An 82,649-nucleotide genomic window follows, 5' to 3' on the forward strand; every position below is an offset into this window, starting at 1 on the left:
TCGTGGTCTCGGCAGGCGATCTGCTGGCTGGGAAGGCCGCGCCGCAACTGGCGGGCAAAGCTGTATTAATCGGCTTTGGCGGAATCGACATCAGTGACCGACTTATCACTCCCGTCAGCAACCAGCTTCCGATGCCTGGCGTGGAGATCAACGCTAATGTGGCAGACATGGCTTTGAGCGGAAGGATCCTGTCACAGATTGGCAACTTCGGCCAGGTCACGCTTTTAGTCTTGATGAGCGTCGCTTCTCTCTGGGTGGTAGTGCGATATCCGGGCGTGCGCGGACTGCTGGTTCTCGTCGGCATGCTCGCTGGCGTTTATGTGGCAGCATATTTCCTGTTTGCGGATTTTCACCGCCTGCTGGCCTATGGCCCATTGTTGGTCGCCGGTGTTTTGGCTGCGCCAATCGCGCAGCTTGAGAATCTGCTAATCGTCGATCGCGAAGTCACGTCGCGCCTGCAGCAGCTTCGCCACGCTATCAGTCCTCACTATGGACAGCTCAAGCCAGCGCACCCCGGCGACGATCTCGCCAAATGGCCCGCCTCTGACCGGCTGCATTGGAAGCTGGCTGCGCTTAAAGACCTGCAAGCGGAACTGTCGTCGCTCTATTCCTTTAACCAGACGCTGCTTGAAACCATGAATGAAGGCCTTGCCGTTTATAGCGCTGACGGCGCGCTGCTTTTCAGCAATGAAACGTGGAAAGCGTTTTGCGTCCGTCATTCACTTACGATGGACAAGCTTTCGGGCGTAACGCAACTTGCCGGTGGATGGCAGGAACTGGCGACATTGTCTCCGCAGCCGGCATCCTGGGCGGAGAATGAAGTGTCGCTCGATGAAGAGTTGTGGCTCTTCCACGCGGTCCGGCTGCCGTGGACTTCTTTTGCTGAAGCGGGCGCTCTGCTGTTGATCGCAGAAGACATCACGGCCCGCCGCCAGCGTGACCAGGCACGATCCGAGGCCCTGAGTTTTGTCACGCATGAGCTGCGCACTCCGCTCATCTCCATTCAGGGTTTTTCTGAATTGCTGATGCGCTATCCCAACTCTCCGGCAACGCGTGAAGCTCCTTCTACCATCTTTCGCGAGACGAATCGCCTGGTAGCCATGATCAATACGTATCTTGAAGTCCTGCGGCTGGATGCTGGAGCGCGGCCATTGCGACTGGCACGCACCAGCATCAGCACCATGGTGGAGCATGTGCAAAAAGTGGTGCAGCCGCTGGCTGTGGCAGCCAAGATCACGGTCCGGGCAGAACTGGATTGTGATGATGGATTTGTGCAGTGCGATGAGACCCTGATCTCCGGCGCTCTGCTCAATCTGGTCAGCAATGCCATCAAATACGGAGCCGGCGGGACGGAAGTCCTCATGCGCGTGCATTCTTCCGGCGACGAAGTCCAGTTTGAAGTGCAAAACTCCGGCCCGGTGATACCGGAAGCCGAATTGCAGCAATTATTTGAACGCTTTTATCGTCCCGCCCGCAGCGAATCCATTCCCGGGTGGGGCCTGGGGCTAAGTTTTGTCCGCCGCATCTCACAGCAACACGGCGGAAGGGTCCATGTAACTAGCAATCAATCTGCAGGCACCACGTTCGCATTTACACTGCCGCGCGGCGCCTGTGAAGTCTCTGAGGTGACACCATGAAAAACAAATCGATTTTTTCGCTCATCGGCTTAGTGCTGTTTTGCGCGGCTGCCGTAGCCCAGGAATCGCAGCAAGCGGCTACCGCCAGCGCGCCTTATGCCGGAGCTACAATTTCCGACTTCAAAGGGAAGGTCAGCATACAGCTTCCCGCACAGGCGTTTGCAGCGCCTGTTCGAGGCGAAATCCTGCCCCCGGATACGACCGTGAGCACAGACGAGGGACGCCTGCTGCTGAAGCTCTCTGACGGAAGCGACGTGCTGGTGCGCGCCCACACCAAGCTCTTGTTGAAGCAACCGGAAGCCAGCGGCTGGAAATATTTTCAGCTCCTGATGGGCCGCGTGCGCACGCAGATTCAAAAGCGCATGGGCGGATCGCCGGCTTTCCAGATCGGTACGCCCAGCGCGGTCATTTCCGTGCGCGGAACAAAGTTTGACGTTGAAGTTGACCGTCGCGGCTTCACTGAAGTTGACGTGGATGAAGGCGTGGTGGAAATGGAAGCCGTGACGGGCCGCGGCCAGTCCGTGCTCATCACCGCAGGCTTCTCCAGCCGAGTAGGCATGGAGGGCGGGCCGGAAGCGCCCCGACCCACACAGGATTTGCGTCCGCAGCTTGACCGCCCCAGCCGCCACGACAACGGAAGTACGTCGAGTGACGATGACGATCCCATCAAGAGCCTGCGCATCGCTGACCAACGCGATCCAGGCGACCACCACGGTGGTGGCGATCCAGACAGCGGCGGCCATTCGTCTGGGTCGGGGGACGGAGACCATTCATCCGGACCGGGTTCTGGATCCGGCTCCGATGGCGGTTCGGGATCTGACGGCGGCAGCGGCGACCATCATGATCACGGTGGAAAACCGCCGGAGCTGATTTAGTCGAACCGCAATTTACCAAGCAGCCTCTGACTGCGGCCGATGTTCAGATTCGAGGACAAGGCCGCAGTTTTTGTTTGTCCACCGAGTTGCACGTGAACCTGTGTCCGGAAGACACGCTTTCCGAGTTGGATTTACTCACCAGCGCTTTTCAACAAAACCAGAGTTGCTGAAACTAAAGGGTTTAGTAACGGTCCCAAATTGGCCCTTCGACTGCATTATCCCATCGCAAGTCAGCATAGATTCCCCTGTGCTACTTCGCCACTGAAAGGAAAAAAGGTACAAGCCTGAAAAGCTTTCCCCAAGCTCTGAACTCTGCCGCTGTTGCCGCGCATGTTCCGCTGCATCGTCGCACCAGAGGTCCGTTGTCTTGGCGAATACCCGGGCATGTACAAGGGAGCGATGATACGACGGAGTCGCGCCTCTATCAGGACGATGTTCATAGTACTCTACTAACACAACGCCACTCGATCGAATCCTCAGACATTTTTATTCTTGGAGGCCCAATGAAACGGGTTTATTTGTTCACACTACTATGCGTGGTGTTTGCTTTGTTGCTGACAGGTTGCGGAGGCGGTGGTACCACCAACCAGGTTTCCACGGGTGCGGGACAAGTCGTCCTGCAGACTGGCGACGCCCTCAATGACCAGATTGCAAAGTTTGAGCTCAACATCAGCTCGATTACCCTTACCGGCGTGAGCCCAACTGCGACCACAGCGAATTTGCTGGCAAAACCAGCCGAAGTTGAATTTTCACATCAAGCCGCCACTTTTGAGCCGCTGACCCTGGCTAACCTGCCGCCAGGCACCTACAACGGAGCCACCATCACCGTAACCGGCGCTGAAGTTGTGGTGCTCAATGCCGGCGTTCCAACAAAAGTTCCAGCTACAATTTCCAGCGGCACAGTGTCCGTGACCTTCGCTAACATCACCGTCACGACGACACCGCTGTTCCTGAACTTTGATCTTGATCTGGCAGGCTCCGTGGTCTTGAACGGAACGCCGATCACTTCAGCCACCATTACTCCCAAATTCAATGTGACTTCAGCTGCCACGCCGCCGGTCGGCAATGAAGGCAATGAAGATCACGATAACGGAGAAATGGACGACGTTCACGGCAGCGTGAAATCCATCAGCGCTCCAAATTTCACCATCACCACCAATACAACTGACATCACGTTTGCCACCGACGCGAACACCCGGTTCAAGGATGGCATCACGCAGTTGTCTGACTTGAAAGTTGGCGACATTGTTGAAGTTGACGCTATCACCAAGAGCGATGGCACCAAACTGGCGACCAAGGTCGAAAGAGAAGGTCCCCAGGCTGGTGAAGAAGTGGAAGGTCTGATCTCGGCACTGGATAATCCGCTGACAAAGATCACGGTTATCCATCAGGAAGACTCAACCGGCAACTCCAACTCGCCCGTTACAGTTGATATCGGCGTGAATGCCAGCACAGTTTACAGCGTGCGCGCAGACAAGCTGAATGTTACCGCTCCGGCGTTTGACGCAACCCACATTGGCAAAGGCCAGCGCATTGAAGCTGATTCCAGCACCAGTGCTCCTGCCGTCCTGGCCAACAAGGTCAAGCTGCGCGAGCAGGCCTTGATCGGTACGGTTGCGGCTTCACCGGCTCCGACCGCTTCAGGCTTCACGATCACTATCAGTCCAACGTCCGCCTTCGGTACTTTGAGCGGCGCGACCAGCGTGGCGGTAACGTTCGCCAACGGCGCAACTCTTAAGACGACTCCTGTGGCTGGAGCCACCATCCGCGCACGCGGCCTGGTGTTCTTCAACGCCGGAACTTATTCGATGATTGCGGTCCGCGACGACGACAATCACTAAACAGTGTTCCTCTACCCCTCAAACCTTGACGGCCTGTTTGCGCAGGCCGTCGTTTTTTTATGTCGCTTCGCTCCAAACCGCTAGTGTGGTGTCTCAAATACCTACAAAGAGTTGGCCTGATACTTGCTTGCCCAAAAGATTATTCCGCGCAGCCGAGGGCGGCTGCGGTCCACAATGATTTGTTTTATTGCATGCATTGTCGAGTTATTTCAGAGACACCACACTAGAGAGCTTTCTGATTGGGAACATTTGTCGGCTCCTGATGCAGCGGGCTCGCCGCTATTCCAGTACTTGGTATTTAGTACTTAGTATTTGACGGACCAAGCCCACTCAATAGGCAAATCATTGTGTCCTTCTCTGGAATGCGACCCTGCCTGGCAGGGGACATTCTCTTCGGGCGCCTTCGACTTGTCCTCATCCGCCGTTGTCGGCACTCCGCGCTGCGCCAGTACGGCAGGGCAGGGGACATTTTCCGGTTGCGCCCAAACGTCTTGCCTGTCTCTTGTCTGTCCCTGTTTTCCCTAGGCGAATAAAATACGATACAATCACACCCGGCGATAAGTGTTTTTAGGTGGCTCTGCTGCCCAGGCGGCGGCAAAAATGGTCTTTCAAAAGTAAGTAGATCGGTCTTAAGTCCCAGCAGTCAGGACCGTTTTGTCTGTTACCCAAAGAGTGAAATCGGCAATCGGAACAGCTGAAAAATTGAACGCGAATTGCAAGTTGCTCTCTAACACCCGTATCATTACCCGCTTGGCCCTACATAAGGAGTGTGTCCGCTATGGTCCTCCGCAGTCGTGTGTTTGTTTTGGCATTGATCTGTCTTTTCACCACCGCATTTGCCCAGTCACCCAAGAACCCTCAGACATCTGAAGACAAGCAAAACAAGAAGCCTGCCGGCGCTCCGGCTAAAAGATCGGCCACCAAGACAGTGGCTCCGGCACAAACACCGCCGCCCGCAACGGGACAGATTGACGAAAAAGTTTTTGGCGCGATGCGCTGGCGACAGGTAGGGCCATTCCGTGGCGGGCGCGTACTGGCCGTGACCGGCGTACCGGGCGAGCCAAACGTTTTCTATTTTGGCGGAGCTTCCAGCGGCGTATGGAAGAGCACTGATGCGGGCACGAACTGGCAGCCGCTGTTTGATAGGCAACCTATTGCCTCGATTGGCGCGATTGCTGTGGCGCAATCTGACCACAACGTGATTTATGTAGGCTCCGGCGAAGCGTGCATTCGCGGCAACATTTCTTACGGCAACGGCGTTTACAAATCAATAGACGCGGGCAAGACGTGGAAGAACGTTGGCCTGAAAGATACGCAGCATATCGGTGCGCTGATAATTGATCCCAGAAATCCTAATGTGGTTTTTGTGGCTGCGCTGGGCCACGCGTATGGGCAGAATGAAGAGCGCGGCGTCTTCCGCACGACTGACGGCGGCGTTACGTGGCAAAAAGTCCTATACAAGGACAACAAGACTGGGGCGATCGACGTGGTGTTTGATCCCAACAACGCCAACACGTTATTTGCGTCGTTGTGGGAGGTCTATCGCAATCCCTGGAGCCTGAACAGTGGCGGTCCCGGCAGCGGACTGTACAAATCCACTGATGGTGGGACCACGTGGACGCACATTGAGGGACACGGCCTGCCAGCGGGAATCATGGGGCGGATTGGCGTCTCGGTTTCCGGTGCAGACTCAAACAAGGTTTACGCGATGGTGGAATCAAAAGAAGGCGGGTTGTATCGCTCAGACGACGGCGGCGATAACTGGATACGCATGAATGAAGATGGCCGCCTGCGCCAGCGCGCATGGTACTTCAGCCATATCTTTGCCGATCCAAAATCGGCGGACACGGTTTATGTGCTGAATACCGGAATGTTCCGCTCCACGGATGGCGGGCGCACTTTCAGCCTGCTGCCCGCGCCGCATGGCGACCATCACGGGCTGTGGATTGATCCTGACAATCCTGATCATTTGATTAACGGCAATGACGGCGGCGCAACTGTTTCACTCGACGGGGGCCGCACGTGGTCCACGCAATACAACCAGCCGACGGCGCAGTTCTACCACGTGATTACCGACAATCGCTGGCCGTATTACATCTATGGCGCGCAGCAGGATAATTCCACCATCGCCATTAAGAGCTATGACGATGATGGGGTGATTGGCCGCCAGGATTGGTATGCCGTGGGCGGCGGCGAGAGCGGATATATTGCGCCGTATCCACCTGATCCGAATATTACATTCGCGAACGCTGAGGCATTTACTTCGCGCTTTGATAAGCGTACGGAGCAGGTGGTGGACATATCAGTCTGGCCGCTGGATGTTTCCGGCAACGGCGCGGAGAAATTGCTGCATCGCTTCAACTGGACATCGCCACTCATGATTTCACCGCACGATCCCAACACGCTGTATACCGCGAGCGAGATGGTGTTCAAGTCCACCAATGCAGGACAGAGCTGGACGGCGATCAGCGGCGACCTGACGCGCAACGACAAGAGTAAACAAAAACCATCCGGAGGGCCGATTACGCTGGACATTACCAGCGTTGAATATTACGACACGATCTTTGCGCTGGCGGAGTCGCCGCTTAAGAAAGACACAATCTGGGCCGGCACAGACGACGGCCTGATCCAACTCACTACCGATGGCGGCCAGCACTGGGCCAACGTGACACCCAAAGACATGCCGGAATGGAGCATGATCAGCATCATTGAGCCGTCACATCACGATCCCAATACCGTGTACGTTGCCGTTGATCGGCATAAGTTTGATGATTTTCGTCCGCTGATTTTCCGCACCAGGGACAACGGCAAGAGTTGGATCCTGACGGCCAATGGAATCCCGCAAGGTTCATACGTTCGCTCCGTAAGGGAAGACCCCAAACGCAAAGGCCTGCTCTATGCGGGAACGGAAACCGGCGTTTACTTTTCCGTGGATGATGGCGGCCATTGGCAGCCGCTGAAGCTGAACCTGCCGGCAGTGCCAGTTCATGATCTCGAAATTCATGGCGATGACCTGATTGCCGCCACCCACGGGCGCGCTTTCTGGGTGCTGGATGACATTACTCCGCTGCGGCAGCTGGACTCAGTATCCTCCTCGGCAGAGATGGTCCTGTTTAAGCCGGAGACGGCGTTGCGCCTGCATTTGCCGACTGACATTGAGCGGCGCGGGCCAGTAGGGGACAATCCGCCGCCGGGAGCGATCATTAACTATTACTTCAAGACTGCGCCGAAAGATGAAGTAAAGCTTGAGATTGTTGATTCGGCTGGCAAAGTGGTTCGAACGCTTTCCAGCAAGGAAAAGAAAGGCGACGAGCAGCCGCCAGAATGGCCCGACCAGGTGAAGGAAGTCACCACGATTCCCGCCGCAGCCGGCATGAATCGATACGCTTGGAACCTGCGCTGGGAGCCGCCGGTAAAAATTCCCGGAGCGTTTTACAGCGACATCGGCCCGCAAGGCCCACTGGTGCAGCCCGGGCAATACACCGTGAAGCTGACATCGGGGAAGCAAAGCGTTTCACAGCCGCTGGAAATTGTGATGGACCCGCGGACTAAAAACATCAATCCTGACGATCTGCGCAAACAGTTTGAACTGGCGGCACAGGTGAACCAGGCGAACAATGATTTGCATCGCGCGGTGAACCAGGTGCGAACCATGCGAGCTGAAATCAAGACCGTCCAGCAGCGATTTGACGATGATCCGAAAATGAAAGCTTTAATTGAACAAGCCGCCGCGCTGGATAAGAAAATGGCTCCGGTTGAGGAACATCTGATCCAGGTAAACATGAAGGGATCAGAAGCGAACCTGGCATTCCCTAACATGCTGAATGAGCAGTTGGATTCTTTCAGCGCCATTGTGCAAGCGGGTGACAGCGCGCCCTCTGCGCAGCAATATGAAGTGTTCAAGATGCTGCGCAGCCAACTGGACGACCAACTGGCGGCATGGAAGCAGCTTATGTCCACGGATGTGCCGGCGTTCAATGAAGCCATGAAAAACAGCAATACGCCGGCGCTGTACTTACCGCCGGAAGGCGAGTAAAGTGTTGGTTTAGAGCGGGTTAGAACCTCAGAAGTGCCTGCCTGGGCTAAAAATACTGTGCCCGGCAGGCATCTTTTCAGGCGTATTATGAAACAAAGAACTGAGGCCGAAGCTGCTGTCGGATTTTACGGTCCTTTTGTAAGTGCTCCCATCCGTTTGTTGCCACAAGGAGTCATCCATGCGCGCGATCCTTTTCGTTGACGATCATGAAGTGCTGGCGCGATTGAGCTGCGAAATTCTGGAAATGCAGGGCTATCGTGCGGTGAGCGCTTACAACGGGACAGAAGCCCTGAAAAAGTTCGACGAAGAAGACTTCGACATTCTGGTGACTGACTTCCGCATGGACGGCATGAACGGCGTTGAGCTTGCCAAAAAAGTCCATGAAAAGAATCCTGACGTTCCGGTAATCATCGTTACTGGTTATGGCCCTATTGACGGTGGCAAGGACGTTGCCGCTTGCCTGCAAAAAGAAGACCTCTTTCCCGCGCTGCTGGAAAAAATCAAGATGTTCCTTGGTGAAAGAGAGCCGCGTCCGCAAGAAGTAAAGACAGCTTAAGCTTAACCACAAAGGACACGAAGGAACACAAAGCTAACTCTTCGCTGTCCTGTGAAATTTTCTGTACGCTCTCTGTTGTGTTTTTCAAGCGTTGTTTTTACCTCAAAAAATCATTTCATCGTGCTTTTCTTGGTGTTCCTTCGTGTCCTTTGTGGTTGATGGGTTAGTTTGGTGGTCAATAGGTTTTTGTTAGACTCACCCAGTGCGTCGTCTCATTGTTAACGCAGATGATTTTGGCCTTACCTCGGGCGTGAACCGCGCGATCATCGAAGGCAATCGATTGGGCATTGTGACTTCAGCGACGCTCATGGCCAATGCAAAAGCTAGTGATGCCGCGATCGATCTGGCTAAGGCGCAGCCTGGTCTCAAGACTGGATGCCATGTTGTACTGATCGACGGTGTTCCGCTGACGGCAAATCTTGCTTCACTGACAGAAGATTCGCAGCGTTTCCGTACCAGCCTGAAGCAGTTTGCCATGGCCGCAATTCGCAAGCAGATTTCCGCGGAGGAGGTTCAGCGGGAAGTGGAAGCGCAGGTGCGCAAGCTCCAGTCGCGCGGAATTACGCTGACGCACCTTGACAGCCACAAGCACACTCATATGTTTCCGCATATCTTGCGATCGCTCCTGCGCGCCGCCAAAGCCTGCGGCGTTCGCGCGGTAAGAAATCCGTTTGAGCCGCTGCGCTGCTGGCCCGCTGGAATGGTGTTGAGTACTCCGGGACTTTGGCTGCGTTCGGCCGGAGTTACGGCGTTCCAGATGTTTGCCGCCGACTTCCACCGTGCAGTAAAAGAAGAGGGAATGGTTTCGACGGACGGAACGGTTGGCATCGCGGTCACCGGCATGCTGGATCAGAAAACGCTCTTGCGAATTCTTGAAGCACTGCCTGACGGCACGTGGGAACTGGTCTGCCATCCTGGATATTCAGACGCTGATTTACAGGCAGCCGGAACACGCCTGACACAGTCGAGAGAAATTGAGCTTTCAGCGTTGACATCAGAGGAGACAAAAAAAGCACTTGCGCGTCGCCAGATCGAGCTTATCTCTTACGCCGATCTTTAGCTGTGCGGGTTCTGCATTGGAATAGCGAGCCTCCGCGAAAAATTTCCGGTTCCAGCTGCGCTCGGCTGCGCAAGATCTGCCGCAAAAAGGATCCTTTTCTGATGTGGGCGATTGCGTTGATTTGGTCGGTCGCAGGTTTTAATCTTCAATTTTGGCAATTTTGGCGGTTTTGGCAATTCCATCGCGTAGGATGTACGCAGACACTGTAGGATGTAAGCAGACACTTAAGACCATTTTGATCCTGAAGATGAGGGAGCCTCACCCATGCCAAAACTCAATGCCCGCGAGAACACGCGTAACCGGTCGCAAGCCGCCAAGCGTGAGCGCAACCGCACTTTAAGAGCGTCACTCAACATGCCTGCCGGGGCCGTTGGCAAGCATCCTGCCAAGGCTGCGGACAATGCCCGCACCGCCGCTCGCAAGACCGCTAAAGCCGCTAAATAAAAAGCCCGGAGTTTACGCTCCGGACTTTTTACTTTTTCTTCAACTGCCGCTGTCTTTTAATCCAGCAAGCTTTAATATCACGCTCTATAGTCTGGCGATCTATCGATGATCGTGATCGTGGTCATGGTCTTTGTGGTCATCGCGATCATGATCGTTGTCGCCGTGCTGATGACGCCAGTTCCAATACGCGTTCTGGTCTTTTTTGTTCAGCCGGTTGTAGTCGCGATATTTCTTGTTCCGGTGCGACTCCGTATACCATTGCCGGTAATCGCGGTCTTCGTCCTGGTTCCAGTTGTGATAGTCCTTGTGATTGCGGTCGTAGATGCGCTGGTTTTTTGCGTGATCGTCTTTGTCGTGGTGGTCGTCGCGGTCTTGTGCGCGCATGGCCAGCGGCGCAGCCAGCGCGCCCATCAGTATCATCGAACTCAAAATACGCATTCCCTTATGAATCTTCATTCGTGCCATCCTCCCGGGCCAATGCGGATGAATTGCGAGTAACAAATCTGCACCGCCCTGAATCTTTTTTGGTTCCTTTGTGATTCCCTTGTTAGATGCAAGGCGGCTGCGGCAGGCAGGCGCAACGGATGTTTACTTTTGATAACGCTGAACATGCGTTGTATTCCGTCTATTTCTGACGAATCGAAGGCGGAACGCATTGGGTTGCGAGGGATGCAGCGGCACGGGATTGCGTCAGGCCAACAAAGAGGGAAGGCTCCGCCGCGTTGCGGCTTGTTTTTAGTCGCTCCACTTCGCTTGGCTGTTTTCTGGTCGCTCCGCTGCGCATGCGCGAGGGGGGGCCTGCGGCAGCAAGGAGTTGTTCTTTTCTTTGCGCTGGACGGCACGAGTAAACTCATGCCCTGACACTTGTGATCTGGCCTGTTGTGGTTCCGGTTGCGCAGGCGGAGAAGCTGCTGTTTTCTCGCGGGGCATCCGGCACTGGGCGCAGCTCGCGATCCCATCTGCGCCAGAAGGGCTACAAGCAGGACTGGATGCATGATTTCATTGCGTCCCGGGTGATTAAGTAAGGGCCGAAGGAGGGCAGTCCTACCCCGAGATATTCCTTGGCCTGGGAGTGTCAGCCTAATGGGGATCTTATGGATACCCCTACCCCCTCCCTTGGTCCCCATTTCTAAAGGACTTACACGGGCAATAATATCGTTGGCTAACCTGAGCTGAATTTTCTTCCCGCCATCATTTTTTCTTTGCATTCGCTTTGTCGCAAGGGTTATAAGCAGAGACGGGACGCGCTACGGTTGTAGCCGCAACGCGCCCCTGACCACAATCCACCTTCTCGTGAAAGGCGAATCATGGCTGTCTCTAAGGCTACCCGCTCACGCGCAAGAAAGAAAGCCGCTCCGTATCAGCGCGTTCTCACATTCCCCATGGCAAAAGGCAAGATCGTTGCCGAAGTGGAATTATCCATCTCACCTGACTACCGCATCATTGAAATTGTCTTTCAGGATAAGACCTCGCTCACGTTCAATCTGGAATCGTGTTTGCAGGTCACTCCTGAAATTGTTAGCTGGAAGTCCGGCAGTTACAAGCCGCTCAAACGCTGGCGACCTGTTCACAGCTAAAAAGTAACCCGCCGAAAGGCGGGTTTTTTGTTTCAAGTTTACTGCGGTAAGGTCTTTTCCCACGCCTCTAAAAACGCTTTCAGGCGGCTTAAATACTCCCGCTTAATAGGTGCATTAAACAGCACTCGGGCGACAACGGCCTGTTGCCCATCGCCCGCAAACTCAACAGGAACAGACAGTTCCGCAGAGGTAGCGGGTGTGAATTTAGCGGGAGATGCAGTACTGATACTGGCGGCAGAAACGGGTTCAGGCACGGTTCTCTCCTCTCCGTTATTATAGCTACCACCATGCTCACCTGCAAGAGACATCGTGTTTCTAAATATAGTGACAACGTCCGAAACAGCAGCAGGATTAAAGCCCCTACTAAGCAGTTCATTCTTCAAGGTAGCGTCTGAGGGCAGCTCCTCGCCATACTTTTCCAGCAGTTCTTTGAACAGGACTGGACGGCGGGAAGCATCCACCACGGCCCGCTTCCATTCTTCAGAATCACGGCTGAAATGAACTAGAGTGTATCCCAAGTCGGATATACGATAGCGACCTGCATTTTCCTCTAACAGCCCATATTGGCGAAGCGCAGAGACAGCACGACCGCCGGGGCCAGTGGCTTGGCTATACCCTACGTGAGAAGCAATCACTTCGGACGTGGTAGCCGTTCGCTTTTCCGCTTTATAAACCGCTTCCGCCTTCTGAATCGCCTCACCCAGATCAAAAGCTGGATAACTGGGGCTGCGGTGCACTTTGCGCTTCGATTTCTCGTTCTCTGATTCCATAACCCTCACCTGAATACAGAGTGTATCATACAGGCATGGTGAGTCAATAGAATTTTGTATAAATTTTGTATTGACAGCCTGTATCCGTGATGTACAATCCTAATCATGGACAACGGCAATAAATACGAAACGCCCACTGCGTCAACAGTGAGCGTTCAGATAGGGGGGAAGCCAAATGCCGCCGCCACCTTGAAACCAAAACCGCTAGTTGTCAAACCCTAGACTTTTAACCTACGCCCCGTCGCCAGCGTCAACTGGACGGCGGGGCAATCAGCACACGGAGCGACCCGCATGCCGATCTCAGTAACATTATCCGTTAAGACCCTTCAGCAAGCAATCCTTTTCTACAGCGACGAACAAACCTGTATTCATGCCGTAGCCTCAATGCGCTGGCCCAATGGCCCTGAGTGCCCTGCCTGTGGCCACAAAGAGCACTGGTATCTCAAGACTCAAAAACGCTGGAAATGCAAAGACTGCAATCGGCAGTTCTCCGTCAAGCTCGGAACCATCTTTGAAGATTCTCCGCTTGGACTGGATAAATGGTTGCTGGCAATGTGGATGATTGCGAATTGCAAAAACGGTGTTAGCTCTTACGAGATTCATCGAGCTATCGGTGTCACGCAAAGATCGGCATGGTTCATGCTTCACAGAATCCGACTTGCCATGAAGAACGGCACGTTTGAAAAGCTAGGGGCTGGCCCTGTCGAAACAGATGAAACCTTTGTTGGCCCTGATCCGCGCCGGATGCACAAATCCCGCAGAGCTAAAATTCTGGCCCTCGCCAGCAAAGACCCTGCCCTGAATAACCGTGCACCCGGAAAGACTATTGTCATGGGGATGCTTGACCGCAGCATGAGACAGGTTCGCGCAATGGTAATTCCCGATGTAAAACGCGCAACCCTGCAAGAGAAGATTCTGGATAATGTGGAAGCCGGATCGCACATCATTACCGATGATTTTCCTAGCTACCGATACGCTCTTGCGAACCAATTCGCGCATGACGTGATTGACCACGTTAAGGGCTATGTTGATGGACAGGTTCACACAAACGGAATCGAGAATTTCTGGTCATTGCTGAAACGTGGCTTGCGCGGAACGTATGTTGCCGTGGAACCCTTCCACCTTGACCGCTACGTTGATGAACAGGTGTTTCGTTTCAATAATCGGGGAAGCAAAGATAAACCCGTAAACGATGGTGAGCGTTTTGAATTGCTGCTCTCGCAAGTCGCCGGAAAGAGACTCACTTACTCCGCTCTTACTGGCAAGGATTCACTTCCAACAGAAGCAGCGTTCTGAAATGCTGGTGCTTAGATACCGATTGCGGAGAGGAAGAGCCAGCATAAAAAAAGGCCGCGCATCTTGCGCGGCCTTGGCTGAATTGTAAAAGCTATCTTGTCAACTGGTGGCGTCTTTCCTCGCCAGAATACCCGCCCGCAGTCGCTGCTCTTCCTCGTTCTGGTCTCTTCGATGCCTTGTGTTTCATCCAGAGCATCGTGGCCGTGAATGCAGCCAGGCCATAGCCTGCAACGATAATAAGTGGAAGATAATTACTCATCGGGTCGCCTCCTCTCAATGTAGCAGCCCCCAAGAAAGAAAAACGCACTAACCGCTACAGCGCCAACAGACCACCAAGCAGTTATGCGGCCACTGATGATAGGCTCCAAAAGAGCGAAAACGAGAACCAATTCGCCAACCTCTCGGAAACCATCGGCTACCATTTCCTCAAGGTTCTTTCTCGCCACGCCCGTTCTTTCTTTCTCAATGATTTAGACTGGTTAATCTTTGCCCGGTGTTGCCAGAGGGGTACAGCGCCGGGGCTGAGTCGTTTGTACCTCATCGGAGGTTAGAAACGAATTAAAAACACATTAGGAATTCTAATATACTAATTTAAGACCCAATTTGTCTAGAAAAGTAGCGAAAATACACCCAAAAGGGCTGTTCACTTTCGAGTAAATAGTACCCTAAAAAAGGCCTTCACTCCGTCCCAAACGGCTTGCACCTGCAACCCAGCACGGATCGCACCTTCTTTATTCATCCAGCCTCGCATAGCGGGGGAATCATATCAGTGATGGCGATCACGAGGATAGGCATTTTTGGGGGTGTTGGTTAGCCAACGATATTATTGCCCTTACACGTTTCCTCCCCATGTATCCCCACGACCCGGTGTTGCAAACAAAACCACTTATCTGAATCCTCCCCATTGCCTCCCCATTTGGCGTGAGGTTGGGGGCGATTTTTGGTTTTGTTCTTAGCTAAGAGCCAATGGCTAAGAGCTAATGGCTAAATTGTCAAAGATCCACACACTTCAACCCCTGAGGGCTGCCTGAGAATAGCGCAATTTGTAGAGGCGAAGCAAGCACGAAAGAGGACATGCCGGATAACCTATCCGCCATGTCCTTTTCCTCGTCTGTGACAACTCCTTGCTGAACTGCGCGAATAGGGGTCTGGGAAGGGACCAACTCAGACTCACCATTCCCCAGCCCGCCTTTGGCGGGCGCCCGAGCGCAGCCTATCGCCAACTGAAGCTAGTGCAAAAAATGTTTCGACAAAACGAGCTCGTTGAAGGACTCGCTCGCACACCCGATCACTTTGGCTGATACTTTTCTCGCAGTCCAAGATGCTATGAGGATACGACGAACCGATGTTTGCAAACATGAATGGCTTGATCCTAAGCCGAGGCCGAAGCTCCCGGCCCTGACCTGAGGAAAGTCTCTTTACATCGCACGAATACAATTTGGTTTAGGCGAGAACGCCTCCAGTATAATCCCGACACAAGCGCGTTTCAGGAAAGAAGATCAATGTTACTTGATTACGAAGCAGATCAATGGCTCTTGAATGAAGGTGGATATAAATATCACGTCTTCATTAGCTGGCCCCACACTATTAACACCGACTTAACCGAATGTGCGCAGATACTGGAGACGGAAATCAGCCGGCGGCTAGCGACGTTTTTTCCGTTGCCCAAAGTATTTCTCGATCAGCATGAGTTGAAGGGAGGCGATGAGTGGAAGGAGAGGCTAAGACATGAGCTGTGCAGAAGTGTTGCGATGATCGCTATCTGTGCGCCAATTTACTATCATCCAATGCATGATTGGTGCGGACGAGAATGGGCTGCGATGGAACAACTCGGTGAGTGCAGACTCAAAGGCCAAGATCACAAGACAATAATTCCAGTACTCTTCAAAAAGAGTGAACCCCTGCCCAACGCGGTCTCGAAAATTCAATATATTGACATAACAAATGTGATTCTTCAGGGAAGGCGATATTACACGATTCAGGAATTTCGAAAAAAGGTTGAAAGCATTGTAGAACGAGTCCGCAGGATCGCGTTACATATAGGGGAAAACCAAATTAAGGCGAATTGCGAGAAATTTGAGATTCCAGAGAAATCAGCATTTGCTGATTACAAAGGCTCTCCTCTACCCCACTTACCCTTAACAGGTGCGAAATGGTGAATTCTCCTCAGATTATTACGTTTTACTCTTATAAGGGAGGAACGGGAAGGTCGATGGCGCTGGCGAATGCAGGTTGTCTTCTGGCTCGCGGCGCGGGGCGAGTTTTGCTCATGGATTGGGATTTGGAGGCGCCCGGACTACATCGGTTTTTTCCTAAGTCCTCGGAGCATCCAGAACACGCTTCACGGCCGGGAATCATCAATTATTTTCATGCTCTCGAAAGCTTCCTGTCTAAATCGAAGGATCTTTATGACGAGATAAGCCAGCCAACAGGGTGGCGCACGCTCGGCAATATTCTTCCTCTGGACCGGTACTTAGTCTCGGATGTGAGGCCCAATGTAGATCTAATGAAAGCCGGGAGCTTAGATCCGCGAAGTAACGGAAACCTTGATGCCGACTATGCGCGACTAGTGAGCTCGTTTCATTGGGCCTCATTCTATGCTAAATATCCTGCTATTTTCGTTGCATTCCGAAGTCTTGTAACAAGTCACTACGACTACTGCCTTGTTGATTCTCGCACTGGCATTACCGATGTTAGTGGTATTTGCACAACGCTTTTGCCCGAAAAACTTGTTGGTGTCTTCACTCCAAACCGGCAGAGTTTATACGGTCTTCTTCAGGTGATTGATGAGGTACTGGCCTACCGGAAAACGTCAGACGATTTCCGCCCACTATCGGTTTTTCCGTTACCAAGCCGAATTGATATTAACGAGAAGATATTGAAGGAGCAATGGCGTTTAGAGTATCAGAAGAATATTGAGACGTTATTTTGCAAGGCCTACGGACTCGCCGAATGCGACATGAACGAATATTTCGATGAAGTTCAGTTACCTTATCTTAGCTATTATTCTTATGGTGAGAATGTCGCAGTTCTCGAGGAGCGACCAGATGCCTTATCTTTGAGTAGAGCATATCAGGCCTTTGTGACGAAGCTGATTGAGTCTGAATTGCCGTGGAAACCAATCCCCATAGATCAGGAACGTAGGCTCCGCGTATTTATTAGCTACGCGTCGCCAGATAAAGATGACGCTCTTCGGTTATGTGATCGTCTGATAGTCGACGGTATTCGGCCTTGGATAGATGATACAGACATCCTTCCTGGAGAGAGTCTGCAACAGTCAATAGCAAACGCAATTCGCGAAAGTGATGTAGGCGTGATCTGTATGTCCTCAAAATCGCGGCACGCTCCAAATGACGTTGCATCGGCGAGCTTTCAAGCTGTTCGTCGCCTCGGAGAAAGCCTCGATTCATTCAAGATTGTGCCGGTTAGGTTTGATAAATCTGATTTGCCAGATTGGCTTCAGAATCGCCAGAGTGCTGATTTGTTTGAACCTGATGGGTACTCCAAGCTGCTGACCTCCTTGCGTTCAATTGCAAAGGATATTGGTGCAGTTGCGCTGCCCGACGAAGCTTCCGATTCAGAAGTATTGGCATTAGCTACCCGTTACAGAAATGAAGGTAAGTTTGGCGACGCCGAGGCACTGTACAAGCGGGCAATTGAGACGAATGAAAAGACTTTCGGCCGCGACCACCTTAGCGCGGTCACATTCATCAAGAACCTAGCTAACTTGTGTGCCGATCAAGGCAGACTAGTTGAAGCTGAGTCGCTCTACTGTCGTGTTGTGATGATCCTCGAAAAAAATCCGGCATTGGGCGGGATAAGCGCGATTGACACGATGGAAAGCCTCGCTCTTGTTTATCGCTCTCAAGGAAAATATGCCGAAGCTGAAGCGATCTATTTACGCGTTTTAGATTTGACAACTCAAACGTTGAGCAAAAGTGAACCTGGGTTGGCTTCAATCCTGAACCGCACAGTCGGCAATTTAGCAACAATCTACAGGATACAAGGGCGTTTTCAGGAATGGGAATCTCTTTATCATCGAGTGATTGCTGTCAAGACTCAAGTCTTCGGGTCCGAACATCCTGAAATCGCAATCACGCTGAACCGCCTCGGGGTATTCCTGAGAATGCAAAAGCGATACAACGAAGCGGAAGTAACATATAAGAAGTCACTAAGAATTGCGGAGCTCAGCTATGGAAATGAGCACCCAGAGGTCACGGCGATACTCACGAATCTAGCGATGCTCCTTCGTGTCCAAGCCAGATACGCCGAAGCAGAAGCCTTATTAAAGCAGGCTCTCTCAATTAAGGAAAAAACCTTTGGCCCAGACCACCCCGACATAGCCAACACACTAAATAGCTTGGCCAGTACTTGCCAGCGAGAAGGGCGCTACGATGAGGCTGAAATGTTTTATCGGCGGGCATTGAAAATTAAAGAGGCGGCATTGTCACCCTCTAATCCGGATATTTCCAACCAACTCTTCAGTTTAGCATCCTTGTACTTAAGAGCTGAACGCTACCTGGAGGCTGAACCGCTTCTTGTGCGCGCGCTGGAGCTTAAAGAGAAGACGTTCGGATCGGATCACCCAGATGTTGTTGCTAGTATGAACAGTTTGGCAGGGATATATGCGCTTACAGGGCGGTTTAGCGAAGCCGAATTGCTTCTAGAGCGAGCACTATCGATCCGGCAACGAGCACTGGGAGCCGAGCATCCTCGGACCGCCAGCAGCCTTGCAAGGCTGGCTTCATTGTATCGTCAGGAGCATCTCTACCGTCAGGCTGAGCCATTATATTTAAGGGCATTGGAAATAAGAACAAAAGTCTTAGGCGCAGATCATGTGCAAACGCTTCACACTCTGAAGCAGTTGGCGGGATGTTATCGTGAATTGGGAAGAAACACCGAGGCAGAGACTCTTCTTTTGCGCGGAAGGCTCAGTGAACAGTAGGCCGTAGCCGTACAAACGGATAGTTGACTACTCCTACTCCCGCAACTCCACTACCGTCGCGCCGGCTCCGCCTTCATTCTGTTGCGGCTCTGCAACTGTCGCCACGTGAGGATGCTTTTGCAGGTATTGACGCAGCGCTTTCCGTAGAATCCCCATGCCGCTGCCGTGGACGATGCGCACGCGCGTGAGCCCCGCCAAAAATGCGCGGTCGATAAACTTTTCTACCGCGCTGGTGGCTTCGTCCACATTGCGACCGATGACGTTGAGCTCAGTGGGCGCCCTGGAATCTTCTTTTAACGTTACGGAGATGCCACGCGCTCGGGCCGCCGCGACAGGATTTATGGCGCCGCGTGCCGCAGCTCCGCCGGGAGAGAAAACTTCCGCAACATCATGCCGGGGAATCTTCATCTTCATGTTGCCGATTTCGACTTCAAAGGTGTTCTCATCGAGTTTGCGCTTGATCACGGCGGTGCGGCCAAGGGACTTGAGCTTGACGGTATCGCCTTCAGAGATGTGCTTGACCTCATGGGGACGCGCGTTGGGATCGCCCTGGTCTGCGCCGGTTTTGTGCGCCACCACGCCGGCGTCAAACTGCTCTTTGAATTCACGGCGCAGCTTGGCGATGCGCTGCTCCGCCTGCTTGCTGAGCTTTTGCGCGGCGGCGCGGTCCTGCACGGCGCTGACGGCCTCGCGCACCTGGTACTCAAAGTCCTTGATGAGCGATTCCATCTTGCGCTCAAATTCGCGGACTTTCTGCCGCTGCTCCTGCTGGCCCTCGACTTCAAGGCGCTTCTGCTCGCGGGCCAGGTCCTGCTCGCGCTTTTGCGCGGCTTGGCGTTCGCGTTCGAGATCGCGCAGCTCAGAGTGCAGACGGTCGAGAAACTTGCTCACGTCCTGCGTCTGCGTGGTTAGGCGTTCACGCGCGGCGTCAGTAATCTGGCGATTGAGGCCGAGACGCTGCGCAATGTTGATGCCCGCCGAAGCTCCCGGCACGCCGACGCGCAGCTCATACGTCGGCTGAAGAGTGTTTTCGTCAAAGCCCACGGCTGCGTTGAGCACGCCCGCGGTGTTGGCGGCATAGACCTTGAGCGAGGTGTGGTGCGTGGAGATCACGCTGAGCGCGCCGCTACGGCGGAAATGGTCTGCAATGGCCACGGCCAGCGCCGCGCCCTCTTCAGGATCGGTGGCGGAGCCGAGCTCGTCCAGCAGGACAAGCGAATGCGCGGTTGCGGTGCGCGAGATGAAATCAATGTTGGTGACGTGCGCGGAGAAAGTAGAAAGATTTTGCTCGATCGACTGGTAGTCGCCAATATCGGCAAGCACGGAATCAAACACCGGAAGGCGCGCCGTGGTGGCGGGTACGGGAACGCCGGCCTGCGCCATGAGCGCCAGCAATCCCAGAGTTTTGAGGCCCACGGTTTTGCCGCCTGTGTTGGGCCCGCTGATGATGAGCTGGCGATGCGCGCCGTCCATTTCAAGCGTAAGCGGGATAACCTTACCGCCTTTCGCCTTGAGGTTGCGCTCCAGCAGAGGATGGCGCGCCGCGCGCAGCTCAGTGTAATCTTCCGCCAGCTCTGGACGGACACAATCGTAGTCCACGGCAAAACGCGCCTTGCCGATTTGCAGCTCAACTTCCGCCATCACGTTGGTGGCGGTAGCAATGGCTTCACTGTGCTCACCCAGGCGCTCCGTCATCTCCTGTAGGATGCGGCGGACCTCAGCCTGCTCTTCTTCCAGCAGGCGCACAAGGTCGTTGTTCTGCTCAATGGTTTCCAGCGGCTCAATGAACATGGTCTGTCCGCTGGAGCTTGCGCCGTGAACGACGCCATTGACGCGCTTGCGCTGCTCGGTCTTTACGGGAATGACGAAGCGCTCACCACGGATGGTGACGAGTTCGTCCTGCACGGCGCCGCCTTCTGCCAGCCGCCGCAGATAGCCGCGCAGCGATTCCTGGATGGCGCGCTTTTGTTTCTCCACGTCACGGCGGATGCGCGTGAGCTCAGCGGAGGCGCGATCATCAAGCGTGCCGTCCGGCTGGATCTTGTTGCGGAAGTGGCGCAGGAGCAAGGTGAAGTCGGCAATCTGCTGGGTAAGAGCCAGCATGCCGATCCAGTGCGGCTTGACGGCGTCCGGCGGATGAAGGGCCATCTCACGCCATTCAGAAGATTTATCCACCAGCAGGACGAGATCGCGAATCTGCTCGATTTCAAGCGTCGCGCCGGGAATGCGCGCCTTGGCCAGAAGATTGTGCGCATCGAACAGGCCGGTGAATTCGAAGCGGCCGCCGGCGGAGTAAAAGCGGCGTGATTCGTCGGCAAGCTGCTGTTGCTGGTTGATCCATGCGCGGTCGAGCGAGGGCTCCAGTTGAGACACCTTGGCCTTGCCCAGCGGCGAGCTGACGTATGCGCCCAGAACGTCACGAAAGTGCGTGAATTCCAGGACGCGGGCGGAAGAATGCTGGAGCGGCGACGGGACCATCTATCTATAGATGTTAGCGCACACGCGGGACTGCGGCGCAGGGAAGCAGCGTTATTTTGCTTCTTTGCGGCATGAGTAAACTCGTGCCCTGACAAAAAGTCTTCGGAGACGCGGAGAAAACCGGGAAATAAGACCCTATCACTGATTTACGCGGATACACTGATCAGGAACGGATAGGAGGAGCGGCACATCGGGGGAAATCGGGGCGGGGGAAAGACTCATGAAGAGCCAACTCCAGATACAATTTAATAGTCCTATTCAGTTCACTCTGACCGCATGCCGGATTGGTACAAAGACGCAATCATCTACGAAGTTCATGTCAGGGCCTTTTTCGACAGCGTTACCGATGGGATCGGTGACTTTGGCGGATTGACCCAGAAGTTGCCCTATTTAGAAGACCTTGGCATTACCGCGATCTGGCTTCTGCCGTTCTGTCCCTCACCTCTTAAGGACGACGGATATGACATATCTGATTACGTGGATGTGCACCGTTCTTACGGCTCATTGAAGGACTTTCAGCGCTTCATGCGTGAGGCAAAGCGCCGCGGCCTGAGAGTAATTACCGAGCTGGTGCTCAACCATACGTCTGACCAGCATCTCTGGTTTCAGCGTTCAAGGCGTGCGCCCCCGGGCAGCCGCTGGCGGGATTTTTACGTTTGGAGCGATACCTCGGACAAGTATCGTGACGCGCGCATCATCTTTAAGGACTTTGAAAGCTCCAACTGGACGTGGGACCCGGTCGCCAAGGCCTATTACTGGCATCGATTCTATTCACACCAGCCGGACCTCAACTGGGAAAATCCAGAGGTCCGCAAGGCCATGTTTGCCGCTATGGATTTCTGGTTCGATCTGGGCGTGGACGGCCTGCGCCTTGACGCGGTGCCATACCTGTTTGAGCGCGAAGGAACAAACTGTGAAAATCTGCCGGAAACCCACGCCGCTTTAAAAGAGCTGCGCAAGCATGTGGACGAAAAATACCAAGGCCGCATGTTGCTGGCGGAAGCCAACCAGTGGCCGGAAGATGCTGTCGCGTATTTCGGTAAGGGCGACGAGTGCCACATGGCATTTCATTTCCCCATCATGCCACGCCTATTCATGGGCCTGCGCATGGAGGACCGCCACCCTATCACGGAGATCCTGCGCATAACGCCGGCGATTCCGGAAAATTGCCAATGGGCCATGTTCCTGCGCAACCATGATGAACTTACGCTGGAGATGGTGACGGACGAAGAGCGCGATTACATGTACCGCACCTACGCACAGGACCGCGGCATGCGGATCAACCTTGGCATTCGCCGGCGGCTTGCGCCGCTGCTGGAAAATGATCGCCGCCGTATTGAACTGATGAACGCGCTCCTGCTCTCCCTGCCCGGAACCCCAGTCCTGTATTATGGCGACGAAATCGGCATGGGCGACAATATCTATTTGGGTGATCGCAACGGTGTTCGCACGCCGATGCAATGGAGCCCGGACCGCAATGCCGGTTTCTCCCGCGCCAATCCGCAGAAGCTTTACCTGCCGGTAAACATTGATCCGGAATATCACTACGAAGCGCTCAATGTAGAGACGCAGAATAACAACTCACACTCTCTGCTGTGGTGGATGAAGCGAATGATCGCGCAGCGCAAACAGCATCCGGCCTTCGGACGTGGGAAGATGGAAATCCTGTTCCCCACCAACCGCAAGATATTGGCTTTTGTGCGTGAGTTTGAGGACGAGAAGATCCTGGTGGTAGCCAATCTTTCGCGCTTTACTCAATGCGCGGAACTGGACTTATCCAGGCATCGTGAAGCCGTGCCGGTGGAAGTTTTCGGTCGCAACCGTTTTCCCGCGATCACCGAACAGCCCTATCTGCTTTCCCTGGGACCACATGCCTTCCAGTGGTTTCATCTGCAGCCACTTGAGCAGAGTCAGGAATCGTTTTCCGTTACGGCGCGAGCGGAAGACATACCTGTACTTGCAATGAACGCACAGGAACTCTTCAACACGGCCACGCGGAACAATATTGCGAAACTGCTTCCGATGATCCTGCGCAGGCGATCATGGTTCATCAACAAGCATCGTACGATCCGGCAAGTGAGTATCCATGACGTAATCGCTTTGCCAGAAACCATGGCGCATATTCTGCTGATAAACGTTGAATATACTGATGGAGAACCAGAGCAGTTCACCGTTCCGCTTTCGCTCACGACAGGGGAACAGGCCGAAACGATTTTGCGGGAAAAACTCTATACGGTCCTGGCAAAGGTAAAAGGCCTGCCTGATCCACAGTCCATTCTCTATGGATCGGTCTTTGACCGGCAGTTCAATGACGCATTGCTAAAGGCCATGCTGCGCCGTCGCCGGATCAAGGGAGAAAAAGGAGACATTGTTGGAACGCATACGCGGGCTTTTCGTGAAGCCTGGGGTCGCGTCCGCTCCAATCTGGAGCCGCAGCCGCAAACGCTGGATGCGCACAAGATCCAGGTAACGTTGGGACAGGATTTTGTTTTCACCATCTATCGCGAAGTGGAACAGGGGCCGAACCCGGACCGTGAAATTGGGGAGTTCCTGACGAACCATACGAACTTTGCTCATATTGCCCGCACACTGGGGGCGATCGAATACCGCGTAAGGCAGGAAGATGAGAGCGAAGAAGTGACAACGCTCGGGACTCTTACGGCCTACGTTCGCAATGCAGCAGATGGTTGGACATACACGCTGGACCATCTGGGACTTTTCTTTGAGCGCGCGCTGGCCATTGGCGAAGATGATCCGCGATTGAAGGAACTGACCTCAGGCACTCCCTTTGCCTTGTCCTCTCAACCGGTCCCGCGCGTCATTACTGAATTGCTGGGAGGCCATGCTGAAACGGCGGTCCTGTTGGGGCGCTGCACCGCTGAATTGCACGCTGCGCTCAGCAGCCATCCGGAGATGCCGGAATTTGCGCCCGAGCCTTTCACGGAGTTCTATCGTCACAGTCTTTATCATGGATTTCTGGCGCAGATGAATAAGTCGCTTGATGCGCTTCGCCAGCAAGTGGAGCATTTGTCCGGTGCGGCGCATGAGGAAGCGCGGGCCGTGCTGGAGCAACAAGCTGCCCTGGGGGAACGCTTCAACGCCCTTCGAGACATGCGCATTTCTGGGATGAGAATGCGCCATCATGGCGACTATCACCTGGCAAATGTGCTTTACAGCGGCAGTAATTTCATCATCAAGAATTTTGATGGAGACTATACAAGGCCCATGAGTGAGCGACGCATCAAACGATCGCCCGTTAAAGATGTTGCCAGCATGGTCCGCTCACTTCACTATGTGTCGCACGCGGTGCTCTTCAATCATGTTCCCGGAATTGTTCCTACGCAGGATGACTCGCGCCTGGAACGCTGGGCCAAGGCCTGGTATCAATGGGTAAGTGCGCTGTTCCTGCGGGGATACTTTGAAACCGCCGGCGCCGCTGACTGTTTGCCGCAAACCCAGCCGGAAATCAAGGTCTTGCTTGATGCCTTCACGCTTGAAAAGGGATTGATGGAAGTCGAGTATGAACTTCGGCACCGGCCGGATTGGGTGCGAATTCCTCTCCACGGAATTCTGGAACAACTGCAATGATATTTCCTCGATCAGCCGGCATACTGCTGCATCCCACGTCCTTGCCTGGCGCTAATGGAATAGGCGAATTGGGAGCGGAAGCGCTACGTTTTTGCTCGTATCTGCATGATGCAGGCATAAAAATCTGGCAGGTGCTGCCATTGAATCCAACCGGATACGGCGATTCACCTTATCAAGCGCTTTCGGCATTTGCTGGAAATCCGCTGCTCATCAGCCTGGAAGCGCTGGTTGAAGAGGGATGGCTTGAGAAGGAAGACTTGCAACGATTGCCGGAGTTTCCCACAGATCGGGTGGATTTCAGCAAAGTGATTCCATGGAAATTCAGTTTGCTGCGAAAAGCGGCTTCTAAGTTTTTCGCATCCGTGAAAATCGAAGTCAAAGCTGATTTTGAGAAATTCGTCCAGGAAAACCAGGCCTGGCTGAATGGCTATGCTCTTTTCATGGCTGCCAAAGATGCGCATCAGGGCAAAGTGTGGACGGAATGGGACCCGGATCTGGCTGCGCGCGAACATTCAGCCATTGCAAAATGGAGAGAAAAGCTCTCATTTGAAATCGCCGCTTACAAGTTCTGGCAGTTTGAGTTCTTTCGCCAATGGAATGTGGTTCGAGAGAATTGTGCGCGTCTTGGGATTCGCATTATGGGCGATATTCCCATTTATGCTGCGCATGATAGCGCTGACGTGTGGGCGCATCCAGAGATGTTCTGGCTGGATGAAAAGGGAAGTCCGCTGAAAGTTTCCGGCGTCCCTCCAGATTACTTCAGCGCCACCGGACAGCTCTGGGGAAATCCACTGTACCGCTGGGACACGATGAAGAAGGACGGCTACCGCTGGTGGATTGATCGCGTGCGCGCCTCGCTCAAGATGTTTGACATAGTGCGGCTTGATCATTTCCGCGGCTTTGAAGCATATTGGGAAATCCCCGCGGGCGAGCCGACAGCGATGCACGGCAAGTGGGTCAAAGGTCCCGGCGCTGAACTCTTTAAAGTCCTTACGGACAAACTTGGCCCGCTGCCGATTGTCGCCGAGAATCTGGGCGTGATTACGCCGGAAGTGGAAGCCATCCGGAAGCAATTTGGCTATCCAGGAATGGCGATTCTGCAATTTGCTTTCAGCACTGATCCGCAGGCGCCTACTTTTCGTCCGCACAATTATGAGCAGCAACTTGTGGCTTATACCGGCGGGCATGACAATGATACCATGTTCGGATGGTGGCGTTCCGGCGTGGCCCAAAGCACGCGTACTCAAGCTGACGTAAGAAGAGAGTATGCCGATGCACAGAATTACTTCGGCGTCAGCGCAGCCCAATTTAATGAAGAAGTAAACTGGATCTTTATTCGCGAAGTCATGAAGTCCGTGGCAAACACTGTCCTATTTCCCATGCAGGATGTATTGGGACTTGGCAGTGAAGCGCGCATGAATACCCCTGGCACCCTTGGCGGCAACTGGACGTGGAGGTTATGTCCCGACAGCCTTCGCGAGGCGGACCAGTGCCGGTTGAAGCTATTCACCGAAATGTACGATCGCTAGATATCATCAGCTCACAATCCCCAGTCCCATTCTCGATATTCAAGTTTATGATCTTTTCCTTCAAGGATGATGGCTGCGGCATAGCCCTCAGGGGCAGGAATACTGTACATGCTCCATCGCGCCGCCTCATCGGGAGAGGCTTCAACGCGCAACAGGCTGGGCTTGACTCCCGATCCAAACGCGACTTCAAAACTATCCAGCGGGAGTGATAAGCCCTGTCCCACTGCTTTGATGTAGGCTTCTTTTCGTGTCCAGCAACTGAAAAATGCGGCGGCCCGTTCTGTGGCGTGCATTGCCCGCAACCTGGCTACTTCTCCGGGCGCAAAGAAGCGCTGTGCAATTTCATCGGTCGCAAACTCCTGGTTGATATACTCAATATCAACGCCAATACAGGCATTGCTCACCACGCCCAGAAGGGCGCGGTCGCGGGAGTGCGATAGGTTGAATTTCAATCCAGACTCGTTGAATTCTCCGGCAAGCTCCGGTTTTCCGTTTGCAGCGTAGAAAAATATGATTTTTTCAGGCGTCACATTCAGGTACCCCGCTAGAATCGATCGCATGGCCGCGCGAGCTGCAATGAAGCGGACTCTGTCCCGGTCAAAATGGAAACGGTCAGCTCGCTGATTTTCATCTGGCGAAAGAATATCCCGATATCGGTCAGCCTGCTCTCTGGGCAAGGCAATGTCGAACTGCCAGAGATGGACTGTGCCTGAAGAAATCCTCTGAGGGGCGATCGAGCTTAAAGCCATGTTCGGGTTCCTATTTGCGAGCGGTTGAAATGGCGCTCAAGACATCCTTTCATCATCTGAGCGACACTTTACCAGAGAGGCAAGCAAATGTGGCAAGACTGTGTGACGATTCACCCCATACGAAAAGGGATTCTAGAGGGCCAGGGCCTCGGCCACGGTCCATTTGGGCGTTCCTCCCGATCGGCTGGCTACAAGTGCGCCGACTCGGTTCGCGAATGCGGCAATCCTAGAAACGGTCCATCCGGCGTTCATTCCGTGGAGAAGAGCGGCGGAAAAAGCATCCCCGGCGCCAATGGTGTCCGCAACGGACATCGGAAAGCCGGGAGCTTCAAGATATTCATTCCCAAGCAACAGCGCACATCCTTTTGGCCCTAGCGTGATGCATATGCCATCAAGCTGGAATGCGATGAGGCAGTTGCGGCAGAACTGCTCAAGTGAGTCGCCCTGGAGCCCGCCAATCTCCCTGAGAGTGGAAACTTCCTGCTCATTCAACTTGAGAATGTGCGCCCGCTGGGCAAGTGTGCGGACGAGTTCAGGCGTGAATGAACCGACGCGGAGATTTATGTCGTAAAAATACTTTGCGGCCGGGGCAGCCGCCATGAGTTGCAGTGTGAGGTCATGCGCGAGAGCGCTCATCTGTTGCAGAGTGCCAAAATAAATCCACGCGGGCGCGGGATTGACCAACGCATCAAATTCAGCCGGGCTGAGAGCAGGGAAGTCATACGCGGCGGGGCGATGAATTGCATAATGCGGTAATCCCTGTGAATCCAGAGCAACCGTGACAGTTCCAGTAGGCTGATCGGGCATTCGCCGGATGAAGCGTGTTGACAGGCCCGCTTCCTCCATTTGTTCAATGGTCTGTTGCCCATGCCGATCGTTACCCACGGCGCTGACAAAGCAGACTTCATGTCCCAGATTATGTGCGTGCCATGCGAAGTTGAAAGGCGCGCCGCCGAGATGCTCAGAGGAGGGAAGAACGTCCCAGAGCACCTCGCCAGCGGAGACGATTTTCATCCAGAAAGCATACTAGACCATCTTCAGCAGCCGTTCGCGGCGTTCTTCCCAATCGTCACTGGAGAAAATGTGGGGGCCAACTTCAATGAGGCGCGGAAGCATGTTAAACACTGAAACGGGGGTCCAGAGACCGCCGGTGCGTGTGTGCAGACCGCGTTTGTTCAGCTCCGCGGCCACCAGGGTAATGGAGTAATCCTGGACGATCAGCTCCATCATCTGGACCAGGACGGCGCGCTCGTTGGGATCTTCTTCCAGGCGGCTGCAGTCGGACGCAACCCGCAAACCATAAGGTATCTCTTCTACAATGATCGGCTGTTCCGCCTCGTCACTTGCGATTTCACGACGCCATTCCATTGCAACCAGTTTCCAGCCCGCCTCAGTTTTCTGGCGGACATACTCCAGATCAACCGAACCTGTTACCACTTCACGAATGCGCTCAACTTTTGCCATTGAGACCTCCTTCTCCAAAGAAGCCTGGGACGAAATTCCTGTACTGATGGTAGCCAAAATCAGAGTCTTACATGTTACGGGCCAAGCAAATCGAATGCCAGATGGCGAAGCGAGCGCAAACGATTTGATCGACGTTACTTAGACGCGCAACAGCGCCGAATGTTAGAAACCGCGGTGATCGCTTTCGAAATTACACGTGCGAAAATGAACAGTGCGATTCGTCCCTGATTTGACATCTATTGCAGAGCGGGCTCGCGGGCAGAGTAAGACGGCACCTTCTATCTGGTCACAGTCACGGAGCGAAACATAGTCGTGCCAGACCCATCCGGTTGAAGAAAATCGGAGGGCTGTCTACTCCTTCGATGATGCCATCATGCGAGACAGACGCGCCTGCCGCTCCTCTTCCGTGGTCTCCTCGACACGGGTCGCAATCGTCCATACGTGTCCCGAGGGATCCATGACCCAGCCGATGCGGTCACCCCAGAACTGGTTCTGCACTGGGAACAGCACTTTGGCTCCGGCGGCGATTGCACGTTCCACGGTCTTATCCACGTCTTCAACATAAACGTAGATCACCACCGGCGAGCTGCCGTCTAGAGCAGGAGGATGGCTTGGCACGCCGGGCCATTCCGCCTCGATCATAATCATTGCCGGGCCAATGGTCAGCAGGGCATGAGCGGCGCGTTGGTCAGGGCCGGGACGACGCACGCGCTCCAAGGCGCCAAACGTATTTACGCAGAAATCAATCTCAGCTACAACATCGCGGCAGAAGAGCCTCGGTATGATGGCCGAGGCGCCCTCGGGTATCCCTTTGGTGGCAGTTGTCATGAATACCTCCAAACTCCAGCATAGAATCCTGTTGCCGTGTCTGTATTGTAAAAATTTGAAGTGGCAGAAGAATTTTGCTGTCAGGCCGCTCAGAGATGCAAGCCAAATCGGGCACGCTAGAGGCGACACGCGAGGAGCAGGTGATCATCTTAAAAAATAGAAACTGAGGTAGCGACACGATGATCCGGAAGCTGAAGTCTGGCGAGTATCGATTGTATTCGCGCAAGAAAAACGCGAAGACAGGCAAGCGCCGCAATCTGGGAACCTTTCCAACCATGGAAAAGGCCAAGGCCCATGAGCGCGCGGTGCAATACTTTAAACGCCATTAGAGGAGACAAATATGCCGAGCGAGAAACAGAGAAGCGCTGCACGCAAGAACATCAAGAAAGCCGCAAGTGCGGCAAAAAAGAAACGCACGATCGCGCACTTGCCCAAGTCAACCAGAACTGCACTGGGGAAGCAGGCAGCCAAGGTCGCGAAAGAGAAGCGGCACAAGAAAGCTGCGTAAGATCGGACTGAACAAAGATCAGGGCTGCTGGAAAGATGCCATCGTAAACGGGCCGGGAGCCGGGCTGAAGATGACCGTGGCATTTGTGCGATCAAAGAATACTGACCGGAACGGAGCTGCGGGAAGCAATCCATCCTGGTGGTCGGATGGTTTTTGGAGATCGTTGTGCAGGACCACGACTTGCGTTTGCGGCAGGTGAGAGCCGGCGATGGAAACGTCGTGCAGGAGAATAGTGGAAGCCCTGTTGTCTGCCAGGTTGGTCGCAACCTGCATCAGGCAATTGGCTTTTCCGCATGAGCGATCCGTCGCAGCTATGCGGTCGTGGAATATCAGGAACTGCGCAATGCCGGAGTCGAGCGCCAGCTTCCAGCTTCCGGTGGGAGAAGCTTCAGATCCAACCTTAATCAGCAATCGTGACTCATTGATTTCCACGGGAACACGCAACCCCGCCGGCGCTTGTGCGGATTCAGGGAAAGGATAAAGTTCCAGCGTGCGATGTTCGTAGTCGAGACGGAAAGAGAACTGGAGCAGAAAATTCATGCCCAGCACGCCCCGAATCTTCCGGTCCAAAGCAGTAAGTTGCGGGAGCGGCACGGCCAACGCTTCCTGGTTTGAAACGGATGCAGGCCCCACACGGAACGTCTGGAAATAATAACGAGGTACATCTGTGGCGCTGGCCAGGCTCGCCAATGTGAGCTTGTCTTTGGGTTGCAAGGCCAGTTCCGTTGCGAGCTGCGGATCAATCAACGTGGTGTTGGTGCCAGTATCAATCAAGAAATCAAAAGGCCCGCGATCATTGATGGAAACGCTTACGACCATTAAATAACCAGCGATCACTCGGACGCGAAGATGAGTGTTGGTGTCCGATTCAGGATGGGGCGCGGCAGATGCGGGCACGGCCCAGCAACAGAACAGCAGAATGAATGCGAGTTTTTTTGCGGCACGCGCCATTCGTCTTCCTTTGGGGCCCTGTAAGTCGGCCCCGAGGGAAGCCGTGACAAAACTATCGTGAACGCGATTGAGCTCGTGAGAAAGATGACTTTTGGTCGCAGCACTTGTGGGAGCGGGTAGTGGGTGGGTGACAGCCAGAGCGGTTTACGATTCGCCGGCCCTTGGGACCAGGGAAATTAGTGCTGCGCTTAACCGCATAAATACTGGGCTTTCGCCTAAATCAGATTGGGATGTGCCGCGAGAAATCCCGCCAGAACGGTTGTATTACTACCTTGATTACGTTACTTTGCGACAACAGCTCCACGGGACGTTTGTCACTCTGGGAGTGATCAACATCACTGCAGTTTCAAGCGCTGGGCGCGAACAACGCAGACCGAAAGAGCAGCGCGTGGTAGAATCACGCGGCCTTCACGCTCATGTCCACTGAACTCAGACGCTCCATGGGGCTTACCGCTGCCACGTCAATGGTGGTGGGAATCATTGTGGGCGCGTCTATTTTTGTGCAACCCGCAGAAGTAACCCGGCTGGTTCCGAGCCGAAGCGGCGTAATTTTGGCCTGGCTGGTTTCAGGCGTGCTCACGCTATGCGCCGCGCTGGTGTGTGCAGAACTCGCGCGTCTGTTCCCGGACACTGGGGGCGTGTATGTCTTTCTGAAGCACATCTATTCTCCGGCCCTGGGATTTCTCTGGGGATGGACGATGTTCTTTGTTATGCATGCAGGGATCCTGGCGGCCATTGCGGTGGTGCTGGCGCGCTACCTAGGATATTTTTTCGGTTTTGGCGACACCGGCGTTCGGCTGCTGGCTATGACTGCGATTCTGCTTGTCTCTTTTATCCAATATTTAGGCGTGAAGCCAGGAAGTGCCGTTCAGGTGATTCTTACCATGGCAAAGGTCTGCGCAGTCGCATTGCTATGCGCGCTGATTTTTACGCTGGGAAAAGCGGCGCACCAGGACGTAATCGCATCCCCCGACCAGTCGGTACACTTGGCGTCTTTTGGTCTCGCGGTGGCTGCGGGCCTGTTCGCCTTCGGTGGCTGGCACATGGTTTCATATTCGGCGGGGGAAACGCGAAATCCGGAGCGCACCATTCCGCGCGCTTTGATCTTTGGCGTGTTGATCGTAACCGCCTGCTACACGCTTTTGAATGGCGCATATCTTTACGTAATGCCGCTTGGTTCAGTGGCCGCTTCTACGCGCGTTGCGGCCGATGCCATGGAACGCGTTCTGGGTCCCGTGGGCAGCAAGGCGATCACGGTGGTGATTATTGTGTCGGCGCTGGGATCGCTAAACGGGATTGCGCTAGCGGGACCGCGAGTCTATTACGCCATGGCACAAGACCGCCTGGCTTTTCGATGGATGGCGGCGCTCCATCCCAAACGCCAGACTCCTTATCTCGCGATTGCCGCGCAGGCCGTGTGGAGTTGCGTTCTGGCGGCCACAAATTCTTATCGCGCGCTTTTTAGCCGAGTGATTTATACAGAATGGTTGTTCTTTGCGCTGCTGGCCGCAGGAATTTTTCTGCTGCATCGGCGCGGCCAGTACAAGCCAAAATTCCTCGCTTTTGCCTATCCGCTGCTGCCGGCCATTTCCTTTGTCACATCGGCTGCCATCGCCGTAAACCAGATCTGGGCCGCTCCGCGTGATAGTTTCATTGGTCTGGGCTTGCTTCTTATGGGGCTTCCAGTATATTTTTTCTGGGCCCGTCGCAATACGATCAATAGAGCAGCAACGCCGTAATTTAGGGAGACGCTGCCGTACCAGGTTTCTACGCGACGGCGATAAAAACAAAATTCAAACAGAGATGCGAAACCGAGAGATCCTGGTTGCGATAGGGATTCCTCACCTTCGCAAGCTCAGGGTTCGGAACTTCAAAAAAATATGCCGATCATCGACTTTCATAATCACTACTATCCGCCAGAGTACATGAAGGCCATTGAGCAGGGACCAAGCGCCGTGCGCATCGACTACGACGCCGAGGGCAATCCTCAACTGCATTATCCCGGCGACTACAACGTTGCTGTGCGCGGCCATCGCGATATCGCCTATCGCGCCCAGGTGCTGCGCGACGCCAAGATCGACACTCAGGTCATCACTCTCACCACGCCGGGCACGCACATTGAAGAGCCTGCGACCGCCATCCGCCTTGCGAAGATCACCAATGATGCCTTTGCCCGCGCTGTCTCTGACTATCGCGGCCTCTACGTTGCTCTGGCCACGCTGCCGCTCTGTGATCCCGCGGCCTCGGTTGCGGAACTACGCCGGGGAATGGAGCAGCTTAAATTTCGCGGCGCCATGGTCTTCAGCAACATCAACGGCGTCGCGCTTAGCGACCGAAGTTTCTGGCCGGTTTGGGAAGCCGCGAATGAACTCGGAGCCATCGTTCATATTCATCCCACAAATCCTGTAGGTGTGGAGGCCATGCTCGACTATTGGCTGATGCCTCTTGTCGGTTTCCTTATGGACACAACGCTGGCCGCCGCAAGCCTAGTCTTCAGCGGTGTAGCTGAGCGTTTTCCGAACATCAAATGGGTCCTTGGACATCTCGGCGGCGCGATTCCATATCTTGCCGAGCGCCTTGATCGCGGTTATGAAGCGTTTGCCGACTGCCGCAAGAACATTTCGCGCCCTCCAAGTTCCTACCTCAAAAAGTTTTACTTCGATACCGTCAACTTCGATCCGCACGCGCTGGAACTGGCCGTGAGCTTTGCCGGCGCGAGCCAGATCCTTGCGGGCAGCGACTACCCGCACCAAATCGGCTCGATCCCAAAGATGCTGGAGAGCTTGAAAGCGATGGGGGTGACAGAAGAAGAGCGGGCGATGATCCTGGGTGGGAATGCGAAGAGGCTGTTGGGGATTTAGGGGCTGTTCACACTCCAAGAGGTGAAGAGAACGACGGATTATGGACAAATCCCCGACTGCAAAATCTCTCCTATACTTTCGGGTACAATGCTTTGCCACTCTGCATTGTTTGCGAGGTTCATCCCCGTGCCAGCAGGATTATAGAAAGTTGCGGAGACTGATCTTATTTTACGAGCGCCACAGTCGATTTGGTAATTTGTGATGGTGTGGTTAGGCGAATTAGCATGTTGTGCTTTCAGCCACAGCGCAGCGATACTGCCGGATCCGAAATCCAAGGTCTTCAGATCAATAAAATAATGCACGTTGTTGTCCCCGGTTGAGAGCTGTTGCCATCTATCGATTGGATAAGAGATGTCGGCGTTTGTTGCGCGTGAGAATTCCGCGGCTGCTGACCGAAAATGCCCATTTGCCCATTCGGCATTCCCTCGTTTCTGATAAAGCTCAGCAATCGTAAAATCATTGAAGTTCTCTTTTTTTTGACTGAAATTACCTCTATTCATGGCGGGGAAGTACTTTTGTCGCAGCCCTTCAGCTAAGTTCTCGTCGGAGATGTCACCCAGTTCCGGATAAATCCGCTTGATTTGCGACGGGTTCATTAATACAACGAGATCTCGAACTTTTACTCCTATAGCTTGGGTGTAGTCCTGGATTGCTGCGTCGAAATTCCCCATTTTGAAATAGGCATCTGCTCGATTTGCGTAACTGCTTTCCAGATAGACGTCGGAGTGGCCCTTTTTGAGTGCAAGACTCTTTGAAAAATCGCTCACTGCTTCGAAATAGCTGCCAATATCTATTTTTGCCAACCCGCGATCATTATAGGCAGTGGCATTATCAGGTTGTAGCGCAATTGTCATATCATAGTATTGAATAGCTTCTTTGTAGCGCTTTAAAGTAAGGCACTCTTGAGCTGCATCGGCTGTAGCGGCGGCGAATTTCGGATCGAGCTTTGCGGCTGCTTCGAAATAATTTAGGGCTTTCTGATGAGTTAAAGCCCTGAACCCACCTTTAGCGCCTGTAACCTCTGAAATATCGTGTGCCGCCGCTTGGGACCAAAAGGCCATCTTCTGCGTTATTCTTCCCAAGAAAAAATGAATAAGCGGTGAATCGCTTTTTAGAGAGAGCGCCCTATTGAGATCAGAGAACGCTGGTGCATAATATTGTTCGTTGTATGTGGTAAATGTTGTGTAGAAAAGACCACGAAATAAAAACGAGCGGTAATCGTTCGGGAAAGTTGCAACAAGCTGATCAAAATGCTTCCGTATTAGAGCTGTTCCCGATGCTTCCTCGTCAGGCTTAACCCCGCCAGTATTGAAGACATTAAGGGCACTGTCCGGATTTGTCTTCACAGCAATTTCCAGGTCATTGAGAGTTTCCTGATATTTGCTATCCAGAAAATCTGCGTATGCCCGGAGGCCTAAGATCGAAGCCTCATCCGTCACTGCGATTCGCTTGTTCGTGCTTGTTTGCCGCCGCGATATAGCGGAATCGAGGTCATGTTTAATCGCATCCAGATCCGGCTTCTGCAGCAGCAGCGAATACGTAGCTCGCATAACATATGCATCAGCATAATCGGGATGCTGTTGGATTATTTCGGAGAGATTCGCCGTAGCCTCTTTTAGCTTTATCTCATCCTTGCTGTTGCCGACTTTCTGCAAAATATTGAGAGTCTTTTCGCCGAGATCCCGCTCCTCTGGTGAAGGAACCGTTAATTGTGCGTCCGTCTGTGCACTAAATTCAGGAATGCTCTTAGCTTCGATGAGCAGAGCTTCGCGTTGCTTTGGCGTGGCTGAGAGTTTGGGGGCTGCGGCCGCAGGAATGCGCTCACCATGGCGGCTTGCGTAGACTAAAAGAATGCCAGCGGTGATTATTGGAAGGCCAATCAGGATCCAGCGTAGCTTTCTCGTTCTTGCGCTGTTAGTTTTTTCAAGTACAGGCTTTGTACCTTGCGTGGCCATGCTGGCGAGGAATACTACCAAATTATTCGCTTCCGGCGTAGGGAATTACGATCTCGCGAATCATAAATATTAGCTGCTTGGCAGTTTCAGTCGTCCCCAAAGCGGATTCTATTCTTCTCTTCGCGTTTACCCACTGTTGAAACGGCGGGCTATTGCCGTCTGTCCCGCTGCGCGGGTCTGGCGAGTGGCTCTCCGTTTCCCGACGCTAACGAAGGCCGGGTTCGATGCATCCGTCAATGCATTGGCGCCAGCACCGTAGGCGTCGTAGAAAAGGAAAGCCCAAGAAGCCACAGCCGAGGGCGGCTGTGCCACATGTGCATGGGAGTTTTAAAAATCGCACAGCCGAGGGGCACCTCAATCCCAAGGAGCCAACCCCGGGGCTCATCGGGACCCCAAGGCTGTGCCACATGTGCATGGGAGTTTTGAAACTGCACAGCCGAGGGCACCTTCACCTCAACGAGCCAACAGCGGGCTCCCACCCGGCCAGGCGAAAAGCGTTGCCTGTCGGGGAACCCGGGCTCGTCGGGGACCTTCCGGGGCTGTGCCACATGTTAATGGAAGATATTAAAGGCTCATCGCCGTTTGTCGGTCGGTGCCACATATGCATGGAAGGTTTTAAAAGCGCAGCTGAACGTGGCTATGAGGTTTTAAAAATCTTTCACCGGCGAGGGCGCCGGTGCCACATGTGCATGGTGTTGGTGTAAATTGTTGGGTTGGTTGTAAATTTTTGAATCACCAAACTTGTTTGGACTTTTTCAAGAATTCGTCAAAAGCCAGTCCCCTCGGGCTTATCAGGCACTCATTAAGAGCCAGACTCATGTGGCACAGCCGCCCCCGGCTGTGTTCCTATTTTTTGTTCTTATCCTCTTGCCATAACCAAGGATAGTCTTCCGGTCTGGAAACCAACCCTTTTCTGACTGGATTCTGTCTTACATATTCGATCTTCTGCTCCAGGCTCTCTGCATGCCTTATCACATGATCAAAAGACTCATCCTGCCAGACAGTGCCGCTTCTTCTTAAGGCTTTGTTCACTGTATGAGATGATGCACTTTTGATTGCCCCGATAATTTCTTCAAAGCTGTAAGTCTCGCCTTTGGCGTCTTCGAGCGGCAGAAAAATCATGTGTACATGGTCCGGCATTACGACGGCGACATGGAGCCGCATTTTGCTGCCATTGTCATGAAGGCAGTGTTTCAGCGTTATGTCGCGCGCCGCTGGCGGCAGTTCCCATCTGAGGTATGTGTCAAAGGTGATGAAGTGTTCCCGGCCTGAAAGCTCAATGTGAGGCAGGTTTCTCCGGTAGTTGTATTTGCGAACCTTCATGGTGGTTCAGAATTTATAACATCCCATACACATGTGGCACCGGCGCCCTCGCCGGTGAAAGGTTTTTTAAAAAGCAGCACAGCCGGGCGCGGCTGTGCCACATATGCGTGGGAGACTTAAAAATTGTTCGTATTTAGTTGCACTACTCTCGGAGGATTATTCTCCTTATATTCGTCCCATAGCGAGCAATAAGTAGCTAGTAACTGGCAGCTATCCAAGTCGGAGCACAGGTTGAGATTCGGGCCTTTTGGAAAGAGAGCGCCCAGGCGGCAGGTTAAAAGAAGTTCTTTGACAATCTGGCGATGGTGCGATGGTCTTGGCAATTTCATCCTAACTATTGCACCAGCCCGAAAGGCGAAATCTGCAATGAGCGGCCAGCCATGTCACACTGGCCTATGACTGTGGCATGATAGATAGCATTTATTGTTCTAAGACCAGCCGCCTATGCCTGTCGTTCTCAAGATCGATCCGCAGCGCAGAGTTGTGCATTCCGCGTTTTACGGCAGGATTACCGACGCTGAATTACTCGGACATCGCAAACGCATTGCTTCTGACCCGGACTTCAATCCCGAGTTTGCCGACATTGTGGACTTCAGCGACGTGAGCGATCCGGACATCACAGAAAACGCTATCGGTGCGCTGGCGGCAAACCCCAGCCTGTTCAACGCTTCAGCAAAGCATATCGTGATTGCGCCTGCGGCCGTAGTGTTTCGGTTGGGGGCCAGGTTCAAGGATCTCGCCCGGTCGTCGCGACCGAACTTTCACGTCGTGAAGACGAGAGCAGAAGCCTACAAACTGCTGCCGGGCGGGAATAAACCAAAGTCGGGCCAGCACTAGAGTTTTTCCCTGCCAGGTCATAGCGAAAGACCGCGAATTCAGCGCGTGAATCCCGCAGCTCTCGAATTCGAGAGCTGCTCCTTATTTCCAGACAGAACAAGGACGAGTTCTTCCATCCAATCTGTTAAGCACCACTTATGTCCAATCTAAGGAGCAACTATGGAAGATAAAAACAAGATGGATCAGCAATCTGGCCGCCCGAATCGCGATCAGGAGACGGAAAAGAAGCCGTCGCAGGGTTCGCAGGATATTAATCGGCAAGGCCAGGGCAACGTTCAGCAAGGCCAAGGCAACGTTCAGCAGGGCCAGCAAGGCCAACAGGGCCAGCAAGGCCAACAGGGCCAGCAGCAAGGCCAACGCGATCAGCAGGAACGCGAAAAGAAGCCTGCCTAGCAGGTACGTTATCTGGCGCGATGAACGACGCCAGGGTCTGGGAAATCACCATCCCCCCGGGGAACGGGGATGGTGATATCGGGCCGTTACGGCGCATCGCGCGCTGGAGGCGCAGCACGATAAACTTCATAACAACTTCACGTCGCATATCGAAACAAAGGGGAGAAACGCAATGGAAATGGAATCCTTGAGAGACCTGTTTATTGATGAGTTGAAAGATCTTTATTCCGCGGAAAATCAGATCCTGAAAGCCTTGCCCAAGATGATTAAAAAGGCGAGTTCCAAGGAACTGAAAAGTGGCTTTGAGCAGCATTTGAAAGAAACCCAGGGGCATGTGGAACGCCTGGAGAAGATTTTCAAGGAGCTGGATGAGAGTCCACGGGGAAAGAAGTGCAAGGGCATGGAAGGCGTGATTGCCGACGGCAAGGAACTAATGGAAGAGGACGCCGAGCCTGAAGTGATGGATGCCGGGCTTATCGGCGCAGCGCAGCATGTTGAGCATTATGAAATTGCCGGCTACGGATGCGTAAGGACATACGCCGAATTGATGGGCGAGTCCAACTTCGCCAGCCTGCTGCAGAAGACGCTGGATGAGGAAAAAGCAACCGACGAGAAACTGACCAAGCTCGCACAAAACATCAACGTGGAAGCAGAAAAAGCGGCTTAAGCTTCATCGAGGCGTAAGGCCCTGTGTTTCTGGAACCAGAACGCAGGGTCTTTTCGCGTGGGTACTCTAAGGTTCGGCAGCAGACACAAAATGAAAGTCGTGCCGTTGCGCTGACTCTGGTTCATAATGAGAGCATTATGACGGCTTCCAGCAGACAGATCAGCCCGCAGCCGACCTCGTCACTATCTGAACCGGCAGATGCCAACAGCGATCAACTGGCGCCCAATCAAGTTCCGCCGCTTACCGGTTACAACCTCTTCTTGAGCGACCGCACACTCGCGCAAGCAGTGGAGCGTGAAGGCGCAGGCTGGGCACGCGAGCAGATCACTGAGCTTGGGCGATTGCTCGGCACAGAAGAGGCGCAGCGCTGGGGCTTTGAGGCCAATGAGAACAAGCCGGTGCTGCACACGCATGACCGCTTTGGCAATCGCCGCGACGAAGTGGTCTTTCATCCGTCATGGCACAACCTGATGCGGACTTCGGTGGCGAACCGGCTGCACTGCCTGCCATTGGAAGCCGCGCGACCCGGCGCTCATGTTGCTCGTGCCGCGCTGATGATGCTGACGGCACAGAATGAAGCTGGGCACACCTGCCCGGTATCGATGACGTTTTCCGCGGTGGCTTCATTACGCGAAGAACCAGATCTGGCTGCCGAATGGGAGCCTCGCATAATGTCGTCCACGTATGATCAGCGGTTTGTGCCGCCCAAGGAGAAGTCCGGCGTGCTGCTGGGCATGGGCATGACGGAAAAGCAAGGCGGCTCCGATGTGAGGGCCAACACCACACGGGCTGAGCGGATTGGAAGCTCGCGGGAGTACCTGATCACCGGACACAAATGGTTTGTTTCCGCGCCCATGTGCGACGCGTTTCTCATTCTGGCGCAGGCGCCGCAAGGTCTTAGCTGCTTTCTTCTTCCACGCTGGACTTCCGACGGCAAACGCAATGCGTTCCATATCCAGCGGTTGAAAGACAAGATGGGCAACCGCGCGAATGCGTCCAGTGAAGTTGAGTTTGAGCAAGCGTGGGCCCATGTGGTGGGCGAAGAAGGAAGAGGCGTGCAAACCATCATTGAGATGGTGAATCACACACGCCTGGATTGCGCGATTGCCGGTGCGGGGTTGATGCGGCAGGCGCTGGCGCAGGCTGTCCATCATGCGCGTCATCGCGAAGCTTTTGGGAAGTTACTGATTGATCAGCCGCTGATGCGGAATGTGCTGGCCGATCTGGCGATTGAGTCTGAGGCCGCAACTTTGCTTATGGTCCGGCTGGCCCGCGCGTTCGACCACCGTGACTCGGATGAGCGTGAACGCGCCTTTTGCCGCGTTGCCACGGCCATCGCCAAGTACTGGCTATGCAAGCGCACGCCAGTACAAGTGGGTGAGGCGCTGGAGTGCCTGGGCGGTAACGGTTATGTGGAAGAGTCGATCATGCCGCGGCTCTATCGTGAAGCGCCGCTTTATTCCATCTGGGAAGGCTCCGGCAACGTTATATGCCTGGACGTGCTGCGCGCGCTGACCAAGGATACTGCTACGGTGGACGCTCTACTTGCCGAGTTCCAAACCACTGCCGAATCTGACCAGCGGCTGGATGCGTATGCCAAAAACATTGGTGGGCGATTGGCCACGGCTGCCGGCGACAAATACGCGGCCAGAGACCTGACGGAAAAACTGGCTCTTGCGCTTCAGGCATCATTGATGGTGCGTTACAGCTCTCCGGCGATGGCAGAAGCGTTCATCACTTCACGGCTGGCGGGGCAGCATGGGAATGCATTTGGAACGTTGCCGGCGGGAGTGGATGAAAAAGGGATTCTCAATAGCGTGATTGAGTCGCTGGCGATGCCAAAATAAAAAAGTCTTCGCGACCAGCGTTCAGCCGCGAAGACTCCACCAAGGAAAGAAAAACAGAAGATCACAGAGGCTAGCGATAGGCTCGGCAGGAGACTCTGTGCCCTTCTTTTGGTTCCCTATCCTAGTAGTGCAGTAAGCCGCTGATTCGTTTCAAGGATTTTTGAATTAATTAAATTCTTTGCATGGTCGGCGCATCGGTCAGGGCTTGGCGCGAGCATTGGACAGGGAATCCGCGGCAAGGCGGCCAAGCGGCAAGATGCTGAATGGGATTCATTGACGGTCTGCGATTTCGGCTTATTCCAGCGATCCTGCCTCTATCGTCACGTTCTCGCGCACGATAAGCCGCTGTCCGGCCATCTCTTTGACTGTGGGCAGCACGCGGTCAATGTGTTCCGCGGTATCCACAAAGGTAAGCACCAAAGGGAGTTTGCCACCGGCATCGACCAGTGTTGTCGTTTTTACCCGCCCGCGACCGGTAAAGCCCGCCACGGCGTGCAGCACCGTGGCGCCGGCAATCTGCTGGTCGCGCAGATACTTCAGCAATTCCAGATGAAGCGGCCTGCGATGCCATTCGTCGGCTTCACTGAGGTAGATCGAGATCTGCACAGCAATGCGGGATGAACTCATGGGTGAACAATTGCTTATTTCTAAGCAAAATTCTACACCGCAAATTAAATCGCGCGCGCAATCATTGCTCCTGCCAGGACCGCTACCAGGCAAAGCACATTGTTGGCCAGGATGTTGGATGCGAACAGCGCCCAGTGTCCCCGCTCATAATATGACATCGTCTCAAAAGCATAGCTGGAAAAGGTGGTATAGGATCCGCAAAACCCAATGGCCACCAGCAGCCGCCATTTCGGATCGGCGAAGACTCGTTCCGTGGTCCATATCAGGAAAAATCCCACCAGTAGGCTGCCGGTAATGTTGATGAGCAGCGTCCCGACCGGAAATGCCGCGTCAGTAAAGCGAGTGATAATCCGGCTGAGGAAGTAGCGCAGGTTAACGCCAAGAATGCCACCTAGAGACACCCAGAGATAGGGTTTCCAATCAATCAGAGATTGCATACTGATGGCTCCAAAAGTGAATTTTGGTAGGAGTCATCAGCCGTCAGAGGGCGGTTAAAGGCGAACTCCATCGCCATGAGTATTAAAACATGGAATAGCGTAACCCGAGCAGGTAAATCTGTCAGCAAAATGCAAATTAGGAAAAGAAAATGTTTTAAATATGCACATTAAATGAGGCATTTTACCCAAACCGGCTAATCTAATATAGTGGTTATCGCTTTTAACGGCCCTCCCCATGACTCTGTTGGAAAAACGTATGCGAGGTCTCAATAGGGACCTTTTGACTGCCTTCTCCAAAGTGCTTGGCCATGCCAAGCCAAAGAGCGTCCATCGCCTGCGTATCACTATTCGCCGGATTGAAAGTCTAGTCAGCTACGCTAATCCAGACCTGGGAAAAAAAGAGGAACGTACCTTGAAAAAGATGGCGGACTTGCGTAAGCGGGCAGGGAAGGTTCGTGACTTCGATGTCCAAACAGATATTCTGGAGACCTTGGGCAATGGGTCCGCCATCAAAGAGCGCGAAGCTTTGACAGAGCTTCTGCAAAAAAAGAGGGAGCAGCGCGCCAAGAGGCTGGAATCGGCCCTGAAAAAACTCCACGGAGCCAAGTTTTTGAGCCGTCTTGACCATATCGCGGAACTGGCTGGAGAGCTACAAGACGGCAAAAATCGTGTGGCTCCTTTGGAAAAGGCCAAAGCTCAGCTTACGGAAATGGCTGATGACTTTGGATCCAGCGAAACAATAAAGCCGAGCCGGCTACATGAAACCAGGGTCGCTCTGAAGCATATCCGTTACACGGCGGAGCTGGCCGAAGACTCAGCCGAGCAAAAAGAGCTTATGCGCGAACTTAAGTCGGTTCAGGATGCGATTGGCGATTGGCACGATTGGCTGGAGTTGACCGAAAAGGCGGAAAAGCGGTTTTCTGATCGCGCAAACTCACCTCTTTTGCGGGAGGCGCGTACTGTGCTTAGCGCCCGCCATTCAGATGCAATCTCCTCGGTGAAGAAACTGTTTACCAAAGCGCAGGCCCCCGCTAAAAAGCCTTCGCGTTCCGACCGGTCTTTGCCGACTGCCGCCCGTTCTGCCTGATAAAACATGCCCGTCTTTGCCGCAGTTGATATCGGTTCCAACTCAGTGCGGCTCAGTATTGCCGAACTTCGGCGTGGACGCCTGGTTTCTCTGCACCAGGACCGCGAGGTGACCCGCCTGGGTGAAGGCGTATTTCGCGACGGCAATCTCGATCCGCAGGCGATGGCCCAGACGCTGAAGGTGCTGCGCCGTTTTCACCGCGCGGTGCAGGGTCATGCCGTGGACCGGACGCGTGTTATCGGGACCAGCGCACTGCGTGACAGCAACAGCCGCCGCCTTTTTGAAGAATGGGTGAAGACCGTTACCGGCTGGAACCTTGAGGTTGTGAGCGGTCTTGAAGAAGGCCGTCTCATTCATTTGGGCGTGGTGTCAAACATGCGCACGCCGCCACCCAAAATGTTGCTGATTGATCTGGGTGGAGGCAGTTGCGAACTCACTCTCTCTGAAAAAGGGCATATCAAAGAAATTGTCACGCTACCTCTGGGCGCGGTCCGGCTGACGCAGGAGTTTATCCATCATGATCCGCCTACAAAACCGGAGCTGAAGCGGCTGCATGACTTTATTGTGCAGGAAGCCGCTAGCATATCGCGCAAAATAACGCGTGCCGCAGTGCGCGCGGTGATTGCTACCTCCGGGACAGCAGCGGCACTGGCGGGAGCGGCGCAGTCTTTGCATCTTAGCCGGAGCGGTGGCGTCTCCCTGGCCATTGCGGAGAAGCTCTCCCGCAGGCTGGCAAAAATGACCGATCGGCAGCGCGCGGCAATCAAGGGCATTAATCCCAAGCGCGCGCAGATCATCGTGGCCGGCTCAGCGGTGTATGCGCATGTGCTTGACGCTTGCGGACTGAAGGGGTTTCGATACTCTCCACTCGGACTGCGTGATGGAATTTTGGCGCAGATGGCCGCTGAATATGACCAGCACACCCGCTCACACCGCCAATTGGAAGCTGACCGCCAAGACGTGCTCATGAACACCGCCCGCCGATACGGGGTTGACCTGGAAAATGCCGAGCAGGTGCGCAAGCTGGCCCTTGCTCTTTTTGACCAGACCCGGCGCATGCACGGCCTGAGCAAGGATTGTCGTGAATGGATTGCCGCCGCGGCAATTTTGTATGAGGTTGGAACGTACATCAATCCGGTTGGCCTGCACCGCCACGCTTACTATGTGATCTCGCGCTCGGAACTGTTTGGCTTCACTCCCTTGCAGCGAAAAATTATTGCAACAATCGCGCGCTTCCAGGGGAACTCCAAACCACAATTTCGCGACCGCCTCATCAAGTTGCTGCCGGCTCAAATCCGGTCAGACGTGATCAAGAGCACGGCGCTCTTGCGGGTGGCGCGCGCTTTAAATCAAGGCAGGCTTTCTGCCGTGGAATCCATTCGCGTGGTGGCGCGCGGCGGGGAAGTGACGCTCAACGTGGAGGCGGGCCGCGCCGGCGCAGATTTGGAGCTGTGGGCTGGAGAAAAAGAGCGGGCTTATTTCCGCGAAGTCTTTGGCCGTGAGCTTGACTTCAAGCTGGTCTGAAGCGTTCGCGCGATTTTGGGCGTCACCAGCCAGTCCAGCGTGCCGGTGCGTCCGTTCATCTCCACGCGGGCGACGGCGCCTTTCTTGAAGTCAATGTGCGTGGCGCCGTTGGGGCCGGAAATCGATTTGCTCAGGAACTCCGTAAAGCTTGGATTGTGCCCCACCACCATGATGGCATCGTAGCTCTTATAGCGCGCCAGAACTGTCCGAAACTGTTCGAAGCCGGCTTCCGGGCGCAGGGCGTCTTCGATTTGTACGGCTCCCTCAAACGCTAATTCATTGGCCACCAGAGAAGCTGTCTGGCGCGCCCGTTTGAGCGGACTGCTAATGATCTGATCAACCTGGACATCCAGGTTCGCCAGCAGACGGCCGATATAACGAACTTGCAGAATGCCTTCTTCATCCAAAGGGCGGCGTTCGTCCTTCTTTGGGTTCAGCATGGTTTTACCGGCGGAAGCATGACGGAAAAAATATATAAGCATAGGCTATCGGGCAAGCACCTGTCTTTTGCGCCGGCCAATGGACCTTCTGGGCCGGGGTGTGGCTGGTTCAGGAATATCGGCTGCCGTGGCTGTGCCTTCTGCCACGGCAATCAGGAACTCCTGGGCTGAAAAAGCTGGTTCTCTACTTTTACGTGCCGGTCGTGTGTAGTGTCCGTTACGGTCCAGAAAGCGCGCCTTTACGTTGTCTGCGAGATAAGCAGCCAGTATCTCGCTTTTTACACGTTGCTTCAAATGCGGATCCAGCACTGGACATAGAACTTCAACGCGTTCATAAAGGTTGCGTGGCATCCAGTCAGCGCTTGAGATGTAGACTTCATCTTCACCGCCATTTTCAAAATAAAAAATACGCGTATGTTCCAGCAATCTGCCCACGACGCTGCGGACAACAATGTTGTTGCTGATACCCGGCACTCCCGGCCGTAACGAGCACATGCCGCGCACCGTAAGATCAATGGGAACGCCTGCCTGCGACGCCCTGTATAAAGCCTCAATCACGTTTTTATCGAGTAGCGAATTCATTTTGGCGATAATCCGCGCCGGCCTTCCGTTGGCCGCGTGCTCGGCTTCGCGATGAATCTGCTCCAGCGTGGTTGCGGCAAGGTCGATCGGTGAAATGGCTAGCGGAGTGTAACTCGGCGCTTCAGCATAGGCGGTGAGATAGTTGAATACCGAGTGAACCGCCGAGGTGATATTCGGCGCAGCCGTGAGCAAGCTCAGGTCCGTATAGAAGCGCGCTGTTGTCGGATTGTAATTGCCTGTTCCGATATGAACGTACCGTCGCGTCTTGCCGTCAGGATCATGGCGGACGAGCAGACAAAGCTTGCAATGGGTCTTGAGGCCCACCAGCCCGTGATAAACCTGAACACCCTCGTCTTCGAGCGTACGTGCCCATTGGATATTCGAGGCCTCGTCAAAGCGCGCCGTCAATTCCAATACGGCAGTCACTTCTTTCTCAGCCGCGGCGGCGGCGATCAACGCTCCCACAATTGGCGAATCTCGGTTGGTGCGATAGATTGTCTGCTTCAGAGAGATAACGGCGGGATCCGTTGCCGCGCTCTCAACGAAATCCACCACCGCATCAAAGGAATCATAAGGATGGTGGAGCAGGATGTCGCGCTTGCGCAGCTCCGCAAAGATGTTGGGAGTGTTGGGCGGAAGCCGCAATTCACGCGGCACAAATCGCTTAAATTTCAGCTCAGGCCGCTCGATCTCATAAAAATTGAAGAGTCGGGAAAGGTTTACCGGGCCTTGCGTGTAAAAAATTTGCCAGTCCTCAAGTTCAAAGGTCTGCTGCAGCCGTCGGGCAATTTCCGCACTGGCATTGGCGTCAATCTCCAGCCGCACAGCATCACCTTTACGACGACGGTGCAGTTCTGTCCTGACGGACTCAAGCAGGTTGCGCGATTCTTCCTCCTCGACATACAGATTGCTGTTTCGGGTCACACGAAATGACGCAGCCGAGACAATTTCATACCCGCGATACATCGTGGCCGCGTGATACGTGAGAAGATCGGCGAGAAAAACGTAATCTATGCCAGTCTGCGATGGCAGGCGTACCAGGCGAGGAAGCACGCGCGGGACGGTAATCACACCCATGTAAGTGCCGCTGGCCCGCCGCTTGCGTTTAAGCAACAATGCAATGCAGAGCGCCTTGTTCAGCACGCGCGGAAAAGGATGCGCCGGATCCACCGTTACAGGCGTGAGCAGCGGATCAACTTCTTTTTCACAATAGGCGTCTATGAAGGCTTCCTGCTCCGGAGCAAGATCTTTCAAGTCCAGAACGCGTATGTTTTCCTTTGCCAGCGCGGGCATTAACCTGTTGTTCCAGCTATCGTACTGCTCCTGGACAAACTCGTGCGTTTCTCTGGCAATCAACTCGCGCTCTTGCTGGGCGGAAAGCGCATCAGGACCGGCATCAATGTAGCCTTCTTCAATGCGCTGCAGAAGACCGGCGACACGGACCTCAAAAAATTCGTCAAGATTGCTCGCCGTGATCGCCAGAAACTTTACCCGTTCCAATAGCGGATTGTGGTAATCGTTCGCTTCTTCAAGCACACGACGGTTAAATGCAAGCCATGAAGTCTCACGATTGATGTAAAGGGACGGATCTGATACTGACCGGTTCATGCGCTGGACAGAGGCAGGTCTGGAGCCATTGTTCGTTGTTTGATGCCTCCCGATCATTGTACTTTGTTTCCGGCCAAGATAGAGGACTTGCTCCAATGTGGCAGTATTAATGTATTACTCTAATAGCTGAGTATAAGTAGATGATTTATTAGGCTTGTGAGTGGTGTCTTACGTCCGCTCCCCGAACCCAGAAGATAACGTCTTCAGCAATGTTTGTAGCATGGTCGGCCACGCGCTCAAGGTTTCTTGCCACGATGAGCGTGTCCAGCAGGTTGCGGTGCATGCCGGCGGACTTGGCCATTGCGGCATCAACGGCCTCAAAGATTTCCCGGTTCATGTTGTCAACCATGTCATCGCGTTCCAGCACTGCCTGGGCCATATCAACATCGGCCGTAAGAAAAGCATTCAGGGCGTCACGAACCATGCTGATGCTGAGCTGCGCCATCCGTGGAATATCCACGTTCAAAGCGGGGTCGGGGCGCGTCAGCAGGTCCATGACACGTTCGGCGATGTTGACTGCTTGGTCGCCGACACGTTCCAGGTCGGCATTGATTTTGATGCAGGCGACGATGAAGCGAAGGTCAATGGCCATGGGCTGCTGCATTGCCAGCAAATCAATGGACATTTCGTCCACGTCGCGCTCAGCGGCATTGATCTTGGATTCATCGCGCAGAACCAATTCACAAAGGGAGAGGTCGCGGGTTTGGTAGGCCCTCACTGCGCGTTCCACGGCCTGCTCCGCCATGCCGCCCATGGCCAGCAGCTTTTGTTTTAAGTCGTCAAGTCCCTGATGGAAACGCGTACGCGTCATCCGAACCTCCCGGTAATGTAATCTTCCGTGCGTTTGTTGGAAGGCTTGGTAAACATGGTTTCTGTCTTATCCAATTCCACCATGTTGCCCATGAGAAAGAAAGCGGTGAAGTCCGCCACGCGTGCGGCCTGCTGCATGTTATGCGTGACAATCACAACCGTGTATTCCTTTTTCAGTTCGAAAATCAAGTCTTCAATTTTGGCGGTGGAGATGGGATCAAGCGCGGAAGCGGGTTCATCCATCAGCAGCACTTCTGGTTCTACTGCCAAGGCTCGCGCAATGCAAAGCCGCTGCTGCTGCCCTCCGGAAAGACTGGCGCCTGATTTCTTTTTTAAATCGTCTTTGACTTCGTCCCAAAGTGCTGCCTGCTTGAGAGACCGCTCCACCACCTGATCGAGTTCACGCCGATTGCGAAAACCATTCAGCTTTAGTCCCGCAGCCACATTGTCATAAATCGACATGGTGGGAAACGGATTGGCTTTTTGAAATACCATGCCAACGCGGCGACGTATCCATACCGGCGAAACGCCCTTGCCGTAAACGTCCAAGTCTCCGATGCAGACCGTGCCTTCCACGCGCGTATCGGGCAACGTTTCATGCATCCTGTTCAGACAGCGCACAAAAGTTGATTTGCCGCAGCCGGAAGGGCCAATGATGGCGGTGGCCTTTTTGGCTGGAATTTCCATTCCGATATCGAACAGCGCCTGCTTGGCCCCAAACCAGGCGTTCAAATGGGCCACGTGAATGCCTGCGTCCATCAACTGGCTCCCTTGATGACGCCGCGGCTCACGATGAACCGGACAAAAACGACAGTAAGCACAATCATAGAAATGAGAACCAGGGCAGCAGTCCATGCCTGAGCGTGCGCCTGCTCATAGGGCTGGATGGCGTATTTATATATCTGCAAGGGGAGCGCTGCCACCGGTTGGTTGGGACTTGAGCTCCAGAACTCATTGCCGAAGGCGGTAAACATGAGGGGCGCACTCTCACCGGCGATGCGCGCAAATGCCAGCATTACGCTGGTGACAATTCCGGCGCTGGCCGAACGAAGCACAACAGAAAGGATGGTGCGCCATTTGGGAATCCCCAGCCCCAGAGCGGCTTCGCGTATGGACTGCGGCACCAGCAGCAGGACTTCTTCAGTGGTGCGGGAAATCACTGGAATCATCATAATGCCGAGAGCCACGCTTCCGGAAATGAGGGAGAAATGCCCTTGTGGAACCACGACCAGAGCCCACGCTGTCATGCCAATTACCACAGAGGGCACTCCGTTGAGCACGTCGGCGGTAAAGCGGACGATGTTGCCGAATTTGTTGCGGCCGTATTCGGCCAAAAAGATTCCTGCGCCAATTCCTAACGGAACACCGATCAGGCTGGCGAAGCCCAAAAGCAAGATAGATCCGAGGATCGCATTACCCATGCCGCCACCTTCTTCACCAATCGGTTTGGGAATCTGGGTGAGGAACGCCCAATTGAAAGTACCCAAGCCTCGGACTACGACTGTTCCCAAAATTAAAAAGAGAGGCACAGTCACTATGAGCGCAGCAACAGTAATCAGGCCAAGGGCGATCCAATTCGATAGCCTGCGGCGGAGAGAAGTGGTATGAGGGTTTTTAAGCAAGCGCCCTCGATGGTTTTCCCCGGGCTATAGACCATACCAGCAACCCGGCCAGAGCGTTCACAATGAGGGTGATCACAAATAAAATCAGCGCCATTTCCATCAGAGCGCTTAAATACAAATTGCCAACAGCCTCAGTGAATTCATTGGCAACCGCGCTGGCAAGCGTGTATCCGGGAGCGAAGAGGGAACGCGCAATTTCCGGACGGTTGCCGATCACCATGGTTACGGCCATGGTTTCACCCAGGGCACGGCCAAGCCCCAGAATCACCGCGCCGAAGATACCTGGCCGAGCGTTGCGCAGGACGGCGATGCGCAGCATTTCCCACTTTGTAGCTCCCAGCGCCAACGCGGCTTCGCGCTGCACGCGCGGAACGGCGGTGATGACCTCACGGGTAATGGAGGCAATGATGGGCAGGATCATAATGGCAATAATCATCCCGGCAGCAAGCATTCCCCAGCCGTATTTCGGGCCTTCAAACAAACCTGTCCAGCCGAAATACCTGGCCAGAAATGGCTCCACATGCACGCGAACAAACGGGGCCAGAACAAAGATGCCCCAGAGTCCGTAGATTACGCTGGGAATCGCCGCAAGCAGTTCAACCAGCAAAGAGAGGACCGCACGAATGCGCAGCGGGCAGATCTCGGTGAGAAAGAGCGCCGTTCCAACAGAGAGAGGGACCGCGATTACGAGACTGACCAATGAGGAAACGATCGTGCCGTAAATGAAAGGCAACGCGCCAAAATCTTCAGCAACAGGATCCCAGATTTGCTTGACCAGGAACTTGAACCCAAATTTAGATATGGAAAGGCGCGACTGGCTGACCAGTTCAAAAAAGATAAGACCCACCATGGCCAGCACAGCCAGCGCGCAGAGAAGGATAACGCCGCGAAATACCCGGTCGGCAAACACGTTTTCCCGGAAAACCAGGCGGCTTTTAGGCACAACCTGCAAAGTTTCCGAGCTGCCCAAAACAGGAGCCGACATCTCTGCTGCTTCAGGCACTTCTGAGCCCCGGGAAGGCCCGTGCTCCGGCATGGTTCGCATGTCTCAGAAGCTAGCAGACGATTGTTAATAGACTGTTAAAAAACAAGCGCCGGCAGGTTAAACCGGCGCTGGAAGGAGTTGAAGGAATTTTTGTTTATTTCTTTGCAGACTGTTTTGCAGTTACCTTGATTTCTTTGATCCGCGCTTTCACTTTTGCGGCCACATTCTTTGGCAATGGAGCGTACTGGAGCGCAGACGTCATGGTCTGTCCTTTGTCGACCATCCAGTTTAGAAAGTCCACAAAAGCTTTTTCCTTGCCTGCATCCTTCCATTCCGCGGGAACCAGGAGCCAGGTAAAGCTGCTGATGGGGTATGCAGCTTTGCCGGGCGCGTTGGTGATGGAGACCCTGAAGTCGTCCGGCATGTCTTTGACCGAGGCGGCTGCCGCCGTTACTGAGTCAAGGCTGGCCTTGACGAAAGATCCAGCAGCATTTTGCACGCTGCCGTAAGGCATTTTGTTGGAGACGGCGTAAATGAGTTCAACATAACCGAGACTTCCTTCGGTTTGTTTTACGGTTCCCGCAACTCCTTCATTGCCCTTGCCGCCCAGACCGACTGGCCAGTTTACCGATGTGCCTTTGCCGACTTTGTCCTTCCACTCAGAGCTGACCTTGGACAAATAATCGGTCCAGATGTAAGTTGTTCCGCTGCCATCCGAGCGATGAACGATGACGATATCTTCATCGGGAAATTTGACGCCAGGATTGGCTTTGGCCAGCCGGGGATCGTTCCACTTTTTAATTTTGCCGAGGAACAGATCAGCCAGCACGTCCGGCGTGAATTTGAGCTCGCCAGTTACACCCGTAACGTTGTACATAGGCACGTCAGCGCCAAGGACGGTTGGGATGTGAAAAACTTTGGCCGGAGTTTGCGCAATCTGTTCATCGGTCATGGGGCCATCACTGGCGCCGAAATCAACGGTCCCAGACTGAATCTGCTTGATGCCGCCGCCGCTGCCAATGGATTGATAGTTGATTTTGATGTCAGAATGTTGATTGTGGTACTCATCAAACCACTTGGAATACATGGGATACGGGAAAGTCGCGCCCGCACCGGTCAAATCCGTTTCCGCGCTCGCCACGCCGAGCATCGCGGCCACTACTGCCAATGCCATCGCAAATCTCATTTTCATTGTCGCTCCTCAGTGTTGATCTCCGTGTGCACGAGATGAAGCTAACAAAGGAGTGTTAAACGAGTGTTAAAAAGCAGCGTCTAGCTACTAGCTGCTGGCTCTTAGCCTTTAGCTGTTTTTTTCTGAAGACATCTCGATTCGCCGATGCATAGTCAAACTTCGTGCGGTTAGCGCCGCTCTCGGGGCAGGGCAGCTCGTATCAGGCATGACTAAGACCATGCCTTCGGGCGCGGATAAGCAAAAGGGGAGATTTCATGACGTGACGTTCGCAGTAGATTCGCAAAAAGAACGCCGGCTGCTCAGGCCGGCGCTCAAAAATAAAGCAAGGGAGAAATTGTGCACTGCGGCCTACGGGATTACATAGCGCAATACGAGGTGGTCCATGAACATATGGGCGTTCTTGGGTGCACCTGCTGGCACGAACCATGGTGCCCGGGTTGAATAGCTGGCATCGTTAATCAGCAACAATGCTCCGTATTGCGGGTTCTTCCACAGCGTTTGCGTCAGAACGAAGCTGCCTTCCTGAATGGCGCGGTTATTGTTGATGGCTGAGTTTGTTCCGCCAAAGCCGATGCAGGGCCGGTTGATCGCAACTAACCCCGGAGCGCAGGAGATTGGCGTTGCAGTGGCGGCTGCAGTCAGGTCATTGAACGAATTTCGTCCAAAGTAATAGCCGCCGTAGTAAGCGCCAATCTGGGTCTTGCCCATAGTGGCTTCAATACCGGTGTAAGCGGAACCGGAGTGGACCATGGAGGGATCCACCGTAAACGTGCCTGGCCCGGTGGCAATCGGAGCCACTACGTACTGGGGTCCAAGACCGTTGAAGTACCGGGCTGTACCGGTCCCGTAAATGCCGTAAGCCATCAGACGGAAGTTTTTGGCCAGCTCAAAATTCAAGCCACCCATGCCAGCCGTGCCAAAGCTTGAATGGCCGTGAAATGTAGTGGCGCCTCCGGGGATGTTGGTAACTTTCACTGAAGTAACAACTCCGCCGCCTTCCAGGTGGAATGCTCGACCGCCCATCTTGGTGTCATAGGCCATCTTGCTCATGATGTCAGGAATCAGGTTGGGAACGCCTGCGGTGGCAGCGCCGTCAAGCTGCGGAGTCAGGACGGCATTGAACGCCGTTGGGACTGTAACTTCACCATTGGTGTATTGCTGCGGATTATCGATGGCAACGGCCCATGAGAAATTGTCGTTGGGCCGGATCGTCAGGCGGAACTGTCCATCACGCGAGTATGGCATTCCTGCGTGAATATTGGCGTCAGTTGAGTATGTAGCCGCCAGATCAGAGGGCATCGGCGAAGTTCCTACGCGGTTCGGCGTAATCAGGCTCCAGGCCTGGCCAGCCGTGAACTCCCATATGCCGCGCTTTACATCCACAAAGAAGAGGCGCATGCGCAGAGTGTGGGGGTTGGTTGTGGCAAAAACGTTGGCAGCATCGTTACCGTTAAAGTCGCCTTCAATGAACCCGGTAATGTTGTTGGCTCCGTACTTACCCGCAATCTTCAAATTCCAGCGTGAATACTGGCCAGAGGCGCGATATTCGGTGAGATGTCCCGCAGCGGTATTGCTGAAGGGGATGGCGCCGAAGTTTGTGCCAATCGCATTGCCTGTATTGACTGTCCGAAAGATGTTCTGGAAATCCACAAAACCGCCGGGAGTAAAGTCTGTGCCGCCAATGCGGAATGAAAGCGGCGACTGCTTGGGCTTTTCCGTTTCCTGCGTGATCGCATTCGCGGTGCTGGTTGTGGTGAGCGAGGCATTGGCCAGATGTGGAGCTGAATCGGATTGCTTTCTGGCTGCCAACTCCTGGCGCAATGATTCAATCTGCTGTTGCTGGCTGGCGATGGCATCCTGCAAAGTCTTGATCTGGTTTGAGATGCGGCTATCGTCAGTGTTTGTGTTGTTGGGCGCGCTCTGGCCAAAGACAAAACTGGAAACCAGAAGCAAAAGACATATTTGTCGGAACAATTTCATTCAATCTCCTCCACGATGGGGATAACAATTTTGCCGCGCTAGAAATGCGATCGTGACGCTTGTTGCTTCTACGTTTTGCAATTTGGTGCAACGCACTCTTATAGGCAACATTTGTTAACGAGCGATGAAGGAAATGTGAATGCGGAGTGAATTCAGGATGGCAGAGTCCTTTGCACAAAAAAGCAAACCTCACCACGGATGAACACGGATGACACGGATTTACAAATTGAAAAAAGTCCTATTGAACTTCTTTGATCCGTGTAAATTAGTGTTATCTGTGGTGAGGTTTGGGGGGCAAAAACAGCAACCTTGTTGGTGAGACAGAAAAAGCATGAAGCTTGGGCCATGCCGCCCCTTTATCGTGCCGAGTGCAAGGCAGGTGTACGAGCTTCAGCAAAATAGCGGCGCTGGAACCAAAAGGCGACATTCACAAGCCCAATCATGACAGGGACTTCAACCAAAGGACCTATCACGGCTGCAAAAGCAACGCCGGAGTTTACGCCAAAAACGGCAACGGCAACGGCAATTGCAAGTTCAAAATTGTTGCTGGCGGCTGTGAATGCGAGCGTCGTGGTTTTGCTGTAATCGGCTCCAACTTTCCGGCCCATCCAAAAGCTCACCAGGAACATGATGACAAAATAGATCAGCAAAGGTATCGCGATCCGCACCACATCAAGCGGCAACGTAACGATCAGAGCGCCTTTCAGGCTAAACATCACCACAATCGTGAACAGCAGCGCCAAAAGCGTTAAAGGGCTGATCATGGGAATGAAACGAGTAACGTACCAGTCTTTGCCCTTTGCTTTTAACAGAACGAAGCGCGTGAGCATGCCGGCAAGGAAGGGAATTCCAAGATAAATAAAAACGCTCTGAGCAATTTGCCCAATGCTGACTGCAACAACACTGCCTTTTAATCCGATTGCAGGTGGAAGAACCGTAATGAAAAGCCATGAATAAACGCTATAAAAGAGGACCTGGAAAACGCTGTTGAAAGCAACAAGCCCGGCGGCATAGTCAGAGTCGCCACTGGCCAATTCGTTCCACACGATAACCATTGCAATACATCGGGCCAGACCGATAAGGATGAGCCCTGTCATATATTCCGGATAGCCCCGGAGAAAGATGACCGCCAGCAAAAACATCAATATTGGCCCGATCACCCAGTTCTGGATCAGAGACAAGCCGAGGACCTTTCGATTCCGAAACACCTCTCCAAGCCGTTCATACTGAACTTTGGCAAGCGGAGGATACATCATCAGAATCAATCCCAATGCGATTGGGATGTTGGTGGCGCCTCTTTGAAACCGCCCAATCAAAGACGTGGCGACCGGAAGAAAATGCCCAAGGCCAACGCCCAGAATCATGGCCAGAAAAATCCACAAGGTAAGATAGCGGTCAAGAAATCTGAGGCGCCGGCGATTCACTGGCGTGCACTGGCCGGAACTGGCAGAGCAGATTACTTCTGCGCTCATATGACTTTTATCTCCTCAAGTTTGTTTGCCTTGCAGAACGCGGGGAAACCAAACCAGCCTTTAATTCACTTATGCTGCAAGCGCCCGCTTTTACTGCCTTAGCGAGTTGTTTCCTGTCGGCCACAAACACTTTTTCAGTCAATGCACTTTTGAGATAGGAAATAAGAGCGATATGCTTCGAGTTGTTCTGCTCCAAAAGCCGATAATAAATCCGAAAGCCTTCGCGCCGGTCGTGTACCAGACCTGAGCGTTTCAAATAGGTCAGGTGCCGGGAAACATTGGATTGCGCTGTGCCAATTACATATTGAATGTCGCACCCGCAGAGTTCGCCACGCAAAAGCAGATTAACGATGCGCAACCGGGTGATATCGGCCAAGCCCTTAAAATAACCTTCCACACCCTTCATTTCGCGACACCCCCAGGATTTTACCCATTTATCTTTTCGTGTAAGATTCCTGCGTCTTCAGTCTATGCATGTAGGTGCATAAATGCATAGTAACATTTAAGCGGAGGGTGCGCGAGTGAAAGATAATTTCAACGTTCTATTTCTGTGTACAGGCAACTCCGCCAGATCGATCATGGCTGAGGCAATCATGAACCAGAAGGGGCGACCAAACTTCGTCGCCTACAGCGCCGGCAGTCACCCAAAAGGTTCCGTCCATCCGGGCGCATTGAGGCAACTGGAGAAAGCACATTTGCCCACTCATGGATACCGGAGCAAAAGTTGGGAAGAGTTTTCCAGACCCGGCGCGCCGCACCTGGACTTTGTATTTACCGTCTGCGACAACGCCGCCGCTGAAGTGTGTCCTGTCTGGCCGGGTCAGCCGATGACAGCCCATTGGGGCATTCCGGACCCGGCCGCAGCGCAAGGCAGCGAGGAAGAGATACAGTGGGCATTTCACAGCGCTTTTTTAACGCTGGACCGCCGAATCAGTCTTTTTCTCTGTCTTCCCCTGAAAAGTCTCAACAAGCTCACAATCCAGAGAGAGATCGACAAAATTGGCGGCACAACGGAGCGATGAACCATCAGAACAAACGCCGGTGCCCGGCGCTGTACTCCCGGAAAGTTGCAAAGAATTTTGGCCAATCAGTGTTTCTCGCAGCACGCGAAATTGAACATGGCCGGTTTCGTGCTTTCTTTGTGGGTAAGTTTTGGCCTAAGATGCAAAGTGGTCGGACTTCACCCAAAAACAAAGAATTGAGTTTCACTGCGGAGAAATAAAAGCAGTCCAGGCAAAACCCAACGCCTACCAGGGAGACCAGAGACACGGAGGAACGGGGAGGAAAACCGGTGATTGCTCTGAAACCCACGCCAAACTGGAATGACCGGGGATGCGGTGGGATCCCCAGGGAGGGGGGAGGCATAAAGATCGGGTGATCCGGTGATCGGGGAATCTGGTGATCGGAAGAGCAAAAAGCTTACTGCGGCTCAAACGGACAAGCGCGGATAGGGGAGGCAAGAGAACTAGACCTTGGGCAGCAGGAAGAAGAAGGTCGTGCCGTGTCCGACGGTGCTTTCCACCCGGACGGAGCCGCCGTGATTGAGAACAATATGTTTAACGATCGCCAGACCAAGACCAGTGCCGCCGCTTTCGCGGGACCGCGCTTTATCGACGCGATAAAAGCGCTCAAAGATGCGCGGCAAATGTTCAGAGGCGATGCCGGGGCCGAAGTCGCGAACAAAGAACTCAATGCCGCTTTCGCGCTCGTGTGCCCCAACCACAATCTTCCTTCCGCTCTGGGCGTAGCGCAGGGCATTGCTTATGAGGTTGCCGAAGACCTGATGAACAGCGTAATTATCGGCCAGCACGGACCAATCCGGGATGTCTTCAATCACGAGCTCAACCTGGGCCGCGCGGGCATCTTCCTGCATGGAAGAAGCCGCTTCAGCAAGCAAAATGCGCGCGGAGTGTGGACGCAAATCAAGTTTTTCCTCGCCAGATTCAACGCGAGCCAGCACCAGAAGGTCTTCCGTCAGGCGGCCCATGCGCTCCGCATTGCGGCGAATGACCTGAAGAAAATCGCGAGCGCTGTCATTAAGCAGGCCGTCAGATTCAAGAAGCGTTTCAGAATATCCGCGAATGGAAGTGAGCGGCGTGCGCAGCTCATGAGAGACGTTGGCGATGAAATCTCGCCGCGTTTTTTCCACGCGCTCAATCTCAGAGATGTCATGCAGCACGGAGACAACGCCTCCATCGGGCAACGGTTCCGCGGTCACGGAAAATGATTTGCGTCCGGAAAGGGAAGTGGCAATGGTGCTCTCACGGCGCTTTGATTTCAGGACTTCATTAATTGTGGCGAGAAAGTCAGGATGACGCAGCAATTCGACTACGGGAACACCGATGCGGACCGGCTGGTGCAGTATGCCGGCAATGGCGTGGTTGGCCCATCGCACTTTCATGTCGGGAGAAACGGCGATCACGCCGTCCGTCATGCTATTGAGAAGCGCTTCAAGCTCGGAGCGGCTCTCACGCACGGCGGCAAAGTTTTCTTCCAGTCGCCGCGCGGTGCGGTCAAGGGCCATAGCTACCTGGCCTATTTCGTCAGCGCTGGTTACAGCAATGCGCGCGGAAAGATCTCCGGCAGCAACCTGCCCGGCAAAACGCACAATGCGACGCAGCCGGCGGGAAATCACTTCTGCAATGACTGCAGCCAGTACAAGCGCCAGCAGCAATGCAAGCGCGGTGGCGCGCAGAAGGTTGGTGCGGATCGAAGCGATTTGCCGCTGCAAGCTGGAAAGTGGATAAGCGAGGCGAACTATCTTGTCACCGCTGGGAACGGCCAGGTAAAGGAATTCAATGCCAACTGTATGACTGACGCGAGACGAACTGCCGATTTTTCCCGCAAGAGCGGCCACCACTTCAGGCCGGCCGGCATGGTTTTCCATGGTTTGGGAATCGGCCACAGAGTCGGCAAACACCACGCCATTGCGGGCAATGATGGTGACCCGCGTTTCCGTGATGCGCGCTTCTTCATCGGCCATCTGCTGCAGCGAATGCTGGTGGTCATTCTGAACACGCAACGCAAAGCCCTGGGCGTTCTGGACAAGGAGTTTCTCAATGTCATTGTGTACTGCATTTTCCCAGGTGTGCCGGATGCTGATGTCCAGTGTGAGCGTTGCGGCGGCAATCACCGCGACAAACGCACCCATGGCTTTCAGAAAAATGCGGTTTCTCATTTGGGCGCCTCAAACTTATATCCCGCGCCACGGACAGTCTTGAGATACCTGGGATCTTCCGGGTCTTGCTCGATTTTTTCGCGCAGCCGCCGGATATATACATCAACGGACCGCGGCGTTACAAAGGATAGATCGCGCCACACGGCATCAAGCACCTGATCACGAGAATAGACGCGGCCCGGATGCGAGGCGAGGAAATGCAGCAGACGAAATTCAGTGGCCGTAACGTCCGTGGGCTTGCCGCGCACCATGAGCGTCATGGAGTCACTATGCAGTTCAAAGTCGGGAGTGGTAATGCTTGTGGTCAAGGGCTGCTCAAAACGCCGCAGAACCGCCCGGACGCGGGCAGTAAGTTCGCGAGTGCCGAAAGGTTTGGTGATGTAATCGTCGGCGCCAAGATCGAGGCCGCGAACGCGGTCTTCCTCACCTGCGCGCGCTGTTAGAAAAATGATTGGTATGCGGGCAAGATCACGGCTTTCGCGAATTTGGCGGCAAACTTCAAAGCCGCTGTGTCCGGGAACCATGATGTCAAGTAGAAAAAGGACGGGCGGCTGCTTGCGCGCTTGCGGCAATACTTCGTCGCCAGAAATGCAAAGGCGCACGTTGAATCCGGCCGCCTGCAGGTGATGGCGCACCAGGTTGCCAATGTCCGAATCGTCTTCAAGAACAATGATGTTTTGTTTCAACTGAGTTCCATAGGGTTCCGCGTATGATTTTAACCGTATCCATGTGCGGTATTGGAAATCGCGTGCCGATTGTAAGCTCCATCGTGGGCTGCTACCATCGGACTGTGAACCGTCTTAAAACCTTTCCTGCAAAAATGGCTTTGGGCGTAGCCCTGGCTGCCTCGGGCGCACTGTATGCAACATCCCCAACGGCAGTTGTCCTGCCAGCAGTGCCGCCCACAGTGGATTCAATCACTCCCGGCGAATTGCGCATGCACCTGGAATTTCTCTCATCTCCGGAGTTGGGCGGGCGGTATACGCTTTCGCCGAGCTTCGCCATAGCGGCGCGCTACATTGCGTCACATCTTGAGGCTTATGGTTTCAAGGGCGCGGGCGAGCATGGCGATTTTCTGCAGACTTTTCAGGTGATCTCAAGCAAGCCGGACACGGCAAAGAGCGTACTAGAAATCAGTTTTGAAGGGAAGCCTAAGTCTTATCACTTCGGCGACTTCTATATTCCGGCTGAAGGCGGGAACGGCGACGCGCAAGGAAAGATTGTTTTTGTGGCAACGGGAATCTCGTCGCCATCGCAACACCAGGATGATTATGCCGGCCTGGATGTGAAAGGGAAAATTGTCCTGATCGTGCCCGGCGTGCCTTCCGGCGTCGATATGTCTCGCCTTGACCGGAATGAATACGGCCAGGGAGCAGCGCGCGCTCACGGCGCAGTTGGAATCCTGCAGTTGCCGCCGCAACGCCTGCTGGAGCTGATGAAAGGCAAGGGCTTTCAGGAGAGAGCAGCTTCGCGTGAAAATATACGGCTGGCGCGCGACGCGGATGGCAATCTGCCTCAAGTAACGCTGGGACCGGCAGTGGCAGAAGAGCTCTTGGCGGCTTGCGGGCTCGACCTTAAAACCGTGTATCAGGCAGTCAATCACAAGCAGAAGTTGCAGACAAAGAGCGTGGACCTTACCGCCAAAATGACCGTCGCCACGCAGCAGACAAAGGCCACAACGCAAAACGTTGCGGGAATTCTTGAAGGCACAGATCCTGTGCTAAAGCATGAATACGTAGTGTTCAGCGCGCATTACGACCATCTAAAGACAGGCCCCGGAGGCGAAATTTATCCCGGCGCCGATGATGACGGATCGGGAACCACATCCGTGCTGACCATTGCGCATGCCATGTCACTGGAGCGGCCAAAACGCTCAGTGCTGGTGATGTTCCATGCCGGTGAAGAGCTGGGGCTGCTGGGATCGGAATACAACACGGAATACGCGCCCGTGGTGCCGCTGAAGCAGATGGTGGCTGACCTGAATATCGACATGATTGGACGTTCCAAGGCGCCCGGAGATAATGCAATGGAGGACGATCACCTTACTGACGCGAACACCGTGTATCTGGTGGGATCAAACCGCATCAGCCAGGAGCTCCACCAGCTCAGTGAAGAGACTAACTCGCAATTCCAGAAGATGAAGTTGGATTATTACTACAATGATCCTAACAATCCAGAGCGGATTTATTTCCGGTCAGACCACTGGAATTATGCCAAGCACGGCATTCCCATCATTTTTTATTTCGACGGAACTTCAGTGGATTATCACCGGCCGACGGATACGATCGAGAAAATTGACTTTACCAAGATGACAAAAGTGGCGCGGCTGGTATTTGAAACGGGATGGCGGATCGCCAACCTGGACCACAGGCTGGCGAACTCGCATCAATAGCCCGCTTTGGCGGCTTTGGCTTTTAACTGGGTGGCAGGCTTTTTCTCCTGCATGTAAGTGTCAATCACAACGTCGAGCCGCTCAAAGAATGAAACTGAGGGTTGGATCGTCTCCCCGGGGATTGCGGATTTCGCCGCTGGGGCCAGAGCGCGCAACAGTTCGTTGACACGTTGCAGTCGCGTGTCCTGCTGCTCGTTGTTGATCGTTGCAGAAGGCTGGGCGGAAGCCTGTTCGAGATAAAACCACAAAATCCGGCGAAGCTGGTCTAGCTCCACTTTGAAATCATTAAGAGACTGTACGGCATTTTCATCTTCAAAAAATCTGGCCAGCTTATTTTCGTTTGCTGGCTCATTCAGTTCGCCATGCATTTCTGCCTGGATGGAATGGATTTCGCCGGTGATGCTTTTAATGCGATGCACCAGAGCGTTCTTGATCTGCGGTTGGCGCTGCCATGAATCGGTAGCGGGAAGTCGATGGATGTTGCCAGTTGGTTTCATGGGGTGATTTCTTCCAATAGCAGCAAAAGTCAGATGTACAACATAAAGGCAGATAGATTTTCGCGTAAGCGAAACATACGGAGAGTCACCAAGATTGCCAACAGCAGGAGCAAGAAAATAAGGCTTGAGCGGCTAAATCCTGCGCGCCAGCACCACTGTAATGTCATCCGGTTGCTCGGTTGAGCCAATCCAATCCTGGACTGCGGAGATTACATGTTCAGTGATTCTGTCCAGCGGCTGGTGACGATTGGCGGCAACGGTTTCAATCAGGCGGTCTTCTCCAAATTCGCCGAACTCATTTTCCGGTTCCGTAATGCCGTCACTAAACGCAATAAAAATATCGCCCGGATACAGTTCCACGGTCTCTTCCGCATAGTCGCAGTCGGGAAACAACCCAACGACAGTTCCACCGGTTTCCAGGCGACGCACGGTTCCATCGGCTCCCAGGACGATCGGAGGCAAATGTCCGGCATTGGCATACGTCAACCGATGTTTCTCGTCGTCGTAGAAGCCGAGGAACAGCGTGGCATATTTTTCCGGCTGCGTGCTTTGGAACAAGTGCCGGTTTAAAAGCCAGAGCATCTGCGCTGGGGAAGGCGGCGCCATTCGCGCCTCAAATGCTGCAACCCTGCTGTTGGTGCCATAAGCCGCGGCCATGCCCACGGAAACAAGCTGTTCCTGCTCATACGCCCTCACGGCGGAATGGATGGTGGCCATTAATAGCGCTGCGGATATGCCTTTGCCGCTGATATCGCCCACTGCAACCATCACCTGCTCCGGCCCATAGGAAAGAAAATCGTAATAGTCGCCGCTTACAATACGCGCCGGACGGCAGATGCCATGCAGTTGAAGCGTGCTGGTCCCAACATTTTCTCGCGGAAAGAGCTGTGCCTGTACTTCATGCGCGATTTCCAGCTCGCTTTGCAGCCGCTCTTTTTCCTTTTGCTCAGCGATCAGCTTTTGCAGATTGTCAGTCATCGAATTGAATGAAACCTGCAGCGCAGCCAATTGGTCTTTTGCCCGCACGTCAATGCGATGACTGAAATCGCCGCGGTTGATGAACTGTGTGGCGCGGTAGAGATTCGCCACCGAATAGGTAATTTTTCTGGTCAGGCCAATGCCGATCAACAACGCAACAAGCACCACAACGGCGAACGCAATCGCCAGCCCGATCAGGGCAATTACGATTACCGTGCTCCCAATGCCCATGGACGCCGTGATATAGGAATAGACAGTGGAAAACCTTGTGGTACCTCCCAGGAATCGTGTTCCCAAAGAGCCGTTTTCCCAATCGATTACTTGAATTTGTCCGCCAAAATCAACTTCGGGGTCCAGCGTGTTTATAGGGGCGGGCACACTGCCGGCGCTGATTCGGCCCGAAGCCGCTACGGCGCCTTGTGTGTTGGGGCCACTGGCCTCGAGCAATTTCTCATCGCTATAGAGCGTGAGTGATCCGACCTTGCTGGCAATCCGGGCCAGAAATTTTCGATCAAGCTGAACGCTTGAAATCACCATCGCATTGCCGCTTGGATCCTGGTGAGAGTTCACGGCGCGTAGGTAAATGTGTCCTTTTTCGTTTACCAGCCCGGTAAAGCCATCTTTAACCCAGCCGGGGACAGATGACGTAGGCAGAATGGCGATTGAACGTCCGGGAAATGACGTGTCTCTTGCGGTGATCTTTTCCGGGTTGCTGCTGTGCCGCGTGATTTCCTCTTCCGCCGCTGCATTGGCGGCGCTCAGGCGGTTCGCTTCCACTTTGATTTCAGAAATCGCGCTGAACACGGCCAGGTCGCCCAGTACCAGATATCCGGACAGAAGAGCAATGGCCACGGCAAGCGTCACCGGCACGCCGCCGATAAACAGATAGGTAACGATCAGGCGATTTCGTACGCTCCACATTACATGGTCGCGCAGCCAGCGCAGGCCCAGCCACAGTAACAGCATTGAGACTGTCCAGCCCAGAAAGGTCGTCCAGCCGCCCAGGGCGTCAGCGGCGCTCCGTGCATTGGCCACTTTGAGCAGCCATTTCAATAAGAGCAGTAGCGCTGTCATCCCTGCCAGATAAAGAGTTGCCAGTGCCAGGCGAGTGCGCGGCATCAAGCCCGCTGAGGCCAGCTTGCGCGTGATTTGGGACCAGACAGCCAATCTTCACCGATTATATCGGTGAGCGCGGCCCCACGGGGAAATCACTGGAAAGATGGATACTAAAGGCGTTCCAGCAAGGCGTCACGGAATTGCAGGCCGTGCGTCAGGCTCAGGCTGCTGGCGGCCGTCCTGAGGCGCTGGTAGCAGCCAAGCGCGTCAATGCCAAAAAGGTGTCGCATGGAAGGCAGACTGGGGGAGGGAAGCAGAAGGCTAAAGGGCGAAGGCAGCACCAGCCATAACTTCAGCTTGACCAGCGCCAAAAAGGAATATAACCGGAACTCCGTAGCCGCCTGAACCAGTTCCTGCGCCATTAACTGCCGCTGGCGGACTGCTTCGGCATCGTTTCCGGCCTCGGCAGTCTCCATGTTGCCCCATTCAATCAGCACCAGGGCGTTGTGCGACATGCGCAGCAAATACTCGCGCAGCAAATGGATCCGCCGGCGCTGCCAATCCTTGAATTCCTGTGGTGACATGCGTATCCGGAAATTGGTTTCCTGCGCGGGATCCAGCAATGACTCAAGTTCTTCATGCTCCGCAGGCCGCAGAAAAGGGGTCACGTCTTCAATGGTGCGTTTGGGAAACTTGCCGCGATACTGGACGGCGGTATAAATGGCAACTATCAGCAGTATGCCGACCAGGAATATCGTGATGATATCGAACATCATCGTCCCAGAATGCCTTTCACCGTCTTGGTATGCCTCTTAATTTCTGTGATCATCTGCTCCGGCGTAAGCGTCGCGGCCCATGCCGCTTCCGGCCGTACGGGCTCCGCCTTTAAGAATGTGGCCAGCCAAATGGCCACCCCAATAATGTACGCGATAGGAGGTGCAATTCTGACAACCGGGTCAAATTTCGTTCCAAATTCGGAACGAAGCAGGAAGGCCACCAGGAACCCGGCGGCATTGACCCCATAGCCAAAAACAATCCCTGCGGCATGCTGCCCCCAGCGCAGGTGGAACAACCTGACCAGAACAATAAATAGGGAAAATATGCCAAATTGCAGCAATCCCACCGCAATTTCCAGGCCAATGATGGTTGTAGTGAACAAACTGAAGGCTGGGCGTGGAACTAAAAAAATGCGTAGAACCGCCACACTGAGCATTACGATGCCAATTCCCGGGAAAAGCCACCGGAACCATTTCATGCCCAAAAAATTCCGAAATACCGAACGCAGCGCTTCATTGAGGGCCAAGAAAGCAAGAAAAACTCCCAATGCATCGCTTGGCCAAAACACAAAAGCGTAGTAGCGGATGTTATTACTTACGATCAACAGGACAATCGTTGCGATTACGGACAAACTAATACCGGAAAAAAAGAACGGGAATTGCCGATAAACGCGCCGCACAATCAACAGCAGGCACAGGACTGCTGCCAGCCCAGTGCCCACTATGGTCAAAACTAGTTCGCTATTTTTCACAAGAGCGTCGGCAAGCTTAAACTAGCCACACGGCAACCGCAAATCTTAATTACTATGCAACGGCGGCAGCGGTGGAGTTGGCGCGGGGAGCGTGGCCGCGTGAGCTTGTATCGCGCTCACTGTTACCAATAAAACCATTGCTAGCATCGTACGAATCATGCTTTTTCGCATATTTTTCTCCTTTAGAGTAGGCGGTCATTCGAGCGCGCAACGACCGTAAAGTTATTTCGGGGCCTCAACTGCAAATCTATCTTTGCCGGCAGTAGCAGAGGAACAGGCGGAGAGAGTTCTCGCGCGAGCTTGCATCGCGCTCCCTATAACCATTCAAGATCATTGCCGGCCACGTGCGAATCAAACTCCCGCAATACCTCCCTCTTTAGTGCACGCAGTCGTCAAAACGCAACAACTGCATGTTTGTTTTTGGGCCCGTGGAAACCAGCGCAGGGGAAAGGGCAAACGCCCAGGGGAGGGAATCCAGGTACTGCGAGAATTCTATCGCCACCAGAAGTGATTCGCGCAGTCTGGACGCGAGAATTTAACAAAAACCAAAAGTCGAAAGTTACGAATACTCAACACTGCTCTGATCTCCATCGTTGGCCGCCGTCTCAGCGGCTTCAGGTGTGAAATCAGATGACAAATGTGCACCCGCCAGCAACATTAAGCCGGAGATGAAGGCCCAGAACATCAGGGCCACTGAGATGGAAAATGCCTGTCCGTAAACCTCCTGAAAATCCAGCCAGGGAAGGGCCTTGATGTATAGAACTTTTCCTACTTCCCACAGCACGCCCATGGCGACCGCCGCCGGAAGTACGCTTCTGGCCTTGATTTTGCCGTTGGGCAGCAGCCAGTAAATAAGGAAGAAGATGGCAATGCTGGCCAGCGTGGCGCAGACCTTGAGCGCCACAAACGTGGCGGCCCGGAAAAGAATGTTTTCATTGCCCCGCATCATGAAAGTCAATGCCAGCTCATTCCCCGCCGCCATCCCGATTGAAATAAGCGCCAATATGCCGCAGGCGAAAGCCAGCGCCAGTGAAATGATCTGGTTTCCCAGGTAAGAACGGTTTTTGGCAAAGCCCCATATCCGATTGAAAGCCACTTCCAGCGGCACAAAAACACCGGTGGAGGTAATGAGCAAAATCACGACCGAGGCCATCTTGACGCGTTGACGCGCCTTTACCAGCGACTGAAGGTTGCGGATTACGAAATCCTGGCCGGCAGGCAGATGGTCCCGCAATAAATCCACCACCACGTTGTACATGGTTGCTGAGTGGAAGACATTTCGAATCAGCCACATAAGCAGAACCATGAAAGGAAAAAATGAGAGAATCGCATTTGCCGCCACGGAGAAAGCGTAGGTATGTGCTTCAGTCCGCGTCAGGTATTGCATGGTAGGCCAGCCGCGATGCATCAGCATGTGCTTCCATGGACGCAACAATAGCCGGGAAGCGGGCGATTCCGGAGCCGCAATCGGCACGGCGTCAACGGCTGGCGAAACTGAACCTGATGTCATGGAGAGCCTGCGAAAATCGTAACAGAAAAGCGCTTCCTTCCAACTTTTATAAGTACCATTTTGGGACAAACGAAAGTATCGCAAAACAAGTTCCCTTTGGCGTTACCTCGCTATGCAAACAAAGTGCTTTACAAGAACCGGAGTTCCTGAATATTATGCTCTGCTCCCGGCGACTTGTCCCGCAGGGCGCACTCTGGTTGATGTTTTTGTACAGCAGTTTGAACTCGCCGAACGATCCGGTTGCTGGAGTCGCCTTCGGGCCTTCCGGCACGGCAGCCATCGGTTGCGGAAAAGAGCCATCTGGCGGCAAAGCAACAACCTTTTTTCTCCACCTTCGCGGTTGCAAAGGCGGAGATTCCAATCTGATGCTGAGGCGAAAGGAGTTGCATTTGTGAAAGAGAAGGGAACTGTGAAGTGGTTCAACGGAGCCAAAGGCTATGGCTTCATTCAACGCTCTACCGGGGAAGACGTTTTCGTCCACTTTTCCGCTATTCAGGAAAATGGCTACAGGACGCTGAACGAGGGCGAAACCGTGGAATATGAGCTCATGAAAGGGCCCAAGGGCTTTCTGGCCGCCAATGTACTGCGCGGCGGCGCGGCGAACTAGCAAAAGCAACTGAGCGATCGAGGTTTCCCCTTGTGCGGGCAAGGGGATTTTCTTTGCGCCCTGCTCTTCTCCCATCGCCAGTGGCGACGCAAAAAACGAGGCTGGACGATTCAACATCGTCCAACCTCAAATCCAAGCAAGGCCTTGCCTGATAGTCCTGGCCGCGCGGCCAGGAAACCTGCCGGAACAGAAGCTTTCAGTTTTAGCGGGACTGAAGGCTTCAGCTTCCGGGCGATTCATGGCGGGAGTGGCTCAGAGAAGCAAGGTTCCAGGGCCTGCTTCTCTTTTGGGGACCCGCAAAACAAGATTTCAGCAAACTCGACGTCAAGAAAAACCATTGTTGCCGCCGAACTCGCTTACAAATTCATTCTGATTTATTTGGATTAGAAGGTTATCAAGGCCACATTAAACTTCTTCATTTCACTCGTGTGAGTTTGCGGCCCGCAAAAAAATCCCCCGGAAGTTTTATTCCGAGGGGCGTGAGATTTTTTGTCTGGAACTAGTTCAGCGGTGGATTGTCTGCATTATTCGGCTGGGTTTCTGGTTGAGCTTGCGGCTCAGGCTGTGGTGGCGGTTCTACCCGGTTCGCTTCATTCTCACGGTCTTTCCGTTGCTGCTCTATTTCAGCCAGTCTTTTTTCTTCACGGGCTTTTTGCCAGTTCGCCATCAATTGTTCCTGCGTCAGTGGCGTTAGCGGCTTGGCCACTCCAGCCACTGGCGGAACATTTTCGTTGAGCTTGAATTCGGTCTCTGCTGGAGCTTGCGCCGGCGGAGGCTGGAATGGCCGGCTGGCGGCAAATTCAGTACGGCCAAACGAATGCCGCGTGCGGACCAGGATGCGTTGCAGGCCACCGTCAGCAGCCCCGGAGCCCATGATGATGTAGTCGATTTTGGGACTATCCAGCAATGCGCTCATCACGTCCTGGACTGCGCTAGGCCCAATCTGGGCGACTACGGGTTCATTTTGCAGTTCCGGAGCTAAATCTATGCTCGCGCCCGTCTTGGCGGAGATAAGATTCAAGACCATTCCCAGCGGGGCATTCTGAGAAGTTACACTCAGTTTTCCTTGCGCGTAATGAACTGTTGCAGTCGCTTCGGGTGTTGGTGCAGGGGCCATTGTTGCCGGCGCTGCAACAGGCGCAGGAGCAAAATTTGCAGCCACAGGCGCGACCGCTGGATATGCTGTTGGTGCTGCCTGGATCGCCGCTGCGGGCCGCGCTACCGGCGGCGCAGGCGCGGGCTGGATATGGACTGGAGCGATATTTGGATTTGTATTCGGCCGCGGAAAGTTCTGAGGAGCCACCATCTGGCGCGCTGCCGGAACCACTGGCGCTGACGTGTTCCCATCTTGCCCGGTTGGTGCGGGCACCGCGCTGGTAGCCGGACTTGGCTTGCGCTCCAAACGTCCGCCAGACCTTTGGGCAACCGCAACTAAAGACGCCATCGCCAGGAGAAGAGCCGCAGTGTTCGCGATCCTCATACAAAAACCTACCTTAAGAACCCGGATTCCTACTCTTGCATTGTGCCGCTTTGGCGCCCGCTTGACCATTGAAAAAACATTAAATTTTCCAATCCAGCCGTTTTTTATCGCCTGCAATTGAATAGGGCTGCCGCAAATCAAGCGCAGATTAATTGATGGGAGCGTCGCGCTGTACGCTGGGCGTCAAGCTCTCACCCAGTGAGGAAGCATTCAGCAGTGGCAGCGATACTCGAAAGCATGATCCTTTACCCGATGAGCTAGACACTTCAATGTGTCCGCCATGAGCTTCCGCGATGCTGCGGGCGAAATGAAGTCCCAAGCCGGTGCCGGGAACGTGGGATTTTCGCGCTGAACTGGAACGGTAACCACGCTCGAAGATATGTACCTGCTCATCGGGCGCAACGCCGCTTCCGGTATCGCTGATCGAAATAATGGCAACGTCGTTATGAACGGACAAAACCACGTCAACGCTTCCGCCGCGATGGTTGAACTTGATTGCATTATCCAGAAGATTGAGCAACAGCCGCCAGATCTGGCCCGCATCGAATGCGCCGATCACGTTCTGCTGCACTGTCCCAGAAATCTGGATTCCACGCTCTCCCGCCTGTCCGCGCATGCCATCAACCGCTGTCTGGACCAGTTCGGAGAGGTCTTCCTTTTCCCGATTCAGCTTGATTTGCTCGCTTTCCGATTGGGCCAGTTCCATCAGGTCTGAAACCGTCCGCGCCAGCAGTTCCACATGCTCAAGCTGCTTGGAAAGCGTGTCGCGGTAATTCGTTTCATTGTTGCCGAGCCGAAGCGCCTGTTCCGTTTCCGATCGCAAAACGGTAAGCGGCTGCCGGATTTCATGGGAAAGAGTCCGCAGAAATTCCGTCATCCGCTGGAATGAGCTTTGCAGCCGCGCAATCATGGCATTGAGAGAGGTGCTGAGCTCATCAACCTCGTCACCAGTGCCAGTTACCGGAAGCCGGGTGCTCAAATCGAAAGCGGTGATCTGTTTTGCCGCGGCTGCCGCCTGTTCCAGGCGGCGCATGGAATAAGACGTCATGATCAATGCATTCACGGCATGCGCCAGAATGATGAAGGGAATCAGGGCAAACAGAAACATGCGGAGACGCCAGCAATCTTCATCCGTCTGATCTAAAGACGTGCCTACTCTCAAAAGATAATGCCGCCCCGCCAGGCCCAGAACCGGGACATCGAGAATGCGTATGTGCGTGTTGCCCGCCGTGATGCTTTGCCATACGGAATGATCGGATGAAGGTTCCGCTGAAGAAACCGGAAGATGCAGGGCCGCCATTGCATGAGAAATGTCGAGCGTATGGCCTTCGTCGTCCAGCAGCTCGTAATACCGCATGGAACGCTCAAATTGGGCGCGTACTTCCGGATCAGCTTCTGCGTTGAGCCACTTTACGCTGCCGGCGCGAATCTGTAGCATGCTGCGGACGGAAATAGCGCGGTCCTGCAGTTCGTCGTCCAACTGGCCATAAATGCGGCGAGTCAGCAGAGCATAAGCGCTCCAGGCCAGTATTACGACCAGGAGCGCGAATGTTACTGTCTGTTTTATTGCAAGCCGGGTACTGAGCCGGCGTAAAGCCACGAATTTCATTGGGAAGCTGATGACAACATATATCCTACGCCACGAGCGGTATGGATCAGTGGCTTTTCATAGCCGTGATCAATTTTGGCGCGGAGATAATTGATGTAAACATCCACGATGTTGGTAAGCCCTTCAAAACCCAGGTTCCAGACATGCTCTACCACCATGGTGCGTGTAACAGTGCGGCCGGCATTGCGCATCAGGTATTCCAGCACGGCGTATTCACGCTGCGTAAGATTGATCGGCTTGCCGCCACGCGTCACCATGTGCCGCATGCGATCAAGCTCCAGGTCTTCCACGCTGAGCTTGTCCAGCAATTCCTGGGGACGACGCAGAAGAGCGTGGACCCGGGCCAGCAGCTCTTCGAACGAAAATGGCTTTACAAGATAATCGTCGGCACCCGCCTGCAGGCCGCAAACACGGTCGGAAACGTCTTTGCGCGCGCTCAGGAGCAGGATCCTCATATTGGACCCGGATTTACGTAATTTGCGAAGAACGGTTAGACCGTCAAGTTTAGGAAGATTCCAATCGAGAATGATTCCGTCATAATCAATCTCGGTTGCCAGCTGGAGACCTTCTTCTCCGTCCCCAGCCAGATCGACAGCGAAGTGGTCCGCTTCCAGACCCTTCACCAGTGTGCGTGCTACTTTAGGCTCATCCTCAATAACCAATATGCGCATAAGTCCACCTCCCGCTTCGGTGGAAGAATTGCCGTCACTTTAAACTCAGCGACGTGCAAAGTCCATCCGCTGTTTACCCCAAACCCTACCGTACATCCTGGAATTAACTACCCGTATACTTGTGCTGCCAGACATCAAATCGTTTCACTTCTGCCGATTTTTATGTTGTACGTCAGCGATAACCCTCACTGTCCGTATGGCCAAGCTATCCGATCATCTTCCAGCAGCGACATCATGCCTGATTTCGCTGGAAGCACCTGCACCTTTTGTCTTTGATCTCTTCTGAGTCAGCTTTCGCTGTGCATCATCTCTGGGACATGTTCTTTGGTACAGGTACTAAGTTGCCCTATCGTACACAGAATTTTTAAAATTGAAACATTTTTTTTTCAATTTTGGGCCGCTTTTTTTGCTGCCCACTTCTGAGGTACATCTCAATTGCGCCAACAGGGACAATATAGCATGGCCGTATGGACATAGCAATATATTGTACTTAAGGACATGTACTTATTCCTGCCATCCAGCATTGAGGCCGCAAAACACGCTTAACCCATTATTTTTGTGCAGCTTGCATTCTCACTTCGCCGCCATTGTTAGGCAATTTGTTTCAATGTGATCGTTTTTTATCTGTGGAAAACTTTTACATCGTGGGACTAGGAAACGTAACAAACGATCATCACGGCGCAAACAAATTGAGCTGTCTGGAAAGGCCTCCTCCCGATGTCCGAACGCCAGAATCATGGTTCCTGACACCGATACCGTGCCGTCGGCACAACTTGTTCACCAGCGCTGAAACACGCTTCTTGTAATCAACAGGCAAAAAAGCGCGATCAGAGTAGCGCGCTTTGTACAAGGTTACAAGTTGAGGAAAATGCTCCTGCAAAAAAGGCATGAATACTTTTGCGGAACATGGTTTTAAGAACAGCGGTATGGCGGCGACTGATGTTGCGCCGGCCGCGGCCGCGGAACGAACAACGCTTTCCAGGTCTTTTGGAGAGTCGGTGATGCCGGGCAAGATCGGCGCACAATTCACGCTTGTGGATATTCCGGCTGCCGAAAGCTTCTTTACTGCGCTAAAGCGCAAATCAGGCCGAGGCGCTCGTGGTTCCAGGATGCGCGCGAGATCAGTCTTCGTTGTCGTGATAGTTACGTGGATACTGAGCCGGTTCCTGGCGGATATCTGCTGTAACAGATCAAGATCGCGCACGATCAGGTCCGACTTGGTTACCAGTCCAAGAGAAAGCCCATCATGCCGCGCCAACTCCTCCATCACGGCGCGGGTAATCCCGAACTTTCTCTCAGCAGGCTGATACGGGTCTGTGGCCGTGCCGATGGCGATGCTTTGGCCCGGACGCACCTGCTTCAACTCTTGCCGCAGCAGCCATGCGCTGTGCTTCTTCACGTAGATCTTGCGCTCAAAATCCAGCCCGTCGTGCATCTCCATAAACTCATGCGTATAGCGCGCATAACAGTATTTACAGGCAAACTCGCATCCTCGATAGGGATTGATCTGCCAGGAGAAGGGCATCCGCGGCGAATCACAGCGCGTGAGCATGCTGCGATTTTCAAGGGAGATGTACTCGACGTTGTGACCTTCAGAAATTGCTTCGCCCTTGGCTGCTAGGCGCGCAATGCCGATGAAGGGAACTTGGGGTTCGGAATGCGGGAAGAGGGACTCCATAGTCGTTTCGCAGGGTATTCGCCAAATGCAAGAATATGCCAAATGCGAACAAAATGCAAATGAGATGAGAGAGGACAGTTAAGGATTAAGGGACACGGTTAACTGGCAGCAAACTGCCTGCATCCTGGTCGATCAGCCACAGCAATCGGCCGTTTTCCGGATGGATACTTTGAGCGGGAAATTCGCTGGTTCCCGGACGGAGCACCTGGCTGAGAATCTGCGCCTTGCCGGCGCCGGAGACGAGAAAGACCACCTCGGCAGCATTGTTCAGAACTGGGAAAGTTAACGTGATGCGAAAAGTCTTAAATTTCTCCACCCAATTTGCCGTTACCCTGCGGGATGCTTTGCTCAGCGCTTTGCTGCCCGGAAAAAGTGAAGCAGTGTGGCCATCTTCACCGATCCCAAGAAAAATGAGGTCGAACCCCGGCCAGTCGTGATTGCCCAGATGGAAGAAATTAATCAACTGGTGCTCATATTCTGCTGCAGCTGCTTCAGCGTCCAGTTCGGCGTGAATACGATGTACATTCTTCTCAGGAATTGGCACCTTGCTCAAGAGTGACTCGCTGGCCATGCGAAAGTTGCTGTCAGGATGGTCCGGCGGAACGTGGCGCTCGTCTCCGAAGAAGATGTGGATATGGTCCCACGGCAATTGCTTATGCTCGCTGGCTAGCAGGGAATATACAGCGCGAGGCGTGTTGCCGCCCGATAGCGCGACCGAAAATCGTCCTCGCTCCTGAACCGCAGCTTCTGCCGCACGATGAAACTCCTGCGCTGCTTCACGCGCAAGCGTAACAGCGTCAGGCGCAATTTTGATCTCTACTCCCATTTGCGAGTATCGCGATCCGCTATTCGGACTCGATTTTTCTCCAGGAACGGCCGTCGCGGGCGATGATGTCGGTAGCCTCTTCCGGTCCCCACGATCCGGCAGCGTAGTTTGGGAAATTGCGCGCAGCCAGCGCCTTCCATACATCGATAATCGGATCAACCACGGTCCAGCCTGCTTCTACCATGTCCGCGCGCTGGTAGAGAGTCTGGTCGCCCATGATTCCGTCATAGAGAAGCACTTCGTAACCGGTATTGGCTGTGGTACCGAAATAGTCAGCGTAGTTAAAGTCCATCTCTACTTCACCGACCTTCATTTGTGCGCCGGGGATTTTGGCTCCAAAGCGGAGCGAAATACCTTCGTCCGGGGCGATATGAATGATGAGTTGATTGGCATCCAGGCTGTTGACCGGCGTGTCGCGAAACAAAACCAGCGGCGCACGTTTGAACTGGACTGCCACTTCAGTGTGGCGCGTCGGCAGCCTTTTGCCTGTTCGGAGGTAAAAAGGAACACCGGCCCAGCGCCAGTTATCGATCATCAGCCGCAACGCGACAAACGTTTCGGTTTTCGATTCCGGCGGGACGCCTTCTTCTGCGCGATACGCCGGGACCCGCTCGCCACTGATGACACCGGCGCCATACTGGCCGCGAACCGCGCAATGCAAAACATCTTCTTCACTAAACGGCTGCAAGGCGTGCAATATTTTTGCTTGCTCATCATGGACAGCCGTTGAGTTAAATGAAATCGGTGGTTCCATGGTTGTGAGTGAGACCAACTGGAAGAGGTGATTAGGCACCATGTCACGGAGCGTTCCTGCCATGTCAAAGTAGCCGCCGCGTTTTTCCACGCCAACAGTTTCCGCCACCGTGATCTGTATGTGGTCAATGTAGCGGCGGTTCCAGATAGGTTCAAAAATGCCATTGCTGAAACGAAAAACCAGAATGTTCTGGACTGTTTCTTTGCCAAGGTAATGGTCAATGCGGAAAATCTGCTGTTCAGTCAGCACTTTACTGACTTGGCGGTTCAGCGCCTTGGCCGATTCCAAATCATTACCGAACGGCTTTTCAAAAACCACTCGCCGCCAGTGTCCATCTTTTTCACAGGCCAGTTCTGCAGCGCCGAGGTGCTCAACGATTTCGCCAAAGAAAGTTGGGCTGGTGGCAAGATAAAAGAAGTAATTTCCCTTTGTATTGCACTTCTCGTCGATCTCAGCCAGGATTTTCCCGACTCGAGTGTAGAGTCCGGCATCATGAAATTCGCCTCCCGCATAGAAGACCCGCTGGATCATCCAATCACGAAGCTTGGGATCAACTTTACTCGTCGCAAACTTATCAAGATTGTCGCCCATGATCTTCTGATACTGCTCGCGGGTGTAATCGTTGCGGCCAACTCCGACGATCGCGAAATCTGAAGAAAGCAACTTGCTCTTGACCAGGTTATAGATGGCAGGGAAGAGCTTGCGCGAAGTAAGGTCACCAGTTCCGCCAAAAATGACCATCACGCAAGGGCCTGTGGGCGGTGGAGAACCTGAGGGTGGCTTGTCCAGGGCCGGCAATTCTCTTTCTAGTTGAGGCATGTAAGCGCGATCTCCTGATCAGGAAGCTTTTTCGTTTTTTGGGGTCAGCTCAATGTGGCCGCCAAATTTCTGCCGCATGGCGCTCAGCATCTTCTCAGCGAAAGTATGGTCCTGTCGCGAGCGGAAGCGCGTGTAAAGCGCTGCGGTCAGGACATCTGCGGGAACAGCTTCTTCCAGCGCTGCTGTAACGGTCCAGCGGCCTTCGCCTGAATCCTGCACAATGCCGGTGTACTCAGAAAGCGTGGGATTTTCCGCCAGAGCCATCGCCGTGAGATCCAGCAGCCAGGAAGAAATCACGCTACCTCGACGCCAGACTTCAGCGATATCCGGCAGGTTGAGATCGTAGCGATGACCTTCAGGAAGTTGTGCTGAGGTTGCGTTACGGAAGATATCAAAGCCTTCCGCATAGGCTTGCATCAAACCATACTCAATGCCGTTGTGCACCATCTTTACAAAGTGCCCAGCGCCGGAAGGTCCACAATAGAGGTAGCCTTCTTCCGCAGTGCTTTTGAATTTCTCGCGCCCAGGGGTTTTGGGAATGTCGCCTTTGCCGGGAGCCAAGGTTTTAAAAATTGGATCAAGATGCTCCACGGCTTCTTTCGGCCCTCCAAGCATCATGCAATATCCACGCTCAAGTCCCCAGACGCCCCCGCTGGTTCCAACGTCAATATAGTGAATGCCGCGGTCTTTCAATTTCTGTGATCGCCGTACGTCGTCTTTATAGTAAGAATTGCCGCCGTCAATAATGATGTCGCCAGCCTGGAAGCGCGGTGCCAGCGCGTTCACGGTCTGCTCTGTTGGATCGCCCGCAGGAACCATGATCCACGCGGCGCGAGGTTTGGTCAGCTTCGCCGCAAAGTCATCGAGTGACGTTGATCCTGTAGCGCCTTCGCCAGCCAACTCATTCACGTTCTGCGGGCTCAGGTCAGAGACCACGCATTGATGTCCTGCGCGCATCAGACGCCGAACCATGTTGCCGCCCATACGGCCCAGCCCAATCATTCCAAGTTGCATCGTTCTCCTTTTTTCTGGAATTCCGAGCGCAGCGAGGAATCCCTTTTTCTAAAATTCCGAACCGGAGCGGAGTGTAGGTGAGGAAACCCTATGACAACCAGAATTTGTCGTTACAATAGGGTGCCCTCGCGCTACGCGCTCGGGGTTGCGAAAAGATCTACTTCAAAGCGTCTGTTACAGCCCGCCCTAACCTCTCAAGCCCCGCATCCACATCCTTCGGCAGATGCACGCGCAAGGCCCGCCGCTTGCGATCCGCCAGCACCTGGAAATCTCCGCGTGCCTGTGCCGCCTTTACGATTCCGAATGTGTATTTCTGTCCCGGCACAGGAAGATCGTTCGCATCGTCGCAGGTGATCTGCAGGAACACGCCGGTGTTCGGGCCGCCTTTGTACGCCTGTCCGGTGGAATGCAGGAAACGCGGGCCGAAGCCCAGGCAGGTTGCAACGTGCTTGCGGTCGCGCACGGCATGGCGAATCGCCTGCAATGATTCTTCATGCGCGCTGTTCATTTCGATGTATGCCAACAAAGGCATGTAGTCGCCGGCATTGAATTGGCTCAGATGCACGCGCAGAAAACCCACAAGCGAGCGATCATTTCCTGCAAGCTTGTTCAGATTTGCCGCGTTGCGCTCGTCTGTAAATAGCTTGATGCGGCCGTCATCGAAAAGCGGGGACTCCTCTGGCAGCTTTCCGCTTTTCTCATACTCTTCTGTCAATTGCCGCGTAACGATCTTGCTGGCTTCCACGTCAGGCTGGTTGAACGGATTGATCTTCAGGATGGAGCCGGCGACCGCCGTGGCAATTTCCCAGCGGAAAAATTCCTGCCCCAGGTCGTAAATATCGGCCAGTTCGATTTCGACAACCGGATGACCGGCGCTACGGAGAGCGTCAAGCTGCTGAGTTTGGGGAGTGTCAGGCTCATCGGCAAGCCGCAGATGAATGAAGACACGATCATTGCCGTAAACCTCAGGCGCGCCCAGCGCCTCACGGTCCACCGGGACAAGCCCCTTGCCGATTTTGCCGGTACTTTCAGCAATGAGTTGTTCCAGCCACGCGCCCAGATCGTGAATCCCCGGCGACGTGATGATGGTGACTTTATTGCGGCCAAGATTACCCAATGTCCCCAGGATTGAGCCAAGGACTGCGCCGGGATTCTGGTCTGCCGGAACTTCAGGCTTGCAAGCCTGCACCATTTCATTGGTGCGCTGAAGGAATTTGCTGAGATCGAGTCCCATGATGGCGGCCGGGACCATGCCAAAATTGGAAAGGGCAGAGTAGCGTCCGCCAATGCTGGCCACGCCGAAAAAGATTTTGCGGAAATGGTCGCGCTCCGCCACCTGCTGCATCTTGGAGCCGGGATCAGTAATGGCGATAAAGTGCTCGCCAGCCTTATCCTTGCCGACCGTTTGCTGCATGCGCTCAAAGAAATATTGCTTGAAGATATTCGGTTCCAGCGTGCTGCCGGACTTGCTGGCGACGATGCATAGCGTCTTTGCCAGATCAACCTGACTCTCAATAGACTTGATTTGTGCCGGATCGGTTGAATCCAGAACATGCAGCTCAGGGTGCTCCACCTGCTTCCCATAAGTGATCTTCAGAACCTCAGGACACAGACTGGAGCCGCCCATGCCCAGCAATAACGCGTGCGTAAAACCTGCTTTTGCTGCGTCTGTGGCCGCATCATTCAACTGCTTTAAATGTGCAAGCTGGTCTTCAACAATCGGCAACCAGCCTACCCATTTATCTTCATCGTCGCCCGTCCAGAGCGAAGGATCACCGCGCCAAAGCCGCGCCATCTTGTTGTTGGCCTGCCAGTCTTTCAGAGTCGATTGCACGGCCTGTGTGAGCGGCGCGGAGAGTTCCCAGCGGGGTAACTGGATACTTGTCTTTGTGCTCACGGGCGGGCTCTCTTTTGCTCCACAACCTGATGGAGTTGAGTGAAAGCGTCATCAAAGAGCTTGATAGCGTCATCAAGCAGCTTGCCGGTGACTTGCTTCATGGAAATCCCCGCCTTTTCCATGTCAGACATGGTCTTATCGGCAGCGGCGAGGTCGCTATCCAGCGTGCGCCGTAAGACGCCGTGATCGCGGAAGGCGTCCATGGTGGCCGGAGGAATGGTGTTTACCGTGTCCGGGCCGATCAACTCTTCAATGTAGAGCACATCGCGATATTTTGGATTTTTGGTGCTGGTGCTGGCCCAGAGCAGCCGCTGGCTTTGTGCGCCTTTAGCGGCAAGAGCTTTCCAGCGCGGGCTCTCGATCATCTTCTGGTAATAACGATAAGCCTGCTTGGCGTTGGCGATGGCAACCTTGCCGCGTAACGACTCAAGGAGCTGTGCATCGTCTCCCTTCGCAGTTTTGAGGCGCTCTTCAATGGTGGAGTCCACCAACGTATCGATGCGGCTGACAAAGAAGCTGGCTACGCTGGCGATACCGCTGATATCCTTGCCGGCTTTAAGGGCGGCTTCCAGACCATCGAGGTAGGCTTCAGCCACGGCAATGTAAGCTTCCTGGGCGAAGAGCAGAGTGATGTTGATATTCAGGCCTTCACTGGTAAGGCGGCGCACCGGCTCTACGCCTTCAGGCGTACCGGGAACTTTAATCATGATATTGGGACGATTGACGGCCTTCCACAGGCGACGCGCTTCTTCGATAGTGCCTTGAGTATCCCGCGCCAGCGTGGGCGAGACCTCAAGGCTCACATAGCCGTCGCGACGGTTTGTGGACTTGTAAACCGGCAGGAGCTTGTCAGCTGAGTCTTGAATATCACGCACGACGATGCGTTCGTAAATCTCGCCCGTAGGCAGGCCCTGTTTGCCGAGCTGGGTAAGAAGGTCCGTGTAGTCATTGCTGCCGCCGATGGCTTTTTCAAAGATTGAAGGATTGGAGGTGATGCCGCGCAGGCCGTCCTGGTCAATCAACTTCTGCAAATCGCCGTTGAGAATAATGTTGCGGCGGATGTAGTCCAGCCAGACGGATTGACCATATTTTTGCAGGCCGAGCAGCGCGTTTTGAGTGCCGGTTTGGGTTTTCTCAGGGGTAGTAACGGGGTTCATGAAATCTTCTCCTTGACGACCGAGTCGAGTGAGTAGCGCTGTTCAATGCTATGAATCTTTGCCAGACGCCGGCGATGCCTGTCTTCATTGGTAAAACGGGCGTTAATAAATGTGATGCACAAATCCTTGGCCAGTTCCGGCCCAATTACGCGTGATCCTAAAACCAGGACGTTGATGTCGTCATGCTCGACGCCCTGATGCGCGGAATATCCGTCATGACAAAGGCCGGCGCGAACACCCGGAATCTTGTTGGCCGCGACGGATGCGCCCACGCCGCTGCCGCAGATCAGGATGCCGCGCTCTGATTTGCCCTGAAGCACGCTCATACTGACCAATTGAGCATAATCAGGATAATCCACCGGAGCGGTGCTGTCAGTGCCCACGTCATTCAGCTCGTGGCCGCATTGGCGCAAGTAGTCGATCAGAAATGTTTTCAGTTCAAAACCGGCGTGATCGGAACCTATTGTGATCTTCATGAGTTATTGGTTTTTGGCTGATGTTAATGTTTCCCCAACATCTCTCGGGCTGCTTGCACTACCGCGTCCGCAGTAAAGCCGAATCTCTTCAGCAATTCTTTGAGCGGAGCGGAAGCGCCGAAGGTCCGCATTCCAATACTCTTTCCCTTAGGGCCTACATACTGTGACCAGCCGAAGGTTGAAGCCTGCTCCACAGAAATGCGGGCGGTCACGCTCTGCGGCAACACGCTCTCACGATACTCTGGAGACTGTTTCTCAAATATTTCCCATGAAGGCATGCTTACAACGCGCACTTTGCGGCCTTCCGCACTCAGGGTTTCATATGCGGACACGCAGAGAGAAACTTCGCTTCCAGTAGCCATCAGGATCAGCTCGGGCTTTCCGTCTGGCGCATCGGCCAGGATGTACGCGCCTTTTGCCACACCGGAGGCAGCGGCGTACTTGCTGCGATCGAAGGTCGGAATAGCCTGGCGAGTAAGCACCAGCGCAGCCGGCTCATGCCGCAACTGCATGATCACTCGCCACGCTTCTGTAACTTCATTGGCGTCTGCCGGACGCAGCGTAATAAATCCGTGCAGCGCTCGGAGTGACGCGAGTTGCTCAATCGGCTGATGCGTGGGACCGTCTTCACCCACACCGATAGAGTCATGAGTGAACACATAAATGACAGGAATTTCCATGATCGCCGCGAGGCGCATGGGTGGACGAGAATAGTCGCTGAAGATCAGGAACCCGGAGCCGTAAGGACGAATCTTACTGAGTGAGAGTCCGTTCAGGATAGAGCACATGGCATGCTCACGGATGCCAAAATGGAAGTTGCGCCCGGCGTAGCTGCCAGCTTCAAATTCGCCAGCGCCCTCAAAACTGAGGTGCGTTTTAGTTGAAGGAGCAAGATCGGCTGATCCACCCATGAGCCAGGGCACATTTTGGGCAAGCACGTTCAGGACCTTGGCGGATGAATCTCGGCTGGCCATGCCTTTAGGATCGGCAGGGAAGACGGGCAGATTCTTGTCCCAGCCTTCAGGAAGCTGGCGATGCTGCATGCGCGTGACCTGGTCAGCGAGATCGGGGGACGTCTTTTTATACTGCGCGAACGTCGCTTCCCATGCGGTACGGAGGTCATGTCCGCGCTTACCCATCACGGCAGAGAAATGTTCACGTACTCCGTCTGGCACCAGGAATTTTGCGTCCTCCGGCCAGCCGTAAACGCGCTTCGCTCCACGAATTTCTTCTTCACCCAGCGGCTCGCCATGGGCTTCTTTGGTGTCCTGCTTTTTCGGCGCGCCATAGGCAATGTGGCTGTCAATAATAATGAATGTGGGGCGGTCGTTAGTCTGGTGAAAAACGTTGAGAGCGCGGGTCAACAATTCCAAATCATTGGCATCGCCTACACGCGTGACGTTCCAGCCATATCCCATGAATCGGGAAGCAATGTCTTCACTGAACGCCAGCTTGGTTTTGCCTTCAATCGTGATGTGGTTATTGTCATAGAGCCAGCAAAGATTGCTCAGCTTGAGATGGCCTGCCAGCGATGCCGCCTCACTGGAAACGCCTTCCATCATGTCCCCATCGCCGCAGATCGCATAGACGTTGTAATTGAACAGCTCAATATCCGGCTGATTGAAATGTGCAGCCTGCCATTTGGCCGCAATCGCCATGCCCACACTATTGGCCACGCCCTGGCCCAGCGGGCCGGTAGTGGTTTCAACGCCAGAAGTTAGCCGATATTCAGGATGTCCGGGGCATTTGCTGTCTAGCTGGCGGAAGTGCTTGATGTCGTCCAGGGAAACGGCAGGCTCGCCCAGCGTTTCATACTTCGGATTTACTGCCTTTACGCCGGCAAGATGCAGCAATCCATAAAGCAGCATGGAGGCGTGTCCATTGGAAAGGACAAAGCGGTCACGGTTGGGCCAGATGGGATCTTCAGGATCATAGCGAAGGAAGCGCTGCCAGAGGACGTAAGCCACAGGTGCCAGGGCCATAGGCGTTCCCGGATGACCGGAATTCGCCTGCTGCACCGCGTCCATGGCGAGCGTGCGGACGGTGTTAATGCAGAGCTGATCAATATTGCCTGCGTTTTTTATGTCTTTGGTCTGGTCGGCGACTTCTGGCAAGGTCACGGGAAGAGCCATTCTCTTAAGCAACCTCCAACAGATAAGCCTACGCTAAATTGGGGCCATCTGGGGAGTGCGGAAACCGCTTTTTGCGAGATGGCGGCGCAAGAAGCTGAGGAAAATTGGGCAAAACCCCAAAACCTTACGGCTGATGACACTGATAACGCTGATTTGCACTGATTAAAAGGGTTGATAAAACCATTTTGGGCTTTGTTAATCCCTCATCGTTCCAAAATGCGATAACTTGCTGATCCAAAGGATGGCGATTATTTGTATTGAGTGGCAAGGCAAAATTGTTTGCCGCCAAAAAGGTCCTGTGACGCCGGCTTATTGCCGGGTGTATTGCAGCACTACATCCAGAACGCGCCATTCGCCGTTCAACTTTGAAAGATGCATGTAGTCAATCCAGCGGCCGGTCACAACCTTTACGCTGGCGGCATCGCGGTAAAGGTCCAGGACTTCGATCTTCTGGGTCCGATCTGCCATGGGAATTTCTTTGCCGCTTCCCAGACGAACGCCTTCCAACATCGACTCGACGGTGTCTTCGCTGATTTCCGTATGGCCATTCACGGTACGCAGGGTGCGCTTGTGGAAATCAGGATGTAACGCCTTCTGCATCCGAACTGGGTCGGCAGTGTAGTACGCGTCCATATAGTTTTGCGCCACCGCGGCGACGGCTGTTTTTTCATTGGAAGTGGTCGCACTGTCCAAGGCCAGGACGGCCACGCTCAGAACCAGCAGGATAAAGAACGCAAGTATTTTGCGCATAGATTCCTCTTTTTTGTGAAAGCAGTTTTGCGATATCGCCGATAGGTCTGGCCAAAATTATTCTTTTGCAAGTCATGGCCCAAGCCAGAGAAACCGCTAACTGGCTGCTGCTATTTAGGTTAGGTGTGACATTTCAAGAGGTTGTCCATTCGAGCAAAACCAGAGAAGCTGATTGTGATGAGCAGTCAACTCAAATCTGGAGGCCCGAATGGACATTCATAAGAATGCACGACTTACCTTTATCCGTCGAGAGCAGTTA

At 53.9% G+C, this 82,649-nt stretch carries 65 protein-coding genes and 1 pseudogene (1 of these 66 cut by a window edge); 26 read left to right on the forward strand and 40 right to left on the reverse strand.

Features of this window, described 5'->3' with window-relative positions:
* The 7 genes from LAO76_11070 to LAO76_11100 form a co-directional block, all read left to right on the forward strand.
* On the forward strand, positions 1–1,637 hold the 3' portion of the coding sequence (locus LAO76_11070; GenBank protein ID MBZ5491461.1) for a CHASE2 domain-containing protein. The gene continues 718 nt to the left of window position 1, outside the view; 1,637 of the gene's 2,355 nt are visible here — the last part of the coding sequence; the start codon falls outside the window, past its left edge; it ends in the stop codon at positions 1,635–1,637.
* Positions 1,634–2,512 carry a FecR family protein gene (locus LAO76_11075; GenBank protein ID MBZ5491462.1) on the forward strand — a complete coding sequence of 293 codons (879 nt, stop codon included), beginning with the start codon at positions 1,634–1,636 and terminating at the stop codon, positions 2,510–2,512. The genes LAO76_11070 and LAO76_11075 overlap by 4 nt, the downstream gene beginning before the upstream one ends.
* Before the next feature lie 503 nt (positions 2,513–3,015).
* On the forward strand, positions 3,016–4,353 hold the full coding sequence (locus tag LAO76_11080) for a DUF5666 domain-containing protein (protein MBZ5491463.1): 1,338 nt from the start codon (positions 3,016–3,018) through the stop codon (positions 4,351–4,353).
* Positions 4,354–5,344: 991 nt separating this feature from the next.
* On the forward strand, positions 5,345–8,389 hold the full coding sequence (locus LAO76_11085; GenBank protein ID MBZ5491464.1) for a glycosyl hydrolase: 3,045 nt from the start codon (positions 5,345–5,347) through the stop codon (positions 8,387–8,389).
* A gap of 178 nt (positions 8,390–8,567) precedes the next feature.
* Positions 8,568–8,945, forward strand: a complete 378-nt coding sequence (locus tag LAO76_11090) for a response regulator (GenBank protein MBZ5491465.1) — start codon at positions 8,568–8,570, stop codon at positions 8,943–8,945.
* Positions 8,946–9,147: 202 nt separating this feature from the next.
* Positions 9,148–10,005, forward strand: a complete 858-nt coding sequence (locus LAO76_11095) for a ChbG/HpnK family deacetylase (protein MBZ5491466.1) — start codon at positions 9,148–9,150, stop codon at positions 10,003–10,005.
* Between the two features lie 264 nt (positions 10,006–10,269).
* Positions 10,270–10,449, forward strand: a complete 180-nt coding sequence (locus LAO76_11100; protein MBZ5491467.1) for a hypothetical protein — start codon at positions 10,270–10,272, stop codon at positions 10,447–10,449.
* A 99-nt stretch (positions 10,450–10,548) separates the two neighbouring features.
* Here the strand turns inward: LAO76_11100 and LAO76_11105 are convergent, their stop codons facing one another.
* Positions 10,549–10,905, reverse strand: a complete 357-nt coding sequence (locus LAO76_11105) for a hypothetical protein (protein ID MBZ5491468.1) — start codon at positions 10,903–10,905, stop codon at positions 10,549–10,551.
* An 851-nt stretch (positions 10,906–11,756) separates the two neighbouring features.
* On the opposite strand from LAO76_11105, the gene LAO76_11110 reads away from it, so the two are divergent.
* Positions 11,757–12,026 (forward strand): hypothetical protein, encoded by a 270-nt coding sequence (locus LAO76_11110; GenBank protein ID MBZ5491469.1) that lies wholly within the window; start codon positions 11,757–11,759, stop codon positions 12,024–12,026.
* Positions 12,027–12,064: 38 nt separating this feature from the next.
* On the opposite strand, the gene LAO76_11115 is transcribed toward LAO76_11110, so the two are convergent.
* On the reverse strand, positions 12,065–12,796 hold the full coding sequence (locus LAO76_11115; protein MBZ5491470.1) for a hypothetical protein: 732 nt from the start codon (positions 12,794–12,796) through the stop codon (positions 12,065–12,067).
* Positions 12,797–13,087: 291 nt separating this feature from the next.
* Between LAO76_11115 and LAO76_11120 the strand changes: the two genes are divergently transcribed.
* The 3 genes from LAO76_11120 to LAO76_11130 all read left to right on the forward strand — a co-directional run bounded on the left by LAO76_11120 (position 13,088) and on the right by LAO76_11130 (position 19,037).
* Entirely contained in the window at positions 13,088–14,092 is a 1,005-nt protein-coding gene (locus LAO76_11120; GenBank protein ID MBZ5491471.1) for an IS1595 family transposase, read from the forward strand.
* 1,502 nt (positions 14,093–15,594) lie between these two features.
* Positions 15,595–16,251, forward strand: coding sequence for a toll/interleukin-1 receptor domain-containing protein (locus tag LAO76_11125; protein ID MBZ5491472.1), 657 nt, complete (start codon positions 15,595–15,597; stop codon positions 16,249–16,251).
* Positions 16,252–16,304: 53 nt separating this feature from the next.
* A complete protein-coding gene (locus tag LAO76_11130; protein ID MBZ5491473.1) occupies positions 16,305–19,037 on the forward strand; it encodes a toll/interleukin-1 receptor domain-containing protein in 2,733 nt (910 codons plus the stop codon).
* Positions 19,038–19,070: 33 nt separating this feature from the next.
* Here LAO76_11130 and LAO76_11135 read toward each other — a convergent pair whose 3' ends face one another.
* On the reverse strand, positions 19,071–21,515 hold the full coding sequence (locus tag LAO76_11135) for an endonuclease MutS2 (GenBank protein MBZ5491474.1): 2,445 nt from the start codon (positions 21,513–21,515) through the stop codon (positions 19,071–19,073).
* A gap of 276 nt (positions 21,516–21,791) precedes the next feature.
* On the opposite strand from LAO76_11135, the gene treS reads away from it, so the two are divergent.
* Together treS and malQ are read left to right on the forward strand one after the other, a co-directional pair.
* On the forward strand, positions 21,792–25,103 hold the full coding sequence (gene treS / locus LAO76_11140) for a maltose alpha-D-glucosyltransferase (GenBank protein MBZ5491475.1): 3,312 nt from the start codon (positions 21,792–21,794) through the stop codon (positions 25,101–25,103).
* Entirely contained in the window at positions 25,100–26,632 is a 1,533-nt protein-coding gene (gene malQ, locus LAO76_11145; GenBank protein ID MBZ5491476.1) for a 4-alpha-glucanotransferase, read from the forward strand. The genes treS and malQ overlap by 4 nt, the downstream gene beginning before the upstream one ends.
* A gap of 11 nt (positions 26,633–26,643) precedes the next feature.
* Here malQ and LAO76_11150 read toward each other — a convergent pair whose 3' ends face one another.
* From LAO76_11150 to LAO76_11165, 4 genes are all read right to left on the reverse strand, one after another.
* Entirely contained in the window at positions 26,644–27,381 is a 738-nt protein-coding gene (locus LAO76_11150; protein ID MBZ5491477.1) for a 4'-phosphopantetheinyl transferase superfamily protein, read from the reverse strand.
* A 132-nt stretch (positions 27,382–27,513) separates the two neighbouring features.
* Complete coding sequence (locus LAO76_11155; protein MBZ5491478.1) at positions 27,514–28,395, reverse strand: carbohydrate kinase; 882 nt, start codon at positions 28,393–28,395, stop codon at positions 27,514–27,516.
* A gap of 12 nt (positions 28,396–28,407) precedes the next feature.
* Positions 28,408–28,845 (reverse strand): recombinase family protein, encoded by a 438-nt coding sequence (locus LAO76_11160; GenBank protein ID MBZ5491479.1) that lies wholly within the window; start codon positions 28,843–28,845, stop codon positions 28,408–28,410.
* A 351-nt stretch (positions 28,846–29,196) separates the two neighbouring features.
* A complete protein-coding gene (locus LAO76_11165; protein MBZ5491480.1) occupies positions 29,197–29,673 on the reverse strand; it encodes a VOC family protein in 477 nt (158 codons plus the stop codon).
* A gap of 179 nt (positions 29,674–29,852) precedes the next feature.
* Between LAO76_11165 and LAO76_11170 the strand changes: the two genes are divergently transcribed.
* Entirely contained in the window at positions 29,853–30,002 is a 150-nt protein-coding gene (locus LAO76_11170; protein MBZ5491481.1) for a hypothetical protein, read from the forward strand.
* A gap of 11 nt (positions 30,003–30,013) precedes the next feature.
* On the forward strand, positions 30,014–30,181 hold the full coding sequence (locus LAO76_11175; GenBank protein MBZ5491482.1) for a hypothetical protein: 168 nt from the start codon (positions 30,014–30,016) through the stop codon (positions 30,179–30,181).
* An 18-nt stretch (positions 30,182–30,199) separates the two neighbouring features.
* Here LAO76_11175 and LAO76_11180 read toward each other — a convergent pair whose 3' ends face one another.
* Positions 30,200–31,132, reverse strand: coding sequence for a retropepsin-like domain-containing protein (locus LAO76_11180; GenBank protein MBZ5491483.1), 933 nt, complete (start codon positions 31,130–31,132; stop codon positions 30,200–30,202).
* Positions 31,133–31,548: 416 nt separating this feature from the next.
* Between LAO76_11180 and LAO76_11185 the strand changes: the two genes are divergently transcribed.
* Together LAO76_11185 and LAO76_11190 are read left to right on the forward strand one after the other, a co-directional pair.
* Complete coding sequence (locus LAO76_11185) at positions 31,549–32,871, forward strand: amino acid permease (protein ID MBZ5491484.1); 1,323 nt, start codon at positions 31,549–31,551, stop codon at positions 32,869–32,871.
* A 141-nt stretch (positions 32,872–33,012) separates the two neighbouring features.
* Positions 33,013–33,993: an amidohydrolase gene (locus LAO76_11190; GenBank protein MBZ5491485.1), complete on the forward strand. Its 981-nt coding sequence runs from the start codon at positions 33,013–33,015 to the stop codon at positions 33,991–33,993.
* A 38-nt stretch (positions 33,994–34,031) separates the two neighbouring features.
* Here LAO76_11190 and LAO76_11195 read toward each other — a convergent pair whose 3' ends face one another.
* Together LAO76_11195 and LAO76_11200 are read right to left on the reverse strand one after the other, a co-directional pair.
* A complete protein-coding gene (locus tag LAO76_11195; protein MBZ5491486.1) occupies positions 34,032–35,969 on the reverse strand; it encodes a tetratricopeptide repeat protein in 1,938 nt (645 codons plus the stop codon).
* 825 nt (positions 35,970–36,794) lie between these two features.
* Positions 36,795–37,271: a transposase gene (locus LAO76_11200; protein ID MBZ5491487.1), complete on the reverse strand. Its 477-nt coding sequence runs from the start codon at positions 37,269–37,271 to the stop codon at positions 36,795–36,797.
* Between the two features lie 444 nt (positions 37,272–37,715).
* Here LAO76_11200 and LAO76_11205 point away from each other — a divergent pair, with 444 nt between their 5' ends.
* The 4 genes from LAO76_11205 (at position 37,716) to LAO76_11220 (ending at position 41,015) form a co-directional block, all read left to right on the forward strand.
* The gene (locus LAO76_11205) at positions 37,716–38,108 is read left to right on the forward strand and encodes a hypothetical protein (protein ID MBZ5491488.1); all 393 of its coding nucleotides are present in this window, start codon (positions 37,716–37,718) and stop codon (positions 38,106–38,108) included.
* Positions 38,109–38,267: 159 nt separating this feature from the next.
* On the forward strand, positions 38,268–38,501 hold the full coding sequence (locus LAO76_11210; protein ID MBZ5491489.1) for a hypothetical protein: 234 nt from the start codon (positions 38,268–38,270) through the stop codon (positions 38,499–38,501).
* A gap of 172 nt (positions 38,502–38,673) precedes the next feature.
* Positions 38,674–39,168, forward strand: a complete 495-nt coding sequence (locus LAO76_11215; protein ID MBZ5491490.1) for a ferritin-like domain-containing protein — start codon at positions 38,674–38,676, stop codon at positions 39,166–39,168.
* Positions 39,169–39,305: 137 nt separating this feature from the next.
* Positions 39,306–41,015, forward strand: a complete 1,710-nt coding sequence (locus tag LAO76_11220; protein MBZ5491491.1) for an isovaleryl-CoA dehydrogenase — start codon at positions 39,306–39,308, stop codon at positions 41,013–41,015.
* 294 nt (positions 41,016–41,309) lie between these two features.
* Here LAO76_11220 and LAO76_11225 read toward each other — a convergent pair whose 3' ends face one another.
* Both LAO76_11225 and crcB read right to left on the reverse strand, forming a co-directional pair.
* Entirely contained in the window at positions 41,310–41,642 is a 333-nt protein-coding gene (locus LAO76_11225; protein MBZ5491492.1) for a DUF190 domain-containing protein, read from the reverse strand.
* A 44-nt stretch (positions 41,643–41,686) separates the two neighbouring features.
* A complete protein-coding gene (crcB, locus tag LAO76_11230) occupies positions 41,687–42,079 on the reverse strand; it encodes a fluoride efflux transporter CrcB (GenBank protein ID MBZ5491493.1) in 393 nt (130 codons plus the stop codon).
* Between the two features lie 256 nt (positions 42,080–42,335).
* Between crcB and LAO76_11235 the strand changes: the two genes are divergently transcribed.
* On the forward strand, positions 42,336–43,166 hold the full coding sequence (locus tag LAO76_11235) for a CHAD domain-containing protein (GenBank protein MBZ5491494.1): 831 nt from the start codon (positions 42,336–42,338) through the stop codon (positions 43,164–43,166).
* 6 nt (positions 43,167–43,172) lie between these two features.
* A complete protein-coding gene (locus LAO76_11240; protein MBZ5491495.1) occupies positions 43,173–44,690 on the forward strand; it encodes a Ppx/GppA family phosphatase in 1,518 nt (505 codons plus the stop codon).
* Here LAO76_11240 and sixA read toward each other — a convergent pair.
* From sixA to LAO76_11290, 10 genes are all read right to left on the reverse strand, one after another.
* The gene (sixA, locus tag LAO76_11245; GenBank protein ID MBZ5491496.1) at positions 44,642–45,172 is read right to left on the reverse strand and encodes a phosphohistidine phosphatase SixA; all 531 of its coding nucleotides are present in this window, start codon (positions 45,170–45,172) and stop codon (positions 44,642–44,644) included. The two genes, LAO76_11240 and sixA, sit on opposite strands and share 49 nt — an antisense overlap.
* A gap of 3 nt (positions 45,173–45,175) precedes the next feature.
* Complete coding sequence (gene ppk1, locus LAO76_11250; GenBank protein MBZ5491497.1) at positions 45,176–47,320, reverse strand: polyphosphate kinase 1; 2,145 nt, start codon at positions 47,318–47,320, stop codon at positions 45,176–45,178.
* A 148-nt stretch (positions 47,321–47,468) separates the two neighbouring features.
* Positions 47,469–48,131 carry a phosphate signaling complex protein PhoU gene (phoU, locus tag LAO76_11255; protein ID MBZ5491498.1) on the reverse strand — a complete coding sequence of 221 codons (663 nt, stop codon included), beginning with the start codon at positions 48,129–48,131 and terminating at the stop codon, positions 47,469–47,471.
* Positions 48,128–48,889, reverse strand: a complete 762-nt coding sequence (gene pstB / locus LAO76_11260; GenBank protein MBZ5491499.1) for a phosphate ABC transporter ATP-binding protein PstB — start codon at positions 48,887–48,889, stop codon at positions 48,128–48,130. Before pstB ends, phoU begins: the two co-directional genes overlap by 4 nt.
* Positions 48,889–49,752 (reverse strand): phosphate ABC transporter permease PstA, encoded by an 864-nt coding sequence (gene pstA / locus LAO76_11265; protein ID MBZ5491500.1) that lies wholly within the window; start codon positions 49,750–49,752, stop codon positions 48,889–48,891. Before pstA ends, pstB begins: the two co-directional genes overlap by 1 nt.
* Positions 49,745–50,737 (reverse strand): phosphate ABC transporter permease subunit PstC, encoded by a 993-nt coding sequence (gene pstC, locus LAO76_11270; GenBank protein ID MBZ5491501.1) that lies wholly within the window; start codon positions 50,735–50,737, stop codon positions 49,745–49,747. The genes pstA and pstC overlap by 8 nt, the downstream gene beginning before the upstream one ends.
* A 154-nt stretch (positions 50,738–50,891) precedes the next feature.
* Positions 50,892–51,923 carry a phosphate ABC transporter substrate-binding protein PstS gene (gene pstS / locus LAO76_11275; protein MBZ5491502.1) on the reverse strand — a complete coding sequence of 344 codons (1,032 nt, stop codon included), beginning with the start codon at positions 51,921–51,923 and terminating at the stop codon, positions 50,892–50,894.
* 354 nt (positions 51,924–52,277) lie between these two features.
* Positions 52,278–53,909, reverse strand: a complete 1,632-nt coding sequence (locus LAO76_11280; GenBank protein MBZ5491503.1) for a hypothetical protein — start codon at positions 53,907–53,909, stop codon at positions 52,278–52,280.
* A gap of 356 nt (positions 53,910–54,265) precedes the next feature.
* A complete protein-coding gene (gene arsB, locus LAO76_11285) occupies positions 54,266–55,381 on the reverse strand; it encodes an ACR3 family arsenite efflux transporter (protein MBZ5491504.1) in 1,116 nt (371 codons plus the stop codon).
* A gap of 7 nt (positions 55,382–55,388) precedes the next feature.
* Positions 55,389–55,787, reverse strand: coding sequence for a metalloregulator ArsR/SmtB family transcription factor (locus tag LAO76_11290; GenBank protein MBZ5491505.1), 399 nt, complete (start codon positions 55,785–55,787; stop codon positions 55,389–55,391).
* A gap of 115 nt (positions 55,788–55,902) precedes the next feature.
* On the opposite strand from LAO76_11290, the gene LAO76_11295 reads away from it, so the two are divergent.
* Positions 55,903–56,403 (forward strand): arsenate reductase ArsC, encoded by a 501-nt coding sequence (locus tag LAO76_11295; protein ID MBZ5491506.1) that lies wholly within the window; start codon positions 55,903–55,905, stop codon positions 56,401–56,403.
* Positions 56,404–56,846: 443 nt separating this feature from the next.
* Here the strand turns inward: LAO76_11295 and LAO76_11300 are convergent, their stop codons facing one another.
* Positions 56,847–58,559 (reverse strand): HAMP domain-containing protein, encoded by a 1,713-nt coding sequence (locus tag LAO76_11300; protein ID MBZ5491507.1) that lies wholly within the window; start codon positions 58,557–58,559, stop codon positions 56,847–56,849.
* Positions 58,556–59,245 carry a response regulator transcription factor gene (locus LAO76_11305; protein ID MBZ5491508.1) on the reverse strand — a complete coding sequence of 230 codons (690 nt, stop codon included), beginning with the start codon at positions 59,243–59,245 and terminating at the stop codon, positions 58,556–58,558. The genes LAO76_11300 and LAO76_11305 overlap by 4 nt, the downstream gene beginning before the upstream one ends.
* A 62-nt stretch (positions 59,246–59,307) precedes the next feature.
* Between LAO76_11305 and LAO76_11310 the strand changes: the two genes are divergently transcribed.
* Positions 59,308–60,951, forward strand: coding sequence for a M28 family peptidase (locus LAO76_11310; protein ID MBZ5491509.1), 1,644 nt, complete (start codon positions 59,308–59,310; stop codon positions 60,949–60,951).
* Here the strand turns inward: LAO76_11310 and LAO76_11315 are convergent.
* From LAO76_11315 to LAO76_11335, 5 genes are all read right to left on the reverse strand, one after another.
* Positions 60,945–61,448 (reverse strand): hypothetical protein, encoded by a 504-nt coding sequence (locus LAO76_11315; GenBank protein MBZ5491510.1) that lies wholly within the window; start codon positions 61,446–61,448, stop codon positions 60,945–60,947. The two genes, LAO76_11310 and LAO76_11315, sit on opposite strands and share 7 nt — an antisense overlap.
* 132 nt (positions 61,449–61,580) lie before the next feature.
* Positions 61,581–63,545, reverse strand: coding sequence for a SpoIIE family protein phosphatase (locus tag LAO76_11320; protein ID MBZ5491511.1), 1,965 nt, complete (start codon positions 63,543–63,545; stop codon positions 61,581–61,583).
* A gap of 107 nt (positions 63,546–63,652) precedes the next feature.
* Positions 63,653–64,258 (reverse strand): hypothetical protein, encoded by a 606-nt coding sequence (locus LAO76_11325; protein ID MBZ5491512.1) that lies wholly within the window; start codon positions 64,256–64,258, stop codon positions 63,653–63,655.
* Complete coding sequence (locus tag LAO76_11330; GenBank protein ID MBZ5491513.1) at positions 64,255–64,737, reverse strand: hypothetical protein; 483 nt, start codon at positions 64,735–64,737, stop codon at positions 64,255–64,257. The genes LAO76_11325 and LAO76_11330 overlap by 4 nt, the downstream gene beginning before the upstream one ends.
* Positions 64,738–65,569: 832 nt before the next feature.
* Positions 65,570–66,424, reverse strand: coding sequence for a YihY/virulence factor BrkB family protein (locus tag LAO76_11335; GenBank protein ID MBZ5491514.1), 855 nt, complete (start codon positions 66,422–66,424; stop codon positions 65,570–65,572).
* Between the two features lie 487 nt (positions 66,425–66,911).
* Here LAO76_11335 and LAO76_11340 point away from each other — a divergent pair, with 487 nt between their 5' ends.
* On the forward strand, positions 66,912–67,127 hold the full coding sequence (locus tag LAO76_11340) for a cold-shock protein (protein ID MBZ5491515.1): 216 nt from the start codon (positions 66,912–66,914) through the stop codon (positions 67,125–67,127).
* A gap of 499 nt (positions 67,128–67,626) precedes the next feature.
* Here the strand turns inward: LAO76_11340 and LAO76_11345 are convergent, their stop codons facing one another.
* The 11 genes and pseudogenes from LAO76_11345 to LAO76_11395 all read right to left on the reverse strand — a co-directional run bounded on the left by LAO76_11345 (position 67,627) and on the right by LAO76_11395 (position 82,390).
* On the reverse strand, positions 67,627–68,607 hold the full coding sequence (locus LAO76_11345) for a hypothetical protein (protein ID MBZ5491516.1): 981 nt from the start codon (positions 68,605–68,607) through the stop codon (positions 67,627–67,629).
* 148 nt (positions 68,608–68,755) lie between these two features.
* Positions 68,756–70,216 (reverse strand): HAMP domain-containing protein, encoded by a 1,461-nt coding sequence (locus LAO76_11350; protein MBZ5491517.1) that lies wholly within the window; start codon positions 70,214–70,216, stop codon positions 68,756–68,758.
* On the reverse strand, positions 70,213–70,887 hold the full coding sequence (locus LAO76_11355) for a response regulator transcription factor (protein MBZ5491518.1): 675 nt from the start codon (positions 70,885–70,887) through the stop codon (positions 70,213–70,215). The genes LAO76_11350 and LAO76_11355 overlap by 4 nt, the downstream gene beginning before the upstream one ends.
* 673 nt (positions 70,888–71,560) lie before the next feature.
* On the reverse strand, positions 71,561–72,565 hold the full coding sequence (locus tag LAO76_11360) for a radical SAM protein (protein ID MBZ5491519.1): 1,005 nt from the start codon (positions 72,563–72,565) through the stop codon (positions 71,561–71,563).
* An 85-nt stretch (positions 72,566–72,650) separates the two neighbouring features.
* Complete coding sequence (gene pgl, locus LAO76_11365) at positions 72,651–73,391, reverse strand: 6-phosphogluconolactonase (protein ID MBZ5491520.1); 741 nt, start codon at positions 73,389–73,391, stop codon at positions 72,651–72,653.
* Between the two features lie 19 nt (positions 73,392–73,410).
* Positions 73,411–74,964 (reverse strand): glucose-6-phosphate dehydrogenase, encoded by a 1,554-nt coding sequence (zwf, locus tag LAO76_11370; GenBank protein ID MBZ5491521.1) that lies wholly within the window; start codon positions 74,962–74,964, stop codon positions 73,411–73,413.
* 18 nt (positions 74,965–74,982) lie between these two features.
* A complete protein-coding gene (gene gnd, locus LAO76_11375; GenBank protein MBZ5491522.1) occupies positions 74,983–75,978 on the reverse strand; it encodes a decarboxylating 6-phosphogluconate dehydrogenase in 996 nt (331 codons plus the stop codon).
* Positions 75,979–76,135: 157 nt separating this feature from the next.
* A pseudogene (locus tag LAO76_11380) lies at positions 76,136–79,032 on the reverse strand (bifunctional transaldolase/phosoglucose isomerase).
* Positions 79,029–79,508, reverse strand: coding sequence for a ribose 5-phosphate isomerase B (gene rpiB / locus LAO76_11385; protein MBZ5491523.1), 480 nt, complete (start codon positions 79,506–79,508; stop codon positions 79,029–79,031). The pseudogene LAO76_11380 and the gene rpiB overlap by 4 nt, the downstream one beginning before the upstream one ends.
* Before the next feature lie 23 nt (positions 79,509–79,531).
* Positions 79,532–81,640, reverse strand: a complete 2,109-nt coding sequence (gene tkt / locus LAO76_11390; protein ID MBZ5491524.1) for a transketolase — start codon at positions 81,638–81,640, stop codon at positions 79,532–79,534.
* A gap of 309 nt (positions 81,641–81,949) precedes the next feature.
* On the reverse strand, positions 81,950–82,390 hold the full coding sequence (locus tag LAO76_11395; GenBank protein MBZ5491525.1) for a nuclear transport factor 2 family protein: 441 nt from the start codon (positions 82,388–82,390) through the stop codon (positions 81,950–81,952).
* Positions 82,391–82,649: the final 259 nt, after the last annotated feature.

It is taken from the genome of Terriglobia bacterium (genome assembly GCA_020072645.1).
GTDB lineage: Bacteria > Acidobacteriota > Terriglobia > Terriglobales > Acidobacteriaceae > Angelobacter.

Coding starts and splice junctions, on each gene's coding strand:
- LAO76_11075 (MBZ5491462.1), top strand. CDS start 1,634: ATGAAAAACAAATCGATTTTTTCGCTCATCGGCTTAGTGCTGTTTTGC.
- LAO76_11080 (MBZ5491463.1), top strand. CDS start 3,016: ATGAAACGGGTTTATTTGTTCACACTACTATGCGTGGTGTTTGCTTTG.
- LAO76_11085 (MBZ5491464.1), top strand. CDS start 5,345: ATGCGCTGGCGACAGGTAGGGCCATTCCGTGGCGGGCGCGTACTGGCC.
- LAO76_11090 (MBZ5491465.1), top strand. CDS start 8,568: ATGCGCGCGATCCTTTTCGTTGACGATCATGAAGTGCTGGCGCGATTG.
- LAO76_11100 (MBZ5491467.1), top strand. CDS start 10,270: ATGCCAAAACTCAATGCCCGCGAGAACACGCGTAACCGGTCGCAAGCC.
- LAO76_11105 (MBZ5491468.1), bottom strand. CDS start 10,905: ATGAAGATTCATAAGGGAATGCGTATTTTGAGTTCGATGATACTGATG.
- LAO76_11110 (MBZ5491469.1), top strand. CDS start 11,757: ATGGCTGTCTCTAAGGCTACCCGCTCACGCGCAAGAAAGAAAGCCGCT.
- LAO76_11115 (MBZ5491470.1), bottom strand. CDS start 12,796: ATGGAATCAGAGAACGAGAAATCGAAGCGCAAAGTGCACCGCAGCCCC.
- LAO76_11120 (MBZ5491471.1), top strand. CDS start 13,088: ATGCCGATCTCAGTAACATTATCCGTTAAGACCCTTCAGCAAGCAATC.
- LAO76_11125 (MBZ5491472.1), top strand. CDS start 15,595: ATGTTACTTGATTACGAAGCAGATCAATGGCTCTTGAATGAAGGTGGA.
- LAO76_11130 (MBZ5491473.1), top strand. CDS start 16,305: ATGGCGCTGGCGAATGCAGGTTGTCTTCTGGCTCGCGGCGCGGGGCGA.
- LAO76_11135 (MBZ5491474.1), bottom strand. CDS start 21,515: ATGGTCCCGTCGCCGCTCCAGCATTCTTCCGCCCGCGTCCTGGAATTC.
- treS (MBZ5491475.1), top strand. CDS start 21,792: ATGCCGGATTGGTACAAAGACGCAATCATCTACGAAGTTCATGTCAGG.
- malQ (MBZ5491476.1), top strand. CDS start 25,100: ATGATATTTCCTCGATCAGCCGGCATACTGCTGCATCCCACGTCCTTG.
- LAO76_11150 (MBZ5491477.1), bottom strand. CDS start 27,381: ATGGCTTTAAGCTCGATCGCCCCTCAGAGGATTTCTTCAGGCACAGTC.
- LAO76_11155 (MBZ5491478.1), bottom strand. CDS start 28,395: ATGAAAATCGTCTCCGCTGGCGAGGTGCTCTGGGACGTTCTTCCCTCC.
- LAO76_11160 (MBZ5491479.1), bottom strand. CDS start 28,845: ATGGCAAAAGTTGAGCGCATTCGTGAAGTGGTAACAGGTTCGGTTGAT.
- LAO76_11165 (MBZ5491480.1), bottom strand. CDS start 29,673: ATGACAACTGCCACCAAAGGGATACCCGAGGGCGCCTCGGCCATCATA.
- LAO76_11170 (MBZ5491481.1), top strand. CDS start 29,853: ATGATCCGGAAGCTGAAGTCTGGCGAGTATCGATTGTATTCGCGCAAG.
- LAO76_11175 (MBZ5491482.1), top strand. CDS start 30,014: ATGCCGAGCGAGAAACAGAGAAGCGCTGCACGCAAGAACATCAAGAAA.
- LAO76_11180 (MBZ5491483.1), bottom strand. CDS start 31,132: ATGGCGCGTGCCGCAAAAAAACTCGCATTCATTCTGCTGTTCTGTTGC.
- LAO76_11185 (MBZ5491484.1), top strand. CDS start 31,549: ATGTCCACTGAACTCAGACGCTCCATGGGGCTTACCGCTGCCACGTCA.
- LAO76_11190 (MBZ5491485.1), top strand. CDS start 33,013: ATGCCGATCATCGACTTTCATAATCACTACTATCCGCCAGAGTACATG.
- LAO76_11200 (MBZ5491487.1), bottom strand. CDS start 37,271: ATGAAGGTTCGCAAATACAACTACCGGAGAAACCTGCCTCACATTGAG.
- LAO76_11205 (MBZ5491488.1), top strand. CDS start 37,716: ATGCCTGTCGTTCTCAAGATCGATCCGCAGCGCAGAGTTGTGCATTCC.
- LAO76_11210 (MBZ5491489.1), top strand. CDS start 38,268: ATGGAAGATAAAAACAAGATGGATCAGCAATCTGGCCGCCCGAATCGC.
- LAO76_11215 (MBZ5491490.1), top strand. CDS start 38,674: ATGGAAATGGAATCCTTGAGAGACCTGTTTATTGATGAGTTGAAAGAT.
- LAO76_11220 (MBZ5491491.1), top strand. CDS start 39,306: ATGACGGCTTCCAGCAGACAGATCAGCCCGCAGCCGACCTCGTCACTA.
- LAO76_11225 (MBZ5491492.1), bottom strand. CDS start 41,642: ATGAGTTCATCCCGCATTGCTGTGCAGATCTCGATCTACCTCAGTGAA.
- crcB (MBZ5491493.1), bottom strand. CDS start 42,079: ATGCAATCTCTGATTGATTGGAAACCCTATCTCTGGGTGTCTCTAGGT.
- LAO76_11235 (MBZ5491494.1), top strand. CDS start 42,336: ATGCGAGGTCTCAATAGGGACCTTTTGACTGCCTTCTCCAAAGTGCTT.
- LAO76_11240 (MBZ5491495.1), top strand. CDS start 43,173: ATGCCCGTCTTTGCCGCAGTTGATATCGGTTCCAACTCAGTGCGGCTC.
- sixA (MBZ5491496.1), bottom strand. CDS start 45,172: ATGCTTATATATTTTTTCCGTCATGCTTCCGCCGGTAAAACCATGCTG.
- ppk1 (MBZ5491497.1), bottom strand. CDS start 47,320: ATGAACCGGTCAGTATCAGATCCGTCCCTTTACATCAATCGTGAGACT.
- phoU (MBZ5491498.1), bottom strand. CDS start 48,131: ATGACGCGTACGCGTTTCCATCAGGGACTTGACGACTTAAAACAAAAG.
- pstB (MBZ5491499.1), bottom strand. CDS start 48,889: ATGGACGCAGGCATTCACGTGGCCCATTTGAACGCCTGGTTTGGGGCC.
- pstC (MBZ5491501.1), bottom strand. CDS start 50,737: ATGTCGGCTCCTGTTTTGGGCAGCTCGGAAACTTTGCAGGTTGTGCCT.
- pstS (MBZ5491502.1), bottom strand. CDS start 51,923: ATGAGATTTGCGATGGCATTGGCAGTAGTGGCCGCGATGCTCGGCGTG.
- LAO76_11280 (MBZ5491503.1), bottom strand. CDS start 53,909: ATGAAATTGTTCCGACAAATATGTCTTTTGCTTCTGGTTTCCAGTTTT.
- arsB (MBZ5491504.1), bottom strand. CDS start 55,381: ATGAGCGCAGAAGTAATCTGCTCTGCCAGTTCCGGCCAGTGCACGCCA.
- LAO76_11290 (MBZ5491505.1), bottom strand. CDS start 55,787: ATGAAGGGTGTGGAAGGTTATTTTAAGGGCTTGGCCGATATCACCCGG.
- LAO76_11300 (MBZ5491507.1), bottom strand. CDS start 58,559: ATGAGAAACCGCATTTTTCTGAAAGCCATGGGTGCGTTTGTCGCGGTG.
- LAO76_11315 (MBZ5491510.1), bottom strand. CDS start 61,448: ATGAAACCAACTGGCAACATCCATCGACTTCCCGCTACCGATTCATGG.
- LAO76_11320 (MBZ5491511.1), bottom strand. CDS start 63,545: ATGCCGCGCACTCGCCTGGCACTGGCAACTCTTTATCTGGCAGGGATG.
- LAO76_11325 (MBZ5491512.1), bottom strand. CDS start 64,258: ATGATGTTCGATATCATCACGATATTCCTGGTCGGCATACTGCTGATA.
- LAO76_11330 (MBZ5491513.1), bottom strand. CDS start 64,737: ATGAAATGGTTCCGGTGGCTTTTCCCGGGAATTGGCATCGTAATGCTC.
- LAO76_11335 (MBZ5491514.1), bottom strand. CDS start 66,424: ATGCTGATGCATCGCGGCTGGCCTACCATGCAATACCTGACGCGGACT.
- LAO76_11345 (MBZ5491516.1), bottom strand. CDS start 68,607: ATGAGGATCGCGAACACTGCGGCTCTTCTCCTGGCGATGGCGTCTTTA.
- LAO76_11350 (MBZ5491517.1), bottom strand. CDS start 70,216: ATGAAATTCGTGGCTTTACGCCGGCTCAGTACCCGGCTTGCAATAAAA.
- LAO76_11355 (MBZ5491518.1), bottom strand. CDS start 70,887: ATGCGCATATTGGTTATTGAGGATGAGCCTAAAGTAGCACGCACACTG.
- LAO76_11360 (MBZ5491519.1), bottom strand. CDS start 72,565: ATGGAGTCCCTCTTCCCGCATTCCGAACCCCAAGTTCCCTTCATCGGC.
- pgl (MBZ5491520.1), bottom strand. CDS start 73,391: ATGGGAGTAGAGATCAAAATTGCGCCTGACGCTGTTACGCTTGCGCGT.
- zwf (MBZ5491521.1), bottom strand. CDS start 74,964: ATGCCTCAACTAGAAAGAGAATTGCCGGCCCTGGACAAGCCACCCTCA.
- gnd (MBZ5491522.1), bottom strand. CDS start 75,978: ATGCAACTTGGAATGATTGGGCTGGGCCGTATGGGCGGCAACATGGTT.
- rpiB (MBZ5491523.1), bottom strand. CDS start 79,508: ATGAAGATCACAATAGGTTCCGATCACGCCGGTTTTGAACTGAAAACA.
- tkt (MBZ5491524.1), bottom strand. CDS start 81,640: ATGGCTCTTCCCGTGACCTTGCCAGAAGTCGCCGACCAGACCAAAGAC.
- LAO76_11395 (MBZ5491525.1), bottom strand. CDS start 82,390: ATGCGCAAAATACTTGCGTTCTTTATCCTGCTGGTTCTGAGCGTGGCC.